Raw genomic sequence first — 115007 nt, 5'->3', positions numbered from 1 at the left:
AGTTCTCCTGGGGGCCGATCAAGGAGGTCGCCAAGCTCTTCGCCGGCATCTTCATATGCATCATCCCGGTTCTGGCGATGCTGCAGGCGGGGCGGGAAGGCGCCTTCGCGCCGCTGGTCGCGCTGGTGACGAATGCCGATGGCGGCGCCAATACGACCGCCTATTTCTGGCTGACCGGCGCGCTCTCCTCCTTCCTCGACAACGCGCCGACCTATCTCGTCTTCTTCGAGCTCGCCGGCGGTGACCCCAGGGCACTGATGACGAACGGCGCGTCGACGCTGGCGGCGATCTCGGCGGGCGCGGTGTTCATGGGGGCGAACAGCTATATCGGCAACGCGCCGAACTTCATGGTCTACGCCATCGCCAAGGACCGAAAGGTCGCGATGCCCAGCTTCTTCGGCTACATGCTCTGGTCGGGTGCAATCCTCATCCCGCTCTTCGTGGTGCTGACCTTCCTGTTCTTCAGGTAGGGGGGGGCGAGCCGATCCGTCAGGGTCGGCCTCGTGCCGATCATCCCCGTCCTCGTCGATACAGAGCGGTGTTCAAGACGGGGATGCTCGCCACAAGGGCGAGCAAGACGTTGCGAGCTTTGTGGCGGGGGGCTAGGCCGGCCCGCGGCCCCGTGCCCGGCCATGACGGCACGGTGCCTCACGGCCGCCCCGTCGGAACGCCTTCCCTGATCTTCGCGGAGAAATCCGGGTCGTCGAGCGAGAGCGTGCGAGCGTGGTCGCCGATGCGGGCGAGCCGGACCAGTTCGGCCAGCGGGATATCCTGCCGGATCGCGCCGATCTGCTGCAGATAGCCCGGCAGATAGCCGGAGAGCAGCACACGGGGGTCGAGCGGCAGCGAGAACTTCCAGCCGGGCGCGACGCTGCCGACGAGGTGGTAGACCACGGTCGTGCAATTGGTCGTCAGGGTGTTGTACCAGCGCGGCCTGGCGGCAAGGTCGTTGATATCGGCGATATAGGCGAGCAGCAGGTCGCGCGCCTGGCTGGCGGAGGCGCTGAGGCGGAAGAGCCTGGCATCCTCATGCCGCGCATGGGTGCGCAGACCTACGATGTCGCGCTCGTCCGCGGCGACATAGGCCATCTCGTAGCTGCGGAAGAAGCCGGCCAGCGCCGACCATTCCTCGCCCTTTTCGCGCCGGACCTCGATCGAGAAGGTCAGTGGCACGGAATCCGAGAAGGTGAAGCTGACCAGGAGATGCGCGATCGCCTCGCCCGACCAATAGGAGAGGAAGATGTCGGCGCCGCTGATCGCAGCGAGGTTGTAGCGGCGCGTCTCCCAGCGCCGGTCGTAGTCCTCCTCCGTGCGCCAGCGGAAATGGCGCAGGTTGGAGACGGTCAGCACGTCGCCCTCGCGTGCGATCGTCGGAAGACGGGCGAGCTCGGGAATCCAGTCGCGATCATGCGAGGGCTGGAAGCTGCTCCACCAGGAGAGCAGGCCAACAAAGACCATGGCAAAGCCGAGCGGCAGGCGCGTATCGCTCGTCCAGACGCCGATGAGGCCGGCCAATGCGGCGATGCCGAAGCCGATCGCGCCGACGATCGCGATCGCGCCCGTGAGCCGGAACAGCAGGAAGCCCGTGCCCCAGGTTGCGGCACCGAGAATGACGAGGGTCAGGAGAAGCTTCAGCACAATCGAAAAGAGGCGGCCCATGGCCGCCTCTCGTAACACATGCCGGATGGCTTGGCGTCAGGCCGCGAGCGAGTTCGTCGGGGCGGCCGCCTTCACGGCGTCGTCGACATGGGCCTCGAACTTGGCGAAGTTCTTGGCGAACATGCCGACGAGATCATTCGCTGTCTCGGCGAAGGCGGCTTTGTCGGCCCAGGTCTTCACCGGATAGAGGATGTGCGGCTCGACGCCGGGCACCGAGCTCGGCACCGCGAAGCCGAAATAGGGGTCGCGGCGGAAATCGGCGCGGTTGAGCGAACCGTCGAGCGCTGCCGAGAGCAGGCGGCGGGTGACGCGGATCGGCATGCGCCGGCCGGTGCCGTATTTGCCGCCGGTCCAGCCGGTGTTCACCAGCCAGCAATCGACATGGTGCTTGGCGATGAAGTCGCGCAGCAGATTGGCGTATTCCGACGGGTGGCGCGGCAGGAAGGGCGAGCCGAAGCAGGTCGAGAATTCCGGCTCGACGCCGGTGAGGCCGCGCTCCGTGCCGGCGACCTTGGCGGTGTAGCCGGAAAGGAAGTGGTACATCGCCTCTGCCGGGGTCAGCTTGGCGATCGGCGGCATCACGCCGAAGGCGTCCGCCGTCAGCATGACGATGTTCTTGGGGATGCCGGCGCGGCCGGTGCGCGAGGCGTTGGGGATGAAGTCGAGCGGATAGGCCGAGCGGGTGTTCTCGGTCTTCGACTGGTCGTCGAAATCGACCTCGCGCGTCAGCGGGTCCATGACGATGTTCTCGAGAACAGTGCCGAAGCGCAGCGATGCCGCGTGGATCATCGGCTCGGCCTCGGCCGAGAGGCGGATCGTCTTGGCGTAGCAGCCGCCCTCGAAGTTGAAGATGCCTTCCTTCGACCAGCCATGCTCGTCGTCGCCGATCAGGGTGCGGTCGGGATCGGCCGAGAGGGTCGTCTTGCCGGTGCCGGAGAGGCCGAAGAAGATCGCGGAATCGTCCTTCGCGCCGACATTGGCCGAGCAGTGCATCGGCACGACGCCCTTGGTCGGCAAAACGTAGTTCAGATAGGTGAAGACCGATTTCTTCATCTCGCCGGCATAGGCCGAGCCGCCGATCAGCACGATCTTGCGGGTGAAGTCGATGGCGACGACAGTCTCGCTGCGGCAGCCATGGCGCTTCGGATCGGCCTTGAAGCTCGGCAGGTCGACGATCGTCATCTCCGGCGCATAGCCGTCGATCTCGTCGCGCGGCGGGCGGATCAGCAGGTTGCGGATGAACAGCGAGTGCCAGGCCATCTCGGTGTAGACGCGGGCGCGGACGCGGTGAACCGGGTCGGCGCCGCCATAGAGATCCTGCGCGAAGAGCTCCTTGCCTTCGGCATGGGCCAGGAAGTCGCCGAGCAGCGTCTCGAAATGCTCAGGCGACATCGCCTGGTTGTTGTCCCACCAGACCGTATTCTCGGTCAACGCGTCGCGCACCGTGAACTTGTCCTTGGGCGAGCGGCCGGTGTGGGTGCCCGTATCGGCGCAGAGCGCGCCACCACGCGCCAGCTGGGATTCGCCACGGCGCAGCGACTCTTCATAGAGCTGCGGCGCTTCCAGGTTCCAGCGCACGGCCTTGAGCTTGCGGAAGCCGAAGGCCTCGGCACCATGGGCGGCGTTGAACTGACCGATATTGTCCACTGAATTCCTCCGGAGGCCGGTCCCTGTCAGGGCAACCTGTTGTCGAAACACATCCGCACGGGCCGGTCGACGGTCCGGGCGTCTAGGCAAGGCACTGGGCCACGCCCGGTCTTTACGGCCATGATCGCCCGGGCTCAAGCATTGGAAAAGCCCGGTCTACTTCCAGAATTCGCTAAATCGATTGAAATGCCGGCGTGGTGAATCGGTAGGCGGTGCCTCCCGAGCCAAGGCGCCGATCTGGTCTTCCGGCTGCGTCAGGCGGCCTGCGCACGCGCCTTTCCGGCGAGCTCGGCGAGGGTCCGGCGCAGGGCCGCAGGACCGTCTACGGAAGCAGGGAAGGGCAGGCGCACCGCGGCGCTGCCGAGCGTCATGTCGAGCCCGTCGGGGTCGAGACCGATCGCCCGCCAGCCCCCCGGCCTGGCAGCGAGAAGCCGGGTTGCATAGAGCCCGATCGCCTCGGCATGGTCGGCATTCATATGCTCCACAGCCCCTTCCTCGACATCGGCGAGCGCAGCGGCATGGGCGGGATCGCTCATCAGATCGGCCGGCGTCGGCGCGAAGGCGCGGGCGAAGCCGCCATTGAGGCTGGCCCCCTCGACCATCAGCGCGAAGAAGCTGAAATCGGGGAAATCGGCATAGAGCGCGGATTTCGGCTGGCGTGCCAGATAGCGGCGGCGGATGCGCAGGCCTTCCTCGCTCTCGCGCTCGATCTTGCGGGCCCGGACCTTGAGCGTGATGCGCGCATGGGCGAGCGGATCGCCCTTGCCGCCGGGCGAGATCAAAAGGGAAGCGCGGGGATCGGCGATAAGGTTCGCCGTATGGGCGGCCAGAGCCGAGACCAGGATGATCGGCGTGCCGTCGATGTCGGTGGCGAGCCCGACCAGGCTGGCCGATGGGTGGCCGTCGGGCCGGAGCGTGGCGAGAGCCGCCGAGCGGGCGCCGCGCAGCAATCCCTTGGCCTCCGCGCGTACGCCGTCGTCCATCGGCTGGATGACGTCTTTGGGGTCCTTGGCCATGGAACCTCTCTCCGATTTCAGGCTTGTGATACGGGGACATAGGCAAATCGCCACGTCCCGGCTAGATTGCCGCCACGCTTTGGCCTCTCTCCCGCGAGAGGGGAACCCGTTTATTGCAACGAGACCAAGAGACGAAAGCCTTATGCCAACGATTGCGCTGGTCGATGACGACCGCAACATCCTGACGTCGGTTTCCATCGCTCTCGAAGCAGAGGGCTATCGCATCATGACCTATACGGACGGTGCCTCGGCTCTCGACGGGTTGAAGCAGAACCCGCCGGATCTCGCGATCTTCGATATCAAGATGCCGCGCATGGACGGCATGGAGCTGCTGCGCCGCCTGCGCCAGAAATCCGATCTGCCGGTCATCTTCCTGACCTCGAAGGACGAGGAGATCGACGAGCTGTTCGGCCTCAAGATGGGCGCCGACGACTTCATCCGGAAGCCGTTCTCGCAGCGGCTGCTGGTCGAGCGCGTCAAGGCGATCCTGCGCCGCGCCGGTGCCAAGGACACCACCACGGTTGCCCGCGCCGAGGACGCCAAGGCGCTGGAGCGCGGCTTGCTGCGCATGGACCCCGAGCGCCACACCTGCACTTGGAAGGGCGAGCCGGTGACGCTCACCGTCACCGAGTTCCTGATCCTGCAGTCGCTGGCGCAGCGTCCCGGTGTGGTGAAAAGCCGCAACGCATTGATGGACGCCGCCTATGACGACGAGGTCTATGTCGACGACCGCACGATCGACAGCCACATCAAGCGTCTGCGCAAGAAATTCAATCAGGTCGATCCCGAGTTCGATATGATCGAGACGCTCTACGGCGTGGGCTATCGTTTCAAGGAAGTCTGAGGCAGGAAGGCGGGACGCGCCGCCTCCGGCGCATCGATCGTCTCCTGAGCGGGAAGTCAGCCGCAAACCATGGCAACCGTCGACAACCAGGCCCGGCCGTCAAAGCCAGCCGCCGGCTGGCGCGGGGCGCTGCGCCGCCGTGTCGGCCTCGTCTGGCGGCGGATGGGCCGCGCGATCTCGGCGCGCGCAGCCTCGAGCCTGACGCGGCGCATCCTCGTCCTCAACCTCGGCGGCCTTGTGGCGCTGTTGCTGGGCTTCCTCTACCTCAACCAGTTCCGCGAGGGCCTGATCGAGGCCCGCGTGCAGAGCTTGCTGACACAAGGCGAGATCATCGCCGGCGCGATCGCCTCTTCGGCCACGGTCGAGATCGACACGATCACCATCGATCCCGACAAGCTTCTGCAGCTCCAGGCGGGCGAGAGCGCCGGCATCGCCGAGGATCCGCTCGACTTCTCGATCAACCCGGAAAAGGTGGCGCCGCTGCTGCGCCGGCTGGTCACGCCGACCAAGACCCGCGCGCGGGTCTACGACAAGGACGGCCTGCTCACACTCGACTCGCGCAGCCTCTATTCGCGCGGCGACGTGTTGCGCCTCGACCTGCCGCGCGTCGGCGAGCCCGACGAGCCGCCGCTGCTGGAGCGCACCTGGAACATGCTGCGCAACCGGCTCGGGAAGGCCGACGTGCCGGCCTATGACGATTTCGAGAACGCCAACGGCAAATCCTACCCTGAGGTCGCCCGCGCACTGGCCGGCTCGCCGGCGAGCGTGGTGCGCGTGAACACCCGCGGGCAAACGATCGTCTCCGTCGCGGTGCCAGTGCAGCGCTTCCGCACAGTCAAGGGCGCGCTGCTGCTCTCGACGCAGGGCGGCGACATCGATGCCGTCATCGCCGCCGAGCGTTTCGCCATCTTCCAGGTCTTCGCCATCGCGGCGGGCGTGATGATCGTGCTCTCGGTCCTGCTCGCCGGCACCATCGCCGAGCCGATCCGCAAGCTCGCCGATGCCGCGCAGCGCGTGCGCAAGGGCGTGAAATCGCGCGAGCAGATCCCGGATTTCAGCAGCCGGCACGACGAGATCGGCCATCTGTCGGGCACGTTGCGCGACATGACCAAGGCTCTCTACAGCCGCATCGAGGCGATCGAGAGCTTCGCCGCGGACGTCGCGCATGAGCTCAAGAACCCGCTGACATCGCTGCGCAGCGCCGTCGAGACCTTGCCGCGCGCCAAGACCGACGATTCGCGCTCGCGTCTGCTCGCGGTGATCCAGCACGATGTGCGCCGTCTCGATCGCCTGATTTCGGACATCTCTGACGCCTCGCGCCTCGATGCCGAACTCGCACGCAACGACTCGGCGCCGGTCGATATGGGACGGGTTCTGGAAGCCGTGGTGACGATCCAGAACGAGACTCGCCGCGAGGGCCAGGCCAGGATCGAACTGGTGGCCGACCGTCGCAGCCAGCGCGCCGGCAATGATGCCTTCCTCGTGCTCGGCCACGATTCGCGGCTCGGCCAGGTCATGGTCAACCTCATCGACAACGCCCGCTCCTTCTCGCCGCCGGACAAGCCGGTGCGCGTCATGCTCTCGCGCATCGCCAACGATGTGCTCGTCACCGTCGAGGACGAGGGGCCGGGCATCGAGCCGCATGCGCTGGAGCGGATCTTCGAGCGCTTCTACACGGACCGCCCCAATGAGGGCTTCGGCCAGAATTCGGGCCTTGGCCTCTCGATCTCCCGCCAGATCGTCGAGGCGCATCGCGGCTCGATCCGGGCGGAGAACCGGCTGGGTCCGGTCGGGCCGGATGGCGAAGCCTGCCGGATCGGCGCCCGCTTCATCGTCTGCCTGCCGGCTGCCTATTCACATGCCGGCTGAGACGAACGCGAAGATGGGCGAGCGCATCCACGCCACGGCGATCGCGATCGGCGAGGCAGGCATCCTCCTGCGCGGCGCCTCCGGCAGCGGCAAGTCGTCCCTCGCGCTGGCTCTCATCGGCCTCGCCGGGCGGTCCGGTCGCTTTGCGCGGTTGGTCGCCGACGATCGCGTCGCCTTGACGGCGGCTGGGGGCCGTCTGCTGGCGCGGCCGGTCGCGCCGCTGGAAGGGATTATCGAACGGCGCGGCCTCGGCCTCACGCCCGAACCCTTCACCGGGGCCGCCGTCGTGCGTCTGCTCGTCGACCTCATCGGCGAAGAGCCGGCCCGGATGCCTGAGCCCGAGGAACTGGTCGATCGCATTGCCGGGTTGGATCTGCCGCGCCTGCGGATCTTCGGTCGCGCCGGCGACGAAGGGCAGGTCCTGACCGCCCTCGACTTATTCACAGAGTCGGATTTGTAACCACGATTTTGACAAGTTTAACGGCTGACACCTTGCGATTGTCTCGCACCTGCCGCATAAACCGCGACCTTGTCCGGGCGCCGATGTGCGCTCTCCGGTGCTGGATTGAATGATCGGACTGGTCCTTGTGACTCATGGGCATCTGGCGACGGAATTCCGCGCCGCCCTGGAACATGTCGTCGGCCCCCAGGCATACCTGGCGACGATCGCCATCGCTCCCGATGACGACATGGAAAGCCGCCGCCGCGACATCATCGCTGCCGTCGAGCAGGTCGAGAACGGCGATGGCGTCATCATCCTGACCGACATGTTCGGCGGGACCCCCTCCAACCTGGCTATTTCGGTCATGGAGCCCGGCCGCGTCGACGTCGTCGCCGGCATCAACCTGCCGATGCTGATCAAGCTCGCCAGCGTCCGCGAGGAGAAGACCCTCGACGAGGCCGTGACCAGCGCGCAGGATGCAGGCCGGAAGTACATCACCGTCGCCAGCCGCGTGTTGGCCGGCAAGTAAGCGCGCGCGACCGGGGAGGGCGGCTTGGACGAGAATTGTGACTGCCCCGAAATCCAGGTTCCCGACGGCGCTCTCCACGGCGAGTTCGAGATCGTCAACAAGAAGGGCCTGCACGCCCGCGCCACCGCGAAATTCGTGCAATGCGCCGCCCGCTACGATGCCGACATCACGGTGAGCCGCTGCGGCGAGACTGTCGGCGCCACCTCGATCATGGGCGTGCTCACGCTCGGCGCCGGCATCGGCTCGACGATCACCATCGTCGCCAAGGGCGCAGAGGCCAAGCCCGCCCTCGATGCGCTGGCAGCCCTGATCGCCGACAGGTTCGGCGAGGGCGAGTAACCCGGCGACCGGGCGAGGTCGGCATTCCCGTCGTTGGGAGCGAAAGCGAAGGTGGCTCCCAAGGCCGCCCCGTCATGGTCGAGCTCGTCCCCGCCATCCACGTCCTTGCCGGCCGAATGCGGTGTTCAGGACGTGGATGCTCGCCACAAGGGCGAGCGCTCGGGCGACACATAAAGACATCTTTATATCTTTGATTGCCTTCCGCCTCGGTCGCTGCTAGAGAGCCGGCACGTTTCAGGTGCCAGGATTGGAGCTCCCCGTGTCGGATTACATCGTCAAGGACATCGCGCTTGCGGATTACGGCCGCAAGGAAATCAACATGGCCCAGGACGAGATGCCGGGCCTGATGGCGATCCGCGCCGAGCACAAGGGCAAGGCGCCGCTCAAGGATGCGCGCATTGCCGGCTGCCTGCACATGACCATCCAGACCGCGGTGCTGATCGAGACGCTGAAGGAACTCGGCGCCGACGTCCGCTGGTCCTCCTGCAACATCTTCTCGACCCAGGACCACGCCGCCGCCGCGATCGCCGCGACCGGCACCCCGGTCTTCGCCATCAAGGGCGAGACGCTCGAGGAGTACTGGGAGTATGTGCTGAAGACCGCCACCTGGGGCGATGGCGGCACGCCGAACATGATCCTCGACGATGGCGGCGACCTGACCATGCTGATCATCCTCGGCGCCGAGGCGGAAGCCGGCAAGGCCGAGTTCCTCGACAAGCCCGGCAATGAGGAAGAGACGATCTTCTTCGCGCTGATCAAGCGCCAGCTCAAGGCCAATCCGGGCTGGTTCACCAAGACCCGCGCCGCGATCAAGGGCGTCTCCGAGGAGACCACCACCGGCGTCCACCGCCTCTATGAACTCGCCAAGGCCAGCCGCCTGCCGTTCCCGGCGATCAACGTCAACGACAGCGTCACCAAGTCGAAATTCGACAACCTCTATGGCTGCCGCGAGTCGCTGGTCGACGCCATCCGCCGCGGCACCGACGTCATGATGTCGGGCAAGGTCGCAGTCGTCGCCGGCTATGGCGACGTCGGCAAGGGCTCGGCCGCTTCGCTGCGCCAGGCCGGCTGCCGCGTGCTCGTCACCGAGGTCGACCCGATCTGCGCGCTGCAGGCGGCGATGGAAGGCTACGAGGTCGTGACCATGGAAGATGCGGCCCCGCGCGGCGACATCTTCTGCACCGCGACCGGCAATCTCGACGTCATCACCGTCGACCACATGCGCGCGATGAAGCACCGCGCCATCGTCTGCAACATCGGCCACTTCGACTCGGAGATCCAGGTCGCCGGCCTGAAGAATTTCAAGTGGGACAACGTCAAGCCGCAGGTCGACGAGATCGAGTTCCCCGACGGCAAGCGCATCATCCTGCTGTCGGAAGGCCGCCTGGTGAACCTCGGCAACGCCACGGGCCACCCGTCCTTCGTGATGTCCTGCTCGTTCTCGAACCAGACGCTCGCCCAGATCGAGCTGTGGAACCACCACGCGAAGTACGAGAACAAGGTCTACACCCTGCCGAAGCATCTCGACGAGAAGGTCGCGGCGCTCCACCTCGCCAAGGTCGGCGCCAAGCTGACGAAGCTCAACGACGCCCAGGCGAAATACATCGGCGTGTCGCAGGCCGGCCCGTTCAAGCCGGAGCACTACCGCTACTGACGCGCGCCAACGCACAGTCTCTCGAAGGCCCGGCATCCGCCGGGCCTTTTTTTATCCCTGTGCCATTATGGAATCACGCAGCGCGATACTACAAATTGTAGGTCGAGCCGATTTTGAATCTACTTCTTGATATTTTGCTCCCGGTGAACCGGGCTGCCCGAAAATCTCTCCATTTACCGGCGATTAAGCACTTCCTGACGGACTCCACCGATGATTACAGTGGGGGTGATTCGGGCTTCCGCCATGGCGCGGAACGGATCAAAGCTCTGATGTGATTGGCGTGGTGGTGCGCGTGCATCGGCCTTCGAGACGGCGGTTTCCGCCGGCTCTCTAAGCCGATTCCGACGAGTGTGGCGGATTTGGCGGCTGCGGCCGCCGCGAGATGATGGGCGCAGGATGAGACGGTTGAGGCAACAGAGGCGGGCTGGGGACTGGACTCCGCGCGCATTGCTGCCTGCCTTGACCGCTTCGGTCGCTTCCGCCCCCGCCTTTGCGCAGGATCACTGGCTGGCGCCGATGCGGGTCGACATGATGAGCACGGGCGCGCTTTCGCTGACGCTCACCGGACTGACGGTCTTTGCCGCGACGACCTCGCTTCTCTATGTCCGCGAGCGCGCCCGCTGGCAAAAGCGCGAAGCCAAGCTGGCGGCAGATCTCGAAGCCGCGCGCAGCCATCAGGAACGACTCTCGATCCTTCTGGGAGCTGACCCGCAAGTCGTCGTGAGCTGGAACGGGCGGGACGCGCAGCCGGTCTTCGAGGGTGACAGTGGCTTTCTCGGCGCTCCAGGAGCTGCGCTCGCACTGGCCTATGGCAGCTGGGCGGCGCCTGCCGACGCCAAGCGGCTGGAACTCGCCACCGACGCGCTGAAGGAACGCGGAGAGGCTTTTACGGTCACTTTGCGCAGCAAGGCCGGACCTTTCATCGATATCGAGGGACGGCCCGTGGCGGGCCGGGCCGTCATCCGCTTCCGCGAGGTTACCGGCGAGCGGGCGCAGGTCATGACGCTGCGCGGCGAATTGGAGCGCGTCACGGCGGATCACGCGGCGCTCGCCCATTTGCTCGCGGGGCTCCCGCACCCGGCCTGGATGCGCGACGCCGATGGTCGCCTGACATGGGTCAACGCCGCCTATGCGCGGGCTGTCGAGGCCAGCGATGCGGCGAGCGCGGTGAAGGGCGGTCTCGAGCTGCTCGACCGGGCCGAGCGCGAGGCGGCGACGCGGGCGCGGCGCGAAGGCAGCCCCTTTACGGCACGGGCTCCGGCGGTTGTCGCGGGCCAGCGCCGGACCTTGGACATCGTCGAGCTGCCGGTTGCGACGGGCTTTGCCGGGTTCGCCACGGATATGAGCGAGCTGGAAGCGGTGCGGGCCGATCTTCAGCGCCAGATGGATGCCCATGTCCGCACGCTCGACCGGCTGAAGACGGCGGTTGCGGTCTTCGACGGCTCGCAGCGCCTCGTCTACCGCAACTCCGGCTTCGACACGCTCTGGTCGCTGGACGGCGGCTTCCTCGACGGTCTGCCGACCGACGGCGAAATCCTCGATCGGCTCCGGGCCGAGCGGCGCCTGCCCGAGCTCGGCGACTACCGCAGCTGGAAGGCGGCGGCCCAGGCTGCCTACACCGCGACGCGCGCGAGCGAGGATTGGTGGTATCTGCCGGACGGGCGCACCATCCATGTCGTCGCCAGCCCCAATCCGCAGGGCGGCGTGACCTATCTCTACGATGACGTCACCGAGCGCTTCACACTCGAATCGCGCTTCAATGCGCTCTCCCGCACCCAGCGCGAGACGCTGGACTCGTTGCGCGAAGGCGTTGCCGTATTCGGCTCGGACGGGCGGCTCAAGCTTTCCAACCCCGCCTTCGCCCAGTCCTGGCGCATCCAGGGCGGCGATCTCGCCGCCAGCACCCCGCATATCGACGAGGTCATTCGGCTGTGCCGGCCGCTCTTCCCGCAGGACGAGGTCTGGAGCGAGTTGCACAGCGTAGTCACCGGCGTGCGCGATGCGCGCGAGGATTATCGCAGCCGGATGGAGCGGCGCGATGGCACCGTGCTCGACATGGCGGCCGCGCCGCTGCCGGACGGCGCGACGCTGATTTCCTTCGCCGACGTCACCGCCAGCGTGAATGTCGAGCGGGCGCTGACCGAGAAGAACGAGGCGCTGGAGCGCGTCTCGCGGCTGCGCGAGGACTTCGTCCACCACGTCTCCTACGAGCTGCGCTCGCCGCTGACCAACATCATCGGTTTCGCCCAGCTGCTGGGCACCGAAACGGTCGGCCCGCTCAATGAGAAGCAGCGCGACTATGCCTCGCATATCGTGCGCTCCTCGGGCGCGCTGCTCGCCATCATCAACGACATTCTCGACCTCGCCACCATCGACAACGGCGCGCTGACGCTGGAGATCCAGGATGTCGACGTCGCCGATACGATCGCCCAGGCCGCGGCCGGACTGCACGACCGGCTGACCGACAGCAGGCTTGAGCTCAAGGTCGAGATCGATCCGCGCACCGGGCCGCTGCGTGCGGATGGCAAGCGCTTGCGACAGGTGCTGTTCAACCTGCTCTCCAATGCGATCGGCTTCTCCTCGCCCGGCCAGGCCGTCGCCGTCAGCGCGACGCGGCAGGGCAGCGACATCCGTATCACCGTGGCCGATCGGGGCCGCGGCATCCCGGCCGAGGTCATGGAGAAGGTCTTCGAGCGCTTCGAGAGCCATTCTCTCGGTTCGAGCCATCGTGGCGTCGGCCTCGGGCTATCGATCGTCCGGTCCATCGTCGAATTGCACGGCGGCCATGTCGAGATCGACTCCGCGCCGGGCCGTGGCACGAAGGTGACGGCCATCTTCCCGGCTCAGGGCATGCCGCTGTCGGACGCTGCTGAATGACGGAAGAAGCCCGCAAGGCCGGCCTGCACCGGCTCGTGCTGGTGGATGAGGCGGCGACGCTGCGTCTCGCCGCCGACATCGCCGCGATCCTGAAACCGGGCGACATCGTCGCGCTTTCCGGCCATCTCGGCTCCGGCAAGTCGCTGCTGGCGCGCGCCATCCTGCGCGACCTCGCGGACGACCCCGCGCTGGAGGCGCCGAGCCCGACCTTCACCCTCGTCCAGAGCTACGACACCCGGCGCGGCCTCGTGCTGCACGCCGACCTCTACCGCGTGCGCTCGCCGGACGAGCTCGACGACATCGGCCTGATCGAGGATGTCGAGCGGCTGATCACGCTGGTCGAGTGGCCGGACCGCGCCGGCACGCGCCTGCCCGCAGGTCGCAGGCTCGACATCGTGCTCGACGTCGACCCCGACAATCCGGAGACCGGCCGCATTGCCGATCTCTCGGGCGGCGTGCTCTGGAAGCAGCGGCTCGCCATCGCCGTGGCCTCGCGCCGCCTGCTCGACGCTTCCGGCTGGGGCGGCGCGCGCCGCGATTTCATGCTGGGCGACGCCTCGACGCGCGCCTATGAGCGGCTGACGCAGCCAACCGGCGAGACCGCCGTGCTGATGATCTCGCCGCCGCGTCCCGACGGCCCGCCGATCCGCCTCGGCAAGCCCTACAGCACACTGGCTCACCTCGCCGAGAACGTCGACGCTTTCGTCGCGATGGATCGCGGCCTGCGCTCGCTGGGCTACTCCGCGCCCGAGATCTTCGCCGAGGATCTGAACACCGGCCTGCTCGTCATCGAAGATCTCGGCAACGAGGGCGTGATCGACGCCGAGCGTCGGCCGATCGCCGAACGCTACGAAGCCGCCGCCAGGCTGCTCGCCGACCTCCACCGTCACACCCTGCCGGCGATCCTGCCGGTGGCCGAGGGGCGAGACCATCCGATCCCGGAATACGACCGGCAGGCGCTGGCGATCGAAACCGAGCTCATCCTCGAATGGTACGCCCCGCATATCGCCGGCGTCACCCTGCCGGCGGTGACGCAGGCTGAATTCGCCCGCATCTGGAACAAGCTCTTCGACGAAATCCTTGCCCAGCCCACGACCTGGACGCTGCGTGACGTTCATTCGCCGAACCTGATCTGGCTGGAGCGGCGCGAGGGCCTCGCCAAGCTCGGTCTTATCGATTTCCAGGACGCGGTGCTCGGTCACCCCGCCTATGATCTCGCGGCGCTCGGCCAGGATGCGCGCGTCGATGTTCCCGCCTCGTTGGAACTGAGGCTGCTGGCTGCCTATGGCGCAGCCCGGCGCACTGAGGCGCCCGACTTCGACCTCGCCGGTTTCGCTCGCGCCTATGCGATCCTCGGCGCGCAGCGCAACACCAAGATCGCGGGCATCTTCGCCAGGCTCGACAAGCGCGACGGCAAGCCGGACTACCTCAAGCATCTGCCGCGCATCGAGACCTATCTGCGCCGCAACCTCGAACACCCCGCCCTCGAAGAGCTGAAGGGCTGGTATCAGGCCCATATGCCCAAGCTGTTCGAGTTGGAGTGAACGGGCTCTTCGTCATGCTCGCCCCGGGGGCGAGCATCCGCGCTTCGAACACGGCCTTGAAGACGTGGATGGTCGGGACAAGCCCGACCATGACACGCTATGGATGGCCATCCGTCCGCTTCGGGAGATTCGCGTGACTTCAACCGCTTCGCTGCCGATCCGCCGGGCGATGGTGCTGGCGGCCGGGCTCGGGCAGCGCATGCGCCCCATCACCGACACGCTGCCGAAGCCGCTGGTGAAGGTCGGCGGCAAGACGATGCTGGACCATATGCTCGACCGGCTGGCGGATGCCGGCGTCGAGGAGGCCGTCGTCAACGTCCATCATCTCGCCGGGCAGGTCGAGGCGCATGTTGCCGGACGCACCACCCCGCGCATCGCCATCTCTGACGAGCGCACCGAGTTGCTCGAGACCGGCGGCGGCGTGAAGAAGGCGCTGCCGCTGCTCGGCGCCGCGCCGTTCTTCCACGTCAATTCCGATGCGCTCTGGCGCGAAAGCGGGCGGCCCGCCATGCAGGCGATGGCCGAAGCCTGGAACCCCGGGCAGATGGACATGCTGCTTTTGCTCGCCGAGCGCGAGACCAGCCTCGGCTTCGACGGCGCCGGTGATTTCTTCCTCGGAGAGGACGGCCGCCTGACCCGTCGCGGCGCGGCAGCGAGCGCACCCTGGGTCTATGCCGGCGTCGCCATCCTGAAGCCGGAGCTCTTCGCCGAGACGCCCGAGGGGCCGTTCTCGCTGAACCTGCTCTTCGACCGCGCCATCGCCAGCGGCCGCCTGTTCGGCGAGGTGCTGGAGGGGCGCTGGCTGCATGTCGGCACGCCCGAGGCGATCGCGCCGGCCGAGGCTGCCTTCGCCGCACAGCCGGTCGATGCCTGAGCTCAACCTGTTCAGCATACCCGCCGGCGCACCCTTCCTCGAGGTGCTTGCGGGGGCGATGCTGGATGGGCGGCTGGGGCCCGTCCATGACCCGGCCGATCCGGCCGCGATGGCACGGGCGACGCTTTACCTGCCGACCCGTCGCGCTGCCCGCGCCTTCACCGCGATCCTGGCCGAGAAGCTCGGCGGCAAGCCGCTGCTGCTGCCGCGCATCGTTCCGCTCGGCGATGTCGACGAAGCCGAGACGGCGCTGATCGGCTCCGGTGCCTGGACGGGCGAGCGTCTCGCTCCGGTCGAGCCGCTGCAGCGCCGCATGCTGCTGACCCGGCTCGTCGACGCCTGGGGTCGCACCGCCAACCGCAGCCATCTCAGGCTTGACCCTTCCGAGCCGTCGCTGGTGCCGGCCACGCTGGGGGAGGCCTATGGACTCGCCGGCGATCTCGCCGCCCTGCTCGACCAGATGCAGACCGAAGGCGTGCCGGTCGAGAAGCTCGCCGGCCTCGACGCCGCCCGTTTCGACAGGGTCTGGCAGCTCAATGCCAGCTTCCTCGCCATCCTCGGCGAGGCCTGGCCGCAGATCCTTGCTGATCAAGGCGCGATCGACCCGGCCGAGTTTCGCAATCGCATGCTGGCAGCCGAGCGCGAGCGCTTGCTCGCGGGCGGGGCGAGGGGGCCGATCATCGCCGCAGGCTCGACCGGCACCGTCCCGGCCACGGCGCGGCTGCTCTCGGCCATCGCTCGGCTTCCAAGCGGGGCGGTCATCCTGCCCGGCCTGGATCTCGGGCTGGACGAGCGCGCCTGGAACGCCATCGCCAAGGAACCCGCCCCGTCGCATCCGCAGGCGGCGCTGCATCAGCTGATGGAGACGCTTCGAGCCGAGCGCGCCGATGTCCGCGAACTTGCTGTGCCCGACGCGGCACGCCATGCACGGGGGGAGCTGCTGCGCGAGGCGATGCTGCCGGCCTCGGTGACGGAACTCTGGGCCAGCCTCGGCCAGCGCTTCGCGCCCGGCGAGGCGGAAGCAGGCTTCGCCGGACTGCGTATCGTCGAGACGGCCGACGAGCGCGAGGAGGCGCTCGCTGTCGCCATCGCACTGCGCGAGACGCTGGAGCGGCCGCAGGCGCGGGCCGCGCTGGTCACGCCGGATCGCGGCCTTGCCGAGCGCGTCGCCGTCGAACTCGCGCGCTGGGGCGTCGAGGTCGATGATTCCGCCGGCCAGCCGCTCGGCCGATGGCCGGCCGGGTCGCTGCTGCGGCTGATCCTTGAAGCGGCCTTGGGACATATGACGCCGGCCTCGCTCGTCCCGCTCTTTGGTCATCCGCTCTGCCGGCTGGGCTTGGGCCGGGAAGCCCTGACGCGGGGCGCCGCGGCGCTGGAGATCGGCTGCTGGCGCGGCAATGCCGTCGGCCGGGGGCTGGCGGGCCTGCATGTCGCGCTCGCTCAGTGGAACGAGCTGCGCGAGGCCGGACACGTTCCCGGCCCGCGTAAACGATTGACGGGGGAGGATGCAGCCGCTGCGGCGAGCGTGCTCCATGCGCTGGAAGCAGCCTGCGCGCCGCTGCTCGAAGCGCTTTTCCTCGGCGAGCCCTCGCTTGCCGTTGTCGCCGTAGCCGCACGGGCGGCCGTCACCGCTGTCAGCGCGACGGAGGCCGGCACGCCGCTCGCTTTCGTCGGCCCTGACGGCGAGGCGCTGGCCGGGCTGTTCGACGAACTCGACGGGGCGAAGGAAGTCATGCCGCCCGGCGGACGGCCGCAGGATTTCGTCGCGATTCTCGACGGCCTGCTCGCCGAGCGAGCGGTCAAGCGGGCGACACCGGGCCATCCGCGCGTGGCGATCTGGGGACTGCTCGAAGCACGCCTGCTCGAAGCCGATCATGTCGTGCTCGGCGGCTTGAACGAGACGGTCTGGCCGCCGCAGACCACGACCGATTCCTTCATCAACCGGCCGATGCGCGCCGAGCTCGGCTTGTCGCCGCCGGAGCGCCGCATCGGCCAGACCGCGCATGATTTCGTTCAGGCGCTGATGGCGCGCGAGATCACGCTGACGCGGCCGCGCAAGGTCGGCGAGGCCGAGACCATCGCCTCGCGCTTCTGGCAGCGCTTGCAGGCGGTGACGCCGAAGGAGGCATGGAGCAGGGCGCGCACGGACGGGGACCGTCTGCGCGGACTCGCTGCGCTCTTGAGCGCCCCCGCAGCCGCGAAGCCGGTCGCGCGGCCGGCGCCGCGCCCGCCGCGCGCATTGCAGCCGCTCTCGCTCAGCGTCACCGAGGTCGAGACGCTCTATCGCGACCCCTACCAGATCCACGCCCGCAAGATCCTGAAGCTCGATGCGCTCGACGCGCTGATCGAGGATCCGACCGCGCAGGATCGTGGCCGGCTGCTGCACGATATCGTCGAGAGCTTCACCGCGACCTATCCCGAGCAACTGCCGGCGGACGCGTTGGGACAGTTTATCGCCATCGGCGACAGGCTGTTCCGCGACTTCGACGACGTGCCGGAGGTACGCGCTTTCTGGTGGCCGCGCTTCCTGCTGACGGCCGGGCATTACATCCGCTGGGAGGAGCGCCGGCGGCCCGTTATCGCTCGCATCGGCGTCGAGCTGTTCACCGGGGCGAGTTTCAAGCTGGCCGACGGCAGCGAATTCCGGCTCAGCGGCCGCGCCGACCGCATCGAGCTGACGCGTGAGCCGGCGCTGCGCATCGTCGATTTCAAGACCGGTGCGCCGCCGAGCAAGGCGCAGGTCGAAAAAGGATTCGCACCGCAATTGACCTTGGAAGCCGAGCTCGCGGCGCGCTCCGGCTTCAAGGGGCTCGCGGGGCCGACGCCGGTCGAGGCTGTCATCTACATGAAGCTCCACCACGACCCGAAGGGCTGGGCCAAGGACAAGCCGCTCGATTTCGACGGCGAGCCGCTGGCCGATGTCGCGGCGCGCCATCTCGAGAACCTGCTCAAGCACGTCGATGCCTTGCGCTCCGGCCGCGAGGCCTATGTCTCCCGCCGCGCGCCGGACTACATCCGCTACGCCAGCCCCTATGATCACCTGGCCCGGGTCAAGGAATGGTCGGCTGCGCCCGGCGGCGACGAAGGAGGCGAGGCGTGAAGCCGGGCTGGATCGTCCCGCCGCTGACCAACCAGCGCCAATCGCTGGCCGCCGATCCCGGCCTCTCGGCCTGGGTCTCGGCCAATGCGGGCTCCGGCAAGACCCATGTGCTGGTCAACCGCGTCCTCAGGCTCCTGCTCGACGGTGTGCAGCCGAGCCGCATGCTCTGCATCACCTATACCAAGGCGGCCGCCGCCAACATGGCGAACCGCATCTTCAAGGCGCTCGGCACCTGGGCGACGCTGGATGAGGCCGTCCTTGCGAGAGAGCTGACCAATCTGACCGGTCGTGTTCCCGCTGCGGCGGAGCGCGCCAAGGCGCGCCGTCTCTTCGCCGAGGCGCTGGAGACGCCGGGCGGGCTGCGCATCGAGACGATCCACGCCTTCTGCACCCGCGTGCTGCAGGCCGCGCCCTTCGAGGCCAATGTGCCGCCGCGCTTCGAGGTGGCGGATGATCTCGCCCAGGCCGAGATGCTGCGCGAGGCGCGGCGCGAATTGCTGGCCTTGGTCGCCGCGAATCCGGGCGGAGCGGAGGCCCGCGCGCTCGATCTGCTGGCGCAGCTCGCGGCGCAGGATTCCTTCGAGACGATGGTGCAGGAGGCTTTGCGCCAACGCGCGCTGTTCAGTGACGAGAACGGCCGTGCCCGCGACCCTGCTGTGATGAAAGCAGGCATCGCCGCCTTCCTCGGCATCGACGCGGATCTCGATGCCGACACGGTGAAGCGCCAGTTCCGCGCCGAGTTTGCCGCCTTGCCGGGTTTGCAAGCGCTGATCGAGGCGTTGCAGGCCGGCAGCGCGACGCGTCAGAACCTCGCCGCGAACCTGCGCGCCCTGCTTGCCGGGCAGGACGACGGCGACCCCATTGCCTTCTGTAGGCGCGGTTTCATCACCGAGGCCGGCACGATCAATGCGAACATCCGCGGCAAGGGCAAATCCGAATTCGACGGCGCCGTGCTGGCGACGCTGGAGGCTCTCGCCGCCTGCCTGCTGACGGCGGCGGACGCGGTCAACGCTATCGCGATCCGCGACCGCAGCGCGGCGCTCGCTTTGCTGGTCACGCGCATGCTTGCCTCCTACCAGCGCCAGAAGAGCCTGCGCTCGCTGCTCGATTATGACGACCTGATCGCCCGGACGCGCTCGCTGCTTGAGCGGGTCGAGGCGGCCTGGGTGCTCTACAAGCTCGATGCCGGCATCGACCACATCCTGCTCGACGAGGCGCAGGACACCGGCGAGGCGCAATGGGCGATCCTGCGCAAGCTCGCCGAGGAATTCACCGGCGGCGGCGACCTCAGGCCGAAGCCGCGTACGATCTTCGTGGTCGGCGACGAGAAGCAGTCGATCTATGGTTTCCAGGGTGCCGCGCCCGCCGCCTTCAGCGAGGAGCGCCGTGCGCTCGGCCGGCGCGTCGCGGAGGCGGAACTCGCCTTCGAGGCGATCAGCCTCAACACCTCCTTCCGCTCGGCACCGGATATCATGCAAGCGGTGGATGCGGTCTTCGCCTTGCCCGACCATGCGCGCGGTCTCGTCTTCGACGGCGCCGCACGGCCGGAGATGCACGACACGGTGCGCCGCAGCGCGCCCGGAACGGTCGATATCTGGCCTGTAGCTGCCAACGACACCGGCGAGCCGCCGGACGCCTGGACCACGCCGGTCGATGCGCCGGAGCGGCGCGGCGGCACGGTAAAGCTCGCCGAACGCATCGCACGGACCTTGCAGCGCTGGCATCGCGACCGCCGCGACGACCGCGGCAACCCCTTCGCCGCCGGCGACGTGATGATCCTGCTGCGCCAGCGCGGCGCTCTCTTCGAGGCGATCGTCAAGGCGCTGAAGGATGCCGGCGTGCCCGTCACCGGCCGTGACCGGCTGACGTTGGCCGAGCATCCGGCGGTGGAGGATCTCGTCGTGCTCGGCCGGGCGCTGTTGCTGCCGGACGACGACCTGACGCTCGCCACCGCTTTGAAGACGCCGCTGATCGACCTGAACGACGACGATCTGCTGCGGCTCGCGCCCGGCCGCACGGGTTCGCTCCGAGCTGCCCTGCAGGAAGCTGCGGCGAGCGAGCCGCGTTATGCCGCTGCCGAAGCCAAGCTCGCCGGCTGGGCGCGCGAGGCCGGCCGTTCCGGCCCTTTCCGCTTCTTCGCCGGGCTGCTCGGCCCCGGCGGCGGGCGCAATCTCGCTCTGGCCCGGCTCGGCGCTGAAGCGGGCGATGCGCTCGATGCCTTCCTCAACGCCGCGCTCGACCATGAGCGGCGCTACGGCCCCTCGCTCGCCGGCTTCCTCCAGCACGTCACCGGCAGCGCCGCCGACGTGAAGCGCGACCTCTCGGCCAGTGCCGGCGAGGTCCGTGTCATGACCGTCCATGGCTCGAAGGGACTCGAGGCGAAGATCGTGATCCTCGCCGATCTCGGCGTCGAGCCCGGCGCCAAGCGCCTGCCGAAGATCCTCGCCGTGCCGGCGCTGCGCACGGGCCTCGTCCCGATCTGGCCACCGGCGAGCGCCGAGGACACGCAGGCGACCGCCGCGGCCAAGGCCATCGTCGTCGCGCAGATGGTCGAGGAGCATCACCGCCTGCTCTATGTCGCCATGACTCGCGCCGAGGATCGCCTGATCGTCTGCGGCGCGCAGCCCAAGGGCGAGGCGCCGGCCGGAAGCTGGTACGCGATGATTGCGGAAGGGCTCGCCCAGTCGGAGGCGGGCTTGCGCCAGATCGGCGAGGGCGAGGAGGCGGTCTTGCGCTTCTCCGTCACGCCGCCTGTTTCGATGGGCGAGGAGATCGAAGCTCCTGGAGGCGAGCCGACCCTGGCGCCGCCCATCTGGCTGACGAAGCCGGTTGCGCGCGAGGCCGAGCCCGCGCCGCCGTTGAAGCCGTCGAGCGCCCTCTCGGCAGCCGATGGCGAGGAGCGGCCGGGCGACGGCCCGTTCCTCGCGGAGGCGGCTGCCGCCGGCCGGCTGGCGCATCTCCTGCTCCAGCTCCTGCCTGATGCGCCGGTCGAGCGTCGCGCCGGGGCGGCCGAGGCGCTGGCGCAGGCGCGCGGCGGCGCGCTGCCCCCGGAACGGCGAGCCCGCATCGTCGCCCAGGCGCTTGCTCTGCTGGATGAGCCCGCCCTTGCCGCACTCTTCGCCGAAGGGGCGCTGGCCGAGGTGCCCGTTGCCGGCGCCATCCGCTTGCCGGACGGTGCGGTGCGCGCGGTATCGGGCCGGATCGACCGCCTGGCCGTCACGGCCGACAGCGTCGTCATCGCCGATTTCAAGACGACGGCCCGGCCGCCGGAGCGAGCCGATGCGATTTCGGCCGGGACGCTGGCGCAGCTCGCGGCCTATGCCGCGCTGATGCGGGAGATCTATCCGGGTCGGACAATCCGGGCGCTGGTCGTCTACACCGCGAATCTCGCCCATTTCGAGCTTGCTGCCGCGCAACTCGACGCGGCGCTTCTCGCCTTGGCCGGTACGGCGGCGAACGATAGCGTCGGCCTCTCCTAGAGCACTCCCGCGCTTCTCCGAAACGCGGAAGTGCTCTATCTCTTTGTTTTATCGCATTTTCTTCACGCGAATCGGTGTCCGCTTCGCTCGAAAATGCTCTAGGGATCGTCCCGGCCATGAAGCTCCTGCCATCCTTGCTGCTGCGTCCGCGGCTTCTGGCGGCCCTGGGTGCCGGCGTGGGGTTGGCGGCGCTGCTACCCGGCGACTGGCGGTGGGCAACGCGCTTCCTGGTGGCCTGGGATGCCGGCGCGATCTTCTATCTCGGCCTGCTTGGCTCGACGATGTTCACCGAGTCGGTCGACGAGATCAGGGCGCGGGCCGAGCGGCAGGACGAGGGCGCCTTCGCCATCCTCATCATCGCCTGCCTGGCGGCGAGCGCCAGCCTGGTCGCCATCGTGGTTCAGCTCAGCGGCATCGGGGCGGTTCCGGCCGGCGAGCGCGGCTCCCATCTCGCACTGGGCGGTGTCACGATCCTGTGTTCATGGACGCTGCTGCACGCCTTCTTCACGCTGCACTACGCCGGCATCTACTATCGCGGTGGCAAGGCCAAGCCCTGCCTCGATTTTCCGGGCAAGACCGATCCGAACTACGTCGATTTCCTGTATTTCTCCTACACGATCGGCTGCACCTCGCAGACCTCGGACATCGGCGTGACGACGCGGCAGGCGCGCGCCGTCGTGCTGCTGCATTCTGTCCTCGCCTTCGTCTTCAACACCTCGATCCTGGCCATGGCGATCAATGTCGGCGCGAGCCTGGTCTCGGGCGGCTCGTGACGCGCCGGCCTCGCCTCAGCCCTGCGATGCACGCGCCTTGACCGGAGGGGCGGGCGTTCATAGCTTCGCTGGCGAAGGGTGGCACTGCCGCCCGTTGAAACCGAAAGGCGGCCAGTCATGGCAACGAGCAAGGTAACCGATCAGAGCTTCGAGGCCGATGTCCTGAAGTCGTCCGAGCCGGTTGTGGTGGATTTCTGGGCGGAATGGTGCGGCCCTTGCCGCATGATCGGCCCGGCGCTCGAGGAGATCGCGACCGAGCTCAACGGCAAGGTCAAGATCGTCAAGATGAACGTCGATGAGAATCAGCAGATCCCGGCGCAGTTCGGCATTCGCTCGATCCCGACGCTGATGCTGTTCAAGGACGGCAAGCTCGCCTCGCAGAAGGTCGGCGCCGCGCCGAAGAGCGATCTGTCGCGCTGGATTTCGGCCGCAGTCTGAGCCCTCGCGAATTCCTTATGAAGAAGGCCCGCTTTCGGTTGAAAGCGGGCCTTTTCGATTCGTCGAGCCGGAGGCCTTTGAATTCTGGTTCTCAGGCGCGGCTTTGCTTGTCGACCGCGAAGGCGCCCGAGCCGGCGAAGACGAAGTAGAGGAAGACGAAGCAGTAGAGGATCGCGGCGTCGCCGCCGTTGAGAGCCGGGTAGAGGCTCTTCGGCGCATGCGCCATCCAGTAGGCGAAGGCCATCTGGCCCGAGAGCACGAAGGCGACGATCCGGGTCTGGAAACCGACGAGCATCAAAAGGCCGCCGACCAGTTCGAGCGTGCCCGCGAACCACATGAGCGTAAAGGCCGAGGGCAGCGCGCCACTGGCCGGTGGGGCCGGGAAGCCGAAGAGCTTCTGCGTGCCGTGCAGGATGAAGATCAGTGCGGTGACGATACGCAGCAGGCCGAGTACATGCGGCGCATAGCGATTGAGCGAGTTCATCTGTGTCCTCTGTCGGAGAAAACGAAACGAAAGACGATAGGTTCCTGCGCGTTTCCCGCCCGGCTTGTAGGCAGGGCTTCAGATTTTGCGCAATATCCCGTTCGATGACGATTTCGTTTGCGCATTTGCAAGTTTGATCACGTTCTCGCGACGGCTGTGTCCTCCTTGCCGCGCCGCACCCTTAACCGTCCCTTAAAAGCGCCATGTTTGAATCCTGTGTGACCTGACCGCATTTGCGAAGGCGGCGTGTCGGCCGAAACGGGGCAGGATGAACGACCGGACCAAACGGGGCGAGCGGCGCGAGCCGTCCTTCGACGACGAGAGCGGCGCGAGCCGCGACGATTTCGACATGCGCGTTTCTGACGACGATCGCCCGCTTCACCGCCACCGCGCTGCGCCGCGCCCGCAGCCGCGCAGCCAGCCCGTGCGCAACAAGCGCAGCGGCGGGGGAGGCGGCGGCAAGCGCCGCGGGCGCCGGCGGCGTTCGCTGCTCGGCGGGCTGTTCTACTGGACGATGGTGCTCGGCCTGTGGTGCGCCATCGGGCTCGGCGGGTTCATCGCCTATCACGCTTCGCAGCTGCCGCCGATCGATCAGCTCACCGTCCCCAAGCGACCGCCGAACATCGCGATCCTCGCGGCCGACGGCTCGCTCCTCGCCAATCGCGGCGAGACCGGCGGGCGCACCGTCACGATCGGCGAAATTCCGCCTTATCTGCCGAGGGCCTTCGTCGCGATCGAAGACCGACGCTTCTACGAGCATTTCGGCATCGACCCGGTCGGCATCACCCGCGCCATCGTCACCAACCTGCGCGGCCGGAGCGGCATGCAGGGCGGCTCGACGCTGACGCAGCAGCTCGCCAAGAACCTGTTTCTGACGCAGGAGCGCACCGCCGCCCGCAAGATCCAGGAGGCGATCCTGGCGCTCTGGCTGGAGCGAACCTACACCAAGGATCAGATCCTCGAGCTCTACCTCAACCGGGTCTATTTCGGCTCGGGCGCCTATGGCGTCGAGGCAGCGGCACAGCGTTACTTCAACAAGTCGGCGCGCTCGGTGACGATCGCGGAGGCGGCGATGCTCGCCGGCCTCGTCCAGGCGCCCTCCCGCCTGGCGCCCAACCGCAACCCGGATGCTGCCGAGAAGCGCGCCCAGCTCGTCATCTCGGCGATGGCCGAGCAGGGCTTCATCTCGCAGGCGGCGGCCAAGACCGCGCTGACCACGCCGGCCGAGGTGCCCGAGCGCGTCGGCGCCGGTTCGGTCAACTATGCCGCCGACTACGTCATGGACGTGCTCGATGACTTCATCGGCGCGGTCGAGGGCGACGTGACCGTACTCACCACCCTCGATACCAAGCTGCAAGCCAGCGCCGAGACGACCCTGGTCGATGCGCTCTCCGCACAGGGTGCGAAGCTCAACGCCTCGCAGGGCGCGGTGGTGTCGCTCGCGCCTGATGGAGCGATCCGCGCGCTGATCGGCGGGCGGGACTACACCAAGAGCCAATTCAACCGGGCAACGGCGGCGCGGCGCCAGCCGGGCTCCTCCTTCAAGCCCTTCGTCTATCTGACCGCGATCGAGAAAGGCATGACGCCGGACACGATCCGTGACGACGCGCCGGTCTCGATCAAGGGCTGGGAGCCGGAGAACTATTCCCGCACCTTCCGCGGTCCGGTGACGCTGGCGACGGCCATGCAGCATTCGCTCAACACGGTCGCCGCCCGGCTGATCCAGGAGGTGACGCCCAAGGAAGTCGTCCGCACCGCCCAGCGCCTCGGCATCTCCTCGGCCCTGCAGCCGAACCTGTCGCTGGCGCTAGGAACCTCGGAGGTGACGCCGCTGGAGATGACCGCTGCCTACGCCACTTTCGCCAATGGCGGCCAGTCGGTGCTGCCCTATGTCATCCGCGAGGTGCGCCAGACCAATGGCAAGGTCGTCTATGCCCGCAAGGCCGCGGGTCTCGGCCAGGTCATCCAGCCGCAACAGCTCGCGATGATGGACACGATGTTCAACGGCGTGATGAACGGCGGCACCGGCAGCAAGTTCAACATCCCGGGTTGGCAGGTCGGCGGCAAGTCCGGCACGACGCAGGATTACGGCGACGCCTGGTTCATCGGCTTCACCGCCAAGCTCGTCACGGCCGTCTGGGTCGGCAACGACGACAATTCGAAGATGAAGCGCGTGACCGGCGCCGGCCTGCCCGGCGAGATCTGGGGCAAGTACATGAAGGCCGCCCATGCCGGCGCGCAGCCCATTCCGCTGCCCGGAGGCCTCTGGCAGGGCGCGCCGAAGACGATCTTCGGCGACGGCGCGCCGGTGGCCGATGCCGGCACTCCGGCGCCGGCCCAGCCGGCCAGCTCGGATCGCGCCTGGGTCAAACCGGCGCCGCAGGAGCGCAACTTCTTCGAGCGGCTCTTCGGCGGCTGATCCAGCCTAGGCCTTCGCCCCTCGGATGGAGCGCGTCGCCCGGAACAGCACGAGGGCGGCGACACCGAGCGTCGACATCACCAGCGGCAGCGGCAGCGCCGCGTTCTTGAGAAGATGGCCGACGAGCAGCCCGACGCAGGCCGAGAGCAGCATCTGGCACAGGCCGTTGAAGGACGAGGCGGCGCCGGCCCGGTCCGGGAAGGGCATCATCGCCGAGGCCTGGGCCTGCGGCATGGTGAGCCCGACGCCGCAGGCATAGAGCGCCATCGGCACGACGACGCCTGCCGCCCCGCCGAAACCGGTGAGCACGCCGACCAGCATTGCGAGACCGCCTCCGGCGAGGCAGGCGACGCCGATGGCGATGACGCCGTCCATGCCGCGCCGCCCGACCAGGCGCTGCGCGATGATCGTGCCGGTGATGTAGCCGAGCACGCCGAAGCCGAAGGAGAAGCCGTACGCGACCGGCGTCAGCCCATAGATGCCGATCAGCACGAAGGACGAGCCGGAGATGAAGGCGAAGAGGCCGGCATAGGCCAGGGCCGTCAGCGCGACATAGACGCGGAAGGCGCGGTTCTGCAGCAGGACGCCGAAGCCGCGGAAGATCGCTACGGCTGAGAGCGGCTGCGGCGAGCGCACGCGCAGCGTCTCCGGCATCACGGTCATGATGACGGCGGCGAGAGCAAGCCCGAAGGCGAGCGAGGCGAGGAAGGTCGAGCGCCAGCCGAAGGCGACCTGCAGCACGCCGCCGAGCACCGGCGCGACGGCTGGGACGAGGCCCATGATCATGCCCATGCGCGCGAGTTCCCGCCCGGCGCGCGGGCCGTCATAGAGATCGCGTACCATGGCGCGCCCGAGCACGATCGGGCCGGAGGCACCGAGCGCTTGCAGAGCCCGCGCAAATGTCAGCGCCCCGATCGAAGGCGCGAGCGCGCAGACCAGCGTCGCCAGCGTGAAGAGGCTCAAGCCCGCGAGCAGGACAGGCTTGCGGCCGAGGCGGTCCGAGAGCGGCCCCCAGAAGATCTGCCCGGCGGCGAAGCCGAACAGGAAGGAGGAGAGCGTTGCCTGCGCGCCCGCCACATCCGTCTCCATCACCCGCGCGATCTCGGGCAGCGAAGGCAGGTAGAAATCGGTGGAGAGCGGGCCGAGCGCCGTCAGCATGGCGAGGACGGCGGTCATCGCCAGCGTATCGGGACGAAGCTTCATGAACGGCCTCCGGCGCAGCCGGATCCGGCTGCGCGCCCCTGCTACGACGCCAACGCGTTATCCGGCAATCGGGGTCGGCGCGGGGCCGTCCTGTGTCTCGCCGTGATAGGCCGTGGCACGCATCGAGGAACGCTCGGAGAATTCCTGGTACCAGCGCGCCAGCCGGGGGCGCCTGGCCCGGAAATCCGGCAGCGCACGGAATTCCAGCCAGGCCAGCGCCGTTGCCAGCCCGATCTGCCCGACATCGACGGGGCCGTCGAACGGCGCTTGCTGCTCCAGCAGGTCATAGGATTCGAGCAGCTTCGCAGTCTGTCCCTCCTGGAGTGGCGGGTAGCGCAGAGGCTCCGGCCGCCGCAGCGTTTCCCAGCGCAGCGCGATGCCTGCATCGCACAGCCCCTGCGCCACGGAATGCAGCCGCAGCGCCTGCCAGCGCTCGGCCCCAGTGGCGGGGATCAGCCTGCGCCCCGTGTGCAGCGCGTCGAGATAGTCGCAGATCACCAGCGAATCGAAGATCGCTCCGGCCTCGGGCGTGATCAGCACGGGCACCTTGCCGAGCGGATTGACCGCGAAGACGGCCGGATTGCGGTTGGTCGGGCTGGTTTCATGATCGATGATGACGAGACGATCGGCGATGCCGGCCTCATGCGCGAAGACGATCGTTTTGCGCGCATAGGGCGAATGGCTCTGCGAAAAGAGCGTCAGCCGCTCGGGCTGGACCTGCGCCGATGCGGTCATGCCGCAACCTCGGCCGGCTCGAGGCCGACCAGCTCGGCGTAGCGAACGGGGTCGGTCGCGCCCTCCGTGTTGACCAGGAAGACGCGCGAGGAGGCGTCGAGCTTGAGTGCCGCCCGCGTTTCAGGGTTGCGCAGCGCCGCGATCAACCCGGCGAGCCCGGCCGCTCCGCTTTCGCCAGCGACGATGGCGGGATCGCCCGCGACGGGGCGGGCGAGGCGGTTCATCGCCTCGACGGCATCGGAATCCTCCGCCGTCAGGAAGGCGTCGGCGGCGCGATAGAGCACGCGCAGAGCCAGCGGCGAGGGATCGTAGCATTCGAGCATCGCCATCACGGTCGGCGCGCCATGGGCGATTTTGACCGGCCGGCCCAGCCGTGCCGCTTCGAAGATGCAGGCCGCCCGCGACGGCTCGACCACGGTGAAGAACGGCCGCTCATCGCCGAAGCGCGTCTGCATCTGCGCGGCAAGCGCCGCCGCGATGCCGCCGACGCCGGCCTGCACGAAGATGTGGGTCGGCTGCGCTGGCATCTGCGCCAGCGCCTCGCATGCGATGGCGGTGTAGCCTTGCATGACCAGACCGGGAATGCGTTCATAGCCGTCCCAGGAGGTGTCGGAGACGATGGTCCAGCCCTGCGCGGTCGCGACACGCGCCGCCTCGACGACGGAATCGTCATAGGTGCCGGAAACCCGCACCATCTGCGCGCCGAAGCGGGCGATCGCCGCGACGCGTTCGTCGCTGACGCCGCCATGGACGAAAATCACCGCCTTGGCGCCGAGCAGCTCGGCGCCCTGCGCCACCGAGCGGCCGTGATTGCCGTCGGTCGCGCAGGCGAAGGTCATTCCGGCGGCCACGGTGCGGACAGCGGGGTCGTTCATGTCGGCATCGCTCAGGGGGCGGCCGAGCTTTTCGGAAGCGGCCTCCAGAGCCAGCCGGATCACCGCATAGGCACCGCCCAGCGCCTTGAAGCTGCCGAGGCCGAGGCGCTGCCCCTCATCCTTGATGAAGAGCGCGCCGATCCCGAGCGCAGCAGCGAGGCCGGGCAGGCTGTGCAGCGGCGTCGGGGCATGGTTCCGGCGTTGGGCGAGATGCGCCTCGATCGCATCAGCACCCGAAGGACCGAGCGTCTCGACATCCTCGGGATGGAGAGCGGAGCGGTAGTCGGGATGGTGGTTGAGCAGGAACATGGCGACCTCGGTGCGTGCTCATGAATGGATATTGCAAGCGCGGCGAAATAGGCGCTGGATTTCCGCCAAGCCGATGCAAGTTTCTTTCTCAGGACGCGCCATGCCCGAGCCTGCCGCTCACGATCTCGACGCCTTCGACCGCGCCATCCTCGCCATCCTCCAGCAGGACAACACCACGCCGCAGCGTGTGATCGGCGAGCGCGTCAATCTCTCGGCCCCGGCCGTGCAGCGCCGCATCCGCCGGATGGAGGCGAGCGGCGTCATCCGCGCCAATGTCGCGGTGGTCGATCCGGCGGCGCTCGGCCATCCGATCACGCTCTTCGTCGAGGTCGAGCTGGTCAGCGAGACGGCTGTCGATATCGACGCGGCCAAGACGGCCTTCCTCGCGGCACCCGAAGTGCAGCAATGCTACTACGTCACCGGCGAGGTCGATTTCATGCTGGTGGTGCTGGTGCCGAGCATGGCGGCCTATGAGGCGCTGACGCGTCGGCTCTTCTTCGCCAATTCCAATATCCGCAAGTTCCGCAGCTTCGTCGCCATGGACCGGGTGAAGACGGGGCTCGCCGTGCCGGTCTCGTAGCGGCCCCGCGGCAGGCGCAGGCGCGGCATCGCCTGCGCGTCTTGTTCTGGCCGCGACGATATGCGACCGCGGGAGGATGTGACGAACGAGCCTGACGGGCCTTGCCTTGATCACTGTGAAAGCCACCCCAGCAACCGCCGGAGCGGGCGATGCGCCGCAGGGCTGGCGCGCGCTCATCCGTTCGAGCGAGATCGGCGTCGTTGTGCTGGCGTCGGTGGTCGGCGTCTTCGCTGGGCTGATCGTGCTGGCGATGTCCTTCGCGACCCAGCTGCTGCACGAGCTGATCTTCGGTCTCGCGCATAGCCAGCGCCTGTCGCTCAGCACGACGATCCCCGCCTGGCGGGCGCTCGTCGGCCCCATCCTCGGCGGTCTCGCCATCGGCGTGGCATCCTGGCTGTTCTTCCGCCGACGCAAGCAGCCCGTCGACCCGATAGAGGCCAATGCGCTGCATGGCGGGCGCATGTCGCTGCGCGACAGCGTTTTCGTCGCGCTGCAGACCATCGGCTCCAGCGGCGCGGGCGCCTCGGTCGGCCTGGAAGCCGGTTATACCCAGGCCGCGAGCGGGCTCGCCTCCCATATCGGCCGCCGCCTGCGCCTGCGCCGGGCGGATATGCGCCTGATGGTGGGCTGCGCCGCCGGCGGCGCCATCGGGGCTGCCTTCGATGCGCCGCTGACCGGCGCCTTCTATGCCTTCGAACTCATCCTCGGCAGCTACGCGATCGCGGCCTTCGTGCCGGTTATGGCGGCGACCTTCATGGCGACCGTGACCCACAGCCTGCTCGCGCCCTCGCTGCTCGCGGTCGAAGTGCCGCCGATCGGGCCGATCATCATCTCCGATCTGCCGCTCGTCGTCCTGCTGGGCGCGGCGTGCGGGCTCGCCGGCATCGTCGTCATGCGCGCCGCCGCCTTCGTCGAGGCCGGGTTCCGGCGTTCGCGGATCCCGACATGGCTGAGGCCGGCCTTCGGCGGCCTCCTCGTCGGTGCGCTGGCGATCTGGAGCCCCTCGGTGTTCTCGGCCGGCCATGGCGCCATCAATCTCTATCTCGGAGCGGACCGGGACCTGGCGCTCTTTGCCCTGGTGCTCGTCGCCAAGGCGCTGGCTTCCTCCATATCGATCGGCTCGGGCTTCCGCGGCGGCCTGTTCTTCGCCTCGCTGCTCCTCGGTGTGCTGACCGGGCGCCTCTTCATCGGCGTGCTGACGCTCGCCTTCCCGAACCTCGCCGGTCACGAGACCCTTTTTGCCCTCGTCGGCATGAGCTCGCTTGCGGTCTCGGTCGTCGGCGGGCCGATGACCATGGCGCTGCTCGCGCTCGAGATGACAGGCGATCTCAAGCTGACGCTCGCCGTCGTCGGCGCAGCCGGCGCGGCCTCGCTCGTCACGCGCCGCCTGTTCGGCTTCTCCTTCGCGACCTGGCGTTTCCATCTGCGCGGCGAGAGCATCCGCGGCGCCCATGATGTCGGCTGGATGCGGGACCTCACCGCCGGCAACATGATGCGTATCGAGGTGCCGAAGATCGCAGCCGACGCCACCATCGCCGAAGCCCGGCTGAAATACCCGCCGGGTTCCACCAATTATCTCGTCGCGATCGGCCCCGGCGAGGCCTATGCCGGCATGGTGCCGCCGGGCGCGCTCTACGAGCCGGACGCGGCGCTGGACGAGGAGGCGGAGGCCGAGCCGGCGCCGCGCACCGTGCGCCATCTCCTGCGCAATCCCGACCGCATGCTGCTGGCCGACATGTCGGTGCGCGACACGCTGAAGCTCTTCGACGAGTCGGAGAGCGAGGCGCTGCCGGTCGTCGCCGATCGCGACAGCCGTCGCCTCGTCGGCATCCTCAGCGAGGCGCATGCGATCAAGCGCTATAGCGACGAGGTCAGCCGCCGCAATCGCGAGCTGACCGGCGAGTAGCGGCCTGGCTCAGGCCGCGCGCAGGGCGACGCTCGCGACCACCCGCCACTCCGCGATCGGGATCTCCTGTCCCGACGTCACGATGCCGATCCGGTCGAAATGGATCGCCCGGCCGGCGAGACGTGCATGCACTTCCGCGATCGCAGCTGCCTTGGCCGCCGCTTCGACAGGTCCATAGAGCAGCGAAACATGCGGCATGAAGCTGTCGAGGCCTTCCGGATCGAGCGCGCGCTTAAGCTGCGCAAGCGGCTGCGAGATTGCGAAACGGGCATAGAACGAACGGAAGAAGGCTTCGCTCCCTTCGACCAGCGCGACGGGTTCCGAGAAGGCCGCGACCGTTTCCGCAGCAGCTGCGATCGCTCGCTCCAGCGCAGCGGTCGGCATCGCCGTGTCACCTTGCAGTGTCAGATGTGGCGCGAAGACGGGGGTGCCGAAACGCCCTGCCAGATCGCCGACGAGACCGCTCAGCATCGCCTCGTCGGAGGGAGACGCCATGAGCCAGAGAGAATGTATCTGCGCTGTCATCCAAGTTTCACAAAGCTCTTGCACATAGTGCGCCCCATACGTAATGTTTATTTCAATCACTCCAGTGAATGGAAGAAAAATTCCATTCACTGGACACAAAAACGAAGGCGGGGAGTGGGCACCTTGCAGCCGGAAACGCAAGCCAGAGCGGGTAGTGGCGCGGCCATCGGCGTGCGCGCGCTCAAGGTCTCCTATAGCGGCACGCGCGTGCTGCACGGCATCGATCTGGACTTCGCACCGGGTAGCTTCACGGCGCTGCTCGGCTCCTCCGGCTGCGGCAAGACGACCCTTCTGCGTTCCCTCTCGGGTTTCGTGCCGGTCGACTCCGGCTCGATCGTCGTCGGCGGCAAGGATGTCGCCGGATTGCCGCCGGAGAAGCGCGGCATGGCAATGGTGTTCCAGTCCTATGCGCTCTGGCCGCATATGACAGTGCTGCAGAACATCGGCTACGGCCTCAAGCTGCGGGGCAAGTCCAAGGCCGAGATCACGGCCAAGGTTGGGCAGATGCTGAGCTTTCTCGGGCTTGCCGGCTATGAGGATCGCAAGGTCACGGCGCTCTCCGGCGGCCAGCGCCAGCGTGTCGCGCTCGGCCGCGCGCTCGCCATCGACCCCGGCATCCTGCTGCTCGACGAACCGCTCTCGAACCTCGATGCCAAGATCCGCATGACGATGCGCCACGAGATCCGCGCCATCCAGCAGCGGCTCGGTCTCACCGCCGTCCATGTCACCCATGATCGCGAGGAGGCCATGACCATGGCCGACCGGCTCGTCATCATGCAGGCCGGGCGCGCCGCGCAGGTCGGGACGCCGGAAGAGGTATATGATCGTCCGGCCAGCGCCTTCGTCGCCAATTTCATGGGTGCGGAGAACGTGCTGCCGCTGCGCATCGAGCGCGGCGAGGGACGGGCTTCCGTCGCTGCCGGCGAAGCCCGCGCGACCCTTGCGGGCGAAGTCGCCGCCGGGCTGCCGGCCGGTGAGACGCTCGCCTATTTCCGCGATGATGTCGCGAGCCTCGGCGCGCTCGATGCGACGGCTGCCGATGGCGATCTCGTCGTCCCCGGCACGATCGCCGCGCGCGCCTATCCCGGTGGCATCTACCGCTACAAGGTCGAAGCCGCCGGCCGCCAGATCACGGTCGACGACGCCGACCGTCACGAACTCGGAACGAAGGTTGGACTGCGCATCCCGCTGCAGCGCCTTCACATCTTCCCGGCGACCGAGGCCGGGATCGCCGCCTGACAGGGAGTCAGACACATGCGCATTATCACGCTTGCCTGCTCGCTCGCTGCGCTGATGGTGGCTTCGCCGCTATCCGCGCAGACCCTCAACGTCGCCTCCGCGGGCGACCAGAACATGGTCGACTACGTCAAGGACTATCTCGGGCCGATGTTCGAGAAGACCCATCCGGGCGTGAAGGTCGTCTCGGTCGGCACCGGCCCCGGCGATTCCGGCTCGCAGAAGATCTATGAGAAGCTCGATGCCCAGAAGGGCGCCGCCGCGACCGATTTCGACGTGCTCGTCATCCATCAGAAGGCCGCCGGCCAGATGGTCAAGGAAGGGCTGCTGAACAAGTACACGGCCAATGTCGACACCTCGAAGCTGGTCTCCAGCGAGACGGCCAAGAACTCGCTCGGCTCGGATGTCTCCGGCTACGTCATGCCGATGTTCCAGTCGCAGACGGCGCTCGCCTACAACGCCGACATGCTGAAGAACCCGCCCGCCAACTTCGCGGAGCTGAAGGAGTGGGTGAAGAAGAACCCGAAGCAGTTCGGCTACAACGGCATCAAGGGCGGCATGTCCGGCGTCGCCTTCGTCGCCGGCTGGGTCTACGCCTTCGGCGGCGACGCCAACAAGCTGATCCAGGGCCCCTATGACGCGGCCGAGAAGGCCAAGTGGGACGCGGCCTTCAGCGAGCTCAAGGACTTCAACAAGAACGCCGTGATCACCCCCGGCAATGCCGGCACGCTCGACATGCTCAATCGCGGCGAGATCGCGATGGGCCCGGTCTGGGTCGACATGTTCTATTCCTGGCAGGCCGACGGCAAGCTGCCGCCGAGCATGAAGCTGAAGCTCGCCTCGCCCGGCATGCCCGGCCAGCCGATGTACTATGCGGTGCCTGAGAAGTCGGCGCAGAAGAAGCTGGCGGAAGAGTTCATCGCGCTCGCCACCAGCCCGCAGGTCCAGGCTGACGGCATCGTCAAGAAGTTCAACTGGTATCCGGGCATCGACGCCAAGAACCTCGAAGGCAAGCTCGACAAGGCCGCCTGGGACAAGCTCTTCACCGACATCACTCCGACGGACCTGTCGCAGAACGCCAAGCCCTTCCCGATCGCGCCCTACTTCAACGACATCCTCGAGGGCTACGAGAAGAAGGTCGCGAACTGAGGTTCGTTCTCTCGAAGGGCCGTCATTCGCGGAGTGCCTCCGCCGTCATCCTCGGGCTCGACCCGAGGATCTCATGACCAGCTCGCTCTGGTTGCCGAGATGGTCGGGTCAAGCCCGACCATGACGGCCTCTCCGGCCCGGCCATGACGGCCTTTCTCCTTTTCGCGCATAGCCGGCAGGTTCGATGTCTCTTTCCCAACGCCAGCTCGCCCTGCTGCTGATCGCGCCCGGGCTCGCGCTCGTCGCGGCGCTGTTCCTCTATCCGCTCTGCTTTTCGCTGATCTCGGCCTTCACCGGCCCGGACGGCGGCTTCTCGCTGCAGGCCTTCGCCAAGGCCTATGAGCTTTATTCCGGCGACATCCTCTTCACCGTCGTCATCGTGCTCTCCTCCTGCCTGCTGACGGGGCTTGCCGCCATCATCATCGCCGGCACGCTGACGCTGGGCGAGAACCGCTACATCGTCGGCACGCTCAAGGCGCTCTATCGCTGGCCGCTGTTCATCCCCTTCATCGTCGCGGCGCAGTGCATGCGCACCTTCCTCGCCAAGAACGGGCTGATGAACAATTCCTTCGTCGCCATGGGGCTGATGGAGCCGCTGCAGGCCGTGAGCTTCCTCGACTGGCGCGGCATCATCGCTACCTTCGTCTGGAAGCAGACGCCCTTCGTCGCGCTGCTGCTGGCCGGCGCGCTCGCCGCGCTCGACCGCGCCACGCTTGAGGCCGGCCGCAATCTCGGCGCTTCGCGCATGCGCGTCCTCGTCGAACTCGCGCTGCCGCAGGTGATGCCGCAGCTCCTCGTCGCGCTCGTCCTCTCCTTCGTGACGATGCTCTCGGTGCTCTCGGTGCCGATGATGGTGGCGGGCTCGCAGCCGACGATGCTGACCGTCGACATGGCCTTCCGCATCAATGCCTATGGCGACTACGCCACGGCCAATGCGCTCGGCGTCATCACCTATCTGATCTCGGCCGGCGCGGCGATCATCTACCTCAAGCGCGGCATGGCAAAGGAGGGCACGCCATGATCCGCGTCGCCTCCGGCCTGCGCATGGTCCTCGCCGCCTTCGCGCTCGCGGCCTTCGCCTTCTTCCTGATCGGGCCGCTGGTCAATCTGGCGCTGTGGTCGGTCGCCGAGCGCTGGTACACGCCCTATAAGCTGCCGGTCGTCTATGGCACGCGCTATTGGGAGCAGGTCTTCCGCCCGACCGGCGATGCCATGGCCTCGCTCGCCACCTCGGTCTGGATCGCGGTGCTCACGGTGATCGTCGCGCTCGTGCTCTCGATCCCGGCCGGCTACGCTCTGGCCCGGCTGAAGCTGCCGGCGCGCGCTCTCTTCATGGTCGTGTTCCTGCTGCCGCAGGCCTTCCCCTCGGTCGCGATCTACATCAACGTCGCGCGCATCTTCTACCAGCTCGGCATCAACGGCACCGTCTTCGCCGTCGTGCTCGTCCATGCCGCGCACGGCCTGGTCTATTCGGTCTGGATCGCGGCCGCGGCCTTCGCGGCGGTCGATCGCGACCTCGAGCTGGCGGCCCGCAACATCGGCGCCCCACCGCTCAAGACCTTCTTCTCCGTGACGCTGCCGCTCGCTGCCCCCGGCATCATCGCCAGCGGCATCTTCGTCTTCCTGGAATCGCTCGACGAGTTCACCGGGACCTTCTTCGTCGGCGTGCCGCAGGTCACCACGCTGCCGCTGCTGCTCTACAATGCGGCGATGGGCGGCAACTATCAGGTCGCCTCGATCACGGCGCTGATCCTGCTGGTGCCTTCGGTGCTGTTCATGCTGTTCATCGAGCGCTTCCTGCGCGCCGATGTGCTCGCCAAGGTCGGGGCCTGAGGGGGGAGGGCTTGCGCGGCCCCGGGCGATCCGCAAATCTCCCGCTCCCTCCTGCCTTGCGGATCCGCGATGACGACCGGCGTTGAACTCCCCCCATCCGGGCCAATCCCGGATTCCGTTCCGCGCGGGCGGCCGATCGCCGGGCTCCAGCCCAGCCTGATCGGCTTCGGTGGCGCGCCGCTCGGCGATCTCTACGGCCATCTCGACGAGGTGACGGCGCAGGACACGGTTCGCGCCGCCTTGGCCGCCGGCATCAACCTCGTCGACACCTCGCCGCTCTATGGCCATGGCCTCTCCGAGCATCGCATCGGCGCGGCGCTCCGCAGCGTGCCGCGCGAGAGTGTCATCGTCTCGACCAAGGTCGGCCGCTGGATGCAGGCCGGCCAGCCGAAGCGCGACGGCTCGGGCTATGCCGGCGGCCTGCCGCACCCGGCGGTGATCGACTATTCATATGATGGCGCCATGCGTTCCTTCGAGCAGTCCCTGCTCAGGCTCGGCACCGACCATATCGACATCCTGCTGATCCACGACGTCGATGTCTGGACCCATGGCGACAGGATGGAGCAGCGCTTCATTGAAGCCATGGACGGCGCCTATCGCGCGCTGGAGAAGCTGCGCGCATCCGGCGCGGTCAAGGCGATCGGCGTCGGCGTCAACGAGGCCGAGATGTGCGCGCGCTTCGCACGTTCAGGCGATTTCGACGTGATGATGCTGGCCGGTCGCTATTCGCTGCTGGAGCAGGGAGCGCTGACGGAATTCCTGCCGCTCGCGCTGGAGAAGAAGATCGCGGTGATGCTGGCCGGTGTCTTCAACTCCGGCATCCTCGCCACCGGCGCCAAGCCCGGTGCGTTCTACAACTATAAGCCGGCGCCGCCGGAGGTGCTGGCCCGCGTCGCCAGGATCGAGGCGGTCTGCGCCGCCCACGGTGTCGCCCTGCCGCAGGCGGCGCTCGCCTTCTGCGCCGCGCATCCAGCGGTCGCGACGATCGTGCTCGGCGCCGTCACCCCGCAGGAGGTCACGCGCAACCTGGACCTCGTCGCGCGGCCGGTGCCGGCCGCGCTCTGGCGTGATCTCAAGTCCGAGGGTTTGCTCGCCGCCGAGGCGCCGGTCCCCGAGGGCTGAGCCCTACTTGGCCACCGGGCCGGGCGCGCCGAGATAGTCGACCGCGCAGGCGACGTGCAGCTTCATCACCGCGATCGCCTCGTCGATGGTGACGTACTCCTCGTCGGTGCCCATGCTGATCGGGGAGGGGCCGCAGATCAGCGCCGGGACGCCGCGCCAGCGCCAGTAGCGCGTGTCGGTGCCCCCCAAGCTCGACACCGGCGGGGCGTCATGGCCGAGCAACTCGCGGATGTTGCCACGCAGGATGTTGGCCATCTCGCTGAAGGGATCGGTCAGGCTCGCCGGGTAGCTGTGGTCCTCGTTGACGACCATTTCGCAATCGGCGTCGCGGGCGAGCGCTTCGAGGTCGGCCCGGATCGCGTCGCGGTCGGAGCCGATCGGGATGCGCATGTCGAGATGAGCGATGCAATGCGTCGGGATCTGCGTCGCCTTCTGCCCACCCTGCAGGATGCCGACATTGACGGTGATGCGCCGGGCGACATCGCCTGCACCCTTGCCGAGATTGAGGTCGGCGGCGGCAATCGTCTCGGGCGAGGTCAGAACCGCATCGATCTCCAGCGGCAGCGTCGCCAGCTTGAGGTGGTAGCGGTCGTAGATCACGGTCACGAGCCGGCTGACATCCGCGATCGGGTTGCGCGCCCGGTGGGCATAGCCGCCATGGCCGCCGATGCTCTTGGCCGAGAGCGAGAAGCGCAGCGTGCCTTTCTCGGTGAAGCGCAGATTGGCGAGGCCGCTGGGCTCGCCATTGAGGCAGCAATCGGCGGCCATCTCGTCGGCGAATTCGTCGAACAGATATTTGGTGCCGTAGCGCCCGCCCGACTGCTCGTCCGAGACCACGGTCAGGGACAGCGCGCCGCTCAGCTTCTCGCGATGGGGATAGAGCTGGCAATAGGCGAGGATCGAGGCGAGCGTCCCGGTCTTCATGTCGGAAGCGCCGCGGCCCATGATCTTGCCGTCGACGATCTCGGCCTCCCACAGCTTCTCGTTGGTGACCGGGAAGATGTCCATATGGCCGTTGAGGATGAGATGGCGGCCGGGATTGCCGCCCTCCCAACGGCCGATGATGTTCGGCATCTCCGTCACGAAGGCCTCGGTGCGATGCGGCACACCGGCTTGGTCGAGCAGCTCGCGCACGAAAGCGGCAGCCTCGCGCGTATCGCCCGGCGGGTTGACGCTCTTGATGCGCAGGAAGCGGCGCAACAATTCGACGATCTCGTCGCGGCGATCGTCAATCGCCTGAAGCAGCTCTGCCTTCAGGGCGGCGGTATTCGTGGGCATGATGGGTCGTCTTCTTGGTGGTGGCGTTTCGATGAATGCGAAATCGTGTCAGGCCCGGGCGAGGAGCGACATCGGCCGCGTAAGCTCGGTCTTCTCCAGCCGGGCGGCGACGCAATAGGCGGGGTTGAAGACGTTGGCGATGTCGTAGCGCACCGCCTGGCCCAGCAGATGGCTCGCCTCGACCGGATCGACGCCGAGGTCCTCGACGACCCAGCGCAGCAGTTCCGTGGTAGCGAATTGCAAGGGCTGGTCGAGCGGGCGCCCGGCAGCGATCACCAGTAGGTCGGTCTCGGTCTCGCAGCGCGGCCAGCGCAGCCCGAGCTTCTTCACGAGCTTCACCGAGAACTCGACCTCGAACGAGGTCTCGACGCCGGTGCCGGCGATCTCGCCATCGCCCTGGCAGGCATGGCCGTCGCCGAGGAAGAACAGTGCGCCCGCCTCGAAGACCGGGAAGGCGATGGTCGCGCCCGGCCCGAACAGCCGGTAGTCCATATTGCCGCCATAGGCGCCGCTCGTCGCGGTCGAGATCGCCTGGCCGCGCTCCGGCGCGACGCCGAAGCAGCCGAGCATCGGCGCGAGCGGGAAGCTCCAGTCTTTGATGCGGGCGGAGGGCTCCAGCAGCTTCACCGTGCCGGCCTCGGCATCGACAGCCCACTCATAGCGCTCGCGCTTCGGCAGTTCTCCCAGGATCGACGGGTCGAGCACGGCAGGCGCCAGCGGCGAATAGGTCCAGCCGGTCTTCCGATTCGGAGTCATCCGCTCGATGGTGACAAGCAGCGCGTCGCCCGGCTCGGCGCCGGTGACGAAGAACGGGCCGGTCATCGGGTTGCCGCGCGGCGCGTGCTGCACGCCGTCATGGCCGAAGCCGGCGGCATCGAGCGTGGTGGTGACCACGCTGTCGCCGCTGGCGATCTCCAGAACCGGGGGCAGAGTGCCGATCACGTTCGAATAGCGGGTCGGGACGAAGTGATGGCGCGCCATGAAAGCCTTCCGGAGCAGGTTCGCGTCGATGTCGTGGCCGGGCGTTGGCCGCTTGGCGCACTGACCGTAGGGGCTCGCCCATTCCGTGAGAAGCGCTTGCCGGCGAAGGGGCGCCCTGCGTCAGGCTCGCCCCGGCTTGTCCGGCGGAGGCCTCAGTCCCTCAAGTCCTGGATGATCGGGCTTCGATAGGAGATCGCCGCCGGCAACAGCGCGAGCAGGCTTCCCACGACGCAGAGCAGGCCCGCCTGCGCGAGCTCGCCCAGGCCGATCGCAGGCGAGAGCGAAAGCCCCGTGCGAGCCGCGACGAGGCCCGAGATCGCATGGGTCGCGATCACGCCCAGCAGCAGCCCGATGAGGCAGCCCGCGGCGATCAGGACGATCGTGCCGATCCACGTGACCAGCAGCACATAGGAGCGCGGCGCGCCGAGCGCCCGAAGCGTCGCATAGCGACGCCGGCGCAGCCCGTTCACGGCAATGAGGAGAAGCACGACGCTGGCAAGGATCAGCACCGCGTTGGAGGCGGAGGCGACGACGAGGATGTCCCGCATGTCGCCGAGCGCTCCGTAGAGCGAGACGAGAACCTCTGCCGGGAAGAAGGCCATGGTTCCGCCCTGCCGGTATTGCGCGCGCAGCGCATAGGCGCCGGCGACGCTCCTGGGCTTCACCACGATCGCCGGAACGCCCGGCACGCGCTTGCCGTCGAAGGGCGGCCCGATCCGGGCTTCCTCGGCCGGGCGTCGATCGCCTGTGCCCGACCCGGCGTGCCAGAACGGAGCGTCGCCGCGTGCCTCCTCGGCATGGCCGTTGCCGAGGCCATGGACCTCCCAGACGCTCTCGATCGGCACCAGGATGGCGCGGTCCCAGGGCGAACCCAGCCGCGGCAGCCGGCCCACGGCGGTATAGCCATGGCCCTCGTGCCTGTGGCTGAGTTCCTCCTCGTCGGCCTGGCCGGGTCTGGACACATGGCCAGCGACGCCGTGGGAGGGTTCGATCGTGTCGCCCAGCCGGTATAGGACATCGGCGCCGAGCACGGCTTCGCCTTCCGTCGTGAAAAGCCGGCCTTCGCTCGGCGCGATCCGGCCCCATCGTGAGGCAAAGGCGGCCGTCGTGCCGATGACCGGATAGCCGCGGCTGACATCGCCGAAGGCGACCGGCGCGAAACTCCCGACGCGCTCGTCCAGCGCCAGCGCCTTGAGGACCCGCCCGTCGAGCAGCGGCAGCGCGTCGAGCTGCAGATAGACACTCGACATCAGCAACTGCGTTTGGCTGCCGGGAGCGCCGATGATCAGGTCGAAATCATCGGCAGCCCGGGCTGAACCCTGGCGCAGCGCCCGTTCCTGGGCGCCGATCGCGATCCCGGTGGCGACTGCGAGAGCGACGAGCAGCATGATCGCCGGCGCGGTCCAGCGCAGGGCGCGCAGATCGGCCAGCACCATCGGCCAGGGGTTCATGCCGCGTGTCCCGCCCTGAGATCGAGCCTCTGCGCCAGCCGAGCGAGCAGGCGCGGGTCATGCGATGCGCAGATAAGGGTGGCGCCGCTCTCCTGCGCAGTCTCGGCGAGCAGGTCCGCGACGCCATCGGCGTGATCGGCGTCGAGGCTGGCGGTCGGTTCGTCGGCCAGGATCAGGCGCGGTGCGTTGAAGAGCGCGCGGGCGATCGCGACGCGCTGCTGCTCGCCGCGCGAGAGAACCGCGGCCCGTCGGTGAGGGTCCTTCAGCCCGACGCGGGATGCCAACGCGAGGGCGCGTTCGCGGCCGGACGTGCTCAGGCGCCAGGAGGAGAAGCTCGCAGGCAAGGCGATGTTGCCGGCGACATCGAGCTCCGGCACCAGATGGAAATCCTGGAAGACGAAGCCGAGGGTCTGCCTGCGCCAGCGGTCGCGCCGGGCTTCGGGCAGGGCGGATACCTCGGTCTCGCCCCAGCGCACCGAGCCGGTGCCAGGGCGCAGCAGGCCGGCGATCAGATGAAGCAGCGTGGACTTGCCGCAGCCGGACGGGCCGCTGATGCCGAGCGCGGCGCCGGGCTCGATCACCAGTGCGGGAATATCGAGAACGCGGAAGGACTGCCCATCGCCGTCGCGGTGATCCAGTGCGATATCCGCGAGAACGAGCCGTTGCGCGCTCGCCTCAGGCGAGGGAGAAGCCGGCATCGGCGATCCTGATCTGGCTGACGAAGCCGGTCTCGGCATCGGTCGCAGAGCCGATCTCCAGCCGCCCGCTTACCACGACCTTGCGGCCGGCGCTGACCATCGCCGTCTCGTTCTTCATGAACACGACGACGATATCGACCGGCCAGTCGGCATCGGATTGGCAGAACGGGCAGATGGCGAGCGGTTCGCGCGTCAGCACGAAGAAATGGCTTTCCGGCTTTAGCGGCGGCGCCATGTAGCCGACCATCCGCACGGTCTTGCCGCGCAGGGCAGTGACCCTGTCGGAGAACTGGAAGCCCAGAACCCCGAAAGACTTGTAGAGGCCGTCGAAGGAGATCGACTCGGTCTCGGCGGCGGCGCGGGCCGGCTCGCCAAGGCTCGCCGCCGCGAGGCCGAACACGGCCCCGCGGCGGGTGATGGTCACGGTGGGGTTTCGCCGGCGCATGGATGCCTCCGCAGCCCCAATCATCGGCTCACTTGCCGCCGAGAGCCAGCGCTTCGGTCATGACGCGGAACACGAAGGTGTTGGGCTTGTGGCCGCGGAAGCGCTCCGCGCCGGGGCCCATCGCCGTCAGGATGACGTCGTCGGCCGAGTGGACGCCGCTATTGGCGTCGAGCGGGAGGTTGCCGACCTTGCGCGTCGCGAGCGGGCCCGAGCAGTCCTTCTCGTTGGCGATATTCGCCTTGCCGTCCGGGCCCTTCACGGCCGGAACGCGCTCGCCATCCATGGCGGGGCGGCCGGTATCGCAGGTGTCCGGATACGAGCCATAGACGACGGCCAGGCGACGCGAGGTGTTGATGTCGGTCGGATAGCCCTCGGCATCGAGCGGGCCGTAGTTCGGCGGCAGCGACTCGTTGTAGACGCCGAGCTTGTCGCGCAGCTGCTGGCCGGGGCGCTCGTCGTCATAGGTGCCGATGATCGAGATCGGATGGGCGTGGTCGGGGACGACGATGATCAGCGTGTCGTTGCGCTCGCCGGCGAAGTCCTTGGCGACCTTCACCGCGTTGTCGAGCATGATCGTGTCGAAAACCGAACGCTCCCAGTCGAGCGAGTGGCTGTACTTGTCGATGCGGGCGGATTCGACCATCAGCAGGAAGCCTTCGGGATTGCCCTTCAGCATGTCGATGGCGGCCTTGGTCTGCTCCACGACATCAGGCTGGTCCGGGAACTTCGAGATCGTGCCCTTCTTGGCGAGGCGCAGGTCGAAGGCACCGTCGATATTGCCGGTGTTGTAGAGGCCGAGCAGCTTCTTCTGGCCGGCGGCGACGGCCGCGTTCATCTCGGTCTTGGTCGTGGCGAGGGTGTAGCCGGCTTCCTTGAACTTCGCGATGAAGTCCTGCTCGTCGGTGCGCTTCGAGCCCGGCGTCGCCTTGGACAGGAAGTTCGGCGAGCCGCCGCCCATGATCACGTCGGGCTTCACGTCGAAGAACATCTTGACGATGTCGTTGAAGTCCGAGCGGCGGCGGGTATGGGCGACCATCGAGGCGGGGGTCGCGTCCTCGATCTCGGAGTTGGTCACGACGCCGACGGACATGCCGGTGCGGCGCTTGGCGAGCTCGGCAATGGTCTCGACCTTCGGATGGTCGAGGGTCAGCGCGTTCTTGGCGCAGTAGACGCCGAGCGCGTTGACGCAGGATTTATGGCCGGTGGTGTAGGCATGCGCGGCATTGGCGCTGTCGGTCACGATCGAGTCGGTGCCCGAGGTCGAGATCAGCGCCATGTTGGACATGTCGTCCATGGCGAGCTCGCCGTCATATTTGCCTTCCTTCCAGCCCTTGGAGAGGATGCGCGCGGCGGTGCGATTGGCGACCGACATGCCGTCGCCGATGAAGAGGATGACGTTCTTGGCGCGGCGCGGCTGGGCCGTGGCGAAGACGTCCCAGTTCACGGTCGCCTTGTTGCCGCCCTGCGTGGCTTCGACCACATAGCGGCCGGCCGGCAGCGAAGCGCCGCGCAGCCACAGGGCGGAGTGCTTCTGGCCTTCCTCGCTCTGGATGAAGCTGGTCGGACGGCCGAACACCTCGGCGGCCGGCTTGCCGTTGATGGTGACGTTCACATCGGCAGAGGTCGGCGCGTTCGGGAATTCGACCTTGAAATCGAACCGCGAGCCTTCGAGGATCTCGGCACGGTCGATCGGATAGACGGTCTGCGCGGCGGCTGACCCTCCCGTGACGCCCGCGGCGAGGATCGCCGCCAGCCATTGATATGCGCGCATTGTGGTTCTCCGCCTAAATGCTCGTGCCGGTGGCCCTCGCCTAAGGCCGGAACGTGACAGTTTGAACAAACTCGCGGCGACCGGGCCGCGCGATTTTCGGCTCCGTCGATCCGCCTGTCATTGGAGCCTGGCGGCGAGAGGCGCACGCATCGACGCGAACGCTATTGGGAACAATTTGAACGAAATCGCGACCCCTGTCTTAGGAACGGGGCGGCATGCTGCGGGCTGTTCACCGAGGAAAAGACATGGATATTTTCAGCATGCTGGGCCTGATCGGCTTCATTGCGCTGGCCTATGCATTCAAGCTGGCGACGGAGAGCGTGACCTAAGGATAAAGCTACCGGGGCTGGCGCATCCGGGCGCATGCAGGTAAGGATTGATTTACCTTACGTTGCGCCAGGCTGCCAACATGATCGACGTCGCTCTCAACCTGCTCGGCATAGTCGCGTTCAGCCTGCTCGGCTATGCGATGCTCATGGCGGTCAGAGGCCCGAAAGCCGAGGCTTGAATCGGAATGGCGCGCCAGCCATTCGTGCTTCTGCTTTGAATGGTCGTGCAGCCGCCTTTGCGGCAGGGCGATGCATGTTCGCGCTCAATCCCGATCCTGATTTGACCGGCTCTCGCTGAGAGCGATGGGGATCGCGACTCCCAGGCGGCGAGCGCGGCTGCGCAATGCATCGAGCGTTTCTCCTCCCAGGCGAGAGGCGCCGTCGAAACGGCTTCTGGCCTGGACTGCGCGATCTCCCGGCAGACGCGCGGGGCCGGCGCCCGGAGCCGTCCGCGAGCTGCGGATGCGATCGGCAAAACCGGAGGCGGCAGCCTCGAATTCCGCAAGGGGCCGCAACCCTTCGACCTGGATCGCCATGAACAGGTTGGCGCTGCCATAGGCGCGGGCCAGGTCGCCATAGAGTGGTTGCACCGCCTCGCCGATGCCGCCGGCCGAGAGCCCGCCGGCCAAAAGATCGACCATCACGGCAAGGCCGAAGCCCTTGGCCCCCGCGGCTGGCAGGAGCGTGCCCAGCAGCGCGTCTCGAGCGTCCCGTGTTGGCTGGCCTTCCGCCGTCTGCGCCCAGCCCTCCGGAATCGGCTCGCCCTTGCCGGCAGCCAGCCTGATCTTGCCCATGGCGCCCGCGCTCATCGCGAAATCCAGCGTAATGGGTTCTCCGCCCGTCGGGACGGCGATCGCCAGCGGATTGTTGCCGACGACGGCTTCGACAGCGCCGGGGGCCGGCAGCATGGGCCGTGTATTGGCCATGACGATGCCGATCTGTCCGCTCAGCGCGATCTTCCGCGCGAAGCGTCCGGCCGCGCCGAAATGAAAGGCGTTGCGCACCGCCACCACCGCAAGGCCATGCGCGGTGGCCCGCTCCGTTGCGATCTCGCAGGCCCGCTCGGCCGTGACCTGCCCCAGCCCGTTCCCGGCATCGATCGTCAGGCGCGAGCCCAGATCCGCGACGATCTCGCCCCTCGCGCAGGGATCGACGGAGCCTCCTGCGATCCGGTCCAGATACATTGGCAGATGCAGCAAGCCATGCGAGGCCAACCCCTCGATATCCGCATCGACGAGAGCCTCGGCCACCAGGGTCGCATTGTCGGGCGGCGCCCCGGCCGCTTCGAGCAGCGCGACGGCGAAGCCCGTCAGGATTTCCGCAGGATAGACATCCGAAACCGACATCGCTTCGCCTCGATGCAGCACGCCCGGCGCGACGACCGGGCGTGCAAGCCAGTTTTCAAATCCCGGCGGAGCCGGATCGGGACGATGTCGCTCAGCGCGCCGGCGGAGCGTATTGCAGGCCGCCGGCGGTCCAGAGCTTATTGAGGCCGCGCCCGATGCCGAGCTTCGAGCCGGCGCCGACATTGCGCTCGTAGACTTCGCCGTAATTGCCGACCTGCTTGACGATCTGGAGGGCCCAGTCTGGCTTCAGCCCCATCGACTCGCCGAAATTGCCGTTGCCGCCGAGCAGGCGCTGGGCCTCGGGAGAACCGGTGCGCTTCTGCTCCTCCGCATTGGCGGCGGTGATGCCGAGTTCCTCGGCATTGATCATGGCGTAGAGCGACCAGCGCACGATGCTGGTCCAGGTCTCGTCGCCCTGACGCACGACCGGGCCGAGCGGCTCCTTCGAAATCAGCTCCGGTAGGATGACGTATTCGGCCGGGTTGACCAGCTTGAGCCGGTAGGCGGAGAGCGCCGAGACATCGTTGCTGAACACGTCGCAACGGCCGGATTCGAAGGCCTTGGCGACTTGGTCGCCGGATTCGAAGGCGACGCCCTCGTATTTCATGCCGTTCGCCCGGAAATAATCGGCGATGTTGAGCTCCGTCGTGGTGCCCGTCGGCACGCAGACCGAGGCGCCGTTAAGGTCCTTGGCCGAGGCGATGTTCTGCGACTTGCGGACCATGAAACCCTGTCCGTCATAATAGGCGATGCCGACATAGCGCAGGCCCATCTGGGTATCGCGGCCGAGGGTCCATGTCGCCTGCCGGGACAGGACGTCGATTTCGCCCGTCTGCAGGGCGACGAAACGGTCCTTCGGGCTGAGCGGGGTGTAGCGCACCTTCCCGGCATCGCCGAGGACGGCGGCCGCGACCGCGCGGCAGATGTCGACATCGAAGCCGCCCCAGCGCCCCTTCTCGTCGGGGACGGAGAAGCCGGCCACGCCCGGGCTGACGCCGCAGACCAGTTCGCCGCGATTCCTGACATTTTCGAGCGAACCGGCAGCGGCAGGCAGGGCGGAGGCGGCCAGCAGGCCGGCGATCAGCAGGAGGCGCTTCTTCATTTGGGATGGCCTTTCAGACGGTGCGATCCGCCGCTTCATTGAACCTGGCTCGATCTTGCCGCCTTTCTGACCAAAGGGCAGGCACGCATCAATGCATTTCGAAGCGTGAAACGCGGCAACTTCCGGCCGCGCTCGGCAGAGCTGGTGCCATCATCGCCGCCACCGAAACCGGCACGTTGCAGCATGCAAGCTCCCGCACCCAACAGCTTCCGCCAGCGCCTTCTCAGTGGCGCCTTCCTGGCCGGCAGCTTCATCAAGACACCCACCGCTCACGCCACCGAGATTCTCGGCCATAGCGGCTTCGACTTCGTCGTCGTCGACCAGGAACACGCCCCCTTCGACCGCAACGCGACCGATATCGCGCTGCTGGCGGCGCGCGCGGCCGGCATCTCCGGAGTCGTCCGCGTTCCCACGCTCGCGGCGGACGCGATCCTGTCGGTGCTCGACTGCGGCGCAGTCGGGGTCCTCGCGCCCCATATCGCTGATGTGGCCGATGCCGAGGCGCTCGTCGCCGCCTGCCGTTATCGCGGCGGCCGGCGCGGCTTCTCCGGCGTCACCCGCGCCGGCCGCTATGGCGGCTCGAAGATGTGGGACCTCGTCGATGCCTCCGACGCGGCCGTAGCCACCATCGCCATGATCGAGGACCCGTCGGCCATCGAACGGATCGACGCGATCCTCGCCGTTGAGGGATTGGATGCGGTCTTCATCGGTCGCGGTGATCTCACGGTCGCCTTCGGCGCGCCCAATCGCGACGCTCCGGTGGTTCGCGATGCTGTGGACGCGATCTTCCGGGCGGCGAAAGCGGCCGGCAAGCCGGTCTGCGTGATGACGGATAATGGCGAAGAATCCGCCGCCTTCGCCGAGCGCGGCGCCAGCGCCTTCATCCTTTCTTCGGACCAGGGCTTTTTGCGCAAGGCCGCAACCGACGCGCTCTCACAAATGCAGGCAGCCCGAAGCCGGGTCGAAGCCTCCGCAGCGCGATAGGAGTACCGAACCCGTGTCGAACTATCCTTCCAGCGATCCACGCTCGCAATTGTCGGCGCAGCCGGCGGCCAAGGCACCTGCGGTCAAAGCCTATGCCGGCGCCGACTACGCCCGCTTCTATGCGCAGGAGCCGCAGCAGGCCGGCGACGGTTTCAAGACCTGGCTGGCRCGCGGGCAGAACTTCATCGTCGCCTATTCCGATGTCGAGGCCGGAGCCGTGCTGGAGCGAGCATCGCAGCCCGACGAGTATTGCCTGATCCTGCCCGAGAAGACGCTCGGTGCGACGGTTTCCGCCGGGGGCGCGACCGTCGACGTGCCGGGCGGCTCGATCGCCTTCATCCCGCCGGGCGCATCGCGCATCACGACGACGGGCACGGGCCGCCTCATTCGCATCTTCTCCAGCGCCGCGCCCGATCTTGCCGCGGCCTGCTCCAATGCGGCTTCCTACGCGCAGCCCCACGCCAATGTCGCGCTGCTCAAGCCATGGCCGGAGCCAACAGGCGGCTGGAAGATCCGCAGCTACAGTCTCGATGCCGGTGGCGGCGAAGGGCGCTTCGGGCGCATCTTCCGCTGCACCACGCTGATGGTGAACATCCTCGATCCGCGCATGGGCTTGCGCGACATCACCGCGCTCTCGCCGCATCACCATGACGATTTCGAGCAGGGCTCGCTCGTCATCGACGGCGGTTATATCCACGACATCCGCTGGCCCTGGACGCCGGACATGCGGATCTGGCGCGAGGACGAGCACGAGCTGATGGCGGCGCCTTCGCTCACCGTGATCCCGCCGCCGTCGATCCACACCTCCCGCTCGGTGCTGCCCGGGCTGAACCAGATGATCGACATCTTCTCCCCACCCCGCCTGGATTTCTCGCAGAAGCCCGGCTGGGTCATCAACGCCGCGGATTATCCGATGCCCGGCGAAACCGCGTGAGGGCCATGGACATGACTGCCACTGCCATGAATGCCGATGCGCGCAGCCGCCAGATCGCCGACCTCCTGGTCGGTGCCGTCGACCTTCACTGCCATAGCGGCCCGGCCGCCATGCCGCGTATCCTCGACCATCACGAGGCCATGCTGGACGCCGCCGAAGCCGGGTTTCGCGCCGTCGTCTACAAGGACCATTTCTACCTCGGCACGGCCCATGCGATCCTGCTCGAGAAGCTCGTGCCCGATACCGGCGTCAGGCTGTTCTCCGGCATCGCGCTGAACAATGCCTCGGGCGGATTCAACCCGCATGCGGTCGACCATGCCATCAAGCTCGGCGGCAAGATCGTCTGGCTGCCGACGCTCTCGGCGAAGAACCACATCGACGTGCTCGCCTCGGGCGCGGTGAAGACCTTCCCGAAGACAGCGCAGAAGATGCTCGATCCAATCCCGCTGACGGCCTTCGGCGCGGATGGCAAGCTCATCGACGAGGTCAAGCAGATCCTCGACCTGATCGCGGCCGGCGACATCATCCTCGCCGGCGGCCATCTCTCGACGCCGGAGCTTTTCGCGGTGTTCGAGGAAGCGAGGGCGCGTGGCGTGAAGAAGCTGCTCGTCAATCACCCGACCTACATGGTCAACCATTGCAGCGATGCGGAAATCCGCCATCTCGTCGATCTCGGCGCGGTGATGGAGCATTCGATCTGCATGTTCGTCGAGGGCAAGTCGAAGAAGTTCGAGCCGTCGGAGCTGCGCCGCGTCATCGAGGTCGCCGGCGTCGAGAAGACCGTGCTGTGCTCCGATCTCGGCCTCGTCGGCTCGCCGCGCCCGGTTGACGGCTATCGCGAGATCGTCGGCCATCTGCTCGACCTGCAGTTCACGGAAGCCGAGATCAAGCGAATGACCGGTGGCCATGCGGCGGAGCTGCTGGGGTTGGACGCTGCTTAGGACCCAACCCGATCCATCTCTAGTCTCGCGGACTCTTCTTCCGGGTAGGAGCGTTGGAAAAATGAAGGGCGCGGGGAACCCTTCTCCCGGATGGGAGAAGGGCAGGGATGAGGGCCTGTCCTACCCGCAGGAGACACAACGGGACCGCCGCGCTCCAATGAACAGCGGCGGTCCCTCGCCCCTGCCCGTCTCCCATCCGGGAGAGGGGTTCTCCGCGCGCATCCCTGCGCCATCGTTAGCTGGAAAACCTAGTCGAGTGAAATCCCCGCGGCCTTGATCACATCCGCCCACCGCGCGATTTCCTGCGTCTGTGCGACCCGCAGAGCGGCGGCATCGCCGGTGCGGGCCCGCACGCCGATCACTGCGAGTTTTTCGCGCCCCTCGGCACTGTCGACATAGGCGCGGGTGATCGCGGCGAGGCGCGTCGCCACCGGCTCGGGCAGCCCCTTGGGGCCGACGAGCCCGAACCAGCCCGTCGCGTTGACATCCGCAAGCCCCGCCTCCGCCACGGTCGGTACCTCAGGCAGTTGCGGTGCGCGTTGATCGCTGGTGACCGCGAGCGCGCGGATTGCGCCGCTCTTCACATGCGGGATGTAGCTCGGCAGGAAATCAATGGCGACGTTGACGGTTCCCGCCAGCAGGTCGGTCGCGAGCGGTGCCGAGCCGCGATAGGGCACATGCGTCATCTCGAAGCCGGCCTTGCGCTGGATCAGCTCGCCCGTGATGTGCCCCATCAGGCCGAAGCCGGGGCTGCCGAAGGTCAGCTTGCCCGGATTGGCTTTCCCATAGGCGACGAGCTCCGCGAAGGACGAAACCGGCAGCGAGGGGTGGACCGCGACGATGCCCTGGACGTCGCCCAGCAGCGCGATCGGCGCGAAATCGGCGAGCGGATCGAAGGACAGCTTCTTGTAGAGCAGCTTGTTGGTCGCGAGCGGCCCCGAGGAAGAAAACATCAGCGTATAGCCGTCCGGCGCTGCCCTGACGACGCTGGTCGCCGCGATGTTGCCGCCGGCGCCCGTCTTGTTCTCGACGACGAAGCCCTGCCCCAGTTCGCCACGCAACCGCTCCGCCAGCAGCCGGGCGACCACATCGGTCGAGGCGCCGGCCGGGAAGGGAACGACGATGTTGGTGGGGCGGCTTGGCCAGGTGTCGGCGAGCGCCTGCCGCTGGCCGGCCAGGAGCCCGGCTCCGGCGATCGAGGCCATGAAACTGCGGCGTGAGAGCTGTCGCTCCATCGAGATCTCCTCCGGACAACGCCTCTTCGGACGTGTTGGCCGGAGACTAGGGGCCGCCGGCCGGCGGCCCGCGGAAAAGGCAGGCTATTTCTCACCTTGAAATGCGACGCCCATCGACTGCGACAGCGCTTCGAGCTGTGCCTCGATGCTGGCCGCAGCCTTCTTCAGGGGATGGATGATCCGCGCCTTGTCGTCGGGGTTCGCCAGGGCCGAGCGAAAGAAGGTGACGCCGAAGGTTGCGAGCACCCGCTCGCCGAGCCTGATCGGCACCGCGACCGTGGCCGAGTTGCGTGGCTCGGCGGCCGCATCCCGCTCGGTATAGCCGCGCCAGCGGGCCTGCGCGATCAGCTGTTCGATATCCTCGTCCGTCAGGCTGCTATTCTCGGGGTCGGAGGAAGCCCGCATCGCCGCTAGCAGCACGGCGCGCTCCTCATCCGGGCAGAAGGCGAGATAGGCGCGCCCGAGCGCCCGGCCGCCGAGGCTCAGGCGATAACCCAGCGTCGCATGGAAGGGCGAGATCGGGCTGTCGGGAATCGTACTGAAGCGGACGATGACGGCGTCGTAGTCGAGCAGGCAGACCGCGCAGGGCCATTTGATCTGGCGTGTCAGCGCCGTCGCCCAGGGGCGGGCGGCCTCGATCACCATTGGCGCGCCGTGGAAGCCAGAGCTCAGATGCGCCACCTGCGACGTGACAAGATAGCCGCGCATCCGCTCGTCGCGCGTCACATAGCCGGCTTCGATCAGCGTCTCGAGCAGGCGCACGATGGTCGGCTTCGGCAGGCCGGTGCGGCGATGCAATTCGCCGACGGTGGCCGCGCTCAAGCGATTGACTTCGGTCAGCAGCTTGAGGGCCTTGAGAACGGATTGAACGGGCGCGAACGAGAACACTCTGAGGAGTCCGGCATGACGGAGACGAACGCCGACTCTAGAGCAGATTGCCCCGCGCTTGCTCGCTGTTTTTCAGATCGCGCCTGCGGCACTCAGCCCGGCATGGTCAGGACGACCTTGCCGATCTGTTCGCCGGCATCCATCAGCGCGTGCGCGTCACGGACATCGCTCCAGTCGAAGGTCGCGCAGATATGGCTGCGGATCGCGCCGCTGGCGAGCAGCGGCCAGACCTGTTCCACAAGCCTGGCGGCGATCCGGCCCTTATAGGCGGCGTCTCGGGGCCTGAGCGTCGAGCCCGTCAGGGTCAGCCTGCGACGGACGATGTTGCGCACATTCACCTCCGCCATCTGGCCGAGATGGCTGGCGATCAGTACGACCCGTCCGTCGGGCGCGAGCAGCCCGAGCTGCTTTTCCGTATAGGGCCCGGCCTGTGCGTCGAGCGCCACATCGACCTTCTCCTTGCCGATCGCGGCCTCGATCTCGGCGACCCAGTCGCCGCGATAGTCGATGGCGTAATCGGCGCCGATCTCCAGGCTGACCGCGCGCCTTTCGGCCGTTCCCGCGGTTGCGATCACGCGCGCCCCGCGTAGCCGCTTGGCGATCTGGATCGCCGCCATGCCGACGCCGCTGGTGCCGCCCTGGACCAGCAGGGTCTCGCCCTCAGCCAACCGGCCGAGCCAGATCACGTTGTTCCAGGCGGTGAAGAACACTTCCGGCAGAGCAGCCGCCTGCGCGAAGGAGAACCCTTCCGGCAAAGGCAGGCATTGCGAAGCAGGAACCGCGCAGAACTCGGCATAGCCGCCGCCATTGGCGAGCGCGCAGACGCTGTCGCCGACCTTGGGCCAGGCAACATCGGCACCAACAGCCTCGACCACGCCGGAAACGTCGAGGCCGGGCAGGTCGGTCGCGCCGGGCGGCGGCGGATAGAGGCCGCGCCGCTGCTGGATGTCGGGGCGGTTGACCCCGGCCGCGCGGACCCGGATCAGCACATCGGCGGCGCCGAGCTGCGGCAACGGACGTTCGCCGAACGCCAGAACCTCGGGGCCGCCCGGCCGGGTGATTTCGATCGCTTTCATCGTGGTGTCTCTGTCTCGTCTGGAGAGGAGCGAAGCGACTGCATGATCTCGGGCATCCGTGCGCGGGCCGATGTCATCAGGCGCTCATAGATCGAGTTGCCATGGGCATCGATGGCGACGATGACCGGGCCGAAGCCGTCGAGCCGCACGCGGTTCAGCCGGAACTGCATGATGAGATCGGTCCACGCGCAGTCCGTCACCGCCCGGACGCCCTGGCTCAGCAGGGCGGAAGCGCCGCCGACGAAGGAGAAATAGACGCAGCCGGCCTCGCGCATCGCCGCGACGCTTTCCTGCCCGAGCCCGCCCTTGCCGCCGGTTGCGGTGAGGCCCAGCGTCCGGATCAGGGTCGGCATCAGCTGGTCGAAGCGGCTCGACGTCGTCGGGTTGACGTAGTGGAGCGGGCCGGGACCGGCCTCGCCCTCCTCATAGCTGACGCCCATATGGAAGAACGAGCCGCCACGCAGCGGCAGCGGCAATTCGCGGCCGGCGGCGAGCTCGGAGACCATGCGCTTCTGCGTGGGCATGCCGACAGTCGCGACGGCGTCGCCGTCGAGCAGCACGACATCGCCGAGTTTCAGCGCCCGCGCGGCTTCGGGCGTCAAGGGCAGGGAGAGGCGCCGGGGCGAGGGGGCCATCATTCGATCCGCTCCACGATGCCCGAATTGTAGATGCGAGCCCGCGTGCGCCGGTTGATCCAGCAATTGAACGAGACCGCGACGGGCGTGAAGCCATGCCCCGAGGCGTATTCGACATGGACGCCGAAGGTCGTGGTCGCGCCGCCGACGCCCATTGGGCCGAAGCCCATCCGGTTGACCGCGCGGGTCAGGCGTTCCTCCATCGCCGCGACCATCGGCTCGGGATTGCACTCGCCGAACGGGCGCAAGGTCGCGTCCTTCGAGAGTTTCGCCGCATGGTCGAAGGTGCCGCCGATGCCGACGCCGACGACCACGGGCGGGCAATGCTGGCCGCCCGCACGCAGCACGAGCTCGAGAATGCAGCGTTCGATCTCCTCGAGGCTCGGACTGACCAGTGTCTCGATCGCGGCCCAGCGGCCGCCGCCGAGCGCCTTCGGCGCGCAGGTGATGTCGAGGTATTCGACATCACCGATGAGCTCGCAGGAAACCAGCGGCATGTCCTTGCCGTGATAGCTGCGCTCATTCGTCAGCGGATTGGTGACGAAGCGCAGGATCGGCGGCTGGATCGCGCGGGCGAGATCGGCGAAGCCATCGACGATCGCCTGACGGATATCGCCCTCCATCCGTACGCCCGAGCCGATCTTGATGGTGTAGCTGGGAACCCCGGCATCCGAGCACAGGAACTTGCCGGTCTGTTCGGCGTGCTCGGCACTGTCGAGCATGAAGGCCAGCGTCTGCCGCGCCTGCGGCTCGGTCTCCGTCGCCAGCGCCTTGCGGAATTCGGCCTTGGAGGATTCCGGAATTCGGCGCAGCGACCAATCATAGAGATTGGCGGTGACTTCCTTGACCAGATCGTAGGTGATGGCCATGCGCTGCGCCCGTTTCGACGGCGCGAAACTAGCCGATCCCTGCGATCCGGGCGGAAGCGCGCGCGGTATTTCAAGGCATGAAACGAAGGTCTTTCCCGGCCGTACTCCTGCGCTTCCCATTAATGACGGAATCGGTCAGGCGTGATTGCGCTGCGCGGGCTTTGTTGGGAACGGATCTGCCATGAGCCAAGTGGACGTCACCGGTTTCGATCTCACGATCGAGCAACTCGTCCGTATCGCGCGGGAGCGGGCGCCGGTCTCTATCGCCGTAGAGGCGATCCAGCGCATGGAAGCCGCCCGTGCGGTGGTCGACAACGCCGTGGCGCGCGGTGAAAAGGTCTACGGCGTCACCACCAGCGTCGGCGCCAAGACCGGCGTGCCGCTCGCGCCCAATCGCATTGGCGAGTTCAACCGCCGGCTCCTGCTAACCCACAACGTCGCGCATGGGCCTCTCGCACCGCGCGAAGCTGTCCGGGCGATGATGGCGGTGCTGCTCAATTCCATGGCGAGCGGACGGCTCGGTGTGCGGCCCCTGCTCGCCGAGCGGCTTGCTGCCGCCCTGAACGAAGACCGCGCGATCGAGGTCCATATCTGGGGCTCGATGGGCCAGAGCGACATGGCGCCGATCACCGATCTGGCGCTGGCACTTTATGGCGACATCGAATTGCAGGCCGGCGAAGCACTGGCGTTGCTGAATTCCAGCGCGCTCGCTTTGGGCACTGCGGCATTGGCCATGGCCGACCTGCGCGATAGTCTCGACCTTTGGAGCCTGATCGCCGCCCTGAGCATGGAAGGTTTCGCGGCAAACCCGTCGACCGTCTCGGAAGCGGCCTTGCGGTCGCGCCCCTTCGCCGGGCTCAACCGGCACGGCACCCGCATCCGCCACTACCTCACCGGCAGCTATCTCTTCGCCAAGGGCGGGCCGCGCCATCTGCAGGACCCGCTCAGCTTCCGCTCGCTGCCGCTGCTCCACGGCACGGCGGCGGACAGTCTGGAATTCGCCTACGGCCAGGTCGAGGCCGAGCTGCGCGCGAGCCAGAACAACCCGATCGTCTCGATCGAGGAGCAGGCGCTCATTTCCGTCGCCAATTTCGATACGGTCTCGCTGTCGATGGCGCTCGACGTCGCCAGGCTGGGCTTTGCGCCGGTCGTGACCGGTTCGGCCGAGCGCGTCGCCAAGCTGGTCGATTCCTTCTGGTCGGGGCTCACCGTCGGGCTCATCGAGGAGGATGGCGTGGGTCTGCCCGGCTTCAACGGGTTGGCCCAGTTCCACAAGGCGATTACGTCCGAGGCGCGCCTGGCGACCGCGCCCGTGGTGCATGAGCTCGCCAGTTCGAGCCATTCCAACGGCAATCTCGACCGGGCCGGCATGGCGGGCCTTGCCGCACGCAGGACGGCCGAGGTGGCCGGCCTGTGCCGCTCGATCGCAGCGATCGAGCTACTTGTCGCCGCGCAAGCTGTCGAAGTCCGGAAGGCCGCGCCGCTCGGTGCCGTCACACGCCGGCTGCACGCGCTGGTTCGCGAGGCGTCTCCTTTCGCCGCGGCGGGCGACCGGGTGCCCCATATCGATCCGCTGCTGCAGCACATGAGGCAACGCGACGCCGAGATCCGGGGCATGCTTTCTCTCGGCTGATGGTGCCACGGACCGATCCGAAAGCAGGCTGTGCCGACCGCTATCGGCCGCGCTGCTGGGCTCAGTCTGCCCATCGGCCAGCTGACAAATTTCCGGATTCCATCTGAATCCGCTCACGGAGCCAGTCGGGCTCTCGCGGCGCTTGTGCGCTCGGGAATCGATCTCTGGGAATTTCTGGCGGACAGGGCGGGATTCGAACCCGCGATACGGTTTCCCGTATACACACTTTCCAGGCGTGCGCCTTCAACCACTCGGCCACCTGTCCGGCGCGCTGCTTATGACCGCCGTGCCGTCATCTTTCAAGGCCCGAGATGAAGGGTTTTGCACAATCCCACTAAAACCTGTGCGCGCGGTTGCGCCGAGCGCCGCTGATGAGCACATCTTGAAGCTGGGGGCAGGTGCCGGATACGCGAACGGCAAACGGTGACGGGGAGCAGAGTGAGATTCCTTCTACGAGTGTTGGGATATCTGTGGGTCGCGGCCGGCTTCGTCGCGCTTGTGATCGACGGCGCTCGTTCCATCGCCAATTCGGCACTGCGCTTCACCGCGGTGAGCGAAACCCTGACGGCCTTGATCCACGAGCGCTACGCGCAGATTCAGCCGGCCATCGAACGCAATCTCCATCCACTGCTCTGGGATCCCATGCTGCTGTCGGTGATGCGGCTGCCGACTTCGCTCGCGGCGCTTCTGCTCGGATTCGCGCTGCTTTGGCTGGGGCGGCAGCCGGAGCCGCTGATCGGCATCGTCACGCGTCGGTGAAGCGCGGGCTCGCGAAGCCCCCCTGTGCGAAGGGCCGCAGGAGGCTTACATAGGCGCCGAAGCTCGAACGAACGGAGCGAGAAATGTTCTCTTTGCGCAAGAAGACCGAGATGCCGACGGCGGCCGAGACCCTGCCGGGCCGTCCCGCTGCGATTCCCACCGCTGAAACCCATTTCGTCAACGGACGCGCGCTGGCCGGCCCTTATCCGGAAGGCACGCGCAAGGCGCTGTTCGGGCTCGGCTGCTTTTGGGGCGCCGAGCGCAAGTTCTGGCAGAGCGGCGAGGGAATCTGGGTCACCGCCGTGGGTTATGCCGGCGGCACGACGCCGAATCCGACCTATGAGGAGGCGTGCAGCGGCCTGACCGGGCACACCGAGGTCGTGCTGGTGGTCTACGATCCCGCCAAGATCGCCTATGAGGATCTGCTCAGGATCTTCTGGGAGAACCATGACCCGACCCAGGGCATGCGCCAGGGCGGCGATATCGGCACGCAGTATCGCTCGGCGATCTACACCTATGACGCCGAGCAGAAGGCCGCTGCCGAGAAGTCCCGCGCCGAGTACCAGAAGGCTTTGGCCGCCGGCGGCTACGGTCCGATCACGACCGAGATCCGCGAGGCGCCGACCTTCTACTTCGCCGAGGACTACCATCAGCAGTATCTCGCCAAGAACCCGGCAGGTTATTGCGGCCTCGGTGGGACCGGTGTCGCCTGCCAGATGGGCCTGGGCGTCGACGCCTGAACTTTGACGGGACAGGGAGGCGCCCGCCTCCCTGCTTATTCGAAGGTTCTCGATATGTTCTTGCGCTGCCGCTGAAGCTCCGCTAGCGTCCCCAAGGGGAACGGGGCGAGGCCGAGATGGTGACGCGGGTCGCGACGGTGGCGTTCGAGGGGATCGAAGCGCGCGCCGTCGATGTTCAGGTGCAGGTCGCGGCCGGCGGCGTCGCCTTCATTCTGGTCGGGCTGCCGGACAAGGCCGTCGCCGAGAGCCGCGAGCGGGTGCGCGCCGCCCTCATCGCCTCGGGGCTTGCCCTGCCGGCCAAGCGTATCACCGTCAATCTGGCACCGGCCGATTTGCCCAAGGAAGGCAGCCATTACGACCTGCCGATCGCGCTCGCGGTCATGGCGGCGATCGGCGCGATTCCCGCCGATGCACTCGCCGGATATGCCGTGCTCGGGGAACTCGCCCTTGACGGCTCGATCACGCCGGTGGCCGGTGTCCTGCCGGCAGCGATTGCTGCCTACGCAAGAGGGCAGGGTCTCATCTGTCCCGCTGCTTCCGGTCCGGAAGCTGCCTGGGCCGCCGCCGATATCGATATTCTGGCGCCGCGCTCGCTTATCCAGCTCGCCAACCATTTCAAGGGGACGCAGGTGATGGCGCGGCCCGAGCCGGCAGTGGCCCGTCAAGGCGGAGTTCTGCCCGATCTGGTCGATATCAAGGGGCAGGAGAGCGCGCGCCGCGCGCTCGAGATCGCCGCCGCCGGCGGGCACAATCTCCTGATTGTCTAACCTATTCCACAACCGTATCATCGCGCGATGACAATCCGCGCCTACAGCTACATCCGATTCTCGACTGTTGAGCAGCGCAAAGGCGACAGCCTGCGCCGGCAACTGAAGCGGACGGAGGAGTATGCGGCAAAGCATGGGCTTGTGCTGGACGATCGCAGCTTCCGCGACCTCGGCGTTTCCGCCTTCACAGGAGAGAATGTAGAGACCGGGCGACTTTCCGAGTTCCTCGCCGCTGTTAGATCAGGAGCTATTGATAAAGGATCGTATCTCCTCATCGAAAACCTAGACCGGCTGTCTAGGCAAAGCGTTCTAAACGCCTTGGGCATCCTGTCCGATATTGTGAAGGCCGGCATTGTGGTGATCACAATGACGGACGAACGACGATACGATTCTGCCTCGCTGAATGACACGACGGTTCTGATGATGGCGGTGCTTACCTTTGCCAGAGCAAACGAAGAATCCCAGCTTAAGTCGGATCGCGTGGGGGGTGCATGGCGGAAGAAAAAGGCCGATGCCATAGCGTCCAAAAAGCCGCTGACTAAACGGTGTCCGGCTTGGCTGCGCATTGCCCCGAACGGCATCGAATACGAGGAAATCGAGGGACGCGGCGACATCGTCCGGCGCATCTTTGCGGATAGCGCTCGTGGTCTCGGATCAGGCGCGATTGTCCGGCAGTTGAACGCCGAGGGCAAAACCTCGTTCGGCAAAGAAGGCGAATGGCAGCGATCTTACATCACAAAACTTCTTCAGAATGATGCGGTCTTGGGTAGGTTTCGTCCGCATTCCCGACCTCGCGGCGGCAAGCGCGTCGCAACGGGTGAAATTGTAGAAGCCTACTTTCCAGAGACGGTCACACCGCAGCTTTGGCAGGATGCAAGGTCCGGCAGAGTGGCGCGGCGACATCGTTCCGCAGGCCGAAGAGGTCAAAAGTTCAAGAACCTTTTCACCGGCCTCTGCCGATGCGGGGCGTGTAACGGATCTATGGAGCTTCGCGACAAGGGAGCGCCTCCAAAAGGGGGCATCTACCTCACCTGCGCATCGGCATTGCGCGGGGGGGCCTGCAACGAGCGAACGCACTATCCCTACGAGCGCTTCGAGGCGCTATTTCTGGATCATGTTCGTGATTTGGATTTTCCGTCGATTCAGCAGGGCGCTTCGATCGAATTGCGACACGCTCGCTCGCAGACGGCGGAGTTCGAGCAGTCGCTGTTTGTGCTCGAAGAACGAAAGCAGCGACTGCTGGACGCGCTGGAGGGAGGAGACGACCCGGACATCCTAGGGAGGATAAGGCGGAATCGCGAAGAGAGGGCGCAACTAAAGGCCAAACTGCTCACCAACGGTGAAACGGTGCAGAGGCTGTTGGTCCAAGAAAAATCTGCCTCACGCAATTACCTTGTTGAGATGCGTGGCAGAATGGAAAAAGCGGATGGCGTGGAACTTTATAACATCCGCGCGGAACTAGCGCAGGCTCTCCGTAGCGCTATTGCTGGGATCGAGTTCAATACCGACTTTATCGAGGTTGCTATCGACACCAGCGCAATGGTTATTGGATATCGCTTCATGGCCAGCGGCGAGGTCCGGCATGTTTCTTCGTCCAAGAAGTTGCCTGATTGGTATACTGATCTTGTAGCGAAAACCCACGGCCTCACATAAGGGCTCACGAGCCCCTACAAGCGATATTTTACCGCCACCCTCGTTGGGGTAGCGCAGGGCCGGAGAACGGCCTCCAGCGCCCGCCTATGCGACACTATTGACGGAATCAAATTGCTCGGGTTGGTGATTGGGCGCGACGACGCGGTGCTCGACTCATCCTTAATCGCTGGGCCGATAGCTTCTTCGCTTCAGATTCTAATCCCGTGAGCAGAATGACCCGCTGTCGGCTATACATCGATGAGGTTGGAACAGGCGATCTGAAGGTCGCTTCCGAAAACCCCAACGAACGCTACCTCTCGCTTACAGGCCTTATAACCCGTATCGACATGTATGATCGGCGGTTCGTGCCAGAATTGGCTGAACTGAAGTCGGCGGTATTCGGTTCGGAAGGCTCGAACCTTATCTTGCACCGAAGAGAAATCATGCGTCGAGAAGGCGCTTTTGCGCGACTCAGAGACGCTGATATTGGCCGGCAGTTTGATGACGGGATGCTCCATCTATTTCGAGATTTACCCTACCTCGCATCTACGGTGGCGATGGATAAAAAGCTTCACCTCGAAATGTATGGCGAATGGACCAGAGAACCGTATCACTACTGCCTTGAGTCCCTTGTCGAGCGCTTCGTATTATGGATGAACAGACATCAATACAGAGGCGATGTTGTAATTGAGGGCAGAAACAAGAATCTGGACAAGAAGGTCAAGAAGGTATTTCAGGAAATATATGAGCAAGGGACTTTCCATATAAAGCCGGAAGTCATTCAAAGGACACTGACTAGCCACGAGATAAAATTTGCCGCCAAGCCCGACAACTGCCCAGCCATGCAGATCGTCGATTTACTTGCTCACCCAAGCTTTCGCGCAATGCGATTTGAGAAACTGGGACAAGCGCAGCCCGACGACTTTGGAAGCAAAGTCGTTCACATCCTAGAAGGGTGGAAGTATGCCCGACATCCCCAGACCAAAATCAAGATCGGTTGGGGGAAAAAGTGGCTCCCGAAATAGCACGGGGGGCCAAGCCCCCCGTCGATCGCGTGACACGATCTCCCTCCGACCGAGATCGGATTGCTTGTCAAGATAAACTTGTAAAGTGATTCGTCAACAACGAATCGACGCGCTGCGCGATTTTAAGCAAAGAGTCAATGTCGCCGGTGTCCGCAGAGGCGAAACGGCTTTGAGAGGTCCGCCAGTCCTCTTTGCTGCTGCCGGCCGCTCGGCCGTCGTTCAATGTCCGGCCAACGCCGACTCGGCCTCCTAGCGGCCCAACCTCGCCTTCACATTAGCGATCTGCCGATCCTTCTTCGCGTCGTCTCACGCTTGCTCGCCTGAAGGTCATTCACGCGGTCGCGGCGCTTCTCATCGCGTTGCGCGACCTTGGTCGCCTGCGCGGCCGTGAGGGGCTTCCGAGGTCCGACCGTCCCTTTCGGCCTCCGGGGCATCCCGGCCTCGGCGAGCAAGGACTCCTCAAGCTCGGCGCATCGGGTCTCCGCCATCGTCAACCGATCAAGCACATCCCTGCGATGCTGGCGGACCTCGCCCTCGTCCAACCGGCCAGAACGGATATCGGCCAGCAGTTTCTTGATGATCGCGATCTCGCGCCGGAGGGCTTCAAGCTCTTCGCGATGCCGGACGAGGAATATGCGCTCCTCATCCTGCTTGAGCCGCAGGCGGAATACGAGGTCTGTGTAGATCGCGCTGGTCACGACATCGCCGCTCGGCTGGTATCGGCCCCGAGATCGCCCAGCAGCCGGTCCAACTCCACGATCTGCGCTCGCAACATCGACAGCTTGTTGGCCTCCTTCATCGCATCAATCGACCACCGAATAGGATCGGTCCGCCGATTGGCCCGGCAGTCATGGATATCGGCAACGATCTGGTCAGCGGTATCGAGATTGCGCCGGATATCGGCAACGATCTGGGCGCGTGTGACTGGATGCGCGTCACGGATGCGCTGCTCCCGCCGCTCGTCGGCGGCTAGTCGCCAATTGGTGATGGCCCAACGAACATCAGCAGGGGATCGTGACCACGCGCTCATCTGCCGCGCGCCATCCATCGCGACATCGCGTCTTCTGCGTCGATTTTTTGGATGATCTTGCCAAGCTGCTCGCCAACTGGGCGCGGCACGGCGCTCTGCCAGTCGAGCAGGCGTCGGCGCAGCCGCATCGCGGTCGTCTGACGGACCTCGCGAATGCCGCGACCATCGCTGCGTTGCAAGTCGCGCACCCACTGGTCGTTCTTGCCGAGCAGCGTTGCGTATTCGCGATTGCTTGAGATCAATCCAATTCGACGAAGTTCGTCGAGGGTATTCAAAAATATTGATGAACGCATGCCGTTTCCTTATAGTCGATGAATATTGTGTTTTTGATATATAATTGTGTGTTTATTTATTCCTTGGAGTTACTGATTTGAATCTTGTTGTTGCATCCCTGTCCGTAATTATTAAGAAATATACATCAGAAGTTCGACATAATGCCATTTTCACATGTGGCGGCGCGTCGGTTTGTTGTCAGGTCGCTCGAAGCCGCAGGCCGACGCTGCCGCGCGACGCGCAAGATTGGCTGATCCTGATCGAATTTCCGGCCGATGAGCATCAGCCGGGCTTTGAACTGGATGTTCGGGTCGCTTTTCGCGGCGGCGACATCTGGAACCCGAAAGCGCATCTGAAGATTGCGGATATGCGAGCCGCCGACACGAACAATGAAGCGGTTATTCTTGATCGCGTTCGCGAGTGGCTGGGCCAGTGGTAGTCCGACGCGCTTCCCCTCGCGTTCTGACCGAACTCGACGCATTCCGCGCGCGCGTTCGCGCCGAAATGATGGTGCTCAAGAAGGTGCCGGCCGATCGCCTGCGCTTCGTGACCATCATCATCGCCGCTCACCGCGTGAAGCTGACAGACGATGTGTCAGCGTTGGTCGCCGCCGATCTGGCGAACTTCGAAACCGATTTTCGCAACTGCTTGGTCGGCCACCTGACGCGGGGTGTGCGTGTTGTAGGCGTCTTTGAGATCGATATCGTCTCCTCGAAGCTCCTGACCGCTGGCAAGCGGGCGCTTCTGCGCGATGTGGATGTCGAAGCGATAGCAGCCGACGAGCAGGTCATTATCGTGCACATCCATATGCTGATCGACTGCCGGAGCTATGACAGCCCGGAGGCTCTTGGCCGTGACCTTCGCAAACAGTTCCCCGGCGCGCGCCGCGTTCACCTCCAAGGCCTCCACAGCGGCAACGCGGCTTTGGAGATTGAGAACCTCGCGGGATATTTTACGAAGCAAATCCGCGCCTATAGCAGCGCCTATGACGCGGACGGCCGCAAGGTGAAATTCACGACCAACTTCGATCGTGAATGGGCCGCATGGCTCGATCGTCTCTACTGCGCGATCTCGCTCGACAGAACGGTGTATTCAACCACCTCATCTCGCGCCGGTCAAAAATCCGGGTGTAAACACGCGGAGGCGAAAACCCTTATGCCACAGGGGTTTTCGCCGGTTCGAAGCGAGATCAGTTAAGCCACAGAGAGGAGAATAAGAAAACAACGCAATCACGAAGCGAAGAGACGCCAGAACACGCTTCTGCAACACATCCGGACATAAAGCGAATCATCAGGCAACGCAGTCAGGCGATTGCTGAACAATGCTCAACACCATTCGATGACGACAAGCCAATGGTCTTTTACATGATGAAGCGGATCATGCAGAGGCCATCCACTCCGCGCTTTCAACGAATTCTTTCATCCAAAATGGAGCCTGACCGCGTTCTCCTATCCGGCTAGTCGGGCCACCGCTCTTTTATCAGATCGTCCAGAGCGGGCAGGTGCACGACCGCAAATTCGCCGCCTATCCACTGCCCCGCGTTTCGAAGCTGCTCCAAGCATTCACTCTCAACCAGAAATGCTCCCATGCCGCTTTCGAAACGGCGATGGCGCAGAAGACGCCAGCCGATCTTCGATCCGGGGGGGAAGCCTTGGTTCAGTTCGGTGACCCGCCTTGAGGGAGAGTTCGAAATGCCGACTTTGATGATGATGTGCTCGTCCGTCAGTGTGGGGAGGATGCTGTGGCAATCTCCCTCAAGCTGCATGAGGTAGAGCATCGTCTCTCCATCTGGGATTTCAACCGTCCGCTCACCCGGCGACGGTGGCGGTCCTCGTCGAAAGGCAGGGGCTGCCGTTGTCCCCTCGCTCGCTTGAGAACCGACCTCGAATTGCTGCTCGTCGGATTCAAACGACCAAACCACCGCAACGGGGCTTTGATCGTAGACAGTTAAGGCGGTCGCCCTGCCGGCATATGTGAAAGCCGCCCGATCTTTTCCGCGCCAGAAGATTTGAACCTGCGCGTTGCGTGCGATCATTTCGTCAATGACGGGTTGCCCCAAACGGCTTCCGTTCTTGGCGAACCAATGAAGCGCTTTGCCATCCCAACGGTTCGCGTAGTCGTGCCCTGACCGTCCAGCGATCCCGATGTTGCAGAAGACAAAAAACTCACCGGCCCATTTGTCGTAACCGGTGGCCCAATTTCCGCCCTTCCGGCGGTCGGCCGGCATCCCGATCTTCTCTGCGATCTCCTCTCGCGTATAAGGCTCTCCGACGACGAAGTGAGACGGCATCTTTGTTATCGACCTCTACCATCAAGCTCGGCGGCTTGGATGAACTGATTGCGAAGCCGATGTCCACCTTTCCGAGCAGCCATTGCGAACTACGCGAATTTTGCTCATCGACTTCACTAGTGATCCGAAAGCATTGGGTTGGGGATTGGCGGCGCGAAAAGATAATTGCACAGTCGAAGCCATGAGCGAGCATGAGCACGGGCGTTGGGTCAAAACGCCGAATGATGAGCTATTGAGGGCRCATCCTCATCTCGCGGAATTTTTGCCGTTCTTGGATGTCCTCAACGCAGAAAGTCCGCGCGGAAGGGTCCTTGTGGCAGCAAGCTTCCTCGACAGCCTGCTGCACGAGACGCTCCGATCGTTCCTCATCGAAGGCAAATCCCAAGATCAGTTGTTGAGCGGCTTCAACGCGCCGATCGGCTCGTTCGCGGCCAAAATCGCCCTAGCTGCGGCGTTGGGATTGATCAACGATCGTGAGCGGGACGAATGCGATCTCATAAGACGGATCAGAAACAAATTTGCGCACGCGGTTCATCCCTCGTTCGACGATGAGGGCATCAAGAGCCTGTGTTTGCTTCTGACATACCGAGCGAAGCCGTATGGCGCTGTCGAGGTCAGTGCGGAAGGCTCGTTCACCTCCGCCGCTGTGGGGTTGATCAGCAATCTGACCAATCGAGCACACTATGTGGCGCAGGCGCGGTTGAAGGCTCGCGACTGGACTCGTTAGCCGAAGTCGAGACACCACTTTCCACAACCGTTGTGGCTTTCACGGTTCAGCGCCTTGGATGGCAGGCGAACTATGATATTCGCCGGATAATCGCATGAGGGTTTGCGGTGATCGGCGTCCCTCATCTGCCGAGTCGCGGGGGAATATGGATCAGTTCTTGGGCCACCTGTGGGCGCTTTGGGAGTGGTCGAAATCGGCGCTCGCGCTCTTCAGCATCGCGGGCATCTCGATCGCGGGAGTCGTCGGGGCAGCCTTCACGCTCTTCAAACTCCTCGGCGAAAAATGGCTGAACCAGAAATTCGCGGAAAGACTGGAAGCTTACAAATCAGAGCAGGCTCGCGAGCTTGAACGGCTTCGCCATCGTATCGGCGGAGTGTTCGACCGGGCCAAGCGCCTAAACGATCGGGAGTATGAGGTTCTCCCCGAAGTTTGGGGCAAGATCGTTGATGCGAAAGACCGGTGTGGTGTTTATCTCGCACGCTTCAAAGAATATGCCAATTTATCCGGGATGAGCGACGAGGACCTTGATCATCTACTTGAATCTTTTGCGTTTTCTGAACCAACAAAGAAACAAATAAAATCATCGCACGATCGACAAAAGATATTTCAGCGCGCTGTGGAATGGAAGAAATTCGTAGAGGCGAATAACGCCCTGCGGGAGGCGAATTCAATTGTTAGTAAGAGCGGAATTTTTATTGTTCCAAATCTGCGGGATGACATGATTAAATTGGTTGATATTCTGCATTCCGCCATTCAAGAGCAGAGACTCAATGAGGAAGAGGATATTCGACCTCGCCTAAAGGAAGCGCGCGAGGCGCTGGATAAGGAAGGTCACGCGCTCTTTACCGCTATAGGAGAAGCGGTGGCGGCACGGCTCTGGGACCCAGTAACAGCCGAGGTATAAAGCCGCACTGGCGTAGCGTTCACAGCCCCCACTTGGCAAGCGCCGCTTCCGCCTCGACCGGCTCTTCCTTGATCCGATAGATGGCCTGCCGCGAGAGGCCGGTCGCCTTTGCAATAGCGCTGATCCCGGCATCTTGGGCCAGCATGTCCCGAACCGAATCCATCTGCGTTCGCGTATAGCTGGGCTTCCGACCGCGATAGGCATTCTCGTTGTTCGCCCGAGCGAAATCGATCCCGGCCCGCATGGCGACCTTGGAGGCCTCGCTCTGCGCCTGTGCGCTTGCCGCCATGAAGGCAATGAGCGCATCGCGCACGGCCTGCTGCATCGGGTCCGTAGTGGCCCCGTCGAATGTCATGCGGTTGATGACCGTCTTAATGACAATGCCTCGCCGCATGAACTCCCGGATTGTCTCGGTGACATCGGCATAGTTGCGCCCGAGTCTGTCAATCCACCTCACGCAGAGCACATCCCCGGCCCTCAATAGGTCGAATAGCCGCTTGCCCTCGGGCCGCTCGGCAAGGCGCGTGCTGATGCCAGACACGCCATGGTCAGCCACCACGCGGTCAATCGCAAAGCCGGCCTCTCTCGCCTGCGTTTCCTGATGTTGGATCGTTTGATCGGAAGTAGAGCACCGGGCGTAGAAAACGGTCTGCAAAACGGCCTCGATTTGTCCGTAGAGGTATTGACCGTTGAATTGCATGTCCGTTGATCGAAGTCAATCCTTACGGACGGATTTCATGCTGCCGTTCGCCTGTCGGCAGAGCCATAGGCTTGCGGACGGTCGGCTTTGCGCGCGCTGCGGGTTATCTGGCGTTACCGGTTAGGGGGGGCTATAGCCTCGGCTCATCCTATTGAATCATGCTCTTAAGCGATTGATGTCGGTTGCAGATCGCTTCCGGTGTATGGGATAGCCATAGCTAGGTCATAGAATTCGGTGTCTCATGCCCTATCAAGCGGTTGCATTCACTTGAGAAGACAGAATTTGGTTGGCTGTCCGTAGGATTTCTTTGGGGGCGGAGAGAATGATTGCGAAAAAGGAATTTCGCCTAAACGACATCAATCAGTCGAATCTATTCTTGAGATTTTTATGGGCAAAGATTCGATCGGAATTTGGCAAATTAAGTTGGCAGTATACGCCAAGGAAGGTTGGCAGTAAAAATCAAATACGATTAGGGTTTGCTCAAATTGGGAATTTAAGATTTACATATGAAGTCTCTGTTTTATACAAGAAAGCTGGCGTCGTTTCTTCGATAATCTTTGTTCCGATCGAGAGAGGTTCGTCGGCGACGGCAGGCGACATTGTTCCGATACAAAGAATGTTAGATTCAATTGATGAGAGAAATGTTGTTCCAAAATTGATTGGCGTGGCCACAGAAGTGGAATTGGAGCCGAGCATTTCAATTGGCCACTATTTCGGTGATTTTTGGCAAATTGCGCCTCTATCTGATGGGCGTGGCGAGTTAAAACTAAAGGTATTTGCTTTTGATAGTGTTGATGCCAATTACGAATTTGCCAAGCGTTGCAATGCAGTAACCGACATTCTGTCGTGCGCAACCAATTGCGCCGTTCGAATTATAATGGAGCCCGGACGCGGGAAGGTGATAGAGCCAAATTATGAGTGGAATGACTACTTTATTGATCCAGAATGGTTGGACGATTTTCCTGTAAGAGACGGAGTATTGAAGCTATCTCAAGAATTAATTCGATTTGGGGATAGGATCGTCAGCGGAGAGAACGAGGACGATCGCATCGCAAGGTCGGCGCATTTGTTCCACAGGTCGCTCACGCTCTACCGCGAGAAGCCATTGTTTGGAGATATATCCACGGCCCTTTTCATTTCAGCGCTCGAAGCGATCAGCTTGCCGGATGCGCCTCCCGGAGCGTGTCCGTCGTGTGGGCAACCAATCCATAAGATATCAAGTAGGGTTGTTGAACTTGGAATTCGTCATTTGGGAGAGGGGGTCGGAAGAATTCTAAAGGAAAGTTACCAAAAAAGATCGAAATATCTGCATGTTGGTCAATTAAACGCGTCGCAGCCGCTGGTTTCGAAGGCGATACCGCAGTTAGAGCCGAGCGGAATAGAAGGTTGTGCGATGCCCATGACGGTGGGAGCGCCTCTAAATCTGATGGAATTCGCAAGCTTTATTATAAGATCGGAAATTCGAGATAAGGAAAAGTCGTTTGGCTTGGATTCGGGGACACTGGGGGTGACCGAGACGGCATCGGGAGTTGCAAGGCCCCCTGCACCTTGAATTTTGTCATGGCCCGTAGAGTCGGCGATGAGAGAGGCTTGCCCCCCGCTTGCAGAGCCTCTGCCCCATCCATCGCCTCCATTTTGGATGAAATTTTTCCGCCTATGCCTACTCTCTTCGACGATCTCCGCGATAAGCGGGAACGCTCCGGCCTTTCGCTGGCCGAACTCGCCGCCAAGACCGGCTACAGGCTCAATACCATTTGGGAGCTTGAGATGCATGGCCGAGGCACTATGGCGCTGTTCGAAGAGACCATGCACGCGCTCGACCTGCACTTCGTGGGGCTGACGCCGGGCAAGGCGCTGGGGCCGCGCCTGAAGGCTGCGAGGCTGAAGCGGGGTCTGTCGATTGAGGCGCTGGCTGCGAAAGCGGGATGTTCGGCTGGCGCTGTCGCCCGCGTTGAAGGAGGTCAGGCCCGCGTGGCGTCCATGCTTGCCGTCGCACGCATCGTCGCGCCAAGAATGCGTTTCGCTCTGCCTCAAGTGAGCAGATTTCAGAACGGGAGAAGGAACTGGCGCTTTACTCCCCCGGCTGTCACCAAGCCACTGGAGGTCATCTTCGGGCCATTCGATCTCGACCCCTGTGGCCATCCGCAGAGCCCGGTGAGAGCGAAGCGGTTCTTCTGCGAAGAAGATGATGGATTGGCGCAGTCGTGGGAGGCCGATGTCGTCTTCGTCAATCCGCCCTATACCCACGCCGCCGCGTTCGTCGAGAAGGCTGTTTCCGAGTGGGAGGCCGGTCGATCGAGAACGATCGTCCTCCTGCTCTATAATCAATTTCATCAAGCCATCTTCCACGACCGGTTGGTGGGGACAGCGGACCTTTTTATATTGAGGGGCCGGATCGGCTTTATCGACCCCGACAACCATTCTACCGGGCTCGCCCCACTGGGAAACTATTTTGCCGTCCTCGGCGGCAGCGAAGAGGAGGCGGATGCGATGTTGCGCGCTTTCGACTGCACCCATCTGCCGAGGTCGTTGAGGACGAGTTTGCGGGGCGAAATCAGAGATTGCGCCTTGCCACCGATCGACGATACGCGTCGAAGCTCGCCGATGCTGCAAAACTCCGTGGCTCTGAAAAGAACCTCGCCACCCGCGCTTCTGTCACGGCGGAAAAGCCATGCCGGAGTTCGCAGTTGAACGCCTCGATCCGATCGGATGGTGCGAGCAACTTGCGTTCGCTTATGGGAAAGCTGCCCTCCCTACATGCAGCCAAAACCGCCTCGAACACAGCAGTTAGCCGTTCAAGATCAGGAGCGGAGCCGACCAAATCATCCATATAAACCGACACATATGCCCCGTCCCGCATCGCCGCCTCGATAGCCGCAGCAACCGGGCTCCGCATCAAAACGAGACTTGCCAGTGCCGGGGATTGGACGAAGCCGATTGGTAGAGCATACGCAGGACCGGGCCTGATCGGGTTCTTGACGCAAGACCACTTCGCGAAGGTGCGAGCCTTGGTGAAGCCGATTTGATGCAGCGCTGCGGCGACTCGATTGCGCGAAACCGAGTAGAAGAAATTTTGTAGATCGATCCGAAAGAAAAATGCGTTCCGCAGGTGGCGGTGCAATGCCGCTACATGACCACCCTTCTGATAGTGGAAAAAATGATCAGGCAGGCGGGCGTTCGCCTCGATGAATTCGATCAGCCTCTCGCCGTTGCGCCGGCTGTCTGCATTCTGAACGAATATGAACTTCCCGCCACTTCTGAAGCTGAAGTCATAATTGAAGAACATGTGCGCCCGCAGTTGGTGGCCTTGTTCACAACATCGATGACGCGCTCAACGACCCGAAGGATCGCAGCGCTCGCCAGAGCGATATCGCGAACAAGGCGCACGACGGCGGAAAACTTTCGCATCGCACACTCCATTGTTCTCCTACTGGCGATCCATGGCTCCATCCGAATGGAGCCATCAACCGAGACAAAGTGATCATGCCAGAGAGCATGTCATGTCCAAAGGCATGCCAAGTCATCCCGAAGGATTTCCTTACAGCCCGAGCCATGGACCCTATTGCCAGCAGGCTGTAGCTAGATGGGATAACCGCATAAGTTGCGCAAGGGCGCTTCCAGAGTTGAACCCCCGGATTCTTCGTGGCCGTGATGTTGACGGAGGTCCGAAGAAAAAGTTCCTAGAAAAAGTCGAACCTCAACTTGAGCAGCGCGTGCTCCGCCTCACGGTAGGTTCCATCTTTCCGGAGCAGGCCGCGATCTAGTTCATCGTAAACGGAGGCTGGAAGCGGGCCGACAACATAGGCCTCTGCGAGCCCGCTCTCTTTCAGATATTCATGCACCTCGCTCTCTGTTTCCCCGAACGGATCGGACCAAGCGATCGCTCTTCCGACTGCGACCCTTGGGGTGACACGCTGCACGGCCGAACCTTCGTCATCGGCTCGATAATAATGGAGCACCTCTTGGCCCTCCCGAACTATGAGCAGACGGCTCACATCGAGCGCGTGAAACTCGCTCGCGACATCATAAACGAATGCAGCCTCTACAGTCTTTGCCATCGGTTCCGGCCCCTCTGTGCGCGGCCTGCGCCTTTCATGGAATAGGGCATATTTTGGTGATGAACGGGCCTCCCGGAGCCGGCAAGTCGATGCTGGCGAGCCGCTTGCCGTCGATCCTGCCGCCGCTTTCGCCGCGCGAGTTGCTCGAGGTTTCGATGGTGCTCTCGGTCGCGGGCCATCTCGCCGACGGCGCCCTGACCGATCGGCGCCCGTTCCGGGCACCGCACCATTCGGCCTCGATGGCGGCGCTCGTCGGCTGTGAATTCTCAATGATAATGAGAAATATCAAAGATAATGCGACTTACGGCCGATCCGTGAATTGAGGCCAACTGCGGATTTCGTCATGTCCCAGACGACCATTAGACCCGCGGCCGACACTTAGGCCTCAGTCTGGCGTATACTCGCTTGGTCAAGCGGCGTTGGGATGTCCGACGATGCGGTTTGAGCTAAGGAGTGGGCACCTTGCTCGGCTCCCGGCCTCGTGCATTTCGGCGCTTCCCAGTGCTTGCGCCACCGATCACGACGCGCGACTTATGCTCGCAAAGGGTCTCAGATGCGGCTCCTCGTCATGTCGGACCTTCATTTGGAGTTCGGCGCCTTCGAATTCCCTACCAAACTCTCGGAATTCGACGTCGCAGTCTTCGCCGGAGACATTCACCAGCCGGTCACGGCCGCGATCGAATGGCTCGCCCAAGAGCGCGACGCCGGCGCTCTGCGCGGCAAGCCAGTGGTGTACGTCCCCGGCAACCACGAATTCTACAAGCATGAGATGAAGTCTGAGCTGGCCAAGGGGCAGGTCGCCGCTGAAGAAGCGGGGGTCCACATGCTGAACAGGCGCGCAGTCGTCATCGAAGGGGTTCGTTTCATTGGAGCGATCCTCTGGACCGACTATCGGTTACTGGGCACCCCGAAGCCATCAATGATCACGGCGGGCGACGAGATGAACGACCACCGCCTGATCCGATATCGAGAGGACACCGGCCACTACGCCCGGTTCATGCCGTGGCACGCGGCCGCCGAGCATCGCAAAGACCGTGATTATCTGCGCCAGGAGCTCGAGCGGCATCACGAAGGGCCGACTGTGGTCGTAACCCATCACGCGCCGCACCCAGGCTCGGTGCAGCCACGGCATCAGGGTAATTCGCTGTCGCCGGCGTTCGTGTCGAATCTCAGTTGGTTGATCGTAGGCACCAACCCGGAGTTATGGATCCATGGGCACGATCACGGCTCGCACGATTACCTAGTTGGTCAAACGCGGGTTTTTGCCAATCAGGCCGGTTACCCACGCGATGGATTTCGAGAGAATCCGAGCTTCCGGATCGACTGTATCGTCGAGGTCTAGGTCCGAGCAATGATGCTGGATTTGACTTAGGCTAGGCCCATGACGCTCAGGATTGTTTCTCTTACGCGAACGGTCACCGTCGTCCTTCTCTGAGAAAAGGAACTGCCGTGCCAGGTCAACATCCCCCTGTTTCGCCGGCTGAATCGGGCGCGGTCGTTGGCAAAGCCGCTATTAGGGCAGCGGACAAGCTGAAGATCAGCGCCGAGACGCTTGCCGCGATCATCGGCGTCAATGAGGTTGCAATCTCGCGCATCAGGCGCGGTGGTTATGGACTCGAGCCCGGCACCAAGCCCTTCGAACTTGCGGTCCTTTTTGTGGATTTGTTTCGCTCGCTTGATGCAATTGTCGGCGGCGACGAGGAAGTAGCCGCAAGCTGGCTTGTCAGCCCGAACAATGCCTTCGATGTCCCGCCGATCGAGAGGATGCCGACTGTGGCAGGACTCGTCGAGGTCATCGCCTATCTGGACGCACGTCGGGCCCTTGAGTAGGCGTCGATGCCGTTGCCGTAAAACGCATACAGCGCAGGCGATCAGGCCTGATCGCGGCATGGCAGCACGCGATTGTTTTGAGACGGGGGAATGATGCCGACAAAAGCCGAACATCTACTGGTTCATCACATCCGGGCGACGCTGAAGGATGCTTGGGCCTCTTGTTTCGCGATGATTGGTCAGCTCGAAAACCAAGCATACAAATCGGTCGAGGAACTCGACGAGACGGATTCTACGTACGACTTGGCCGAGGTCACGTTCGTGTACAACGTGGAGAAATGCTTCCGCGAAATCGGAATGCTCGCCGAGCGGTTAGGATTGCCTCAGACGAAGGCCGACCTAGTCGAGCGGCGTAAAGGCATAAAGCGCATGACGGGTTCCGGGTTGATTGAGATGCTTGAGGACTTCTATTCGCCGATCATGATCGAGTTGAATGCGACGTTCGAGGCAATGGCGGTGATGGTCGACGGTAGCGCAACGACCGGAATGACAATGCTGGAATCGATCTTGCGGAACACGAGTGGCATCATCTCCGAACAAGACATATGCCCGGAGAAGGAGTCGGATGTTGATGGGGCTATCGGGAAGATCGTGCGCTACGCGTTCCCGGATTTCGTCAACAAACCGGAGATCGATAAGGCGATCACTAAATACAAGCCCGATTTCGGCGTAAAGTCGCTGGGCGCGCTCGTCGAATACAAGTTCGCTATCGACGAGGCAGCCGTTAAGATCGCCTTGGAGGGCCTCTCCGCAGATGTGATCAACTATGCGGGGGATGCGAACTGGGGGAAATTCTATGGCGTAATCTACACGACCCAGCCGGTCCTTCACACCGGCGTGATTCAAGAGCACTTCAAATCATCGCTCAAGGAGGGCGATCGTTGGACGCTCATCTTCGTCAATGGACCAGGGCGACAAGGCCCTCGGATGAAGGACGAGAAGAAGGCCGAAACTCTTAAAGAGATCCAGAAGCGCGACGCCGAAGCCAAGGACGAAGCTGCGCCGACAAAACGCCCGTCACAGCATCGCGAAGTTCGACCCGCAGCGCCTTTGGGAACGTAGAGGCATCGGGTGCCGACCGCAGGCATCCGACATCTCGGCCGGCGCCTCCAAACTTAAGTACCGCGACGATCCTCGCGCATAGGGCTGATGAGGACGGTCAAGGAACGCGCTGTGGCCATCCGTAGGAGGATGCCCCAGACCCTCAGGGTTTTGAAGCTTCAGTTCGCAGCCGAAGCTTCGTGAACTGTTTTGGATATCTATCAGGACACCAATTTTTCATGTAAGCCTTTATATTTCATACGAAAATTTTTGAATCAAAACGAAACTGCCTGTAACTGTCTCTAGAAACACTTGTGGGGAAAGGCTTTTTTTGCATCTCAATCGCTCAAAGGAGATTGCGATGCAGGAACTAACGGAACTGTCGAAGACACTGGGGGGCCTTCCCATCTGGGTCGTTGTTGGAATTGTGGTGCTCTCGGGCTTCGCGTTGGCTGCCTTCGCGATCCACGCGGTGCTGACCGTCACGAAGGATCGCCACTGATGGCCATGCAGCCATGGGTTCGCTTGCCGGTCGGCTGGATCGAAAGCGGCGGCCTCACAAAGTTGACATGGGGCAAGGACGGCCTCGGGTCCAAAAACGTTGCCGGACTTATGGTGCTGATGGCCATTGCCCATCATGCCGACAGCGATACCGGTGTCGCGACAATAACTTATGATCAGCTCGAAGCCGCTACGGGCCTGAGCCGGTCCAAGGTTTCGAACGGTTTGGATGCGCTGCAAGAGCTCGGAGTGATCGTACGTGCTCCGCGGGGTCGGAGTACGTACGGACTGGTAGGCTACGAGATAAATCCTTGGGGCCGCCTTCCGGCGAAGCGGATGTACAAGGGCGACGAGATCGTCGCATTTAAAGAGTTCAAGCTGCGAGCTCCGATCGAGCTCAATGCACTGAAGATCTACTATCTAATTACCGCAAGGCGGGATTGGGTTACGAACATCGCTTTCATCAGTTGGGACAAGATTGTCGAGTACACAGGCATCAGGCGCGAGCGCATCAAATCCGCTCTCAGCTTCCTGGTCGTCAACGAATTGATCCAAAGCGAGCAGCATCGAACCAACAAGAGTGCGACTGGCGTCTTCACCGGCTACCGCCTCGTCGGAATCGATCCTTATCGACACGCGGGCACGACCGGGCGCAGCGACGAGGAGATCAATTGGCTAGTTGCCCAGCAGCTGTCGTCTGCAAATGGAGAAGACGGCCTGATGTAGGACTTCGCTCGAGGAGCCTATTCTGCAGCAAGGCCGTCTCTGGGCTCTAAGGAGAGCTGCTGCAGTGAGGATGTCCGCGCCGTCAGGAGGCGAGCATTTTCTGAATGCTATCGCGCTGCATCGAGCGGGGTGTTAGCCGCGGCGTCAGCATCCGGCCGCTTCCGCACAAATTAGGCGTCCAGTGACCGATGACGAGCGATGTGAGGATATTTTTTGCGCGAGGGACCAGGCTTGTTCAGAGCTTGATCGAGGCAGCCATGCGCTCGACCCGTGCTGGCGCACGCACGACCGTTTTCGATATCGCCTTTCGCGACCATTCATTCATCGTCCGAAAGTTGTAGCGAATTTCCCGCATTTTTTGGGCCGCCGGCCAAGATCGTGCTCGCTGCGATCTGCCCAATATGTATGCTGAAAGGGCGGCGGCCGACATTGCCCTCCGCAACTACAATCACAAGCTGCAGATCCGCGTTTTCAGAATGGCAAGCCAGAACACCGATCGACTCGAGAAACTGTACGAAGGATTGCGCGAGCGGTTGCTCGACATGTCTCTCCGAAACCCTTTGCTCAGCTACAAGCACCGTCCAGCGTCGAAGAAGCAGCTCCAAATCGTCGACGAGGTTCCGGAGAGCGTCTACGGCCTGCTTACAGGCGGCACAAGCCTCGAAATCCTGCCCCTACCGGAACCGGATGATATCCCGCAGGATGAACGGGAAGAGGATTTCGTCGCGGCGCTGGAGCACGCCAAGGTCTCGGACCTCGAATACCTCACCAGGATCGAGGCCCTCGAAAGCCAGGGCCGGGACGATGAGATCGAATTGGCGCGCGCCGAGCGCGATTTGCGCGACAAGGTCCGGCAACAACTTGGCCTTCCTCTCCGCCCGACGAAAAGCACGATCAATCCTTCGGAACACGCCAAATCATTGGGGATCGATCCGTCGATCGAGCTGCACCCGACAGCGGCCAAGGATTCCCATTCCGACAAGAAGCTCCAATCCCTCAAATGGCCGGAGAATCTTGAAAGCGTTCTGGAACGCATTGCCGACGATGCCCGACTGGCCGAGCAGGAGACCGGGCTCTCCACGCTCTTCATGGTCTTCGGCTTCCTGGAGTGGTGCGAGAAGGAGGGCAGCAAGAAGCTCTTCGCGCCCCTCATGCTGCTCCCGGTCAAGCTAGAGAAGCGGAAAGGCGCCAGGGGCAAAATCATCTTTTCGCTTTCCGCGATGGCGGAGTCGGCGGAGTCCAATCTCAGCCTTCAAACCAAGGTCCAAAGGGAGTTCGCACGGCAAATCCCCGACCTCGAAACCAGCGAGGATGAAGCCGGCTCGGTCGAGGCCTATTTCGCAAAGGTCTCGGAAGCGATCGAGGGGCTGAAGGGCTGGCACGTCCGGCGCTGGCTGACGCTGGGGCATTTCGCCTTTGGACGCTTCGCGATGTACGCGGATCTGGCGCCGGGCAATTGGGCCTCTCATCCCGTCACGGACTCGTTGGTCGGCTCGATTGTCAGCGGCACCGAACTTTCCGGCGATGCGGGAAGCTCACTGTTCACGCCGCCAGAGGACTATCCGATCGACGAGCCGGAAATCGAAAAGCTGGCTCCGATCCTGATCCACGACGCCGATGCCTCCCAGCACAGCGCCCTCGTCGATGCGATGAAGTCGAAGAACCTGGTGATCCAGGGTCCGCCCGGAACGGGAAAATCGCAGACGATCACCAACATCATCGCGAACGTCCTGGCGGCCGATAAGACCGTCCTTTTCCTAGCCGAGAAGCAGGCGGCGCTGGAGGTGGTGAAGCGGCGCCTGGTCAAGGCCGGCCTCGGTGACTTCTGCCTGGAGTTGCATTCCGAAAAGGCGACGCCTCGCCTCGTCGTCGAGAGCCTCAAACAACGCATGACGCTCGGCCTCGGCCGCAAAGGCGCCGCCAACACATCATGGGATCCCACCTGGGGGGAAAACCGCCAGGAAATCGCCTCCTATGTGAATGCGCTCCATGCACCCGAGGAAGATGGCCAAACCCCGTTCAATCTGATCTGGCGATCCTTACGCGCTCGCAGTCAGATTGGCCCGGCCATCCACGAGATGCGTTCGATAGCGCTCCCCGACACTCTGCTCGTCGGCGGCCACGCATTCGAAGCGGCGCAGGGCTCGATTTCGCTCTACGGCGATCTAGCAACGCGCTTTGCAGCAACCTACTCGCTGCCGCAGCTATCGCCTTGGTCCCGGCTGACCTTCCACCAGGATCGCCGCCCGAACACGGCGATCCTGGTGGAGGATCTCGCGCATCTGAAGCGCGTGGCCGACGATGTCGCCGCAACGGCCGCACAGGTTAAGGCGCTGGGGCCAACTAGCTTCGAGGACCTCGCACGGCTCGTGGCGCTCAACGAGCTTCTGGGCCACGATGTGCCGGACGACGCCTTGATCGACGCGGTGCGCAATCTGGAGCCGGCTGCTGTCGCCGATCTCATTGCCATCCAGCAGCAGCGCTGGAATCTGGAAGCGCAGCTCGCTGGTCGCGAGTGGTCCGCCGACATCACAGCCCATGAGACGACGCAGATTCTCTCTCTGGAAGCCGTTGCCGACATCGCGGAACTCGACGCTATGGCGCCTGGCGAGCTTTTCGACTGGGCAGCCAAGCATGCGACCGCGGCAGACGCGATTTGCAAGGCATTCGACAAGCTTGCGCCGGCAATCGAAATCCTCGGCGACCCGGAAAGCATGCCCTCCAGTTCGCCGCTGGCGATCATGCTCGCCGCCAAGACCGCAAGCATGCTCGACCAAGGTACAAGAGGCTGGTTCGCCTGGCTTGCGAGCACACCCGCCGGAGCCCTGCTCGCTGCCGCGACCGAATGGTCGGATGTCATGGCCGAGGAAGCCCGCTGGCGCGGCCGCTTTCCGGCACGCATGGGCGCATGGCCCACGCGCGACGAGTTGCTGACGGCCGCGGATATCGCCGCCAAGGGATCCTTTGGGCGGCTCTTCGGCTCGCTGACCGGCGACAGCAAAATCCTGGCGGCGATCCTGCAAAGGCTGGGAATTACACCGGGCGTCCGAGTGCCACCCGAGGACCTCAGAGGCCTCGGACAACACGTCCAGGCCATCTCGGCCTTCCTCAATAATCGCAAGCACCAGCAGCTTTTCGGTTCCCTCTGGGATGGGCTTGAAACCCCGGTCGAGCGGATTGCCTCTGTCGATGAAGGCCGGACATCCGCCCTTGCCAAAGTCGAGGAAGCCCCCGGCGGCAAGGCGATCGCCGAGCGTGTCCGCAGTCTCGATGCCGCCGGCCTGATGGCGCTCGGTCAGGAGTTCGAACGCTGCCGAGCCGCGGTCTCCGAAATCGGCGACCATAAGAACCTGCTCGATGAGCAATCCGTCGCCGACAAGATCGTGTCGCTCAGAACTTCCAAGATTTCGGCTACGACAATCCTGGCACTGGATCCTAACCGGAAGCTGGAACGGTTCGACCGCAGCCTCGAGGAATTGGCTGCCGCCGTGCAGTTGCGGTCTCAGCTGCGCGATGTCGAGGCACGCCTCGCGGCACATCCTCTTAAGGACAAAGCCGATCAGCTGATCTCAAACGCCGATGGGATCGAACTGACCCAACAGGCGTTGACCTGGATCGAATCCGTCCGATCGAACGTGGCGACCTCCCCCGGCGTGGAAGCACTGACATCGATCGGCGCAGCCAAGATCCGGCATGAACTCCGATTGGCGGCACCTCAACTTGGCAGCGGGTTGGAGAAGCTCAAGGAGCGAACTGCCGACTTGGCGACGAACCACGGCGTTGCCGGGCTCGTCACGACAATTCCTGAGGGTCTCATTGACCAGCTTCAAACCCTGATCCCCCGCCGGGACGAGCTGAGCGATTACCTCGCCCTGCACGACCAGCGCCTGGATCTTGCGCGAGGTGGACTGGATCCCCTGCTGACCAAAGCCGAGGAGCTGGACGTGGCGCCAGCCCAGCTCGGCGAGCTGTTCTCGGGGCTCGTCGCCCAGAAGCGGGCTGACACGGCCAAGCAGGCGAGCGCTGCCCTCAATCGGGCCGCGGGTTATCGCATCGAAGCGCGCCGCGAGAACTTTGCGGAGCGGGACCGGCGCAAGCTCGACGCCGACCGACAGCGCGTCAAAGACAACCTCCTCGTTCGCATGCCGCCGGCGGGCAACCGCTATGGAAGCCGGAAGACGTGGACCGAGATGGAATTGCTGAGCAACGAGTTCGGCAAGGAGAAGAGGTTCGTGCCCGTCCGTGACGCCATGCAGCGCGCGGGACGGGCTGTTCAGGCACTGGCACCGTGCTTTATGATGTCGCCGCTCTCGCTGGCGAAGTTTCTGCCGGCTCGTGGACTGAGTTTCGATGTCCTGGTCATCGACGAGGCATCCCAGATGCGCCCGGAGGATGCCCTAGGCGGTCTTCTTCGGGCCAAGCAGCTCATCGTGGTCGGCGATCAGAAGCAGCTGCCGCCTACCGACTTTTTCTCAAGGTCCGGCGAGCCCGTCCCCGTCGCCGACGATGAGGGTGACTTCGAGGACCTCGACGACGAGTCCATCCTGGAAGCCTGTCAGAAAACGTTTCGGGAAACCCGCCTGCTGCGCTGGCACTATCGCAGCCGTTGCGAAAGCCTGATCAGCTTCTCCAACCGCGAGTTCTACAAGAGCGAGCTGATCTCCTTCCCAATGGCGAAGCCGGGGTCCTTCTCGGTCGACCTCATCCGCGTGAACGGCCAGTACCAGGCGCGTCGCAACCAGGCCGAGGCGCTGGCCATCTCGGAGGAGGCCATCCTCTTCATGCGACATCATGCCGAGGATCCGGTCGAGACCATCCCAACCCTCGGCATCGTCGCGGTCAACAGCGACCAGCGCGACCTGATCTTCGAAGAAATCCGTAGGCTCGGCGCCGACGACCCATTCGTCGAGCTCTATCGCGAGAAGGTCGCTGAACGCGGCGAACAGCTCTTCGTCAAGAACCTGGAGAACGTTCAGGGCGATGAGCGCGACTTCATCCTGATCTCGATGACATACGGCCCCAAGCCGGGCGCCGTGGTCGTGGCGCAGCGCTTTGGCCCCATCAACGGAAAGCAGGGCCATCGCCGGTTGAATGTCCTCTTCAGCCGCGCACGGACGCGCATCGGGCTTTTCACCTCCTTCGGCTCCGCCGACATCAAACCTCAGGAGACGAGTTCTGAGGGCGTGCACATTCTCAAGCGCTACCTGGAATACGCTGAAACACGCGGCCAGACTGCAGGCAGAACGCTAGGTCCAAATCCGGATTCCGACTTCGAGGTGGAGGTCGCCGATCGCTTGCGAGCGAAGGGCTTCGAGGTTGACTACCAGATCGGCGTTTCCGGTTTCAAAATCGATCTGGGAATCCGGCACCCGGATCATCCCGAGCGATATCTCGCGGGCGTCGAGTGCGATGGAGCGGCCTATCACTCCAGCAAGAGCGCCCGTGATCGCGATCGCCTGCGTGAAGAGGTTCTCTCGGGTCTCGGATGGCGCCTGCTTCGGGTGTGGTCGACCGATTGGTTCGACAATGCAGACCTTCAGACCCAGCGCCTCGTCGACCGTCTCGAGGAACTGCGCCGGGCTCCGGTCGTGCACGACGATGGCTACCGCTTTTCAGCGCTGCAGGATCCGGCGGCAACGCCGCACCCATTCGCCTCGGAACGGGATGCCCCCGACAGCCCCACGGAGATGGCCGCATCCGAGCCCGAGCTTGCCGTGACCGAGGGAGCTCCATCCGAACCGCCGGTCGAGAAGCCGTCTGTTCTTGCTGGAAGCGGAAAGTTGAACGTGGTCGAACTCCACGCTGCCCTGCGTGAGTTCCGCGAGACCGTCATCGCCGTCCAGACGCAGGATTGGGAGCTTCAGCGATCCATTCTTCGCGAAGGAATGATCGAATCAATCGTCTCGACCAGGCTGGATGATCCCGAGGATTGGTATCGGAAGATCCCACCTTTTCAGCGGCAATCGACCAATCCTGCGGAGCGGAAGCACTATCTGGACGCCATCTGCGAGATAGTCTCGCGACTCGATACAGAAACCCGTCCCGCCAAGCCGCAGCCCGAGTTTTCGCTGACGGCGCCACCCGCGTTCAGCCCTCCGCAGCAGGGACTGTTGTTTGGGGCCGGGAGGCCGATTGTGGTGACGCCTGGCGTCTACAGGACCGCCGACCTCTCAGAAAGCGGTGTCAAACCCGTTGCCACCCGGTTCTATGATCACGGCTACCTACCTGAGTTGAGCCGGATGATTGCTCACGTTGTGGCTACCGAAGGACCACTTTACGTCGACCAGCTGGTGACTCGAATCGCGCGCGCTCACGGGTACCAGCGCAATGGTCCAGCGATCGTCGAAAGGGTAACACGCGCTATCGACAAGCGCTTCCCGCGCACAAAAGACGACGATCGCGAGCTTATCTGGCCCGCCGGAACCGTCGCGACGTCGATACAGGCCTTCCGCAGACCTACAAACAACGAGCGCGATCACAGCGACATTCCATTGGTCGAGTTGGCGAGCCTGGCACTGCCGCATCTGCGGGCGGGCAGAATGTCCGATGAAGACATTCTGGAGCACATGCGAGACCGTTTCGGCCTCGCCCGACTTCGAGAAGCGACGCGCATCCGATTCGTTGCGGCTATCGGGGTCGCGCGCGCGTCGCTGGAGGCACCCTCCTAAGTTAAGTGCCGTGCTCTCGATGAGCTTTGCAACCGTCGCTGAGGATCGACGTGCCGCGCCCGCGCCTGAAGACGATGCCGTATCGGCTGCTCTCGAAACAGAGAAGCGTCTCCGAGATGAAGCACGCCGCTAAAGGCTGAAAGTCGTTCAATCGGAAAACCAGGCTGCCGCGTCGCCAGCGATCGCCGACGGCAAGAAGTCGATCGAGCCGCACTAGCCCGTCAGCAGACCTCTCGTTGGCCACGGATTGGGAGCAGATCGCACCTGCAGCAGAGATCGCCGCGATAATTGCCCCAAAGGATCTCTGGAGCGCTGGCTGCATCTGAGGCTAAGCGGCGATCGCAGCGCCAGTGATCGCCGAGACGAAAAGGTCGCGGTCGCAGTTGCCGCCGGAGGCCAAAACCAGTGCCGTTCGCCCAGCTAGAATGTTCGGCTCCGCAAGCAGCGCCGCCAGGCCAACAGCCCCGCCTGGCTCAAGGACAATGCGGAATTCATCATAAGCGAACCGCATCGCTGCCAGGACGTCGGCGTCGCTGGCGACTAACGCCTTTTGAACCGAATGCCTGATGATCGCGAACGGTAGCAGGACTGGGGTAGGAGCGAGTAGCGCGTCGCAGATGGAACCACTGAGGCGCTCATTCGTCTCGCGCTTGCCGGATGCCACCGATCGTCTCACGTCGTCGAATTCGGCCGGTTCAGCAATCCATACGAAGATGATACGGTCATCCAGAAACTCGACACGATCAATCAACTCTGTCGAGTGACAGTTCTGATCCACGGTGGGCTCCCGAGTTGGAGTGCGCCCCTTGAGGGGGACAGCGTGATGGTAAGCAATTGACCTGGGAGCCGGGCTTTCGAAGGATGAAAGCCCATGGTTCGACATCGTTCCCACAGCATCGAATTCAAACGCCAGGTCGCCCAGGATTACCTGGCGGGCGAGACGCTCCACAGCCTCGCTCGACGACATGATCTGTCGCGCAACCTGATCCGCATCTGGGTCCAGAAGTTCGAAGCCGGCGCCTTCGACGACGAGGCGGCCGCTGCCGATACGATTGAAGCTTACGAGGCGCGCATCGCCGCGCTGGAGCGGCTCGTGGGCAGACAGGCTCTGGAGATCGAGTTCCTAAAGGGGGCTCTGAAGCACGGACCTCGGCCCAGAAGCGCGATTACGTCCGTCGTCACCGGCCCCGCGGCATCTCCGTCGCAGAAGGATGCCGGCTGATGGGGATCGTACGCTCGACCTACTACGATAAGCCGGCCGCCAACGTCGACGACACCGCGCTCGCCGAGACGATGGTCACGATCTCCGAGAGCTTCGAAGCCTATGGCTATCGCCGGATGCAGGCGGAGCTGCGTCACCGCGGTTTCGCCGTGAACCACAAGAAGATCCGGCGCCTGATGCGGGACCATGATCTTCAACCACGTCGGCGCCGGCGCTATGTCGCCACCACCGATGGCGATCATGAACTGCCGATCTTCCCGAATTTGGCCAAGAACATGACTCCGGACAGACCAAACCAGCTCTGGGTGGCCGACATCACCTATGTCGCGATCACCGCGGGCTTCGTCTACGTTGCCGTCATCCTCGACGCTTGGTCGCGCAAGGTCGTCGGCTATGCCATCGGTCGCTCGATCGACGTCAGGCTGACGCTGGCCGCCCTGCGCTCCGCCATTGAAAAGCGAAGGCCGCCACCCGGTTGCGTCCATCACACGGACCGGGGCGCGCAATACGCGGCTGGACGCTACCGGCAGGCCCTCGCCGAACATAGTCTCGTCGGATCGATGGGGCGCCGCGGCAATCCCTACGATAACGCCAAAGCCGAGAGCTTCATGAAAACACTCAAGGTCGAGGCTGTCTATCCGATGGCCTACGAGACCTTCGAGGACGTCGCTACCGATCTTCCACGCTTCATCGATCAGGTCTACAACGCCAGCCGACTGCACTCCGCACTCGGCTATCTCAGCCCGCAGCAGTTCGAGGATCAACACGCCCGGCTCACGGTCGAATCCGCAGCCTGATCCTGTCTACCCGCAAGGGCGCACTCCAAGTTTTGGGCCACTGCTGGAGATTTGGGCTCGTGACAAGGATGCGCACATCGTCCGCTATCCGGCGAACTGGCAGCACGGCAAACGATCCGAGATCGAACGTAATCAGTTTATGCTCCGAGACAGCCGTCCGGAGGCTATCCTCGTGTTTCCCGGAGGAAGAAGCGTGGATCAAATAGTGACCGACGCTCGCCTGTTCGCCGTGCCGATCATCTTTGCTGGCGAGGCTGGCTTAGAAGGGCTGGAGACCTTGAAATGCCTGGAGTGCAGCGGCTGAAGAACGACCGACTAGCGATGCGCAGCCTCGCATTCCAACCTTCGAATGCGAGGCACGGCAACATCAGATTGTGCGGGTCAGGCATCGCGTTCGCTAGGAATTCCATGCACAGGAGCCCGAGCGGCTAGCTCATAAAACCTGACCGGACCGTGGCGGACGGGGTCGACATTGACGGAATGGCTCGTCGGCAAGTCTTTGCCATCGCTTGTCGAGCCTTTCCACTGGCGATCCATCTCCTCGTGGTTCCAGGCGGGTTTTACATTCCGAACTTGCCGGATGGTGACCTTGCCCGATCGGAGGAGTTCCGTGGCACTCGTCGATAGCGTCAGATTTGTAAGCTCTCCTGGCACCGAGCAGAGCAAGCCGCGGTTCAACAATGAGACGGTGATCTCGACGTCAACCAACACGCGCTCCGTGCGATGGCTACCGCAAAACAGCGAGAAGCACCGCTTGCCGCTTTTCGGAGCCGATGCCGGTACGAGCGCAACCGGAAGCCAGGCTGTTGGAGGGCCGATCTCCGTTGAGCTCGCGACGATGTCGTCTGTTGGCCGTGAGCAGGCAACGCTTCCGATAGAGAGGAAGGTACGCCGTATTCTCGCGGGCAGCTTTGCGATCGTGAGTTTGAGCGCATCCCGATCGTCGCGTTCGTGCTCTTGTTCATCGAAGTCGATGTGATGCATTTCTCACCCAATGTTCCGATGTCCTAGGGGATATCCGCTAAGTGAAGCGTCGCGAATCGCCCTGCTTTTATGTCACGATGCATATCGTAATCCTCTGTACTCCATTCTCAATTACAAATAATTATTTCGAGGTGGGTGGGCTGACGTGAACGATTTATCGAATTCGGGTGGAGTTGCTGCGCGGAGGGGATTCAAATTTCAGGATCACGTCGCGGCGCTTTATGTACTGATGATGCTCGAAGATCGTCGAATCGAGCAGATCGAGTGCGAGACCAGCGACGATATCACGATGGTTTGGCTCGTTGATGGAGAGCGCTTCATTGAATACGTTCAGGTCAAGAGCAATGATGTGGATCGTTGGACCTGGAGCTTGCTCACCAATCGGGATATTGCGGCTAGCCCGACTTCCATTGTCGAGAAGTCGCTCCTCTGCGAACAGGGGCCGACAGCGGGTCGTTTCCGCATAGTCACACGAAATGGCGTACGCGCCGATCTGGCGCCATTGACGGTTCCGCTTGAGAAGCGCGGTCCGAGCGATCTGGACGACATCGCCGCTAGGCTGACCAAGAAGTACCCCACGGTGTCGGGGCGCGGCTCTGATCTGGGGTATTGGGCAAGGAACGCATTCTGGGAGCCGCTGTCCACAGAGGACGATCTCCGAAACAGGAACCTCTGGAACGTTTCGCGCCTTTGCGAAGGCGATGGCTTTTCTGCTCGCACCGATCAAATCCGCGAGCTTTATCGGGCTGTGTTGGAATTGGTGGAGGTCGCCGCGTTAGCAGACAGGCGGGTACCCGCCGACAAGACGCTTACCCGCGAGTGGATGCGGCAATGGTGGCGGGATCGACTTCGGCATCTTGCTTCAGCTAGGCCGGGCTCTGCATTGCCCTACCGTGTGTCGACACCCAATTTCCTGGTGAAGTTCCACGAGTTCAGCGATCCGAACAAACCTCGTGCCACGACAGGCTACGACGCTCAATACGAACGGAAGAAGTGGCGATCAACGCAGCTCGCCAATTACTTGGTCAAGTGGGTACCGGAGCTCGTCCTGAAGGCCAGCGAGATCGCTCAGACCAACCATCTCACGCTCGCCGAGAAAACCAGCCAAAGCCTTAGTAAACTGCGCGAGCTTCGTCATCACGGCATTGAAAGGCTGCTTGTAGAGACGCTGCTCCACGCGATATTGCGCTACTTCTTTGATAGCGAGCCGATCGCCTGCAAACTGTTTTACCGTACGGCGGCGGCCTCGGGTGTCGTGAACAATGCGCACATCGTGCAGCATCATGAAGGTGACCAGATTTGGCTGGGCCGTTCGCATGTCTTCCGCGGGTCTAACGTCGACGCGCTCATCGCATCAGCGTGCGAGGAGCTGGAGGACGCCCTGGCGACGCCTCTCCTTCAGGCAGAGCGCGAGATCATTCTAGAGCTGCGTCAGCCTGAGTACCTGCGCAAGGACGACGTTGAGGAGGCGCTGGCGGATGGTGCGCCGATCGACCGCTTCCTCGAGATCCTTCGCTTTGCGATCCTGATCGTCTACGACAGCGAGGTGTTGGGGGGCGGTCACTGTGATGATTATCGCACCCGGCTTGTCGCCGAGCTCACCCAGTTCGCGAACTCCTACCATTCGCAGCTCCCGGCGAGCGTAGACGAAATCCAGATTCACCTTTTCCTCGTGCCGGTCGAGTCGCTCGACCAGCTGAAGCAAGATTTTGAAGTCGCGGCGAATCTGACATGAGCTACGATCGCATTAGGGCCGAACTCGATCATCCCGAGTTCGGCGCCGGCCAAATGTTCGCGGCCCTACAGGGCGTCGCGAAGCTGGTGAACAATCCTGCCACGCTGGGTCTCGGTCGCGATCTTGTCATCCGGCTCCTGTCGAAGGCCCAACTCTGCGGGGATTTCGAACGTAAGGTCCTGATATCGCTTGTCCGCACCGTAGGGCTGTTTCCCTACATGAAGGAGCAGCTCGCTGCGGCCGAGGACGATGATGTGCTGGCCTACCAGTTCCACTACATGAAGGAGCTGGATGTGGTTTTCCATGGCCTGCAGGCTCGAATCTACAATCTCCTGCAAGCAGGTTCGAACGTCGTGCTGAGCGCCGCGACGAGCGCGGGCAAGAGCCTCTTGATCGATGCAATGATTGCGTCGGGCAAGTTTCGGAAAGTCGTCATCATCCTTCCGACGCTGGCCTTAATCGACGAGACGCGTCGTCGGCTCACGGGTCGGTTCGGGGGGCAACGTCAGATCATTACCCAACCGTCACAACAGGCGGCGCCCGGCTCGCGATCCGTCTACGTGCTGACGCAGGAGCGCGCCCGCAAGCGCGACGACCTGGATGACGTCGAATTCTTCGTGATCGATGAGTTCTATAAGCTCGATATCCGCAAGGGTGACGATGGCGACGCACGCCGCGCGATCGAACTGAACCTTTGCTTTCACAAGCTGGCGTCAAAGGGCGCGCAGTTCTACCTGCTTGGGCCGAACATCCATGCGATCCAGGGGCTCGACCGGCATGAGGTGCACTTCATCCCTTCGGGTTTCTCGACTGTCGCGGTGGATATCGTCCACCATGACATGTCGAACTCGAAGCCTGAGCGATTGAACAGGCTCGTGGAGATCCTGCAAGCGAGCACAGGGCCGACGCTGATCTATTGCCAAGCGCCGGGCTCGGCGGCATCAATCGCCGAGCATCTGATCGGGAACAGCGTGGTCGATCCGCCCGTCGCGGCAGTCCCTATCGCCGATTGGCTTTCCGAGAACTTTCATCCCGAATGGATCGCGGCGAAGGCGGTGCGGGCAGGCATCGGTATCCACCATGGATCGTTGCCCCGGTCGGTTCAGCAATTGATGGTCAGGCTTTTCAATGAAGGTGCGATCAAGGTTCTCGTCTGTACTTCGACATTGATCGAGGGCGTTAACACGGCCGCGGAGACGGTGGTCATTTTCGATCGCCGCAAGCGAAAGCTCTTCGATTTCTTCACCTACAAGAACATCCAAGGACGCGCCGGGCGCATGGGGCGCTACTTCATCGGCAAGGTACACGTGCTGGAGAAGCCGCCGGCGGAAGAGCCCTTCGTAGTTGAGTACGAGATCGGCCGACAGGACGACGAAACGCCGATGGAGCTAATCCTTCAGCTACCGGAGGAAGATCTCACGCCAGATTCCTCTGAGCGCATCAAGGATGAACTTGCTCGAAGTCTCCTTGACGAAGAGACGATCCGGGCGAACGCCTCCGTCTCTGTGGAGATCCAAAACGACATCGCCCGGGAGATTGAACAACAGCTACGCGCGGGGTCGGATCTGTATCGTTGGAGTGGCTTAGGATGCTCTCACCCCCAACTCGCCGCGGCGTGTGAGTTCATCGTCGGGCATATACGCGGCCCGAGGGGCCTGGCCGATCATCGGGTCTTTTCCGGATCGCAGCTGGCGTTCAAGCTCCGCAAGCTCGAGTACGAGGGCTTTAAGGCCTTCCTCGACGACTTTGTCGACGAGGACTACGCGGGCAGTACGCTGAGCTCACGGATCGACGTGGTTCTGAATTTCATCCGCCGAGTGGTCTGCTACCAGTTCTCGCAGGATCTGATGGTGATTGACCGCATACAGCGAGACGTCGCCCGCAAGGTTGGCGTCCAGCCGGGGAGCTACGGCCTCTATGCGGAGCACGCCGAGAATCTTTTTATGCCCGGCTCGCTGACCGCGTTGGAGGAATATGGCCTGCCGCTCCAAATCGTACGAAAAATCGGAGACGCGCTCGCGCCTTATGAGGACTTCGACGGCGTCTTGGCGCGTTTGAAGCGGCTTGACGGCCGCGAACTCGACCTGACGAATTTCGAGCGGGACTGGTTGGCCGACACGCAGGCCGCGATTTGACGCGGCCGGGTTGACGGTCAAATCCCCGCCTGGACAGAACCTGCCCGGGCGGGCTTCATCGCGGCTAGTCGACGGTGCTGCTTTCCCACGTTGCGTGACTTACCGCTGGCAAGCGCTCCAGCCGTTCGACAACATGGTCCAGCTCCTTCCGTTCGATGGCAGTGCTGATCAACTTGGCGATCACCTCGACGGTGTCCTCACCGCGCTCGATCGTCGTGACGTCGCTGACCGGATATTGGGCGGCCTCTAGGTAATCGATGAGGGTGTCACGCGTGGCAGCCAGGGATCCTGGCTGGGTCGTGACGACAACTTCGTAGGTCGCTTCCAGCGCGCGCTCGTTCAACGGGATCCTGTTGATCGCGTTGACCAGCGGCCTCAGCAGCGTGTTACCCGCAATTACGAAGATGCTGACGAGCGTGGCCTCAGCCACCATGTTGGCGCCTGCGCAGGCTCCTACGGCGGCGGAGCACCAAAGGGTGGCCGCGGTGTTGAGACCGCGAACGTTCATCCCTTCCTTCATGATCACGCCAGCGCCGAGGAAGCCGATATCCGCTGACGAGCTGGACGGTTTGCAGCGATATGATCGACCTTCACGGTTTTGGTCCGCAGTTGATCGCGGGCGCGTCAATGACACTGCAGTTAGCTGTAGGCGCCCTGCTCTGTGGATCGTTGTTTGGCTTCGCTCTGGCGATGGCGAAGGTTTCAAGCGTTACGATCCTGCGTGTTTTGGCGTACGGGATCGCAAATCTATTTAGGGGCTTGCCGGAGCTTCTCACGATATTGATCGTGTATTTCGGAGTGCAGCAGTTATTGAACAGCGCTTTCGATGGCAAGCTCGAAATTTCGGCGTTCACCGCCGGGCTCGTTTCGTTGTCGCTTGYTTTCGGTGCTTACTCCTCGGAGGTCTTTCGCGCGGCCTATGACGCCGTGCCGCCAGGGCAAATCGAAGCTGGTAAGGCGTTTGGTATGCCCGCCTGGCTGGTTATGCGACGCATCCATTTCCCGCAACTCATCAAAATTGCGATCCCGAGTTTGGGCAATCTTTGGCTCGTTCTTCTCAAGGATACGTCGCTTGTCGCCGTGATCGGTCTGGATGCTCGTCTCTGAAGATGCAGCGAATGCGGCCGTCTCACGGCGGGGCTGTCCCAAGATGGGCATTGGCCGCCTCCGTGATTGCAGCAGTAGATATTGAGGGCGAGCGGACGCCCGAATGGCGTGCTTTCTGGCCGAAAGGGGACTTTCCAGGTTCGCAACCAAACCTGGGTGCGATCTGTTTGAGGAACGAACATATTGCTCTGTTGGAGCCGATCATGCGCCGGTTCAGCACGTCGAGCTCACCCAGCAGATAGGCAGGGTGACTCACGTCGCCAGCCGAGAGCCCGTCATTATCACGCAACACCGCAAGCCACGCTTCGTTCTCATGAGCTTCGAAGGCTATGAGCGCTGGCGGACGCGCGGCGACACGCGGTCCGTCGGAATGCTCGAGACAATGCCTGAGGAACTCTTGGAGGAGGCCAAGGTCGAGTTAGCTCGATACGAACGCGAAGGCGCAAATTCGTGAGCTTCGACGACCTCACGACTGGCAATGCCACCGGGCTCCCATATCGACGGGCATGCAGCGCCAGTTGCTAACGTCGGCGCAACGCTGGAAAGCAGGCTGGGGCGAATCCCAACTTCTCGAGCCTGTCTGCCAATTTCGCGTGTTTCCATCCTGTGCGCATGTTGCCTCCTTCTTGTTGGGAGATGCATGGCAGGGTTAGGTTGGGCTGTAAGAAAAGCACCGCAAACGCCGTAAGAGGTGTGTGTCGCGGGCGCAACTTGCCGGGGGGCTGATGAACAAGACCAGGGGCGAGAAGATTTTTGATGCCGTGCTCGGCGGAGAGCGCGGCAGGGAAAAAGGCAACCTCGGCAATCTGCTTCTGTTTGCGATGGTCGCCGCCGGTATCGTCGCTCTCATCTACGTGCTTACGATGTGGCTGACGAAAGACTCGCCCATCAGCACCCTCGGTCAGACCGGCGACTACTTCGGCGGGATTTTGAACCCGATCCTGAGTTTCCTGGCCTTTATGGGGGTCCTTTATTCAATCCAACTTCAGCGGAATGACCTAGCAGAGAACGAAAAGCAGACGACGCGCCAGTTCGAGAACGCCGAACGACAGCGGTTTGAGACAACGTTCTTTCAAATGCTCACGGTGCACGACAGCATCGTGAACTCTCTCGATCTGATAAAAAATGGCGCTCCAACCTCCTCCGGCAGGGATTGCTTCAAGGCATATCATCAGAGGCTGCTGGGGCAATACAAGGCGGCGAAACAGGAAGGCCCCGATGATCCTGTGGCGAGGATCAAGGTCGCATATGCGGTGTTCTGGAAGGAAAACCGGCAGGATCTGGGCCACTACATGCGCTTCCTCTTCAATTTCATCCGTTATGTGGATGAAGCTGAAATACCGCGAATGGCTAGCGATAGCGTTGACCCGCGCACCAAATTCATCCGGGTGTTGAGATCGCAAATCTCCGACTACGAGCTGGCGATCCTCTTCTACAATTTCTTTTCTCCGTACGGCGAAAAGTTCCGTGAGCTGTCGGGTCGGTACGACCTCTTGGACAACATGCCGAAAGAGCTTGTGCTGTTTCAGGACCACCTAAAGTACCGGCAGGGCATGGGCAAGATCGATGATCTTCCGGCTCTTTGAGTGGGCTTACGCAGCAGCTGGGGGTGCCATGGCATTGTCACGGATCAAGGTCTCTGAGTTTGTAGACAAGCAGAACGTCGGTTCTGTGGGGCGTCTCCCTTGGTTTCATTCTACAAGTGGGATGAACCTCTTTGAAATCCTGAATGAGCGCAAGTTAACGGCGATGCCGTGTACGGTGTTCAAGGGAGATAAGCTGACATACTTCTTTGTCGGCCGGCCGGCTTTCAAATATCATGTGGATGGCGATCCGCCGGAATGGATGCTGCCGCTCGTGTTCGTTTTCGAGTTCAAAAAGCCACCGATGATAAAGAGGGTGTATCCGTTTGATTCAGGTGCGTTCAGCGCCAAAAGGATGCCTGATTATATCCAGACGTTTAGCCGGGAGCGATTTTTGCTCGGGACGTCTCTGAAAACCGTCGATAAGCTGATCTCTTATTATTTTGAGGATGAGAAAAGCTACATCGTGCGCGAGCCGAACAGCGAGAAGCAGCTGAAGCGGAAGCACGCCATCGATATGAGGCACGCGGAAGTGATGGCGCTTGCCCGGCTTTACAACGAGAATACGAGCACAGACCTAGACGATAGAGCGGCAACGGTCGAATTGCAGGTTGATCACGATATTGCGCTGGACGATGGGAATGTGATCGGCGTCATCGTGTGCCAGGAATGGCTGAGAACGCCCGAAGTTGAGAGGAAGCTGGCGAGGATCACAAAGAACATAATCACGTACAGCCTCTACCCCAATACGATGCAGGGCTATTTCGGCGTCATCAATGAAAAGGTGATGGGGCTGTATCAGAGTTTGGGCCGGATTCGATGAGCCTCAGAAGTATCCTCAAAATCGTTGGGGTGGCGAGATTCCATCCGAGTGCCGATTGTATTGGATTTACTCTGTTCGGCATGTCAGGCTCGAACCGTACGTTTGTGGCAGAGTGCAATGACGACCTGAATATTGGTCATTTTACTCAATTCGGCGGTTTCGACAGCTTTACTGTTGAGATCGATATACCTCGCGACTACCGGGGCCGAAGCTTCTCCATCGGCGATCCGATCCCGATCCCATTTTGGCTCGATGGCCAGCTCAAGTTCATGATGGGTGACACCAAGACCTACGGCCCCATGCCGCCTACCGCAGAGCCGGGCGGGGTAATGAACACTCTGGTTGCTCTGTTGAAGGACGCACGATCAGGCGAGCTGCGGAAGCGAACTCGGGAGAGGGCTGGCGACAGCCTGCGGCGGTCGCACCCCGACGTGTTCCGGCGAAAGCCGCAAGATACTCGCTATTGGGTCGCCCGGTTTGCGCTTGCGGCTTCCCAGTTGGACTTGGACAACAGCGAGGCTCCTGCCCTAGAACGGGAGCTAAACGCTCGGGCGGAAGACTGGCTCGGAGCCTTCCTAGTTCATACTGATTTCAGAAGGCTGTCCATTCTGCTGAGCGCTGGAGGCACCAGAATATTTTCACGAGTGCGGAAGCAGGAGATCGTGTTCTCCTTCTTCATGCACCGGCTGGTGAACCAGTCATTTGAGCAATGCGCTAGGTTTGCAGATGACCGGCTTGTCAAAAGCTTATTTCCGCGCGGGTTGATCAACTACCAAGAGAAGAACGGTTGGCCGAAGCGGCGGTACAACACGGCATATCCAGAGGAAGTGTATGAGCCTTTGGTTCGGATTATTGAGCAATCCTCAAAGCGAATGCAGTGGGAGGTCTGCGAGAGGGTCGCTTACCTCATGCTGGTAAACGGCGATCTGCCGATTTCCTTGCGCAGCGATATCCAAATGACACTGCATCATAATCAAGACTATCTCTTTCGGGAGGTGCCGTTCACTACAAAGGCCAATGAGAATTACGGCACCTTCGAGCTGCCGCCACGGCGGGGTGATAATATGACGCTAAATCATAACAATCGGGTTATGCTAGGGCTAAGTTCCTCTAATGCAGCAGCGATAATCGGCCTGATTTCCGGGCCAGATAGGCTGCGAATGAACTGGCCCAAGAAAGGAGAGATTGAAGAAGATCTTGTATATCTGTTGGCGCAAAAGATCGATTTAACCTTGAATAGGTAGATGATCTTACAATTATGCGGTAGGATGAAAATAAGGGGTGGAGCAGCGGCCATGCCTCCTCATGGGCGCCCAGTCGGCACGGCGTTCAAGCCAGAGCAGTCTGGCAACCCCGCTGGTCGCAAGTCCGTCCCCAGTATCGCCATTCACATCAAACGCATCCTCGAAGGCGACGAGCCAAGGCCAAACAGCGTCGTCGGGACGATTGCGACTGCCTCAGGAGAGGTCGCAAGCGGCTCGATGGAGTGATCTTCGCTGGCCTCCCTCCTATACGGAGATGCCCGAAGCCGACTGTTCAAATTTATCTATGAACAGCTCCAGACCGCGGCCAATGAGGCGGGGCGTTTCAATTCGCTTGTTCAGCGGCGGGCCGCCGCGCTCGACACCAAGCCATCGCCGATTAGCAATAGTCGTCGATCGAATCGAACAGCTCCTCCCCAACCAGTTCGCAGAAATGCTTCAGGGCGCCTTGCAGGGTAAAGAAAGTGGATTCGCTGTGACCTGAGACCCTGATCTTCCTCCAGATTTGAGTAGAGTCCGTCACTCACGGAGACGGACGATGCGCCCCTCACGATTCACGGAAGAGCAGATCATCGGGATGCTGAAGGAGCAGGAGGCTGGAGCTGCCACAGTGGATGTCTGCCGCAAGCACGGCATTTCCTCAGCGACATTCTACAAGTTCAAGGCGAAGTATGGCGGGATGGACGTGTCGGATGCGCGTCGGCTGAAGACCCTCGAGGATGAGAACGCCCGCCTCAAGAAGCTGCTGGCCGAACAGATGCTCGACAACGCGATCCTGAAGGATGTCGCCGCAAAAAAATGGTGACGCCCGATGCAAAGCGGAAGGCGGTGGCTCATGCCTGCACGGTGCATGCAGTGAGCCAGCGTCGGGCGTGCCTAGCCTTGACGATCGACCGCTCGACGGTGCGCTACACGAGCACCCGGCCGGACGATGCCCTGTTGCGCGAGGCGATGAAGGCCGTGGCAGGAGAGCGCCGGCGGTTCGGCTATCGCAGGATCCACATCATGCTGGACCGCCAGGGCATCGTGATGAACCAGAAGAAGCTGCGACGGCTCTATCGCGAGGAGAAGCTGCAGGTGCGCCGGCGCGGCGGCCGCAAACGGGCACTGGGCACGCGCAGGCCCATGCTCGTGCCTGATCGGGCCAATGCGCGCTGGAGCCTCGATTTTCTCTCCGACACGATCTCGGACGGTCGCCGCTTCAGGGTGCTCGCCATCGTCGACGACTATACGCGGGAGTGCCTGGCACTCGTCGCCGACACCTCGCTCTCGGGCCTGCGCGTGGCCCGCGAACTGGATGGCGTCATTCGCCTGCGCGGCCGGCCGGGGACGATCGTGTCCGACAACGGCACCGAATTCACCTCGATGGCGATCCTGCGCTGGTGCCAGGAGACCGGCGTCGAGTGGCACTACATCGCCCCCGGCAAGCCGACACAGAATGCCTTCGTCGAGAGCTTCAACGGACGCTTCCGGGACGAGTGCCTCAACGACACGCTGTTCTCGACACTCGTCGAGGCCCGCAGCGCCATCACCTCATGGAAGGAGGACTACAACCGACAAAGACCCCACTCGGCCCTCGGCAACATCACGCCCGCCGAGTTCGCTCTCAAATCCTCGCTGGAAAAACAGGCCGCCTGAGGCCAGAAATGAAACCTAGGACTCTCCCTCAGAACGGACGAGAAAAGGGTCTCAGGTCACTTTGATTCGTAGTGCAATTGTCGCGCAGGAAACCGTGTAGGCAGCGAGCCCGTAACCGACACATGGTTTGGAGGAATAATCCTACGCATTACGCCACTCCAATTTTGTCTTAAAAACTATGATAATTTCAAAGTTTGTCTCACTTTGAGTGAGAAAAATCAGCTCGCTTGGCGGTCGATTCGCGCGAACAAACCGAGACATTGTCGCAGTAACTCTGAGAATTGACAGCGGCGGCGGCCTTCATGCCAAGCCGGGGGAGGTCTCGCTCGCCCATCACGGCGTGCTCTTCCTCGACGAGCTGCCCGAGTTCCAGCCGCAGGTGCTGGATGCTTTGCGTCAGCCGATGGAGACCGGCGATGTTCTGATCTCTCGCGCCAATCACCGGGTCACCTATCCCGCCAGATTCCAGCTCGTGGCGGCGATGAACCCGTGTCGCTGCGGCAAGGCGACGGAGCCCGGTTTCGCCTGCCGCCGCCAGCCGAACGAGCGTTGCATGGCGCAGTATCAGACTCGGCTGTCCGGTCCGCTGCTCGACCGGATCGATATCGCCATCGATCTCCCCGCGGTCACCGCTGCCGACCTGATCCGGCCATCGACGGGAGAGGACTCCACCACCGTCGCCGCGAGAGTCGCAGCCGCCCGTCAGCGCCAGCGCGCGCGCTTCGAGGCGCTGGAACTGCCTCAGCGCGGCCTGGGCCACGTCAGCACCAATGCGGCCTGCCCTCCGCCGGTGCTGGAAGAGATCGCACGGCCCGATAATGCCGGGCTCGCCCTTTTGCGCGATGCCGCGGAGGCGATGCGCTTGACGGCGCGGGCCTATCATCGCGTGCTGAAAGTAGCCCGCACGCTCGCCGATCTCGACGGCGAGGCCAAGGTCGGGCGGCTGCATCTGGCGGAGGCGCTGTCCTATCGCTCGCGCGGTGGCGAGCTCGTTCAGGCGGCCTGATCGCGTGGCGCGTTTTCGAGCGCAGCAGATGGCTCGTCCGAAGACCGCGCAAGATGCGATGAGCTCGACGTATTCTTGATTAACCGATCCTGAAGGCCGAACGGCGAATCTGCGGGGTTCGCAGGCGCCTTTCTCAAGGGACGAGGGCTAGATCGAAGGGCATGGTTTCTTCGTTCTGGTCATGGCTCATCGTCGGAGGCGCCGCGCTCGCGCTATGCCTGCTGATTGCCCGGCTCCTGTTCCAGCGTGAACAGTTGCGGCGGCAGGTCGCCGCTTTGCTCCGCGATACCGAAAATCTCAACGACCGGCTTTGGACACTCGCCGATAGCGAGGAACGCTATCGCAGCCTGATCGAAGCCCAGGGCGACCTGATCGTCAGGCGCGACGGTGCGCGCATCGTCTATGCCAACCGGGCTTATGGGGCGCTGTTCGGCGCGAGCGAGGTCGATCTCGTCGGCAGCAAGATGCAGCTGCCGCAACTCGCCAGTCGGCCAGCGCAACTGCTCGAAGGCGGAGCCCGCAGTTTCGATGAGTGTCTGGCGACGTATGAGGGCGAGCGCTGGATTTCCTGGGTCGAGACGGCGGTTGCGGGACATGGCGGGAAGGCGCTCATCCAACGCGTCGGCCGCGACATCTCCGCGCGTATCGCCGGCGAGGACGCCCTGGTCGAGGCACGCGCCCGGGCCGAAGCCGCGAGCGAGGCGAAATCGCGCTTCCTCGCCACCGTCAGCCACGAGTTCCGCACGCCGCTCAACGGCATCCTGGGGATGGCTGACCTTCTCACCGATACCGGCCCCGATGCCGAGCAGGCGACCTATATTGCAGCGTTGCGGACCTCCGGCGAGGCCTTGCTCGCGCTGGTCGACGATATCCTGGATTTCGCCAAGGTCGAGGCCGGCAAGCTCGAATTGGTCGAGGAACCCTTCGACGTCGTCCAGCTCGTCGAGACGGTGGCGGAACTCGTGGCGCCGCGGGCGCAGGCGAAGGGCATCGAGCTCTCCGCCCATATTGCGCCCGAGCTGCCCACGCGCCTCATTGGCGATCGCGACCGCCTGCGCCAGATTCTGCTCAACCTCGTCGGAAACGCGGTGAAGTTCACCGAAGCCGGCGGGGTCGGTCTCAGCCTGCGGCTGTCGGGTGCGGGCGTCGAGATCACCGTCGCCGATACCGGGCCGGGCATTCCCGTCGACCGGCTCGAGGACATCTTCAGCGAATTCGAACAGGTCGAACATGGTGCCGGCATACGGCAGTCCGGAGCCGGCCTCGGGCTGGCGATCGTCCGGCGCCTCGTTGATTTGATGGCGGGCGAAGTGAGGGCCGAAAGCCGGCTAGGCGAAGGAGCAACATTCCGCGTTACACTGCCGCTCGCGGCAGCTGCGGATGCCGCGCGTCCGGGCATTCCGCATTGGCCGCATCAGCATATCCTGCTGGTCTCGCCTGTTCCGTTCGCGGCGCGCTTCCTGGCGGAAGCGATCCGGGTGACCGGGGCCGCGGTCTCCGTCGCGACGACCGCCGAATCGGCGCGCGTGAAGCTGATCGGCGAAACCCGCCCGACAGCGGTTCTGATCGATCACGCACTCGGCGATATGCCGGCGAAGGATCTCGCTACAGCGGTCGCTGCGTCCGGCATCCGCGATTGCCTGATCCTGCTCTCGCCTCTGGAGCGGCGGCAGTTCGGTGCGCCGCAGGCCGCGGGCTTCTCCGGCTTTCTCATCAAGCCGGTGCGGACGCGCTCGCTCTATGAACGGCTCGATGCGGACTTCCCGCATAGGCTGCCGGCGATGGGCGAAATCGCGAATGCCACCGCATCCGCTCGCAACTCGCCCGGCACCGGCCTCCATGTGCTCGTGGCCGAAGACAATGAAATCAACGCGCTGCTGGTCGTTCGCACGCTCGAACGTTTCGGTTGCATCGCATTCTGGGCGCGCGACGGGCGCGAGGCTCTGCAGCGCGTGGAGGCCAGCTTTGCCGGCGCGGCTCCGCCGCTGGCGCTTGCCCTTCTCGATGTGCGCATGCCGGTGATGACGGGTCTTGATTGCGCGCGCGCCATCCGCGCGCTCGAACGCCGGCTCGGGCGCGCCTCCGCCTTGCCGCTCGTCGCCGTCACTGCGAATGTCGCGGAAGCCGATCGGGAAGCGGCTTTCGCAGCGGGGATGGATGATTGTCTCGCCAAACCGCTGGAGCGCGCGGCATTGCTGCGCTGGCTGGAGCGCCTGTCGCTACCGTCGGCAGGCAGCCTCTCGGCTTGACGGCAGTCATCGCTTCGACGCCGTTTTGTCGCGAAGTTGTAAGATCCTCCGGGCAAGCCTACCTCTAGGCCGAACGCGGCTGAGGGATCGAGATTCGCGATGGCATTGCACGTTTCTGATAGCAAGAACGCGCTGCCCTCCCGGTTTTCAGCCGGCAATGCGTTCACCCGGTTCGCTCCGCTGATGCTGATCGCGGGCGGCCCGATGCGGCGTTTCGGTGCCGAACCCGGCGAGGCTCCGCCGCTTGCGGGCACGCTCGGCCGGCTCGGTTCGCTCGAGGTCCGGCTGGCGCGCGGCCCGCGCGAGATCTGGCGGGCACAGCGCCTGCGCTACCGTGTCTTCTACCAGGAAATGTCGGCCAAGCCCGATGTCGTCTCGCGGATGTTCCGCCGCGATGCCGACCGCTTCGACAAGGCCTGTGACCATCTCCTCGTCATCGATCATGCGGCGCGCGGCCGCTTCGGCGGCACCAAGCCCAAGGTCGTCGGCACCTATCGGCTGATGCGCCAGAGCGCGGCCGAACGGCTCGGCGGTTTCTACACGCAGAGCGAATTCGATCTGGCGCCGCTGCTCGCGCGCCATCCCGGTCAGCGCTTCCTCGAACTCGGCCGCTCCTGCGTGCTGAAGCCCTATCGCACCAAGAGGACGGTCGAGCTGCTTTGGTCCGGTATCTGGGCCTATCTCCAGCATCACCGCATCGATGCGATGTTCGGCTGCGCCTCCTTCGACGGGACCGATCCCGACTCGCTGGCCCTGCCGTTGAGCTTCCTGCACCATCAGGCTCGCTCGCAGGGCGAATGGGCCGCGGCTGCGCATCCCGAGCATTTCGTAGGCATGGATCGCCTGCCGTCGGAGATGATCGACGCCAAGCTCGCGCTCAAGGAGTTGCCCCCATTGATCAAGGGCTATCTTCGGATCGGCGCGCGCTTCGGCACCGGCGCCGTGATCGACCGCCAGTTCGGCACGACCGACGTGCTGGTCGTGCTGCCGGTCTCGGCGATCGACAAGCGCTACACCGACTACTATGGCGGCGAGACCCCGCGTCGCGCGGCCTGACATTAGAGCATCTTCGAGCGAAGTGAGCACCGGTTCGCGTAAAGAAAATGCGACAAAACGAAAACTGACAGCAACCTCGCGATGGAAGCGCGAGGTTGCTCTCACTATTCGCCGGCTGCGGCCAGCGCCCGTAGCGCCTCGCGATAGGTCGGGTAGCGGAAGGCGTAGCCGAACTCCCGCTTCACCAGCGCATTCGAGACGCGCTTGCTCTCGCCGTAGAAGCTCGCCGCCATCGGCGAGAGCTGTGCTTGCGCGAATGGGGTTTCCGGCGGCGGTTCGAGGCCGGTCAGTTCGGCCGCGAAGGTGACGACGTCCTGCGGCGGCCCCGGCTCGTCGTCGGTGACGTTGTAGATCGCGCCGTTGCGGGGCTGCGCCAGCGAGGCCATCAGCACCTCGGCGATATCGTCGACATGGATGCGGTTGAAAACCTGCCCCGGCTTGATCAGCCGGTTCGCCTTGCCCTCGCGCAGCTTGGTGATGGCGTTGCGGCCGGGGCCGTAGATGCCGGAAAGACGGAATATCTGCACCGGCTTGCCGCTATCGCGCCCAAGCTGCAGCCAGGCCTCCTCGATCGCGACGCGCTGGCGGGTGCGGCCGTTGGTTGGAGCCGGCGGCGTGGCTTCGTCGATCCAGGCGCCGCTTTGGTCGCCATAGACGCCGATCGTCGAGAGATAGCCGATCCAGCGCAGGTTGGGTGCCGCAGCGAGCGCGCCGCGCAGCGGGCCGAGTGCCGGGTCGCCATCCTCAGCCGGCTGCACCGAGACGAGCACCGCGTCGGCCTCCGCCACCGCCTTGCTGAGCGCCGAGGACACGGCGAAGCCGCCGAAGACCAATGTCCTGATGCCTTCGCGGCTGAGCTGCGCCGCCTTCTCGGCGGAGCGGACGGTGCCGGTCACTTCCCATCCCCGCGCCAGCGCGGCGCGCGCGAAAAAGCCGGCCGAATAGCCGAGGCCGAGGATCAGGATGTTCATGCGGCATATTCCGTCTGAAGCGTCAGTGCGAGCCATTCGGCGCGCACTTGCGGATCGTCTTCGCCGGCGAGTCCCGCCGCGGCGCGCTCGCTGACACTTTCGGGAGCGACTCGGCCGAGCGCCCAGACCGCCATGGCACGGACGAGCGGCGAAGGGTCGGCGAGATGGGGCAGGGCGCTCTCGGCAAGTTCCGGTCGGCCGCTATTGCCGATGGCGATCAGCACATTGCGCAGGAAGCGGTCGCGTCCGGTGCGCTTGACCGGCGTCCCGGCGAAGAGCGTGCGGAACGCGGCGTCGTCGAGGCGGGCGAGCGCGGCGAGGTCCAGCCCGTCGAGTTCGTTCTTGAGGGCGAGCCGGGTTTCCTGCGCGGTCTGCGCGAATTTGTTCCAGGGGCAGACGGCGAGGCAGTCATCGCAGCCGAAGACGCGGTTGCCGATGCCCGGCCGCAGCTCTGCATCGATATGGCCGGGATGCTCGATCGTGAGATAGGCGATGCAGCGGCGCGCATCGAGCCGGTAGGGCGCCGGAAAGGCGTCTGTCGGGCAGATGTCGAGGCAGCGCCGGCAGGAGCCGCAATGATCGCGCTCGGCCGCATCGGCCGGCAGCTCCGCGGTGGTGTAGATCGCGCCGAGGAGCAGCCAGGAGCCGTGCTCGCGCGAGACCAGCACGGTGTGCTTGCCCTGCCAGCCCAGCCCGGCCGCCTGCGCCAGCGGTTTCTCCATCACCGGGGCGGTGTCGACGAAGACCTTGACGTCGGCGCCGCCGCGCGCGGCGAGCAGCCCGGCCACGCTCTTCAGCTTGCCCTTGATGACGTCGTGATAGTCGCGCCGGCGCGCATAGAGCGAAATCGCAGCCTTGTCGCGCTGAGCCAGCGTCGCGAGCGGATCGCCGTCGCCCGCATAGTTCATGCCGAGCATGATGACGGAGCGGACCTCGCCCCACAGCCGGCGCGGATCGGCGCGCTGCTCACGGCGCTCCTCCATCCAGCTCATCTCGCCCTGATAGCCGCTGGCGAGCCAGGCTTCGAGCCGCTCGGGCGCCTCGGGTATGGCGTCGGCAGCGGCGACGCGCATCACGGCAAAGCCTTCACCGAGCGCCCGCTCAGCGACGGCGCGCTTCAGCTTCTCGCCGCTCAGAAGTCCAGATTGTCGTAATGCGCGCTCGGAGACATGCCGGGCATGCGGTCGCTCAGCAGCGGCCGGAAGCTCGGTCTCGACTTGATCCTCGCATACCATGAGCGAGCCGCCTCATCCTCTTCCCAGGGCACGTCGCCGAGATAATCGACGCAGGACAGATGCGCCGCCGCCGCGAGATCGGCATAGCTCAGCTGCGAGCCCGCGAGCCAGTTCCTTTTGGCCAGCAGCCAGGAGATGTAGCGCAGATGATAGCGCACATTGGCGCGCGCCGCGCGGATCGCGCTCATTTCCGGCGGTCCGCCGCCCTCGTCGCGGCTCATGAACCGCTTCATCACCTTTTCCATCACGAGCGGGCCGGTGATCTCCTCATGGAACTTGACGTTGAACCAGTCGAGCAGGCGGCGCACCTCGACGCGCTCGCCGGGCCCTTCCGGCAGCAGGCGGCGATCGCCGAGCGCAAGCCCGCGGGTCTCGTCGAGATATTCCGCGATCGGTCCCGCGCCGGGCACAGGTAGCCCGTTCTGCTCCTGGAAGACGGGCGTCGTCCCCGCCGTGTTGAGCTCGAGGAATTCCCGTCGTCGCTCCCAGACGCGCTCCTCGACCAATTCGGCCTCCATGCCGAACTCGCCAAGTACGAGACGGATGAAACGCGAATGCGGACATAGCGGGTAATGGTACAGGGTCGCCATGGCACTCATGAAGACTTGTGAAGCAGGCAAAATGCGTCGGAAGCAGGGCCGCCGGACTTTGTCGCGATCCGAAGGGGCGGCGAGGCTTGCTATAGTCATGCCCGAAAAGCGTCACAAGCCGCGGCAATGCGGGTGCCTGCAATTTGTCCCGGCTCCTTCGCAAAGTGGTAACCAATTTGCAAAGGCCTGGGCGTAAGCCGACGAGACGACGACCGATGCCCGGCCAGGTGCGGTCTGATTCGCGCGAGGATCTCCCGCATGCAGAACCTGATCGAAGCCTTCGTCCTCGGCATCGTCGAGGGCCTCACCGAGTTCCTGCCGGTCTCCTCGACGGGCCATCTGCTGTTGCTGGGCCATTTCCTCGGCTTCGAATCGAACGGCAAGACCTTCGAGGTGCTGATCCAGCTCGGCGCGATCCTCGCGATCCTGCTGGTCTATTTCCGCCGCCTGCTGGACATCGCGCGACGCCTGCCGACGGACCCCTCCGCCCGGCGCTTCGTCATCGGCGTGCTGATCGCCTTCCTGCCCGCCGCGATCATCGGCGCCGCCTTGCACGGCTTCATCAAGAGCGTGCTGTTCAACCCGTTCATCGTTTGCTGCGCCCTGATCGCCGGCGGCCTGATCCTGCTCGTCGTGGACGAGATGGAGCTGCAGGAAAAGCACACCGACGCCACGACTTTCCCGCTGCCGATGTATTTCAAGATCGGCCTGATCCAGTGCCTGGCGATGATCCCCGGCGTCTCGCGCTCGGGCTCGACCATCGTCGGCGCCATGCTGCTCGGTGCCAGCAAGCGCGCCGCGGCGGAGTTCTCCTTCTTCCTCGCCATGCCGACCATGGCAGGCGCCTTCGCCTATGATCTGCTGAAGAGCTACAAGGACCTGACCTTCGACGACGGCATCCTGATCGTCGTCGGCTTCATCGCGGCCTTCTTCTCGGCGCTGATCGTGGTGCGCAGCTTCCTCGACTTCGTCTCGAAGCGCGGCTTCGCCCCCTTTGCCTGGTGGCGGATCATCGTCGGCATGGTCGGTCTCGCCGGCCTCTGGATCGTCGGCTGACCGGACCGACCTGGGGAGCGCCCGTCATTTCCGGGCGCGTCGCTGGCGCGAAGCCCCGCAGTGACGCTTCGACTCCATCTCAGGCTGGCCGCGATGAGTCGGCCAGCGAGTCGGCCAGCGTCGGAGACCTCGCCGCCGGCAATTGCGGCAGGGAAGTTGTCTGCCGCTCGATCATGCGGTGGACCACCGGCGGGTTCGGCCCACTATGCAGCGCGCGTACCTGCTCGCCGATCTCGGCATCGGCCTGGGTGACGCGCTGGTTCTGCCGGACATATTCGACCCATGTCGGACTGTCGTAGCGCTCGATCCAGAGCGTCGGATCGGTCAGGTCGCGCAGCAGGGTCCAGTGCCGGGCGCCGTCGCGGCGCCGGATGCGGCGCCGCTCCGCCATCACGGTCAGGAAGGCGACGACGTCTTCCGGCTTGATGATGTATTCGATCGTCACGATCACCGGGCCGGAGCGCGGCTCGATGTCGACCGCGACCTTCGGCTCGCGCCAGCGGCTGAGCGGATCGAGATTGAGCTCCTCCAGCGGCGGCAGCCGGTAGCGCAGCCCGAGCGCGGCGCCGGCCAGCAGCGTGACCGCCGAGATCAGCAGCGCCTTCTCGACGCCGAAATGCTGAGCGAGCCGGCCCCAGGCCCAGCTGCCGGTCGCCATCCCGCCGAAGGCCGCCATCTGGTAGGTCGCGAGCGCACGGCCGACGACCCAGCGCGGGGCCGAGAGCTGCACCGTGGCATTGAAGGTCGAGAGCGCGAGCACCCAGCAGGCGCCGCAGACGAAGAGCCCGGCCATCGCCAGCGGCATGGTCGAGCTGAGCGCGACGAAAATGACGCCCACGGCGTAGGCGGTAAATGTGGAGCGAACCAGAGCTTCCGTGCTCATCGCCCGCCGCAGGCGCGCACTCATGAAGGCGCCGGCCACCGCGCCCGCGCCGAAGGCGCCGAGCAGCACGCCATAGGTCAGCGGGCCGCCGCGGACGAGGTCGCGCGCGATCAGCGGCAATAGCGCCAGCCCGACGATGGCGCCGAAGCCGTAGACGAAGGCGCGCAGGATGACGGAGCGGATATTCGGCGACATCGCGACATAGCGCACGCCCGCGCCCATCGCGATCAGCATCGTCTCGCGCGGCAGGAGACGTTCGACCTTGGGCGGCCGCCAGCGCGCCAGCACGATGAGAAGGGGGATGTAGCTGACGGCATTGATGGCGAAGGCCGCGACCGCGCCGGCCGCCGCGACGATGGCGCCGCCGATGGCCGGGCCGACGCTGCGGGCGATGTTGAAGGCGACGCTGTTCAACGTCACCGCCGCCGGCACGTCGCGGCGCGGCACCATGTCTCCGACCGATGATTGCCAGGCCGGGTTGTTGAGCGCCGTGCCGCAGCCGATCAGGAAGGTGAAGGTCAGGAGCAGCCAGGGCGTGATCAGGCCGAACCAGGCGACGGCAGCCAGCCCGATGGAGACCAGCAGCATGAAGATTTGCGCGACCAGCAGGATGCGGCGGCGATCGTAATTGTCGGCGATGGCGCCGGCGGCCAGCGAGAACAGCATCACCGGCAGCGTGGTCGAGGACTGCACCAGCGCCACCATCTCGGCCGAGGGCGAGATCGAGGCCATCATCCAGGAGGCGCCGACCGCCTGGATCAGGCCGCCGAAATTCGAGGCGAGGCTGGCGAACCAGACGGCGCGGAAAATAGGCTGCTGCAGCGGAACGAAGGGCGAGACCCGAGCCTGCGCTGGTTTGATGCCTTCCGAGGCGAGCTCGGCTTCTATGACATCGGCCGTGGGCTGGGCGTGCGGGTCGTCAGGCATGCCATAGGGTTAGAGCATGAGTGCGGGAGGGGAAATCCTTTCCATCCGGAAGATGTCGAAACTTGGAACGTTTTTCTCCTTGGAGCCCGTTTGAAAATTGACTGAGCCCTCATCCTGAGGAGCCATTCCCTTGGGAATGCCGTCTCGAAGGATGCTCCAGGAGGCTCAGGAGATATCTGGAGCATCCTTCGAGACGCGCCTGAAGGCGCTCCTCAGGATGAGGGCTGGAGGTTCCAAACGGTCACTTACGCCACCGCGGGTTGGCGCACCTGCCGTGGCGGGCGCGGCTTGCGTGCGCGCAAGCCATGGCCGAATGCGACCAGAAGCCCGGCCAGGGCGACCCAATGCGACGGCCGCAGCGAGGCGTAATCCTGATAGGTCAGGATGTCGGCATTGGCCTGGAAGACCAGCCAGGCCGAGACACCGGAAGTCGCGGCATACCAGCCCGCTTCCAGCCCTGCGGTGAGCAGCCCTGCGAGAAGCGCGATGCCGGCCAGGGCCGGAACCGAGACCGGCAGCTTCCAGCGATACAGGCCGCGATAGAGCATCAGCAGCAGGAAGAGCCCGCTCGTCAGCACCGGCTCGGTGACGTCGATCTTGGATTGCAGCGCGAAGTGCAGCAGCGCCAGTATCGCGATCGGATAGACGAGATTGTGCAGGCGCTGCCAGTTCTTGCCGAGCCGGCGGATCATGCCGTCGGTCGAGGTGGCGCCGAGCGCGCAGAGGCCGAGGAGCGCCACGAAGCCAATGGTCAGGTAGAAGCGCTTGACGATCTCGGAAACGATCAGCCCCCAATCGAACGCCATGTCGATGAAGTAGAGGGAGAGATGGCCGAGTGCATAGGCCATCACGCCGAGCCCGACCATGCGGCGGATGCCGATCAGCTTGCCCCAGTCGAACAGCCGCCGGAACGGCGAGACGGCGAGCGTGACGATGAGGATCCTGACCGCCCAGGTCCCGGTCTGGTGGATCGCTTCGGTCCAGGGCTTGGAGCCGAGCTGATGCATCCAGGCGGCATGGAGCAGGAGCAGCGCCGGTACGAACAGCAATGCGAAGGCCGCGGCCCGCAAGGGCGAGAAGCGGCCCTGTCGGTCGGTCCATGGCAGCCATGCTTTCACGGGCGGGTCTCCGATGCGAAGGCTCATGCCTCGGCATAAACGATAGGGTCGGCCACTGTCCTGCACGTCTGGACACAAGCGTGTGAATGGGCTGTCCTGCCGGTCCATTTCAAGCGGGTTTCACGATGGCTTCCAGCAATCCCACCGTCGTCTTCGATGTCGGCAATGTCCTGCTGCGCTGGGACGCGCGGCTGATCTACAGCACGCTGATCCCGGAGGCCGAGCGGCTCGACTGGTTCATGCAGAACATCTGCACGGGCGACTGGAATCTGGAGCAGGATCGCGGCCGCTCCTGGGAGGAGGGCGTGGCGTTGCTGGTCGCGCGGCATCCGGAATGGGAGCGCGAGATCCGCGCCTTCAATGAAAGCTGGCATGACAGCGTGCCCCACACCATCGCCGACAGCGTCGCGGTTCTGGAAGAGCTGAAGAGACAGGGCGAAAAGGTCTACGCCATCACCAATTTCTCGCGCGAGAAATGGGCGGAATGCCTGATCCGCTTCCCGTTCCTGCAGAGCTTCGACGGCGTCGTCGTCTCCGCCCATGAGCGGCTGCTGAAGCCGGACCCGGCGATCTACGAGGTGCTGCTCGGCCGCTACGGCCTCGACGCCGGCGATTGCATCTTCGTCGATGACAGCGAGAAGAACATCGTGGGGGCCCGCGGTATCGGCATGCGGACCGTCCATTTCGTCGAGCCCATCGACCTGCGCGCCGAGCTGCGCGGCCTGGGCGTCAGGCTCTGACGGGCAGAGCCTGACTGTCGGAGGGAGCGCGAGCTCTCAGGCCGCGCTCTTGACCGCCACGGTGGGGGCGAGGCCTTCGGCGTCGACGCCGCGCGCCTCGCGCACCAGCCGGCCGCCCGCCTTGGTCGCAAGGAAGTCGGCGAGGACGGCATCCTCCTGGCGCACGAAGCCCTTGGCGGGCAGCTTGCCGGCGAGGAAGAGCTCGACCATCGCGACGCAGCCGGCAGCGGTGGTGAGCTGGATCGCGCCGAGCTCGTCATTGCCGTCATAGCGCAGCACGACGCTCTCTTCTTCGAGGCGGCCGCGGCGCTCGCCGACGCCGGTCACGAAGATCACGACCACGTCCTTGCGGGTGAAGGGCGCGGAATGCGTGAGGATGCGGCGCAGGGTCTCGCGGTCGTCGGCGAGATCGAGATCGCGCAGCAGGAGCTTCATGATCTCGGCATGGCCGGGATAGCGCAGTGTCTTGTAGCTCATGTTGCGCACCTTGCCGGCGAGCGTCTCGGTCAGGGTGCCGAGCCCGCCCGAGGTGTTGAACGCCTCGTAGGCGACGCCGTCGATCATCACGCTCTCGATGCCTTCGAGCGCCGGCACCAGGGTCGGCTGGCCGTCGAAGACGATCTCGCAGGGGTTGCAGTATTCGTTGATCAGGCCGTCGACCGACCAGGTCACGTTGTAGCGCAACGCATTGGTCGGGTAGAGCGGCAGCGCGCCGACGCGCATCTTGATGGCGCGGACATTTTCGAAGCGAGCGGCCATGTCGGCGCCGAGGATGCAGATGAAGCCGGGGGCCAGACCGCATTGCGGCACCAGCGCGACCTCGGAGGTGGCGCCGAGCTCCTTGATGTAGGAGGTGGTGGCGACGTCCTCGGTCAGATCGAAATAATGGGTCTTGGTTTCGGCCGCGACCTTGGCGATGCCCTTGTTCAGGAAGTACGGGCAGGCGCTGACGACGATGTCGCGGTCCTTGAGGAAGGCGCTGAGCGCGCCGAGGTCGGCGGCGTCGACCGTTGCGGTGGCGAAGCGGCCGCCGGTGGCATGCTTGAGCTGCGCCGCGGAAGCGTCGGCCAGCGTCACCTCATGGCCCTGCTCGGCCAGCATGCCGGCGATGATGACGCCGATCTGGCCGGCGCCGAGCACGGCGATGCGTTGCTTCTGGATGGTCATGTCGCGATCTCCTGACGGGTCGGGCAGGCAAGGCACCTCCCTCTCTCGTCATTCATCGCCTCAGGCGACGCAGGCTTTAACGAGCGGATCGCCGCTGCACGCAGCGATGTGCCCGCGAGAAGAAGGGATATGCGCCATATCGATGGGAAATCGACAACGCGGTTCCCGGCCGCGCCGTCGTGGCAGCGTCAGCGCTCGAATTTCCGGGCCAGAATCACGGAGGACGTCGTGCGCCGGACGCCTTCCATCTCGGCGATCCAGTCGATGATGGTGTCGAGGTCGCTCGCCGTCTCGCACTCGATCTTGACGGAGAGATCGAAATGGCCGCTCAGCGTGTGGCATTGCACGATTTCGGGCCGCTTTTTCAGGGCTGCGACCACGCCGCCCTGCTGCTTCACCTCGAGCTCGATCAGGATGAGGGCGGAGATCGTGGTGGCGGGCCGGGTCGCCTTGCCCAGGATCGTGGTGTAGCCGGCGATCACGCCGTCGCGTTCCAGCCGGGCCAGCCGTCCCTGCACGGTCGCCCGCGAGACGCCGAGCTGCTTGGCGATGTCGGACAGGGGAAGCCGGGCATTTTCGGTGAGAATGCGGATGAGCTCGCGGTCCTTCGCGGCGTCGGAGGGCCGTGCCATATCGTCTCCAGATGTGCGATGGGCCGTCATATAGCAGGGAAATCGGGCGACCCGGCAAGGAGAGACTGAAAGATCTGCCGGGCTTACTCTCCGGCTTTCTCTCCGCGATCGCGCAAGGGCTTGCCTACAAAGGAACATTTTGCAGGCGAAAGGTTATTCGGCGCGCCGGAAAAGGGCTTGCCTCGGGGCGTAAATCGGAGTGGCATGCCGACCGGCGGCAGTACGCTTTGCCATGGAGAAGGTCATGTTCAGGACATTCATTCTCGCATCCGCATCGGCCCTTGCTCTTGCATCCTTCACCGTGGCGCCGGCCTCGGCGCTGACGATGAAGGAGTGCAGCGTCAAGTATCAGGACGCCAAGAAGGCCAATACGCTCAAGGGCCAGAAGTGGAACGATTTCCGCAAGGCCCAGTGTGGTGACGACGATGCCGCCGACGACGAGGCCGCGGCCGCGGTGCCGGCCGAGCCGGCGAAGCCTGCCGCTCCGGCCGCGACGACGGCCGCTCCGGCTGGCAAGCCCATGGCGATGCCGTCCGCCAAGGCAAGGGCCGCGGTCTTCCCCAAGGCCGTTTCGCAGAAATATTCGAACGAGACCGCCGGCAAGGCGCGCCTCAAGACCTGCGTCGACCAGTACAACGCCAACAAGGCGGCCAACGCCAATGGCGAGCTGAAATGGATCGAGAAGGGCGGCGGCTACTGGAGCCAGTGCAACACCAAGCTCAAGGGCTGATCCTCGCATCGATCAGCGTTCGAAACGCCGCGCCGCAAGGCGCGGCGTTTTGCGTTTCAGAGCATCTGCGACGGACGAGAAGCAGGGTCGGACGGTCTCAACGGCGCAGGATCGGACGGCCTTTGCCCCTTGCCGAGCATCTCGCCACGGGCGCGGATGATATGTGCCGTCACGACTTCCTGAACCCGCTTTTCCGCCGCCTCGCGGACCGCGCCCCGATTGGCGGGGCGGCCGTCCTCGGTCTCGATCAGCTCGATCGTGGCATTGGTCAGCGCGTCGACGTCCCCCTTGCAGAACAGCATGGCCGCCTTGGCGACGACCTCCGCCTTCTCGTCGGTGAGCAGCATCGGCGTTCCCTCCCGGCCGATGCAGGCCAGCATTTTGCTGCGGATCAGGTCGCGCGTCTTCTCCAGCAGCGCCTTCTTTTCGGCCCGTGCCGCGCGCTCCTTCTCCGTCGCCTCTGGCGTCTGAGCCTGAGCGGGCGCGCCGGGTGTCACCGGGCCGCGTGCATTGGCGCTCTGCTTCACGCATTCGACCAGAGCCGGCAGCATCTCGCCGGTCGAGGTCAGCGCGAAGGTATAGCGTGCGTCATTGGCGATCAGCTCGAGGTAGCGGCCCTGGCGGAAGGCGTTGATCAGATTTGATTGCGCCGGCATCGCGATGGTGAGCAGCGTCCGTGTCTTGATGTTCGCGGTCACATCGATGGTCGAGCTGCGGTCGAAGACGAGCCGGAGATTGAGCGTCTCGCCGGCCCTGAGCTTCCAGTCGGGCCTGGTGAAGCCGAGCAGCCAGGAATACTGCGCGGTGACCGAGGTCAGCATCGTCACGCCGCTCTTGTAGCGGGCGCTGACGGCGCAATGCGAGAAGGCGCCGGTCTGGTCGTTGGTGAAGGTACCGCCCGACCAGTTGCCGACGACGATCTTTCCGAACGGGCCGGCCGCCTCCGCAGGAAGCGACAAAAGGCAGATCAAGGCGACGGCCGCGGCCCGCATTGCGGTTCCTCCGATGAGATTGGCGGCAAGCTAAAGGAGGACGGGCGAAAGGGGGAACGTTTTTTGGTGCCGCGCTGATCAGGCGGCTTCCTGCCGCAGCGGCTTGAGCAGCATGGCGAGCAGGTCGCTCTGCGTCACCAGCCCGAGCAGATGCTGCGCTTCGTCGACGATCCCGACGGCGTGGCGGCAGCCATCGGTCAGCGGCGCGATCAGCTCGATGGCGTGGGCATCGGGGCCGGCGGTGCGGGCCGGGGCCATGACATCGTCGACGCGCAGGCCCGGTCGCGTCAGCTCGCGCAGCCCGACCATGCCGAGCAGCCGGTTGTCGTGATCGACGACGGGCAGGGCACGAACGCCATGTTCGAGCAGGAGCGCGCGTGCGGTTTCGATCCCGCCGTGTCGGTCGATGCGGACGATGTCGCGGGACATGATATCGGCGCAGCGCGGCAGTCCACGGGAGCGCGAGAGCGCATGCATCTCGACGCGCCGCAGCAACTGGTCGAGATCCCCGCGGTCGATGTCGAAGGCCTCGCCGAGATCGCCGAGCGCGGCATCGATATCGGCCTCGTTGAAGCCGATACGTTGGCTGGCCGGCAGGTCCTTCGTTCCGTGTGGATTGGCGGCGGCCACAGGACGATGCGGATAGCTATGGCTGGAGAAGCGGTGAAACAGAACGCCGAACAGGGTAAGCACCAGCGCGTTCAGCCCAACCGGCACGAAGGCGAAGCCGAGGCCGTAGGCCGAGACGAGCGGGCCGCCGAGCGCGGCCGTCAAGGCCGCCGCCCCACCGGGCGGATGCAGGCAGCGCAGCAGCGACATGGCGGCAATGGCGAGCGCGACGGCGCTGCCGGCCGCGATGGCGGGCTCGGGAACGTAACGGCCGACAAGCAATCCGATCAGCGCCGAGACAGTATTGCCGCCGACGATCGACCAGGGCTGCGCGAGCGGGCTCGATGGGATGGCGAAAAGGAGCAGGGCGGATGCACCCATCGGCGCGGCAAGCAGCGGCAGATGGGGATCGTTGCCGAGCAGAAGCCCGCAGATAAGCCCGGTCGCCCCGACCCCGATCAACGCGCCGAAGCATGCGACGAGTCGGTCTCGCCATGTCGCGCCGGCCAGGATCGGCGCGAAGACCCTGCTGCGCCAGCGTCGGCCGGTCTGTGGGTCGGGAACGGGGAGAGACATTGAACTCGGCTAGCGCTGCTCAAAATTTCGGCAGGCTCAATACGCCGGAGAATGTGTCCAGACAATGCGATTCTGCTGCCGCACCCGAGCCCGAAGATATGAAAAGCAGAAATCGCTCTTCGCGTGACAGCGCTGGGAAATTTGATCTCTATAGAATGGGTCGACCGGCCGAGTTGGCCGGTCGACCCAAAGACGATCAGTCGACCACGCGCACCGCGCCCTTGGCGGCGCTCGTCGTCGTCGCAGCATAGGCCTTGAGCGCGGTCGAGACCTTGCGCTTGCGCGGCGCGGACGGCTTCCAGGCATCCTTGCCCTTGGCCTCCATCGCTGCGCGGCGGCGCGTCAGCTCGTCGTCGGAAACCTGCAACGAGATGCTGCGGTTGGGGATGTCGATCGCGATGATGTCGCCGCTCTCGACAAGGCCGATCGCGCCGCCCTCGGCCGCTTCCGGCGAGACATGGCCGATTGAGAGGCCGGAGGAGCCGCCCGAGAACCGGCCGTCCGTGATGAGCGCGCAGGCTTTGCCGAGCCCCTTCGACTTCAGATAGCTCGTCGGATAGAGCATCTCCTGCATGCCCGGCCCGCCGCGCGGCCCCTCATAGCGGATCAGCACGATATCGCCGGGATTGACCTTGCGGTTGAGGATGCCGTCGACCGCCGCGTCCTGGCTCTCGAAGATCACGGCAGGACCGGCGAATTTCAGGATGGAGGCGTCTACGCCCGCCGTCTTCACGATGCAGCCGTCCAGCGCGATGTTGCCGAAGAGCACGGCGAGCCCGCCATCCCTCGAATAGGCATGCTCGGCGCTGCGGATCACCCCCTTCTCGCGGTCGTCGTCGAGCTCCTCGAAGCGCCGGTCCTGGCTGAAGGCGGTCTGGGTCGGCACGCCGCCGGGCGCCGCGCTATAGAAGGAGCGCACCGCCTCGCTCTGCGTCAGCGTGATGTCCCAACGCGAGAGAGCTTCGGCCATCGTCGCGCTGTGAACGGTCGGCAGCGAGGTGTCGATCAACCCGGCGCGGTCGAGCTCGCCGAGGATCGCCATGATGCCGCCGGCGCGGTGGACGTCTTCCATATGCACGTTAGCGACGGCCGGAGCGACCTTGCAAAGCACGGGCACGCGCCGCGAAAGCCGGTCGATATCCGCCATGGTGAAGTCGATCTCGGCCTCATGGGCCGCCGCCAGCAGGTGCAGCACCGTGTTGGTCGAGCCGCCCATGGCGATGTCGAGCGTCATCGCGTTCTCAAACGCCTTGAACGAGCCGACATTGCGCGGCAGCACGCTCTCGTCGTCCTGTTCGTAGTAGCGGCGGGCGATATCGACGATCAGATGGCCGGCCTCGACGAAGAGGCGCTTGCGGTCGGCATGGGTCGCGAGCGTCGAGCCGTTGCCGGGAAGGGCGAGGCCGAGCGCCTCGGTCAGGCAGTTCATCGAGTTTGCGGTGAACATGCCCGAGCAGGAGCCGCAGGTCGGGCAGGCCGAACGCTCGATCACGTCGACCTCGGCATCGGTATACTTGTCGTCGGCGGCCGCGATCATCGCATCGACGAGGTCGACCTTCTTCAGCACGCCCTCGGCGATGAATTTGCCGGCCTCCATCGGTCCACCCGAGACGAAGACAGTCGGGATGTTCAGGCGCATCGCCGCCATCAGCATGCCCGGAGTGATCTTGTCGCAGTTGGATATGCAGACCATCGCGTCGGCGCAATGGGCGTTGACCATGTACTCGACGCTGTCGGCGATGAGCTCGCGCGAGGGCAGGCTGTAAAGCATGCCGTCATGGCCCATCGCGATGCCGTCATCGACGGCGATGGTGTTGAACTCCTTGGCGACGCCGCCGGCCTTCTCGATCTCGCGTGCGACGAGCTGGCCGAGGTCCTGGAGATGGACATGGCCCGGCACGAACTGGGTGAAGGAGTTCACGACGGCGATGATCGGCTTGCCGAAATCGCCATCCTTCATGCCGGTGGCGCGCCACAGGCCGCGGGCGCCGGCCATGTTGCGGCCATGGGTGGAGGTTGCGGATCTCAGCCTGGGCATCTCATGCGTCTCCGGTCTCGGGCTCCTGATGTCCCGTTGGGCGGCAAACTACCGTTGCCGCGCCCTGCGACAAAATTGAATTCTTCGATTTCCATGATCGGCGCCGCGCATGGCGGCCACGGGCTCTGCCTACGGGACAGATGGTTTCCGAATTGGCATAACGGCACCCGCTGGAACGCGACGAGGCGAGGGCTGCTGCACCATGCTGCGCAATATCGACGTCGATCTGCTGCGCAGCTTCGTCACTGTCGCGGAGCTGCGCAGCTTTACCCGCGCGGCGGCCGCGCTGTTCCGCAGCCAGTCGACCGTCAGCACCCAGATCCGCCGGCTCGAGGAACTGGCGGGGCAGACGCTGTTGCAGCGTTCGCCGCAGGAAGTGGCGCTGACGCGCGCGGGCGAGCAGTTCCTCGGCTATGCCCGCCGTATCGTCTCGCTGCATGACGAGGCGCTCGACGTCATCAATGCGCAGAGCGTCAGCGGCCGAGTCAGGCTGGCGGTCATGGATGACTACGCCACCATCGTCTTGCCGGAAACGCTCGCCCGCTTTGCCCGCTCCCACCCCGAGGTCGAGCTCGAGGTCACGACCGGATTCACCCGCGACCTGCTGAACAGCCTCGGCGAAGAGTTCGACCTGGTTCTCGCCACGCAGAAGGCCGGCGATGGTCGGGGCCGGGTCCTGCGCCGGGAACGCACCGCCTGGGCCTGCGCGGATCGGGCCAGTTTCTCGCTGGTGGAGCCGTTGGAGCTCGCCTTGCTGAAGGCGCCCAATATGTTTCGCGAATGGGCATTGGAAGCGCTGAACGAAGCCGGGCTGCGCTGGCGCATCCTGTTCTCCTCGTCGAGCATCGGTGCCGTCGAGGCCATGGCGGCATCGGGGGCGGCGCTGACCGTGGTCAAGGCCGGCACCGCACGCCCGGAGTTAGAGTTGCTGGGGCCGGAGCAGGGGCTGCCGGCCTTGCCGGCCTCGGAGATCGCACTGCACCAGGCGCCGGGGCGCGCGGCGGCGGCCGTGGTGGCCCTGAGTGACTTCCTGGCGGAAGCGTTGAGCGATGCGCCCGCTGCATCCTGAAGGCACGGGCTCTCGCGTTCCCGCGGCATCTTCCCTCTGGCCTGATGAGGGATGGCGCCGGTTTGGCCCCGGAGCGGACGAGAATGGTGCTCCCGACCTTGTGGAAAACTCATGATTCCAGATAACTCATTGAATTCACTAAAAATTCTGGCGTTGTCGAAAAACTTTCAAAATCGGCGTTGACAGCGAAAAGGGGCGCGCCCTATAAGCCACCCATCGAGACGGCGCCGCCGCTGAGCGGCGCCTCTTCTGCGCTTCCTAAGGACGCTGGGGCTGAGGCCGGTTCGCCGGGTGAAGTTCTGTCGGTTTTGTTGAAGCCCTGCTGTTTGAAAATTGAAGACAGAAAGAGA

General features: G+C 64.3%; 98 protein-coding genes, 1 tRNA gene and 5 pseudogenes (1 of these 104 running past the window's edge). 62 read left to right on the top strand and 42 right to left on the bottom strand.

Annotated features, from left to right (window positions below):
• Positions 1–470, top strand: partial view of a sodium:proton antiporter gene (locus tag AC1DE3_RS11070; RefSeq protein ID WP_441509333.1) — the 3' portion only. Its footprint begins 949 nt before the window's first position; 470 of the gene's 1419 nt are visible here — the last part of the coding sequence; its start codon lies off the left edge, out of view; it ends in the stop codon at positions 468–470.
• Between the two features lie 178 nt (positions 471–648).
• Here AC1DE3_RS11070 and AC1DE3_RS11065 read toward each other — a convergent pair whose 3' ends face one another.
• The 3 genes from AC1DE3_RS11065 to AC1DE3_RS11055 all read right to left on the bottom strand — a co-directional run bounded on the left by AC1DE3_RS11065 (position 649) and on the right by AC1DE3_RS11055 (position 4322).
• Positions 649–1659: an Lnb N-terminal periplasmic domain-containing protein gene (locus tag AC1DE3_RS11065; protein WP_441509332.1), complete on the bottom strand. Its 1011-nt coding sequence runs from the start codon at positions 1657–1659 to the stop codon at positions 649–651.
• Between the two features lie 36 nt (positions 1660–1695).
• Entirely contained in the window at positions 1696–3306 is a 1611-nt protein-coding gene (locus AC1DE3_RS11060) for a phosphoenolpyruvate carboxykinase (RefSeq protein WP_441509331.1), read from the bottom strand.
• 254 nt (positions 3307–3560) lie between these two features.
• Positions 3561–4322 (bottom strand): HugZ family pyridoxamine 5'-phosphate oxidase, encoded by a 762-nt coding sequence (locus AC1DE3_RS11055; RefSeq protein ID WP_441509330.1) that lies wholly within the window; start codon positions 4320–4322, stop codon positions 3561–3563.
• A gap of 142 nt (positions 4323–4464) precedes the next feature.
• Between AC1DE3_RS11055 and AC1DE3_RS11050 the strand changes: the two genes are divergently transcribed.
• From AC1DE3_RS11050 to trxA, 13 genes are all read left to right on the top strand, one after another.
• A complete protein-coding gene (locus AC1DE3_RS11050) occupies positions 4465–5166 on the top strand; it encodes a response regulator transcription factor (RefSeq protein ID WP_441509329.1) in 702 nt (233 codons plus the stop codon).
• A 69-nt stretch (positions 5167–5235) separates the two neighbouring features.
• Entirely contained in the window at positions 5236–7035 is a 1800-nt protein-coding gene (locus AC1DE3_RS11045) for a stimulus-sensing domain-containing protein (protein ID WP_441509328.1), read from the top strand.
• Positions 7036–7048: 13 nt separating this feature from the next.
• On the top strand, positions 7049–7495 hold the full coding sequence (locus AC1DE3_RS11040; RefSeq protein ID WP_441509327.1) for an HPr kinase/phosphorylase: 447 nt from the start codon (positions 7049–7051) through the stop codon (positions 7493–7495).
• 109 nt (positions 7496–7604) lie between these two features.
• Complete coding sequence (locus AC1DE3_RS11035) at positions 7605–8006, top strand: PTS sugar transporter subunit IIA (RefSeq protein ID WP_149131162.1); 402 nt, start codon at positions 7605–7607, stop codon at positions 8004–8006.
• 24 nt (positions 8007–8030) lie between these two features.
• Positions 8031–8345 carry an HPr family phosphocarrier protein gene (locus AC1DE3_RS11030; RefSeq protein WP_441509326.1) on the top strand — a complete coding sequence of 105 codons (315 nt, stop codon included), beginning with the start codon at positions 8031–8033 and terminating at the stop codon, positions 8343–8345.
• A gap of 259 nt (positions 8346–8604) precedes the next feature.
• Positions 8605–9999, top strand: coding sequence for an adenosylhomocysteinase (gene ahcY / locus AC1DE3_RS11025; RefSeq protein WP_441509325.1), 1395 nt, complete (start codon positions 8605–8607; stop codon positions 9997–9999).
• Between the two features lie 459 nt (positions 10000–10458).
• Positions 10459–12876 carry a sensor histidine kinase gene (locus AC1DE3_RS11020; protein WP_476852389.1) on the top strand — a complete coding sequence of 806 codons (2418 nt, stop codon included), beginning with the start codon at positions 10459–10461 and terminating at the stop codon, positions 12874–12876.
• Positions 12873–14420: a tRNA (adenosine(37)-N6)-threonylcarbamoyltransferase complex ATPase subunit type 1 TsaE gene (tsaE, locus tag AC1DE3_RS11015; RefSeq protein WP_441509323.1), complete on the top strand. Its 1548-nt coding sequence runs from the start codon at positions 12873–12875 to the stop codon at positions 14418–14420. The genes AC1DE3_RS11020 and tsaE overlap by 4 nt, the downstream gene beginning before the upstream one ends.
• Positions 14421–14589: 169 nt before the next feature.
• The gene (locus tag AC1DE3_RS11010) at positions 14590–15294 is read left to right on the top strand and encodes a nucleotidyltransferase family protein (RefSeq protein ID WP_441510090.1); all 705 of its coding nucleotides are present in this window, start codon (positions 14590–14592) and stop codon (positions 15292–15294) included.
• Complete coding sequence (addB, locus tag AC1DE3_RS11005; RefSeq protein WP_441509322.1) at positions 15287–18394, top strand: double-strand break repair protein AddB; 3108 nt, start codon at positions 15287–15289, stop codon at positions 18392–18394. Before AC1DE3_RS11010 ends, addB begins: the two co-directional genes overlap by 8 nt.
• Positions 18391–21873 carry a double-strand break repair helicase AddA gene (gene addA, locus AC1DE3_RS11000; protein ID WP_441509321.1) on the top strand — a complete coding sequence of 1161 codons (3483 nt, stop codon included), beginning with the start codon at positions 18391–18393 and terminating at the stop codon, positions 21871–21873. Before addB ends, addA begins: the two co-directional genes overlap by 4 nt.
• Positions 21874–21989: 116 nt before the next feature.
• Positions 21990–22646, top strand: a complete 657-nt coding sequence (locus AC1DE3_RS10995) for a DUF1345 domain-containing protein (RefSeq protein WP_441509320.1) — start codon at positions 21990–21992, stop codon at positions 22644–22646.
• 117 nt (positions 22647–22763) lie between these two features.
• Positions 22764–23084 carry a thioredoxin gene (trxA, locus tag AC1DE3_RS10990; RefSeq protein WP_038366779.1) on the top strand — a complete coding sequence of 107 codons (321 nt, stop codon included), beginning with the start codon at positions 22764–22766 and terminating at the stop codon, positions 23082–23084.
• 91 nt (positions 23085–23175) lie between these two features.
• On the opposite strand, the gene AC1DE3_RS10985 is transcribed toward trxA, so the two are convergent.
• Positions 23176–23568: a DoxX family protein gene (locus AC1DE3_RS10985; protein ID WP_441509319.1), complete on the bottom strand. Its 393-nt coding sequence runs from the start codon at positions 23566–23568 to the stop codon at positions 23176–23178.
• 268 nt (positions 23569–23836) lie between these two features.
• Here AC1DE3_RS10985 and AC1DE3_RS10980 point away from each other — a divergent pair, with 268 nt between their 5' ends.
• Positions 23837–25987: a transglycosylase domain-containing protein gene (locus AC1DE3_RS10980; protein ID WP_441509318.1), complete on the top strand. Its 2151-nt coding sequence runs from the start codon at positions 23837–23839 to the stop codon at positions 25985–25987.
• A 6-nt stretch (positions 25988–25993) separates the two neighbouring features.
• Here the strand turns inward: AC1DE3_RS10980 and AC1DE3_RS10975 are convergent, their stop codons facing one another.
• Genes AC1DE3_RS10975 through AC1DE3_RS10965 form a run of 3 tightly spaced genes read right to left on the bottom strand, consistent with a single transcriptional unit; the run spans position 25994 to position 29109 of the window.
• Positions 25994–27190, bottom strand: a complete 1197-nt coding sequence (locus AC1DE3_RS10975) for a multidrug effflux MFS transporter (protein ID WP_441509317.1) — start codon at positions 27188–27190, stop codon at positions 25994–25996.
• 57 nt (positions 27191–27247) lie between these two features.
• Positions 27248–27892 carry a glutathione S-transferase family protein gene (locus AC1DE3_RS10970; protein WP_441510089.1) on the bottom strand — a complete coding sequence of 215 codons (645 nt, stop codon included), beginning with the start codon at positions 27890–27892 and terminating at the stop codon, positions 27248–27250.
• A gap of 29 nt (positions 27893–27921) precedes the next feature.
• Positions 27922–29109: a diaminopropionate ammonia-lyase gene (locus tag AC1DE3_RS10965; RefSeq protein ID WP_441509316.1), complete on the bottom strand. Its 1188-nt coding sequence runs from the start codon at positions 29107–29109 to the stop codon at positions 27922–27924.
• Positions 29110–29209: 100 nt separating this feature from the next.
• Between AC1DE3_RS10965 and AC1DE3_RS10960 the strand changes: the two genes are divergently transcribed.
• Both AC1DE3_RS10960 and AC1DE3_RS10955 read left to right on the top strand, forming a co-directional pair.
• Positions 29210–29689, top strand: a complete 480-nt coding sequence (locus AC1DE3_RS10960) for an Lrp/AsnC family transcriptional regulator (protein ID WP_441509315.1) — start codon at positions 29210–29212, stop codon at positions 29687–29689.
• A 115-nt stretch (positions 29690–29804) separates the two neighbouring features.
• The gene (locus AC1DE3_RS10955; RefSeq protein ID WP_441510088.1) at positions 29805–31595 is read left to right on the top strand and encodes a chloride channel protein; all 1791 of its coding nucleotides are present in this window, start codon (positions 29805–29807) and stop codon (positions 31593–31595) included.
• A 9-nt stretch (positions 31596–31604) separates the two neighbouring features.
• Here AC1DE3_RS10955 and AC1DE3_RS10950 read toward each other — a convergent pair whose 3' ends face one another.
• On the bottom strand, positions 31605–32120 hold the full coding sequence (locus AC1DE3_RS10950; RefSeq protein WP_441509314.1) for a hypothetical protein: 516 nt from the start codon (positions 32118–32120) through the stop codon (positions 31605–31607).
• Positions 32121–32234: 114 nt separating this feature from the next.
• Between AC1DE3_RS10950 and AC1DE3_RS10945 the strand changes: the two genes are divergently transcribed.
• The 5 genes from AC1DE3_RS10945 (at position 32235) to AC1DE3_RS10925 (ending at position 37460) form a co-directional block, all read left to right on the top strand.
• A complete protein-coding gene (locus AC1DE3_RS10945) occupies positions 32235–33359 on the top strand; it encodes an ABC transporter ATP-binding protein (RefSeq protein WP_441509313.1) in 1125 nt (374 codons plus the stop codon).
• Positions 33360–33374: 15 nt separating this feature from the next.
• Positions 33375–34505 carry an ABC transporter substrate-binding protein gene (locus tag AC1DE3_RS10940; protein ID WP_441509312.1) on the top strand — a complete coding sequence of 377 codons (1131 nt, stop codon included), beginning with the start codon at positions 33375–33377 and terminating at the stop codon, positions 34503–34505.
• A gap of 184 nt (positions 34506–34689) precedes the next feature.
• The gene (locus tag AC1DE3_RS10935) at positions 34690–35526 is read left to right on the top strand and encodes an ABC transporter permease (RefSeq protein WP_441509311.1); all 837 of its coding nucleotides are present in this window, start codon (positions 34690–34692) and stop codon (positions 35524–35526) included.
• On the top strand, positions 35523–36338 hold the full coding sequence (locus AC1DE3_RS10930) for an ABC transporter permease (protein WP_441509310.1): 816 nt from the start codon (positions 35523–35525) through the stop codon (positions 36336–36338). Before AC1DE3_RS10935 ends, AC1DE3_RS10930 begins: the two co-directional genes overlap by 4 nt.
• Positions 36339–36407: 69 nt before the next feature.
• Positions 36408–37460, top strand: a complete 1053-nt coding sequence (locus tag AC1DE3_RS10925; protein ID WP_441509309.1) for an aldo/keto reductase — start codon at positions 36408–36410, stop codon at positions 37458–37460.
• 3 nt (positions 37461–37463) lie between these two features.
• Here the strand turns inward: AC1DE3_RS10925 and AC1DE3_RS10920 are convergent, their stop codons facing one another.
• The 8 genes from AC1DE3_RS10920 to AC1DE3_RS10885 all read right to left on the bottom strand — a co-directional run bounded on the left by AC1DE3_RS10920 (position 37464) and on the right by AC1DE3_RS10885 (position 46861).
• Positions 37464–38738, bottom strand: a complete 1275-nt coding sequence (locus AC1DE3_RS10920) for a M20/M25/M40 family metallo-hydrolase (RefSeq protein ID WP_441509308.1) — start codon at positions 38736–38738, stop codon at positions 37464–37466.
• A gap of 48 nt (positions 38739–38786) precedes the next feature.
• Positions 38787–39719 carry an acetamidase/formamidase family protein gene (locus tag AC1DE3_RS10915; RefSeq protein WP_441509307.1) on the bottom strand — a complete coding sequence of 311 codons (933 nt, stop codon included), beginning with the start codon at positions 39717–39719 and terminating at the stop codon, positions 38787–38789.
• Positions 39720–39871: 152 nt separating this feature from the next.
• Positions 39872–41170, bottom strand: coding sequence for an FtsX-like permease family protein (locus AC1DE3_RS10910; protein ID WP_441509306.1), 1299 nt, complete (start codon positions 41168–41170; stop codon positions 39872–39874).
• Positions 41167–41868: an ABC transporter ATP-binding protein gene (locus tag AC1DE3_RS10905; protein ID WP_441509305.1), complete on the bottom strand. Its 702-nt coding sequence runs from the start codon at positions 41866–41868 to the stop codon at positions 41167–41169. The genes AC1DE3_RS10910 and AC1DE3_RS10905 overlap by 4 nt, the downstream gene beginning before the upstream one ends.
• Positions 41846–42313 carry a hypothetical protein gene (locus AC1DE3_RS10900; RefSeq protein ID WP_476779790.1) on the bottom strand — a complete coding sequence of 156 codons (468 nt, stop codon included), beginning with the start codon at positions 42311–42313 and terminating at the stop codon, positions 41846–41848. Before AC1DE3_RS10900 ends, AC1DE3_RS10905 begins: the two co-directional genes overlap by 23 nt.
• 28 nt (positions 42314–42341) lie before the next feature.
• The gene (locus AC1DE3_RS10895; RefSeq protein ID WP_441509303.1) at positions 42342–44084 is read right to left on the bottom strand and encodes an alkaline phosphatase; all 1743 of its coding nucleotides are present in this window, start codon (positions 44082–44084) and stop codon (positions 42342–42344) included.
• A 592-nt stretch (positions 44085–44676) separates the two neighbouring features.
• Entirely contained in the window at positions 44677–45759 is a 1083-nt protein-coding gene (locus AC1DE3_RS10890; RefSeq protein ID WP_441509302.1) for an Ldh family oxidoreductase, read from the bottom strand.
• Between the two features lie 91 nt (positions 45760–45850).
• On the bottom strand, positions 45851–46861 hold the full coding sequence (locus AC1DE3_RS10885; protein WP_441509301.1) for an amino acid ABC transporter substrate-binding protein: 1011 nt from the start codon (positions 46859–46861) through the stop codon (positions 45851–45853).
• 183 nt (positions 46862–47044) lie between these two features.
• Here AC1DE3_RS10885 and AC1DE3_RS10880 point away from each other — a divergent pair, with 183 nt between their 5' ends.
• The 3 genes from AC1DE3_RS10880 to AC1DE3_RS10870 are packed head-to-tail and all read left to right on the top strand — an operon-like array spanning position 47045 to position 49720.
• Positions 47045–47845 (top strand): HpcH/HpaI aldolase family protein, encoded by an 801-nt coding sequence (locus AC1DE3_RS10880; RefSeq protein ID WP_441509300.1) that lies wholly within the window; start codon positions 47045–47047, stop codon positions 47843–47845.
• Between the two features lie 13 nt (positions 47846–47858).
• Positions 47859–48779: a cupin domain-containing protein gene (locus AC1DE3_RS10875; RefSeq protein WP_441509299.1), complete on the top strand. Its 921-nt coding sequence runs from the start codon at positions 47859–47861 to the stop codon at positions 48777–48779.
• An 11-nt stretch (positions 48780–48790) separates the two neighbouring features.
• Entirely contained in the window at positions 48791–49720 is a 930-nt protein-coding gene (locus tag AC1DE3_RS10870) for a DUF6282 family protein (RefSeq protein ID WP_441509298.1), read from the top strand.
• Positions 49721–49968: 248 nt separating this feature from the next.
• Here the strand turns inward: AC1DE3_RS10870 and AC1DE3_RS10865 are convergent, their stop codons facing one another.
• The 5 genes from AC1DE3_RS10865 to AC1DE3_RS10845 all read right to left on the bottom strand — a co-directional run bounded on the left by AC1DE3_RS10865 (position 49969) and on the right by AC1DE3_RS10845 (position 54423).
• The gene (locus AC1DE3_RS10865; RefSeq protein WP_441509297.1) at positions 49969–50955 is read right to left on the bottom strand and encodes a Bug family tripartite tricarboxylate transporter substrate binding protein; all 987 of its coding nucleotides are present in this window, start codon (positions 50953–50955) and stop codon (positions 49969–49971) included.
• A gap of 84 nt (positions 50956–51039) precedes the next feature.
• Positions 51040–51843, bottom strand: a complete 804-nt coding sequence (locus AC1DE3_RS10860; RefSeq protein WP_476852388.1) for a DNA-binding transcriptional regulator — start codon at positions 51841–51843, stop codon at positions 51040–51042.
• 92 nt (positions 51844–51935) lie between these two features.
• Positions 51936–52919 (bottom strand): NAD(P)H-quinone oxidoreductase, encoded by a 984-nt coding sequence (locus tag AC1DE3_RS10855; RefSeq protein WP_476852387.1) that lies wholly within the window; start codon positions 52917–52919, stop codon positions 51936–51938.
• Positions 52916–53554, bottom strand: a complete 639-nt coding sequence (locus AC1DE3_RS10850; protein ID WP_476779793.1) for a fumarate hydratase C-terminal domain-containing protein — start codon at positions 53552–53554, stop codon at positions 52916–52918. The genes AC1DE3_RS10855 and AC1DE3_RS10850 overlap by 4 nt, the downstream gene beginning before the upstream one ends.
• On the bottom strand, positions 53554–54423 hold the full coding sequence (locus AC1DE3_RS10845; protein ID WP_441509293.1) for a fumarate hydratase: 870 nt from the start codon (positions 54421–54423) through the stop codon (positions 53554–53556). Before AC1DE3_RS10845 ends, AC1DE3_RS10850 begins: the two co-directional genes overlap by 1 nt.
• A 181-nt stretch (positions 54424–54604) precedes the next feature.
• Between AC1DE3_RS10845 and AC1DE3_RS10840 the strand changes: the two genes are divergently transcribed.
• Positions 54605–56056 (top strand): aromatic amino acid lyase, encoded by a 1452-nt coding sequence (locus tag AC1DE3_RS10840; RefSeq protein ID WP_441509292.1) that lies wholly within the window; start codon positions 54605–54607, stop codon positions 56054–56056.
• 175 nt (positions 56057–56231) lie between these two features.
• Here the strand turns inward: AC1DE3_RS10840 and AC1DE3_RS10835 are convergent.
• A tRNA-Ser gene (locus AC1DE3_RS10835) sits at positions 56232–56321 on the bottom strand.
• Between the two features lie 173 nt (positions 56322–56494).
• Between AC1DE3_RS10835 and AC1DE3_RS10830 the strand changes: the two genes are divergently transcribed.
• The 5 genes and pseudogenes from AC1DE3_RS10830 (at position 56495) to AC1DE3_RS10810 (ending at position 60979) form a co-directional block, all read left to right on the top strand.
• The gene (locus tag AC1DE3_RS10830; RefSeq protein WP_476779794.1) at positions 56495–56815 is read left to right on the top strand and encodes a hypothetical protein; all 321 of its coding nucleotides are present in this window, start codon (positions 56495–56497) and stop codon (positions 56813–56815) included.
• A gap of 83 nt (positions 56816–56898) precedes the next feature.
• Positions 56899–57555, top strand: a complete 657-nt coding sequence (gene msrA, locus AC1DE3_RS10825) for a peptide-methionine (S)-S-oxide reductase MsrA (RefSeq protein WP_476779795.1) — start codon at positions 56899–56901, stop codon at positions 57553–57555.
• Positions 57556–57671: 116 nt separating this feature from the next.
• A pseudogene (locus tag AC1DE3_RS10820) lies at positions 57672–58316 on the top strand (magnesium chelatase domain-containing protein); the annotation flags it as partial.
• A gap of 33 nt (positions 58317–58349) precedes the next feature.
• Positions 58350–59975 (top strand): recombinase family protein, encoded by a 1626-nt coding sequence (locus AC1DE3_RS10815; RefSeq protein ID WP_476852386.1) that lies wholly within the window; start codon positions 58350–58352, stop codon positions 59973–59975.
• Positions 59976–60187: 212 nt separating this feature from the next.
• Positions 60188–60979, top strand: a complete 792-nt coding sequence (locus AC1DE3_RS10810) for a DUF3800 domain-containing protein (protein ID WP_476852406.1) — start codon at positions 60188–60190, stop codon at positions 60977–60979.
• Between the two features lie 269 nt (positions 60980–61248).
• Here the strand turns inward: AC1DE3_RS10810 and AC1DE3_RS10805 are convergent, their stop codons facing one another.
• The 3 genes from AC1DE3_RS10805 to AC1DE3_RS10795 are packed head-to-tail and all read right to left on the bottom strand — an operon-like array spanning position 61249 to position 62302.
• The gene (locus AC1DE3_RS10805) at positions 61249–61677 is read right to left on the bottom strand and encodes a hypothetical protein (RefSeq protein ID WP_476852385.1); all 429 of its coding nucleotides are present in this window, start codon (positions 61675–61677) and stop codon (positions 61249–61251) included.
• Positions 61674–62027 (bottom strand): hypothetical protein, encoded by a 354-nt coding sequence (locus tag AC1DE3_RS10800; protein ID WP_476852384.1) that lies wholly within the window; start codon positions 62025–62027, stop codon positions 61674–61676. The genes AC1DE3_RS10805 and AC1DE3_RS10800 overlap by 4 nt, the downstream gene beginning before the upstream one ends.
• Positions 62006–62302 (bottom strand): hypothetical protein, encoded by a 297-nt coding sequence (locus AC1DE3_RS10795; protein ID WP_476852383.1) that lies wholly within the window; start codon positions 62300–62302, stop codon positions 62006–62008. The genes AC1DE3_RS10800 and AC1DE3_RS10795 overlap by 22 nt, the downstream gene beginning before the upstream one ends.
• A gap of 77 nt (positions 62303–62379) precedes the next feature.
• On the opposite strand from AC1DE3_RS10795, the gene AC1DE3_RS10790 reads away from it, so the two are divergent.
• Positions 62380–62721 (top strand): hypothetical protein, encoded by a 342-nt coding sequence (locus AC1DE3_RS10790; protein WP_476852382.1) that lies wholly within the window; start codon positions 62380–62382, stop codon positions 62719–62721.
• Positions 62722–62786: 65 nt separating this feature from the next.
• On the top strand, positions 62787–63479 hold the full coding sequence (locus AC1DE3_RS10785; RefSeq protein WP_476852381.1) for a hypothetical protein: 693 nt from the start codon (positions 62787–62789) through the stop codon (positions 63477–63479).
• 259 nt (positions 63480–63738) lie between these two features.
• On the opposite strand, the gene AC1DE3_RS10780 is transcribed toward AC1DE3_RS10785, so the two are convergent.
• Positions 63739–64509 carry a GIY-YIG nuclease family protein gene (locus AC1DE3_RS10780; protein WP_476852380.1) on the bottom strand — a complete coding sequence of 257 codons (771 nt, stop codon included), beginning with the start codon at positions 64507–64509 and terminating at the stop codon, positions 63739–63741.
• Between the two features lie 244 nt (positions 64510–64753).
• Between AC1DE3_RS10780 and AC1DE3_RS10775 the strand changes: the two genes are divergently transcribed.
• Positions 64754–65299 carry a transcriptional regulator gene (locus AC1DE3_RS10775; protein ID WP_476852379.1) on the top strand — a complete coding sequence of 182 codons (546 nt, stop codon included), beginning with the start codon at positions 64754–64756 and terminating at the stop codon, positions 65297–65299.
• 145 nt (positions 65300–65444) lie between these two features.
• Positions 65445–66203 carry a hypothetical protein gene (locus tag AC1DE3_RS10770; RefSeq protein ID WP_476852378.1) on the top strand — a complete coding sequence of 253 codons (759 nt, stop codon included), beginning with the start codon at positions 65445–65447 and terminating at the stop codon, positions 66201–66203.
• 19 nt (positions 66204–66222) lie between these two features.
• Here AC1DE3_RS10770 and AC1DE3_RS10765 read toward each other — a convergent pair whose 3' ends face one another.
• Entirely contained in the window at positions 66223–66903 is a 681-nt protein-coding gene (locus AC1DE3_RS10765; RefSeq protein WP_476852377.1) for a recombinase family protein, read from the bottom strand.
• 322 nt (positions 66904–67225) lie between these two features.
• On the opposite strand from AC1DE3_RS10765, the gene AC1DE3_RS10760 reads away from it, so the two are divergent.
• Both AC1DE3_RS10760 and AC1DE3_RS10755 read left to right on the top strand, forming a co-directional pair.
• The gene (locus tag AC1DE3_RS10760; protein WP_476852376.1) at positions 67226–68455 is read left to right on the top strand and encodes a hypothetical protein; all 1230 of its coding nucleotides are present in this window, start codon (positions 67226–67228) and stop codon (positions 68453–68455) included.
• A gap of 104 nt (positions 68456–68559) precedes the next feature.
• On the top strand, positions 68560–69594 hold the full coding sequence (locus tag AC1DE3_RS10755; RefSeq protein ID WP_476852375.1) for a DNA N-6-adenine-methyltransferase: 1035 nt from the start codon (positions 68560–68562) through the stop codon (positions 69592–69594).
• Positions 69595–69682: 88 nt separating this feature from the next.
• Here the strand turns inward: AC1DE3_RS10755 and AC1DE3_RS10750 are convergent.
• Positions 69683–70024: pseudogene (locus tag AC1DE3_RS10750) on the bottom strand (reverse transcriptase domain-containing protein); the annotation flags it as partial.
• Between the two features lie 9 nt (positions 70025–70033).
• Between AC1DE3_RS10750 and AC1DE3_RS10745 the strand changes: the two are divergent.
• On the top strand, positions 70034–70384 hold the full coding sequence (locus tag AC1DE3_RS10745; protein ID WP_476852407.1) for a hypothetical protein: 351 nt from the start codon (positions 70034–70036) through the stop codon (positions 70382–70384).
• Between the two features lie 199 nt (positions 70385–70583).
• Here the strand turns inward: AC1DE3_RS10745 and AC1DE3_RS10740 are convergent, their stop codons facing one another.
• Positions 70584–70961, bottom strand: a complete 378-nt coding sequence (locus tag AC1DE3_RS10740; RefSeq protein WP_476852374.1) for a hypothetical protein — start codon at positions 70959–70961, stop codon at positions 70584–70586.
• 44 nt (positions 70962–71005) lie between these two features.
• On the opposite strand from AC1DE3_RS10740, the pseudogene AC1DE3_RS10735 reads away from it, so the two are divergent.
• From AC1DE3_RS10735 to AC1DE3_RS10705, 7 genes and pseudogenes are all read left to right on the top strand, one after another.
• Positions 71006–71218 (top strand): annotated as a pseudogene (locus tag AC1DE3_RS10735) (ATP-binding protein); the annotation flags it as partial.
• A 296-nt stretch (positions 71219–71514) separates the two neighbouring features.
• Positions 71515–72303, top strand: coding sequence for a metallophosphoesterase (locus AC1DE3_RS10730; protein WP_476852373.1), 789 nt, complete (start codon positions 71515–71517; stop codon positions 72301–72303).
• Between the two features lie 107 nt (positions 72304–72410).
• Positions 72411–72791: an antitoxin Xre/MbcA/ParS toxin-binding domain-containing protein gene (locus AC1DE3_RS10725; RefSeq protein WP_476852372.1), complete on the top strand. Its 381-nt coding sequence runs from the start codon at positions 72411–72413 to the stop codon at positions 72789–72791.
• Between the two features lie 90 nt (positions 72792–72881).
• Positions 72882–73853: a hypothetical protein gene (locus AC1DE3_RS10720; protein ID WP_476852371.1), complete on the top strand. Its 972-nt coding sequence runs from the start codon at positions 72882–72884 to the stop codon at positions 73851–73853.
• 340 nt (positions 73854–74193) lie between these two features.
• On the top strand, positions 74194–74334 hold the full coding sequence (locus AC1DE3_RS10715) for a hypothetical protein (protein WP_476852370.1): 141 nt from the start codon (positions 74194–74196) through the stop codon (positions 74332–74334).
• The gene (locus AC1DE3_RS10710; protein ID WP_476852369.1) at positions 74334–75059 is read left to right on the top strand and encodes a winged helix-turn-helix domain-containing protein; all 726 of its coding nucleotides are present in this window, start codon (positions 74334–74336) and stop codon (positions 75057–75059) included. The genes AC1DE3_RS10715 and AC1DE3_RS10710 overlap by 1 nt, the downstream gene beginning before the upstream one ends.
• A 401-nt stretch (positions 75060–75460) precedes the next feature.
• Positions 75461–81727: a DUF3320 domain-containing protein gene (locus tag AC1DE3_RS10705; RefSeq protein ID WP_476852368.1), complete on the top strand. Its 6267-nt coding sequence runs from the start codon at positions 75461–75463 to the stop codon at positions 81725–81727.
• 328 nt (positions 81728–82055) lie between these two features.
• Here AC1DE3_RS10705 and AC1DE3_RS10700 read toward each other — a convergent pair whose 3' ends face one another.
• On the bottom strand, positions 82056–82505 hold the full coding sequence (locus AC1DE3_RS10700) for a pyridoxal-phosphate dependent enzyme (RefSeq protein WP_476852367.1): 450 nt from the start codon (positions 82503–82505) through the stop codon (positions 82056–82058).
• A gap of 93 nt (positions 82506–82598) precedes the next feature.
• Here AC1DE3_RS10700 and AC1DE3_RS10695 point away from each other — a divergent pair, with 93 nt between their 5' ends.
• Together AC1DE3_RS10695 and AC1DE3_RS10690 are read left to right on the top strand one after the other, a co-directional pair.
• A complete protein-coding gene (locus AC1DE3_RS10695) occupies positions 82599–82949 on the top strand; it encodes a transposase (RefSeq protein ID WP_476852366.1) in 351 nt (116 codons plus the stop codon).
• Positions 82922–83746 (top strand): IS3 family transposase, encoded by an 825-nt coding sequence (locus AC1DE3_RS10690; protein ID WP_476852405.1) that lies wholly within the window; start codon positions 82922–82924, stop codon positions 83744–83746. Before AC1DE3_RS10695 ends, AC1DE3_RS10690 begins: the two co-directional genes overlap by 28 nt.
• A 381-nt stretch (positions 83747–84127) precedes the next feature.
• On the opposite strand, the gene AC1DE3_RS10685 is transcribed toward AC1DE3_RS10690, so the two are convergent.
• The gene (locus AC1DE3_RS10685; protein ID WP_476852365.1) at positions 84128–84730 is read right to left on the bottom strand and encodes a hypothetical protein; all 603 of its coding nucleotides are present in this window, start codon (positions 84728–84730) and stop codon (positions 84128–84130) included.
• A gap of 145 nt (positions 84731–84875) precedes the next feature.
• Here AC1DE3_RS10685 and AC1DE3_RS10680 point away from each other — a divergent pair, with 145 nt between their 5' ends.
• Together AC1DE3_RS10680 and AC1DE3_RS10675 are read left to right on the top strand one after the other, a co-directional pair.
• On the top strand, positions 84876–86465 hold the full coding sequence (locus AC1DE3_RS10680) for a HamA C-terminal domain-containing protein (protein WP_476852364.1): 1590 nt from the start codon (positions 84876–84878) through the stop codon (positions 86463–86465).
• Positions 86462–88600, top strand: a complete 2139-nt coding sequence (locus AC1DE3_RS10675) for a helicase-related protein (RefSeq protein WP_476852363.1) — start codon at positions 86462–86464, stop codon at positions 88598–88600. Before AC1DE3_RS10680 ends, AC1DE3_RS10675 begins: the two co-directional genes overlap by 4 nt.
• Before the next feature lie 64 nt (positions 88601–88664).
• Here AC1DE3_RS10675 and AC1DE3_RS10670 read toward each other — a convergent pair.
• Positions 88665–89147 (bottom strand): annotated as a pseudogene (locus AC1DE3_RS10670) (MgtC/SapB family protein); the annotation flags it as partial.
• Positions 89148–89179: 32 nt separating this feature from the next.
• Here AC1DE3_RS10670 and AC1DE3_RS10665 point away from each other — a divergent pair.
• The 9 genes and pseudogenes from AC1DE3_RS10665 (at position 89180) to olsB (ending at position 99324) form a co-directional block, all read left to right on the top strand.
• On the top strand, positions 89180–89707 hold the full coding sequence (locus AC1DE3_RS10665; RefSeq protein ID WP_476852362.1) for an ABC transporter permease subunit: 528 nt from the start codon (positions 89180–89182) through the stop codon (positions 89705–89707).
• 203 nt (positions 89708–89910) lie between these two features.
• A pseudogene (locus AC1DE3_RS10660) lies at positions 89911–90161 on the top strand (type II toxin-antitoxin system prevent-host-death family antitoxin).
• 271 nt (positions 90162–90432) lie between these two features.
• On the top strand, positions 90433–91293 hold the full coding sequence (locus AC1DE3_RS10655; RefSeq protein WP_476852361.1) for a putative phage abortive infection protein: 861 nt from the start codon (positions 90433–90435) through the stop codon (positions 91291–91293).
• Positions 91274–92113, top strand: coding sequence for a hypothetical protein (locus AC1DE3_RS10650; protein WP_476852360.1), 840 nt, complete (start codon positions 91274–91276; stop codon positions 92111–92113). Before AC1DE3_RS10655 ends, AC1DE3_RS10650 begins: the two co-directional genes overlap by 20 nt.
• Positions 92110–93357 (top strand): hypothetical protein, encoded by a 1248-nt coding sequence (locus AC1DE3_RS10645; protein WP_476852359.1) that lies wholly within the window; start codon positions 92110–92112, stop codon positions 93355–93357. The genes AC1DE3_RS10650 and AC1DE3_RS10645 overlap by 4 nt, the downstream gene beginning before the upstream one ends.
• Before the next feature lie 556 nt (positions 93358–93913).
• Positions 93914–95013 (top strand): IS3 family transposase gene (locus AC1DE3_RS10640; protein ID WP_476852358.1). Its coding sequence is split into 2 segments (ribosomal slippage): positions 93914–94175 and positions 94175–95013, totalling 1101 coding nucleotides; the frame shifts between segments, so codons are not numbered across the junction.
• Positions 95014–95221: 208 nt separating this feature from the next.
• Positions 95222–96019 carry an ATP-binding protein gene (locus AC1DE3_RS10635; RefSeq protein WP_476852357.1) on the top strand — a complete coding sequence of 266 codons (798 nt, stop codon included), beginning with the start codon at positions 95222–95224 and terminating at the stop codon, positions 96017–96019.
• Positions 96020–96180: 161 nt separating this feature from the next.
• Positions 96181–98268: a hybrid sensor histidine kinase/response regulator gene (locus AC1DE3_RS10630; RefSeq protein ID WP_476779796.1), complete on the top strand. Its 2088-nt coding sequence runs from the start codon at positions 96181–96183 to the stop codon at positions 98266–98268.
• Positions 98269–98472: 204 nt separating this feature from the next.
• Positions 98473–99324 (top strand): l-ornithine N(alpha)-acyltransferase, encoded by an 852-nt coding sequence (olsB, locus tag AC1DE3_RS10625; RefSeq protein WP_476779811.1) that lies wholly within the window; start codon positions 98473–98475, stop codon positions 99322–99324.
• A 104-nt stretch (positions 99325–99428) separates the two neighbouring features.
• Here the strand turns inward: olsB and AC1DE3_RS10620 are convergent, their stop codons facing one another.
• Genes AC1DE3_RS10620 through AC1DE3_RS10610 form a run of 3 tightly spaced genes read right to left on the bottom strand, consistent with a single transcriptional unit; the run spans position 99429 to position 102120 of the window.
• Positions 99429–100295: an SDR family oxidoreductase gene (locus AC1DE3_RS10620; protein WP_476779797.1), complete on the bottom strand. Its 867-nt coding sequence runs from the start codon at positions 100293–100295 to the stop codon at positions 99429–99431.
• Positions 100292–101416: a tRNA epoxyqueuosine(34) reductase QueG gene (gene queG, locus AC1DE3_RS10615; protein WP_476852404.1), complete on the bottom strand. Its 1125-nt coding sequence runs from the start codon at positions 101414–101416 to the stop codon at positions 100292–100294. Before queG ends, AC1DE3_RS10620 begins: the two co-directional genes overlap by 4 nt.
• Before the next feature lie 11 nt (positions 101417–101427).
• Positions 101428–102120, bottom strand: a complete 693-nt coding sequence (locus AC1DE3_RS10610; RefSeq protein WP_476779798.1) for a glutathione S-transferase family protein — start codon at positions 102118–102120, stop codon at positions 101428–101430.
• Between the two features lie 258 nt (positions 102121–102378).
• Between AC1DE3_RS10610 and AC1DE3_RS10605 the strand changes: the two genes are divergently transcribed.
• On the top strand, positions 102379–103176 hold the full coding sequence (locus tag AC1DE3_RS10605; protein ID WP_441509285.1) for an undecaprenyl-diphosphate phosphatase: 798 nt from the start codon (positions 102379–102381) through the stop codon (positions 103174–103176).
• Positions 103177–103255: 79 nt separating this feature from the next.
• Here AC1DE3_RS10605 and AC1DE3_RS10600 read toward each other — a convergent pair whose 3' ends face one another.
• The gene (locus AC1DE3_RS10600) at positions 103256–104986 is read right to left on the bottom strand and encodes an MFS transporter (protein WP_441509284.1); all 1731 of its coding nucleotides are present in this window, start codon (positions 104984–104986) and stop codon (positions 103256–103258) included.
• Positions 104987–105231: 245 nt separating this feature from the next.
• On the bottom strand, positions 105232–106104 hold the full coding sequence (locus AC1DE3_RS10595) for a protein-methionine-sulfoxide reductase heme-binding subunit MsrQ (protein WP_476779799.1): 873 nt from the start codon (positions 106102–106104) through the stop codon (positions 105232–105234).
• 125 nt (positions 106105–106229) lie between these two features.
• Between AC1DE3_RS10595 and AC1DE3_RS10590 the strand changes: the two genes are divergently transcribed.
• Entirely contained in the window at positions 106230–106844 is a 615-nt protein-coding gene (locus AC1DE3_RS10590; RefSeq protein WP_476779800.1) for an HAD family hydrolase, read from the top strand.
• A gap of 36 nt (positions 106845–106880) precedes the next feature.
• On the opposite strand, the gene AC1DE3_RS10585 is transcribed toward AC1DE3_RS10590, so the two are convergent.
• Together AC1DE3_RS10585 and AC1DE3_RS10580 are read right to left on the bottom strand one after the other, a co-directional pair.
• Positions 106881–108011 (bottom strand): saccharopine dehydrogenase family protein, encoded by a 1131-nt coding sequence (locus AC1DE3_RS10585; RefSeq protein ID WP_476779801.1) that lies wholly within the window; start codon positions 108009–108011, stop codon positions 106881–106883.
• 188 nt (positions 108012–108199) lie between these two features.
• Positions 108200–108643 (bottom strand): Lrp/AsnC family transcriptional regulator, encoded by a 444-nt coding sequence (locus AC1DE3_RS10580; RefSeq protein ID WP_149131092.1) that lies wholly within the window; start codon positions 108641–108643, stop codon positions 108200–108202.
• Positions 108644–108887: 244 nt separating this feature from the next.
• Here AC1DE3_RS10580 and AC1DE3_RS10575 point away from each other — a divergent pair, with 244 nt between their 5' ends.
• Positions 108888–109373 carry a hypothetical protein gene (locus AC1DE3_RS10575; RefSeq protein ID WP_441509280.1) on the top strand — a complete coding sequence of 162 codons (486 nt, stop codon included), beginning with the start codon at positions 108888–108890 and terminating at the stop codon, positions 109371–109373.
• Positions 109374–109429: 56 nt separating this feature from the next.
• Here the strand turns inward: AC1DE3_RS10575 and AC1DE3_RS10570 are convergent, their stop codons facing one another.
• From AC1DE3_RS10570 to ilvD, 3 genes are all read right to left on the bottom strand, one after another.
• Positions 109430–110365, bottom strand: coding sequence for a hypothetical protein (locus AC1DE3_RS10570; RefSeq protein ID WP_476779802.1), 936 nt, complete (start codon positions 110363–110365; stop codon positions 109430–109432).
• Positions 110366–110443: 78 nt separating this feature from the next.
• Complete coding sequence (locus tag AC1DE3_RS10565; protein ID WP_476779803.1) at positions 110444–111550, bottom strand: HPP family protein; 1107 nt, start codon at positions 111548–111550, stop codon at positions 110444–110446.
• A gap of 196 nt (positions 111551–111746) precedes the next feature.
• The gene (gene ilvD / locus AC1DE3_RS10560; protein WP_476779804.1) at positions 111747–113588 is read right to left on the bottom strand and encodes a dihydroxy-acid dehydratase; all 1842 of its coding nucleotides are present in this window, start codon (positions 113586–113588) and stop codon (positions 111747–111749) included.
• A 202-nt stretch (positions 113589–113790) separates the two neighbouring features.
• Between ilvD and AC1DE3_RS10555 the strand changes: the two genes are divergently transcribed.
• Entirely contained in the window at positions 113791–114657 is an 867-nt protein-coding gene (locus AC1DE3_RS10555; protein WP_476779805.1) for a LysR substrate-binding domain-containing protein, read from the top strand.
• Positions 114658–115007 lie beyond the last annotated feature (350 nt).

Source organism: Allobosea sp. 10L417 (assembly GCF_056395485.1).
Note: the sequence above shows the minus strand (reverse complement) of the source record. Positions and strands in the feature narration are given on the sequence as shown.

Bases quoted from the DNA above. Each gene is read 5' to 3' on its own strand.
- trxA (WP_038366779.1), top strand. From the start codon at position 22,764: ATGGCAACGAGCAAGGTAACCGATCAGAGCTTCGAGGCCGATGTCCTG.
- AC1DE3_RS11045 (WP_441509328.1), top strand. From the start codon at position 5,236: ATGGCAACCGTCGACAACCAGGCCCGGCCGTCAAAGCCAGCCGCCGGC.
- AC1DE3_RS10605 (WP_441509285.1), top strand. From the start codon at position 102,379: ATGCAGAACCTGATCGAAGCCTTCGTCCTCGGCATCGTCGAGGGCCTC.
- AC1DE3_RS10580 (WP_149131092.1), bottom strand. From the start codon at position 108,643: ATGGCACGGCCCTCCGACGCCGCGAAGGACCGCGAGCTCATCCGCATT.
- AC1DE3_RS10785 (WP_476852381.1), top strand. From the start codon at position 62,787: ATGATGGTGCTCAAGAAGGTGCCGGCCGATCGCCTGCGCTTCGTGACC.
- AC1DE3_RS10925 (WP_441509309.1), top strand. From the start codon at position 36,408: ATGACGACCGGCGTTGAACTCCCCCCATCCGGGCCAATCCCGGATTCC.
- AC1DE3_RS11040 (WP_441509327.1), top strand. From the start codon at position 7,049: ATGGGCGAGCGCATCCACGCCACGGCGATCGCGATCGGCGAGGCAGGC.
- AC1DE3_RS10870 (WP_441509298.1), top strand. From the start codon at position 48,791: ATGACTGCCACTGCCATGAATGCCGATGCGCGCAGCCGCCAGATCGCC.
- AC1DE3_RS10845 (WP_441509293.1), bottom strand. From the start codon at position 54,423: ATGGCCATCACCTACGATCTGGTCAAGGAAGTCACCGCCAATCTCTAT.
- AC1DE3_RS11010 (WP_441510090.1), top strand. From the start codon at position 14,590: ATGGTGCTGGCGGCCGGGCTCGGGCAGCGCATGCGCCCCATCACCGAC.
- AC1DE3_RS10575 (WP_441509280.1), top strand. From the start codon at position 108,888: ATGTTCAGGACATTCATTCTCGCATCCGCATCGGCCCTTGCTCTTGCA.
- AC1DE3_RS10960 (WP_441509315.1), top strand. From the start codon at position 29,210: ATGCCCGAGCCTGCCGCTCACGATCTCGACGCCTTCGACCGCGCCATC.
- AC1DE3_RS10975 (WP_441509317.1), bottom strand. From the start codon at position 27,190: ATGAAGCTTCGTCCCGATACGCTGGCGATGACCGCCGTCCTCGCCATG.
- AC1DE3_RS10910 (WP_441509306.1), bottom strand. From the start codon at position 41,170: ATGAACCCCTGGCCGATGGTGCTGGCCGATCTGCGCGCCCTGCGCTGG.
- AC1DE3_RS10885 (WP_441509301.1), bottom strand. From the start codon at position 46,861: ATGAAGAAGCGCCTCCTGCTGATCGCCGGCCTGCTGGCCGCCTCCGCC.
- AC1DE3_RS10620 (WP_476779797.1), bottom strand. From the start codon at position 100,295: ATGAACATCCTGATCCTCGGCCTCGGCTATTCGGCCGGCTTTTTCGCG.
- addB (WP_441509322.1), top strand. From the start codon at position 15,287: ATGCCTGAGCTCAACCTGTTCAGCATACCCGCCGGCGCACCCTTCCTC.
- AC1DE3_RS10940 (WP_441509312.1), top strand. From the start codon at position 33,375: ATGCGCATTATCACGCTTGCCTGCTCGCTCGCTGCGCTGATGGTGGCT.
- AC1DE3_RS10950 (WP_441509314.1), bottom strand. From the start codon at position 32,120: ATGACAGCGCAGATACATTCTCTCTGGCTCATGGCGTCTCCCTCCGAC.
- AC1DE3_RS10695 (WP_476852366.1), top strand. From the start codon at position 82,599: ATGGTTCGACATCGTTCCCACAGCATCGAATTCAAACGCCAGGTCGCC.
- AC1DE3_RS10650 (WP_476852360.1), top strand. From the start codon at position 91,274: ATGATCTTCCGGCTCTTTGAGTGGGCTTACGCAGCAGCTGGGGGTGCC.
- AC1DE3_RS11065 (WP_441509332.1), bottom strand. From the start codon at position 1,659: ATGGGCCGCCTCTTTTCGATTGTGCTGAAGCTTCTCCTGACCCTCGTC.
- AC1DE3_RS10610 (WP_476779798.1), bottom strand. From the start codon at position 102,120: ATGGCGACCCTGTACCATTACCCGCTATGTCCGCATTCGCGTTTCATC.
- AC1DE3_RS10920 (WP_441509308.1), bottom strand. From the start codon at position 38,738: ATGCCCACGAATACCGCCGCCCTGAAGGCAGAGCTGCTTCAGGCGATT.
- AC1DE3_RS10760 (WP_476852376.1), top strand. From the start codon at position 67,226: ATGATTGCGAAAAAGGAATTTCGCCTAAACGACATCAATCAGTCGAAT.
- AC1DE3_RS11050 (WP_441509329.1), top strand. From the start codon at position 4,465: ATGCCAACGATTGCGCTGGTCGATGACGACCGCAACATCCTGACGTCG.
- AC1DE3_RS10865 (WP_441509297.1), bottom strand. From the start codon at position 50,955: ATGGAGCGACAGCTCTCACGCCGCAGTTTCATGGCCTCGATCGCCGGA.
- AC1DE3_RS10815 (WP_476852386.1), top strand. From the start codon at position 58,350: ATGACAATCCGCGCCTACAGCTACATCCGATTCTCGACTGTTGAGCAG.
- AC1DE3_RS10720 (WP_476852371.1), top strand. From the start codon at position 72,882: ATGATGCCGACAAAAGCCGAACATCTACTGGTTCATCACATCCGGGCG.
- AC1DE3_RS10840 (WP_441509292.1), top strand. From the start codon at position 54,605: ATGAGCCAAGTGGACGTCACCGGTTTCGATCTCACGATCGAGCAACTC.
- AC1DE3_RS10715 (WP_476852370.1), top strand. From the start codon at position 74,194: ATGCAGGAACTAACGGAACTGTCGAAGACACTGGGGGGCCTTCCCATC.
- AC1DE3_RS10895 (WP_441509303.1), bottom strand. From the start codon at position 44,084: ATGCGCGCATATCAATGGCTGGCGGCGATCCTCGCCGCGGGCGTCACG.
- AC1DE3_RS10585 (WP_476779801.1), bottom strand. From the start codon at position 108,011: ATGACCATCCAGAAGCAACGCATCGCCGTGCTCGGCGCCGGCCAGATC.
- AC1DE3_RS10655 (WP_476852361.1), top strand. From the start codon at position 90,433: ATGAACAAGACCAGGGGCGAGAAGATTTTTGATGCCGTGCTCGGCGGA.
- AC1DE3_RS10565 (WP_476779803.1), bottom strand. From the start codon at position 111,550: ATGTCTCTCCCCGTTCCCGACCCACAGACCGGCCGACGCTGGCGCAGC.
- AC1DE3_RS11055 (WP_441509330.1), bottom strand. From the start codon at position 4,322: ATGGCCAAGGACCCCAAAGACGTCATCCAGCCGATGGACGACGGCGTA.
- AC1DE3_RS10810 (WP_476852406.1), top strand. From the start codon at position 60,188: ATGACCCGCTGTCGGCTATACATCGATGAGGTTGGAACAGGCGATCTG.
- AC1DE3_RS10995 (WP_441509320.1), top strand. From the start codon at position 21,990: ATGAAGCTCCTGCCATCCTTGCTGCTGCGTCCGCGGCTTCTGGCGGCC.
- olsB (WP_476779811.1), top strand. From the start codon at position 98,473: ATGCGGCGTTTCGGTGCCGAACCCGGCGAGGCTCCGCCGCTTGCGGGC.
- AC1DE3_RS10985 (WP_441509319.1), bottom strand. From the start codon at position 23,568: ATGAACTCGCTCAATCGCTATGCGCCGCATGTACTCGGCCTGCTGCGT.
- AC1DE3_RS10855 (WP_476852387.1), bottom strand. From the start codon at position 52,919: ATGAAAGCGATCGAAATCACCCGGCCGGGCGGCCCCGAGGTTCTGGCG.
- AC1DE3_RS10765 (WP_476852377.1), bottom strand. From the start codon at position 66,903: ATGCAATTCAACGGTCAATACCTCTACGGACAAATCGAGGCCGTTTTG.
- AC1DE3_RS10905 (WP_441509305.1), bottom strand. From the start codon at position 41,868: ATGCCGGCTTCTCCCTCGCCTGAGGCGAGCGCGCAACGGCTCGTTCTC.
- AC1DE3_RS10850 (WP_476779793.1), bottom strand. From the start codon at position 53,554: ATGGCCCCCTCGCCCCGGCGCCTCTCCCTGCCCTTGACGCCCGAAGCC.
- AC1DE3_RS10730 (WP_476852373.1), top strand. From the start codon at position 71,515: ATGCGGCTCCTCGTCATGTCGGACCTTCATTTGGAGTTCGGCGCCTTC.
- AC1DE3_RS10740 (WP_476852374.1), bottom strand. From the start codon at position 70,961: ATGGCAAAGACTGTAGAGGCTGCATTCGTTTATGATGTCGCGAGCGAG.
- AC1DE3_RS10900 (WP_476779790.1), bottom strand. From the start codon at position 42,313: ATGCGCCGGCGAAACCCCACCGTGACCATCACCCGCCGCGGGGCCGTG.
- AC1DE3_RS10890 (WP_441509302.1), bottom strand. From the start codon at position 45,759: ATGTCGGTTTCGGATGTCTATCCTGCGGAAATCCTGACGGGCTTCGCC.
- AC1DE3_RS10675 (WP_476852363.1), top strand. From the start codon at position 86,462: ATGAGCTACGATCGCATTAGGGCCGAACTCGATCATCCCGAGTTCGGC.
- AC1DE3_RS10770 (WP_476852378.1), top strand. From the start codon at position 65,445: ATGGATCAGTTCTTGGGCCACCTGTGGGCGCTTTGGGAGTGGTCGAAA.
- AC1DE3_RS10755 (WP_476852375.1), top strand. From the start codon at position 68,560: ATGCCTACTCTCTTCGACGATCTCCGCGATAAGCGGGAACGCTCCGGC.
- AC1DE3_RS10570 (WP_476779802.1), bottom strand. From the start codon at position 110,365: ATGCGGGCCGCGGCCGTCGCCTTGATCTGCCTTTTGTCGCTTCCTGCG.
- AC1DE3_RS10710 (WP_476852369.1), top strand. From the start codon at position 74,334: ATGGCCATGCAGCCATGGGTTCGCTTGCCGGTCGGCTGGATCGAAAGC.
- AC1DE3_RS10555 (WP_476779805.1), top strand. From the start codon at position 113,791: ATGCTGCGCAATATCGACGTCGATCTGCTGCGCAGCTTCGTCACTGTC.
- AC1DE3_RS10880 (WP_441509300.1), top strand. From the start codon at position 47,045: ATGCAAGCTCCCGCACCCAACAGCTTCCGCCAGCGCCTTCTCAGTGGC.
- tsaE (WP_441509323.1), top strand. From the start codon at position 12,873: ATGACGGAAGAAGCCCGCAAGGCCGGCCTGCACCGGCTCGTGCTGGTG.
- AC1DE3_RS10745 (WP_476852407.1), top strand. From the start codon at position 70,034: ATGACCACCCTTCTGATAGTGGAAAAAATGATCAGGCAGGCGGGCGTT.
- AC1DE3_RS10645 (WP_476852359.1), top strand. From the start codon at position 92,110: ATGAGCCTCAGAAGTATCCTCAAAATCGTTGGGGTGGCGAGATTCCAT.
- AC1DE3_RS10980 (WP_441509318.1), top strand. From the start codon at position 23,837: ATGAACGACCGGACCAAACGGGGCGAGCGGCGCGAGCCGTCCTTCGAC.
- AC1DE3_RS10795 (WP_476852383.1), bottom strand. From the start codon at position 62,302: ATGCGTTCATCAATATTTTTGAATACCCTCGACGAACTTCGTCGAATT.
- ilvD (WP_476779804.1), bottom strand. From the start codon at position 113,588: ATGCCCAGGCTGAGATCCGCAACCTCCACCCATGGCCGCAACATGGCC.
- AC1DE3_RS10800 (WP_476852384.1), bottom strand. From the start codon at position 62,027: ATGGATGGCGCGCGGCAGATGAGCGCGTGGTCACGATCCCCTGCTGAT.
- msrA (WP_476779795.1), top strand. From the start codon at position 56,899: ATGTTCTCTTTGCGCAAGAAGACCGAGATGCCGACGGCGGCCGAGACC.
- AC1DE3_RS10600 (WP_441509284.1), bottom strand. From the start codon at position 104,986: ATGCCTGACGACCCGCACGCCCAGCCCACGGCCGATGTCATAGAAGCC.
- AC1DE3_RS10915 (WP_441509307.1), bottom strand. From the start codon at position 39,719: ATGGCGCGCCATCACTTCGTCCCGACCCGCTATTCGAACGTGATCGGC.
- AC1DE3_RS10780 (WP_476852380.1), bottom strand. From the start codon at position 64,509: ATGCCGGCCGACCGCCGGAAGGGCGGAAATTGGGCCACCGGTTACGAC.
- AC1DE3_RS10965 (WP_441509316.1), bottom strand. From the start codon at position 29,109: ATGTTCCTGCTCAACCACCATCCCGACTACCGCTCCGCTCTCCATCCC.
- AC1DE3_RS10930 (WP_441509310.1), top strand. From the start codon at position 35,523: ATGATCCGCGTCGCCTCCGGCCTGCGCATGGTCCTCGCCGCCTTCGCG.
- AC1DE3_RS10935 (WP_441509311.1), top strand. From the start codon at position 34,690: ATGTCTCTTTCCCAACGCCAGCTCGCCCTGCTGCTGATCGCGCCCGGG.
- AC1DE3_RS10630 (WP_476779796.1), top strand. From the start codon at position 96,181: ATGGTTTCTTCGTTCTGGTCATGGCTCATCGTCGGAGGCGCCGCGCTC.
- AC1DE3_RS10705 (WP_476852368.1), top strand. From the start codon at position 75,461: ATGTATGCTGAAAGGGCGGCGGCCGACATTGCCCTCCGCAACTACAAT.
- AC1DE3_RS10685 (WP_476852365.1), bottom strand. From the start codon at position 84,730: ATGCATCACATCGACTTCGATGAACAAGAGCACGAACGCGACGATCGG.
- AC1DE3_RS10590 (WP_476779800.1), top strand. From the start codon at position 106,230: ATGGCTTCCAGCAATCCCACCGTCGTCTTCGATGTCGGCAATGTCCTG.
- AC1DE3_RS11035 (WP_149131162.1), top strand. From the start codon at position 7,605: ATGATCGGACTGGTCCTTGTGACTCATGGGCATCTGGCGACGGAATTC.